103 protein-coding genes (2 of these 103 running past the window's edge) are annotated in these 115,343 nt (G+C 50.9%); 57 read left to right on the forward strand and 46 right to left on the reverse strand.

The genetic code is table 11. The annotated features are described in order from the left end of the window. The 4 genes from KKH3_RS07485 to KKH3_RS07500 all read right to left on the reverse strand — a co-directional run. A protein-coding gene (locus tag KKH3_RS07485) for an acetyltransferase domain-containing protein (protein ID WP_039357632.1) crosses the window boundary here: on the reverse strand, nucleotides 1–449 show its 5' end (the start). The gene continues 700 nt to the left of window position 1, outside the view; the window shows 449 of its 1,149 coding nt (coding positions 1–449); its start codon is at nucleotides 447–449; its stop codon lies beyond the left edge, outside the window. A gap of 111 nt (nucleotides 450–560) precedes the next feature. Next, complete coding sequence (rplY, locus tag KKH3_RS07490) at nucleotides 561–845, reverse strand: 50S ribosomal protein L25 (RefSeq protein WP_039357635.1); 285 nt, start codon at nucleotides 843–845, stop codon at nucleotides 561–563. A 135-nt stretch (nucleotides 846–980) separates the two neighbouring features. Beyond that, nucleotides 981–2,759 (reverse strand): DNA repair helicase RadD, encoded by a 1,779-nt coding sequence (gene radD, locus KKH3_RS07495; protein WP_039357638.1) that lies wholly within the window; start codon nucleotides 2,757–2,759, stop codon nucleotides 981–983. A 2-nt stretch (nucleotides 2,760–2,761) separates the two neighbouring features. Further along, the gene (locus KKH3_RS07500; protein ID WP_039357641.1) at nucleotides 2,762–3,001 is read right to left on the reverse strand and encodes a YecH family metal-binding protein; all 240 of its coding nucleotides are present in this window, start codon (nucleotides 2,999–3,001) and stop codon (nucleotides 2,762–2,764) included. 222 nt (nucleotides 3,002–3,223) lie between these two features. Between KKH3_RS07500 and rsuA the strand changes: the two genes are divergently transcribed. The 3 genes from rsuA (at nucleotide 3,224) to KKH3_RS07515 (ending at nucleotide 5,877) form a co-directional block, all read left to right on the forward strand. Next, nucleotides 3,224–3,919 (forward strand): 16S rRNA pseudouridine(516) synthase RsuA, encoded by a 696-nt coding sequence (gene rsuA / locus KKH3_RS07505; RefSeq protein WP_039357642.1) that lies wholly within the window; start codon nucleotides 3,224–3,226, stop codon nucleotides 3,917–3,919. Between the two features lie 40 nt (nucleotides 3,920–3,959). After that, the gene (locus KKH3_RS07510) at nucleotides 3,960–5,150 is read left to right on the forward strand and encodes a Bcr/CflA family multidrug efflux MFS transporter (RefSeq protein ID WP_039357645.1); all 1,191 of its coding nucleotides are present in this window, start codon (nucleotides 3,960–3,962) and stop codon (nucleotides 5,148–5,150) included. A 382-nt stretch (nucleotides 5,151–5,532) separates the two neighbouring features. Beyond that, nucleotides 5,533–5,877, forward strand: a complete 345-nt coding sequence (locus KKH3_RS07515) for a YejG family protein (protein WP_039357648.1) — start codon at nucleotides 5,533–5,535, stop codon at nucleotides 5,875–5,877. Between the two features lie 40 nt (nucleotides 5,878–5,917). Here the strand turns inward: KKH3_RS07515 and yejF are convergent, their stop codons facing one another. The 8 genes from yejF to yeiP all read right to left on the reverse strand — a co-directional run bounded on the left by yejF (nucleotide 5,918) and on the right by yeiP (nucleotide 15,246). Then, a complete protein-coding gene (gene yejF, locus KKH3_RS07520; protein ID WP_039357651.1) occupies nucleotides 5,918–7,534 on the reverse strand; it encodes a microcin C ABC transporter ATP-binding protein YejF in 1,617 nt (538 codons plus the stop codon). A 1-nt stretch (nucleotide 7,535) separates the two neighbouring features. Continuing rightward, the gene (locus KKH3_RS07525) at nucleotides 7,536–8,561 is read right to left on the reverse strand and encodes an ABC transporter permease (protein WP_039357654.1); all 1,026 of its coding nucleotides are present in this window, start codon (nucleotides 8,559–8,561) and stop codon (nucleotides 7,536–7,538) included. Continuing rightward, nucleotides 8,558–9,655 (reverse strand): microcin C ABC transporter permease YejB, encoded by a 1,098-nt coding sequence (locus KKH3_RS07530; protein WP_010294799.1) that lies wholly within the window; start codon nucleotides 9,653–9,655, stop codon nucleotides 8,558–8,560. The genes KKH3_RS07525 and KKH3_RS07530 overlap by 4 nt, the downstream gene beginning before the upstream one ends. Nucleotides 9,656–9,664: 9 nt before the next feature. Continuing rightward, entirely contained in the window at nucleotides 9,665–11,473 is a 1,809-nt protein-coding gene (locus KKH3_RS07535; protein ID WP_039357657.1) for an extracellular solute-binding protein, read from the reverse strand. Nucleotides 11,474–11,944: 471 nt separating this feature from the next. Continuing rightward, nucleotides 11,945–12,526, reverse strand: a complete 582-nt coding sequence (gene mepS, locus KKH3_RS07540; RefSeq protein WP_039357661.1) for a bifunctional murein DD-endopeptidase/murein LD-carboxypeptidase — start codon at nucleotides 12,524–12,526, stop codon at nucleotides 11,945–11,947. A gap of 322 nt (nucleotides 12,527–12,848) precedes the next feature. After that, nucleotides 12,849–13,550: a phosphatase PAP2 family protein gene (locus tag KKH3_RS07545; protein ID WP_039357664.1), complete on the reverse strand. Its 702-nt coding sequence runs from the start codon at nucleotides 13,548–13,550 to the stop codon at nucleotides 12,849–12,851. 37 nt (nucleotides 13,551–13,587) lie between these two features. Further along, entirely contained in the window at nucleotides 13,588–14,589 is a 1,002-nt protein-coding gene (locus KKH3_RS07550) for a CobW family GTP-binding protein (RefSeq protein ID WP_039357667.1), read from the reverse strand. An 84-nt stretch (nucleotides 14,590–14,673) separates the two neighbouring features. Continuing rightward, complete coding sequence (yeiP, locus tag KKH3_RS07555) at nucleotides 14,674–15,246, reverse strand: elongation factor P-like protein YeiP (protein WP_039357670.1); 573 nt, start codon at nucleotides 15,244–15,246, stop codon at nucleotides 14,674–14,676. Between the two features lie 163 nt (nucleotides 15,247–15,409). On the opposite strand from yeiP, the gene KKH3_RS07560 reads away from it, so the two are divergent. Next, on the forward strand, nucleotides 15,410–15,664 hold the full coding sequence (locus tag KKH3_RS07560; RefSeq protein WP_039357673.1) for a YkgJ family cysteine cluster protein: 255 nt from the start codon (nucleotides 15,410–15,412) through the stop codon (nucleotides 15,662–15,664). 10 nt (nucleotides 15,665–15,674) lie between these two features. Here the strand turns inward: KKH3_RS07560 and setB are convergent, their stop codons facing one another. Then, the gene (gene setB / locus KKH3_RS07565) at nucleotides 15,675–16,853 is read right to left on the reverse strand and encodes a sugar efflux transporter SetB (RefSeq protein WP_039362257.1); all 1,179 of its coding nucleotides are present in this window, start codon (nucleotides 16,851–16,853) and stop codon (nucleotides 15,675–15,677) included. A gap of 335 nt (nucleotides 16,854–17,188) precedes the next feature. Here setB and fruB point away from each other — a divergent pair, with 335 nt between their 5' ends. The 3 genes from fruB to fruA are packed head-to-tail and all read left to right on the forward strand — an operon-like array spanning nucleotide 17,189 to nucleotide 20,969. Continuing rightward, complete coding sequence (gene fruB / locus KKH3_RS07570) at nucleotides 17,189–18,322, forward strand: fused PTS fructose transporter subunit IIA/HPr protein (protein ID WP_039357676.1); 1,134 nt, start codon at nucleotides 17,189–17,191, stop codon at nucleotides 18,320–18,322. After that, nucleotides 18,319–19,257 (forward strand): 1-phosphofructokinase, encoded by a 939-nt coding sequence (gene fruK, locus KKH3_RS07575; RefSeq protein ID WP_039357678.1) that lies wholly within the window; start codon nucleotides 18,319–18,321, stop codon nucleotides 19,255–19,257. Before fruB ends, fruK begins: the two co-directional genes overlap by 4 nt. Before the next feature lie 17 nt (nucleotides 19,258–19,274). Then, a complete protein-coding gene (gene fruA / locus KKH3_RS07580; protein WP_039357681.1) occupies nucleotides 19,275–20,969 on the forward strand; it encodes a PTS fructose transporter subunit IIBC in 1,695 nt (564 codons plus the stop codon). A 131-nt stretch (nucleotides 20,970–21,100) separates the two neighbouring features. Here the strand turns inward: fruA and nfo are convergent, their stop codons facing one another. Further along, nucleotides 21,101–21,946, reverse strand: a complete 846-nt coding sequence (nfo, locus tag KKH3_RS07585; RefSeq protein ID WP_039357684.1) for a deoxyribonuclease IV — start codon at nucleotides 21,944–21,946, stop codon at nucleotides 21,101–21,103. Between the two features lie 68 nt (nucleotides 21,947–22,014). Beyond that, nucleotides 22,015–23,088: a YeiH family protein gene (locus tag KKH3_RS07590; RefSeq protein WP_052201316.1), complete on the reverse strand. Its 1,074-nt coding sequence runs from the start codon at nucleotides 23,086–23,088 to the stop codon at nucleotides 22,015–22,017. Between the two features lie 120 nt (nucleotides 23,089–23,208). Between KKH3_RS07590 and yieE the strand changes: the two genes are divergently transcribed. From yieE to KKH3_RS07610, 4 genes are all read left to right on the forward strand, one after another. Next, on the forward strand, nucleotides 23,209–24,081 hold the full coding sequence (gene yieE, locus KKH3_RS07595) for a DNA-binding transcriptional regulator YeiE (RefSeq protein WP_010294758.1): 873 nt from the start codon (nucleotides 23,209–23,211) through the stop codon (nucleotides 24,079–24,081). Between the two features lie 135 nt (nucleotides 24,082–24,216). Continuing rightward, nucleotides 24,217–25,692, forward strand: coding sequence for an amino acid permease (locus tag KKH3_RS07600; protein WP_039357687.1), 1,476 nt, complete (start codon nucleotides 24,217–24,219; stop codon nucleotides 25,690–25,692). A 341-nt stretch (nucleotides 25,693–26,033) separates the two neighbouring features. Beyond that, on the forward strand, nucleotides 26,034–28,145 hold the full coding sequence (locus tag KKH3_RS07605; RefSeq protein WP_039357689.1) for a TonB-dependent receptor: 2,112 nt from the start codon (nucleotides 26,034–26,036) through the stop codon (nucleotides 28,143–28,145). A 471-nt stretch (nucleotides 28,146–28,616) separates the two neighbouring features. Next, nucleotides 28,617–29,606 carry a 2-hydroxyacid dehydrogenase gene (locus KKH3_RS07610; RefSeq protein ID WP_080756523.1) on the forward strand — a complete coding sequence of 330 codons (990 nt, stop codon included), beginning with the start codon at nucleotides 28,617–28,619 and terminating at the stop codon, nucleotides 29,604–29,606. Nucleotides 29,607–30,008: 402 nt separating this feature from the next. On the opposite strand, the gene KKH3_RS07615 is transcribed toward KKH3_RS07610, so the two are convergent. Continuing rightward, nucleotides 30,009–30,929, reverse strand: coding sequence for an ABC transporter permease (locus tag KKH3_RS07615; protein WP_234991515.1), 921 nt, complete (start codon nucleotides 30,927–30,929; stop codon nucleotides 30,009–30,011). 71 nt (nucleotides 30,930–31,000) lie between these two features. Further along, the gene (locus tag KKH3_RS07620; protein ID WP_039357694.1) at nucleotides 31,001–32,512 is read right to left on the reverse strand and encodes a sugar ABC transporter ATP-binding protein; all 1,512 of its coding nucleotides are present in this window, start codon (nucleotides 32,510–32,512) and stop codon (nucleotides 31,001–31,003) included. 265 nt (nucleotides 32,513–32,777) lie between these two features. Between KKH3_RS07620 and KKH3_RS07625 the strand changes: the two genes are divergently transcribed. Beyond that, nucleotides 32,778–33,866, forward strand: a complete 1,089-nt coding sequence (locus tag KKH3_RS07625; RefSeq protein WP_039357697.1) for an oxidoreductase — start codon at nucleotides 32,778–32,780, stop codon at nucleotides 33,864–33,866. Between the two features lie 64 nt (nucleotides 33,867–33,930). Here KKH3_RS07625 and KKH3_RS07630 read toward each other — a convergent pair whose 3' ends face one another. The 5 genes from KKH3_RS07630 to ptrR form a co-directional block, all read right to left on the reverse strand. Next, nucleotides 33,931–34,143 (reverse strand): KTSC domain-containing protein, encoded by a 213-nt coding sequence (locus KKH3_RS07630; RefSeq protein WP_039357700.1) that lies wholly within the window; start codon nucleotides 34,141–34,143, stop codon nucleotides 33,931–33,933. 504 nt (nucleotides 34,144–34,647) lie between these two features. Then, on the reverse strand, nucleotides 34,648–35,292 hold the full coding sequence (locus tag KKH3_RS07635; protein WP_039357702.1) for a glutathione S-transferase: 645 nt from the start codon (nucleotides 35,290–35,292) through the stop codon (nucleotides 34,648–34,650). Between the two features lie 304 nt (nucleotides 35,293–35,596). Beyond that, nucleotides 35,597–36,439 (reverse strand): S-formylglutathione hydrolase, encoded by an 843-nt coding sequence (fghA, locus tag KKH3_RS07640; RefSeq protein WP_039357705.1) that lies wholly within the window; start codon nucleotides 36,437–36,439, stop codon nucleotides 35,597–35,599. Nucleotides 36,440–36,481: 42 nt separating this feature from the next. Then, complete coding sequence (locus tag KKH3_RS07645) at nucleotides 36,482–37,603, reverse strand: S-(hydroxymethyl)glutathione dehydrogenase/class III alcohol dehydrogenase (protein ID WP_039357708.1); 1,122 nt, start codon at nucleotides 37,601–37,603, stop codon at nucleotides 36,482–36,484. Between the two features lie 113 nt (nucleotides 37,604–37,716). Then, nucleotides 37,717–38,607, reverse strand: coding sequence for a putrescine utilization regulator PtrR (ptrR, locus tag KKH3_RS07650; RefSeq protein ID WP_039357710.1), 891 nt, complete (start codon nucleotides 38,605–38,607; stop codon nucleotides 37,717–37,719). A gap of 700 nt (nucleotides 38,608–39,307) precedes the next feature. Here ptrR and KKH3_RS07655 point away from each other — a divergent pair. From KKH3_RS07655 to yeiB, 3 genes are all read left to right on the forward strand, one after another. Beyond that, entirely contained in the window at nucleotides 39,308–40,990 is a 1,683-nt protein-coding gene (locus KKH3_RS07655; RefSeq protein ID WP_039357713.1) for a methyl-accepting chemotaxis protein, read from the forward strand. Between the two features lie 326 nt (nucleotides 40,991–41,316). After that, the gene (folE, locus tag KKH3_RS07660; RefSeq protein ID WP_039357715.1) at nucleotides 41,317–41,979 is read left to right on the forward strand and encodes a GTP cyclohydrolase I FolE; all 663 of its coding nucleotides are present in this window, start codon (nucleotides 41,317–41,319) and stop codon (nucleotides 41,977–41,979) included. A gap of 139 nt (nucleotides 41,980–42,118) precedes the next feature. Then, on the forward strand, nucleotides 42,119–43,294 hold the full coding sequence (gene yeiB / locus KKH3_RS07665) for a DUF418 domain-containing protein YeiB (protein WP_039357718.1): 1,176 nt from the start codon (nucleotides 42,119–42,121) through the stop codon (nucleotides 43,292–43,294). A gap of 9 nt (nucleotides 43,295–43,303) precedes the next feature. Here yeiB and sanA read toward each other — a convergent pair whose 3' ends face one another. The 3 genes from sanA to KKH3_RS07680 all read right to left on the reverse strand — a co-directional run bounded on the left by sanA (nucleotide 43,304) and on the right by KKH3_RS07680 (nucleotide 46,587). Then, entirely contained in the window at nucleotides 43,304–44,077 is a 774-nt protein-coding gene (sanA, locus tag KKH3_RS07670; protein WP_039357721.1) for an outer membrane permeability protein SanA, read from the reverse strand. 305 nt (nucleotides 44,078–44,382) lie between these two features. After that, nucleotides 44,383–45,711 carry a 30S ribosomal protein S12 methylthiotransferase RimO gene (rimO, locus tag KKH3_RS07675; RefSeq protein WP_039357724.1) on the reverse strand — a complete coding sequence of 443 codons (1,329 nt, stop codon included), beginning with the start codon at nucleotides 45,709–45,711 and terminating at the stop codon, nucleotides 44,383–44,385. A gap of 159 nt (nucleotides 45,712–45,870) precedes the next feature. Then, nucleotides 45,871–46,587 carry a DUF2461 domain-containing protein gene (locus tag KKH3_RS07680; protein ID WP_039357727.1) on the reverse strand — a complete coding sequence of 239 codons (717 nt, stop codon included), beginning with the start codon at nucleotides 46,585–46,587 and terminating at the stop codon, nucleotides 45,871–45,873. Between the two features lie 637 nt (nucleotides 46,588–47,224). On the opposite strand from KKH3_RS07680, the gene KKH3_RS07685 reads away from it, so the two are divergent. From KKH3_RS07685 to KKH3_RS07755, 15 genes are all read left to right on the forward strand, one after another. After that, complete coding sequence (locus KKH3_RS07685) at nucleotides 47,225–47,611, forward strand: VOC family protein (RefSeq protein WP_039300824.1); 387 nt, start codon at nucleotides 47,225–47,227, stop codon at nucleotides 47,609–47,611. Nucleotides 47,612–47,767: 156 nt separating this feature from the next. After that, entirely contained in the window at nucleotides 47,768–48,547 is a 780-nt protein-coding gene (locus KKH3_RS07690) for an SDR family oxidoreductase (protein ID WP_039357729.1), read from the forward strand. Nucleotides 48,548–48,593: 46 nt separating this feature from the next. After that, complete coding sequence (locus KKH3_RS07695) at nucleotides 48,594–49,052, forward strand: PhzA/PhzB family protein (protein WP_039357731.1); 459 nt, start codon at nucleotides 48,594–48,596, stop codon at nucleotides 49,050–49,052. 79 nt (nucleotides 49,053–49,131) lie between these two features. Next, nucleotides 49,132–49,752 (forward strand): isochorismatase family protein, encoded by a 621-nt coding sequence (locus KKH3_RS07700; protein ID WP_039357734.1) that lies wholly within the window; start codon nucleotides 49,132–49,134, stop codon nucleotides 49,750–49,752. After that, nucleotides 49,749–51,626 (forward strand): anthranilate synthase family protein, encoded by a 1,878-nt coding sequence (locus tag KKH3_RS07705; protein WP_039357737.1) that lies wholly within the window; start codon nucleotides 49,749–49,751, stop codon nucleotides 51,624–51,626. Before KKH3_RS07700 ends, KKH3_RS07705 begins: the two co-directional genes overlap by 4 nt. After that, nucleotides 51,623–51,973, forward strand: a complete 351-nt coding sequence (locus KKH3_RS07710; RefSeq protein WP_039357739.1) for a hypothetical protein — start codon at nucleotides 51,623–51,625, stop codon at nucleotides 51,971–51,973. The genes KKH3_RS07705 and KKH3_RS07710 overlap by 4 nt, the downstream gene beginning before the upstream one ends. Then, on the forward strand, nucleotides 51,952–52,797 hold the full coding sequence (locus tag KKH3_RS07715; RefSeq protein ID WP_039357742.1) for a PhzF family phenazine biosynthesis protein: 846 nt from the start codon (nucleotides 51,952–51,954) through the stop codon (nucleotides 52,795–52,797). The genes KKH3_RS07710 and KKH3_RS07715 overlap by 22 nt, the downstream gene beginning before the upstream one ends. A gap of 9 nt (nucleotides 52,798–52,806) precedes the next feature. Beyond that, the gene (locus KKH3_RS07720; RefSeq protein ID WP_052201317.1) at nucleotides 52,807–53,445 is read left to right on the forward strand and encodes a pyridoxal 5'-phosphate synthase; all 639 of its coding nucleotides are present in this window, start codon (nucleotides 52,807–52,809) and stop codon (nucleotides 53,443–53,445) included. Nucleotides 53,446–53,457: 12 nt separating this feature from the next. Next, nucleotides 53,458–54,519: a phenazine antibiotic biosynthesis protein gene (locus tag KKH3_RS07725; RefSeq protein ID WP_039357748.1), complete on the forward strand. Its 1,062-nt coding sequence runs from the start codon at nucleotides 53,458–53,460 to the stop codon at nucleotides 54,517–54,519. Continuing rightward, complete coding sequence (locus tag KKH3_RS07730; protein ID WP_080756524.1) at nucleotides 54,519–55,928, forward strand: aldehyde dehydrogenase family protein; 1,410 nt, start codon at nucleotides 54,519–54,521, stop codon at nucleotides 55,926–55,928. Before KKH3_RS07725 ends, KKH3_RS07730 begins: the two co-directional genes overlap by 1 nt. Further along, the gene (locus KKH3_RS07735) at nucleotides 55,925–56,851 is read left to right on the forward strand and encodes a hypothetical protein (RefSeq protein WP_039357751.1); all 927 of its coding nucleotides are present in this window, start codon (nucleotides 55,925–55,927) and stop codon (nucleotides 56,849–56,851) included. Before KKH3_RS07730 ends, KKH3_RS07735 begins: the two co-directional genes overlap by 4 nt. Nucleotides 56,852–56,872: 21 nt before the next feature. After that, entirely contained in the window at nucleotides 56,873–58,657 is a 1,785-nt protein-coding gene (locus KKH3_RS07740; protein WP_052201318.1) for a non-ribosomal peptide synthetase, read from the forward strand. 65 nt (nucleotides 58,658–58,722) lie between these two features. Beyond that, nucleotides 58,723–59,178: a PNPOx family protein gene (locus KKH3_RS07745; RefSeq protein ID WP_039357754.1), complete on the forward strand. Its 456-nt coding sequence runs from the start codon at nucleotides 58,723–58,725 to the stop codon at nucleotides 59,176–59,178. Then, nucleotides 59,175–60,593: an FAD-dependent oxidoreductase gene (locus KKH3_RS07750; RefSeq protein ID WP_072034514.1), complete on the forward strand. Its 1,419-nt coding sequence runs from the start codon at nucleotides 59,175–59,177 to the stop codon at nucleotides 60,591–60,593. The genes KKH3_RS07745 and KKH3_RS07750 overlap by 4 nt, the downstream gene beginning before the upstream one ends. A 163-nt stretch (nucleotides 60,594–60,756) precedes the next feature. Then, a complete protein-coding gene (locus tag KKH3_RS07755; RefSeq protein WP_039357757.1) occupies nucleotides 60,757–61,923 on the forward strand; it encodes a PQQ-dependent sugar dehydrogenase in 1,167 nt (388 codons plus the stop codon). A 31-nt stretch (nucleotides 61,924–61,954) separates the two neighbouring features. Here the strand turns inward: KKH3_RS07755 and KKH3_RS07760 are convergent, their stop codons facing one another. Beyond that, nucleotides 61,955–62,572, reverse strand: a complete 618-nt coding sequence (locus KKH3_RS07760; RefSeq protein WP_039357760.1) for a glutathione S-transferase family protein — start codon at nucleotides 62,570–62,572, stop codon at nucleotides 61,955–61,957. 142 nt (nucleotides 62,573–62,714) lie between these two features. Here KKH3_RS07760 and KKH3_RS07765 point away from each other — a divergent pair, with 142 nt between their 5' ends. The 4 genes from KKH3_RS07765 to KKH3_RS07780 all read left to right on the forward strand — a co-directional run bounded on the left by KKH3_RS07765 (nucleotide 62,715) and on the right by KKH3_RS07780 (nucleotide 66,801). After that, entirely contained in the window at nucleotides 62,715–63,560 is an 846-nt protein-coding gene (locus KKH3_RS07765; RefSeq protein WP_039357762.1) for a MetQ/NlpA family ABC transporter substrate-binding protein, read from the forward strand. Nucleotides 63,561–63,641: 81 nt separating this feature from the next. After that, a complete protein-coding gene (locus KKH3_RS07770; RefSeq protein WP_039357765.1) occupies nucleotides 63,642–64,658 on the forward strand; it encodes a methionine ABC transporter ATP-binding protein in 1,017 nt (338 codons plus the stop codon). After that, the gene (locus tag KKH3_RS07775) at nucleotides 64,651–65,310 is read left to right on the forward strand and encodes a methionine ABC transporter permease (protein WP_039357768.1); all 660 of its coding nucleotides are present in this window, start codon (nucleotides 64,651–64,653) and stop codon (nucleotides 65,308–65,310) included. The genes KKH3_RS07770 and KKH3_RS07775 overlap by 8 nt, the downstream gene beginning before the upstream one ends. 285 nt (nucleotides 65,311–65,595) lie before the next feature. Continuing rightward, nucleotides 65,596–66,801 carry a serine hydrolase gene (locus KKH3_RS07780; RefSeq protein ID WP_039357771.1) on the forward strand — a complete coding sequence of 402 codons (1,206 nt, stop codon included), beginning with the start codon at nucleotides 65,596–65,598 and terminating at the stop codon, nucleotides 66,799–66,801. Here KKH3_RS07780 and deoR read toward each other — a convergent pair. The 3 genes from deoR to KKH3_RS07795 all read right to left on the reverse strand — a co-directional run bounded on the left by deoR (nucleotide 66,798) and on the right by KKH3_RS07795 (nucleotide 70,285). Continuing rightward, complete coding sequence (gene deoR, locus KKH3_RS07785) at nucleotides 66,798–67,571, reverse strand: DNA-binding transcriptional repressor DeoR (protein ID WP_039357774.1); 774 nt, start codon at nucleotides 67,569–67,571, stop codon at nucleotides 66,798–66,800. The two genes, KKH3_RS07780 and deoR, sit on opposite strands and share 4 nt — an antisense overlap. Nucleotides 67,572–67,602: 31 nt before the next feature. Next, nucleotides 67,603–68,271: a deoxyribose-phosphate aldolase gene (gene deoC, locus KKH3_RS07790; RefSeq protein WP_039357778.1), complete on the reverse strand. Its 669-nt coding sequence runs from the start codon at nucleotides 68,269–68,271 to the stop codon at nucleotides 67,603–67,605. 325 nt (nucleotides 68,272–68,596) lie between these two features. Then, a complete protein-coding gene (locus KKH3_RS07795) occupies nucleotides 68,597–70,285 on the reverse strand; it encodes an aspartate:alanine antiporter (protein ID WP_039362273.1) in 1,689 nt (562 codons plus the stop codon). A gap of 374 nt (nucleotides 70,286–70,659) precedes the next feature. On the opposite strand from KKH3_RS07795, the gene KKH3_RS07800 reads away from it, so the two are divergent. Continuing rightward, complete coding sequence (locus KKH3_RS07800; RefSeq protein WP_039357781.1) at nucleotides 70,660–71,031, forward strand: inner membrane protein YbjM; 372 nt, start codon at nucleotides 70,660–70,662, stop codon at nucleotides 71,029–71,031. Between the two features lie 69 nt (nucleotides 71,032–71,100). Here the strand turns inward: KKH3_RS07800 and KKH3_RS07805 are convergent, their stop codons facing one another. Beyond that, on the reverse strand, nucleotides 71,101–71,367 hold the full coding sequence (locus KKH3_RS07805; protein ID WP_039357784.1) for a GrxA family glutaredoxin: 267 nt from the start codon (nucleotides 71,365–71,367) through the stop codon (nucleotides 71,101–71,103). Nucleotides 71,368–71,592: 225 nt separating this feature from the next. On the opposite strand from KKH3_RS07805, the gene nfsA reads away from it, so the two are divergent. The 9 genes from nfsA to rlmC all read left to right on the forward strand — a co-directional run bounded on the left by nfsA (nucleotide 71,593) and on the right by rlmC (nucleotide 80,523). Beyond that, complete coding sequence (nfsA, locus tag KKH3_RS07810; protein WP_039357787.1) at nucleotides 71,593–72,312, forward strand: oxygen-insensitive NADPH nitroreductase; 720 nt, start codon at nucleotides 71,593–71,595, stop codon at nucleotides 72,310–72,312. Nucleotides 72,313–72,328: 16 nt separating this feature from the next. After that, a complete protein-coding gene (gene rimK / locus KKH3_RS07815) occupies nucleotides 72,329–73,240 on the forward strand; it encodes a 30S ribosomal protein S6--L-glutamate ligase (protein ID WP_039357791.1) in 912 nt (303 codons plus the stop codon). 282 nt (nucleotides 73,241–73,522) lie between these two features. Next, nucleotides 73,523–74,002: a type III secretion system chaperone family protein gene (locus KKH3_RS07820; RefSeq protein ID WP_010306638.1), complete on the forward strand. Its 480-nt coding sequence runs from the start codon at nucleotides 73,523–73,525 to the stop codon at nucleotides 74,000–74,002. Nucleotides 74,003–74,361: 359 nt separating this feature from the next. Next, nucleotides 74,362–75,471: a spermidine/putrescine ABC transporter substrate-binding protein PotF gene (gene potF, locus KKH3_RS07825; RefSeq protein WP_039357794.1), complete on the forward strand. Its 1,110-nt coding sequence runs from the start codon at nucleotides 74,362–74,364 to the stop codon at nucleotides 75,469–75,471. A 203-nt stretch (nucleotides 75,472–75,674) separates the two neighbouring features. Beyond that, a complete protein-coding gene (potG, locus tag KKH3_RS07830; protein ID WP_010306630.1) occupies nucleotides 75,675–76,808 on the forward strand; it encodes a putrescine ABC transporter ATP-binding subunit PotG in 1,134 nt (377 codons plus the stop codon). Between the two features lie 14 nt (nucleotides 76,809–76,822). After that, nucleotides 76,823–77,788, forward strand: a complete 966-nt coding sequence (potH, locus tag KKH3_RS07835; RefSeq protein WP_039357797.1) for a putrescine ABC transporter permease PotH — start codon at nucleotides 76,823–76,825, stop codon at nucleotides 77,786–77,788. Beyond that, nucleotides 77,785–78,630, forward strand: coding sequence for a putrescine ABC transporter permease PotI (potI, locus tag KKH3_RS07840; RefSeq protein WP_039357800.1), 846 nt, complete (start codon nucleotides 77,785–77,787; stop codon nucleotides 78,628–78,630). Before potH ends, potI begins: the two co-directional genes overlap by 4 nt. 182 nt (nucleotides 78,631–78,812) lie before the next feature. Next, nucleotides 78,813–79,265, forward strand: coding sequence for a YbjO family protein (locus KKH3_RS07845; protein ID WP_039357803.1), 453 nt, complete (start codon nucleotides 78,813–78,815; stop codon nucleotides 79,263–79,265). A 124-nt stretch (nucleotides 79,266–79,389) separates the two neighbouring features. After that, nucleotides 79,390–80,523: a 23S rRNA (uracil(747)-C(5))-methyltransferase RlmC gene (rlmC, locus tag KKH3_RS07850; protein WP_039357804.1), complete on the forward strand. Its 1,134-nt coding sequence runs from the start codon at nucleotides 79,390–79,392 to the stop codon at nucleotides 80,521–80,523. Between the two features lie 284 nt (nucleotides 80,524–80,807). Here rlmC and artJ (KKH3_RS07855) read toward each other — a convergent pair whose 3' ends face one another. The 5 genes from artJ (KKH3_RS07855) to artP form a co-directional block, all read right to left on the reverse strand. Next, the gene (gene artJ, locus KKH3_RS07855; protein ID WP_039357805.1) at nucleotides 80,808–81,539 is read right to left on the reverse strand and encodes an arginine ABC transporter substrate-binding protein; all 732 of its coding nucleotides are present in this window, start codon (nucleotides 81,537–81,539) and stop codon (nucleotides 80,808–80,810) included. Between the two features lie 245 nt (nucleotides 81,540–81,784). After that, entirely contained in the window at nucleotides 81,785–82,453 is a 669-nt protein-coding gene (artM, locus tag KKH3_RS07860; protein WP_039357808.1) for an arginine ABC transporter permease ArtM, read from the reverse strand. Next, complete coding sequence (gene artQ / locus KKH3_RS07865; RefSeq protein WP_039357810.1) at nucleotides 82,453–83,169, reverse strand: arginine ABC transporter permease ArtQ; 717 nt, start codon at nucleotides 83,167–83,169, stop codon at nucleotides 82,453–82,455. Before artQ ends, artM begins: the two co-directional genes overlap by 1 nt. A gap of 11 nt (nucleotides 83,170–83,180) precedes the next feature. After that, nucleotides 83,181–83,912 (reverse strand): arginine ABC transporter substrate-binding protein, encoded by a 732-nt coding sequence (artJ, locus tag KKH3_RS07870; protein ID WP_039357813.1) that lies wholly within the window; start codon nucleotides 83,910–83,912, stop codon nucleotides 83,181–83,183. Between the two features lie 20 nt (nucleotides 83,913–83,932). Then, a complete protein-coding gene (artP, locus tag KKH3_RS07875) occupies nucleotides 83,933–84,661 on the reverse strand; it encodes an arginine ABC transporter ATP-binding protein ArtP (RefSeq protein WP_280513637.1) in 729 nt (242 codons plus the stop codon). Between the two features lie 196 nt (nucleotides 84,662–84,857). Between artP and KKH3_RS07880 the strand changes: the two genes are divergently transcribed. Together KKH3_RS07880 and KKH3_RS07885 are read left to right on the forward strand one after the other, a co-directional pair. Then, on the forward strand, nucleotides 84,858–85,181 hold the full coding sequence (locus KKH3_RS07880) for a heavy metal-binding domain-containing protein (RefSeq protein ID WP_005967367.1): 324 nt from the start codon (nucleotides 84,858–84,860) through the stop codon (nucleotides 85,179–85,181). A 45-nt stretch (nucleotides 85,182–85,226) separates the two neighbouring features. Beyond that, nucleotides 85,227–86,054: an N-acetylmuramoyl-L-alanine amidase gene (locus KKH3_RS07885; protein ID WP_039357819.1), complete on the forward strand. Its 828-nt coding sequence runs from the start codon at nucleotides 85,227–85,229 to the stop codon at nucleotides 86,052–86,054. Here KKH3_RS07885 and KKH3_RS07890 read toward each other — a convergent pair. The 4 genes from KKH3_RS07890 to KKH3_RS07905 all read right to left on the reverse strand — a co-directional run bounded on the left by KKH3_RS07890 (nucleotide 86,051) and on the right by KKH3_RS07905 (nucleotide 91,580). Further along, entirely contained in the window at nucleotides 86,051–87,487 is a 1,437-nt protein-coding gene (locus KKH3_RS07890) for a DUF2867 domain-containing protein (protein ID WP_039357820.1), read from the reverse strand. The genes KKH3_RS07885 and KKH3_RS07890 overlap by 4 nt on opposite strands. Nucleotides 87,488–87,673: 186 nt before the next feature. Then, the gene (hcr, locus tag KKH3_RS07895; RefSeq protein WP_039357824.1) at nucleotides 87,674–88,699 is read right to left on the reverse strand and encodes an NADH oxidoreductase; all 1,026 of its coding nucleotides are present in this window, start codon (nucleotides 88,697–88,699) and stop codon (nucleotides 87,674–87,676) included. 139 nt (nucleotides 88,700–88,838) lie between these two features. Beyond that, the gene (gene hcp, locus KKH3_RS07900) at nucleotides 88,839–90,491 is read right to left on the reverse strand and encodes a hydroxylamine reductase (RefSeq protein WP_039357827.1); all 1,653 of its coding nucleotides are present in this window, start codon (nucleotides 90,489–90,491) and stop codon (nucleotides 88,839–88,841) included. 189 nt (nucleotides 90,492–90,680) lie between these two features. Then, complete coding sequence (locus tag KKH3_RS07905) at nucleotides 90,681–91,580, reverse strand: LysO family transporter (RefSeq protein WP_039357829.1); 900 nt, start codon at nucleotides 91,578–91,580, stop codon at nucleotides 90,681–90,683. Nucleotides 91,581–91,891: 311 nt separating this feature from the next. On the opposite strand from KKH3_RS07905, the gene KKH3_RS07910 reads away from it, so the two are divergent. Further along, the gene (locus tag KKH3_RS07910; RefSeq protein WP_039357832.1) at nucleotides 91,892–93,556 is read left to right on the forward strand and encodes an ATP-dependent endonuclease; all 1,665 of its coding nucleotides are present in this window, start codon (nucleotides 91,892–91,894) and stop codon (nucleotides 93,554–93,556) included. 110 nt (nucleotides 93,557–93,666) lie between these two features. Here KKH3_RS07910 and cspD read toward each other — a convergent pair whose 3' ends face one another. Then, on the reverse strand, nucleotides 93,667–93,888 hold the full coding sequence (gene cspD / locus KKH3_RS07915; RefSeq protein WP_039357835.1) for a cold shock-like protein CspD: 222 nt from the start codon (nucleotides 93,886–93,888) through the stop codon (nucleotides 93,667–93,669). A 422-nt stretch (nucleotides 93,889–94,310) separates the two neighbouring features. Between cspD and clpS the strand changes: the two genes are divergently transcribed. After that, nucleotides 94,311–94,631 carry an ATP-dependent Clp protease adapter ClpS gene (gene clpS, locus KKH3_RS07920; protein ID WP_010306375.1) on the forward strand — a complete coding sequence of 107 codons (321 nt, stop codon included), beginning with the start codon at nucleotides 94,311–94,313 and terminating at the stop codon, nucleotides 94,629–94,631. 29 nt (nucleotides 94,632–94,660) lie between these two features. Continuing rightward, complete coding sequence (gene clpA / locus KKH3_RS07925) at nucleotides 94,661–96,934, forward strand: ATP-dependent Clp protease ATP-binding subunit ClpA (RefSeq protein WP_039357838.1); 2,274 nt, start codon at nucleotides 94,661–94,663, stop codon at nucleotides 96,932–96,934. Between the two features lie 159 nt (nucleotides 96,935–97,093). Here clpA and infA read toward each other — a convergent pair whose 3' ends face one another. The 5 genes from infA to trxB all read right to left on the reverse strand — a co-directional run bounded on the left by infA (nucleotide 97,094) and on the right by trxB (nucleotide 102,869). Beyond that, a complete protein-coding gene (gene infA / locus KKH3_RS07930; RefSeq protein WP_002211347.1) occupies nucleotides 97,094–97,312 on the reverse strand; it encodes a translation initiation factor IF-1 in 219 nt (72 codons plus the stop codon). Between the two features lie 113 nt (nucleotides 97,313–97,425). Further along, on the reverse strand, nucleotides 97,426–98,130 hold the full coding sequence (gene aat, locus KKH3_RS07935; RefSeq protein ID WP_039357841.1) for a leucyl/phenylalanyl-tRNA--protein transferase: 705 nt from the start codon (nucleotides 98,128–98,130) through the stop codon (nucleotides 97,426–97,428). Nucleotides 98,131–98,162: 32 nt separating this feature from the next. Further along, nucleotides 98,163–99,902, reverse strand: coding sequence for a heme ABC transporter ATP-binding protein/permease CydC (gene cydC / locus KKH3_RS07940; RefSeq protein WP_039357844.1), 1,740 nt, complete (start codon nucleotides 99,900–99,902; stop codon nucleotides 98,163–98,165). Further along, complete coding sequence (cydD, locus tag KKH3_RS07945; RefSeq protein ID WP_039357847.1) at nucleotides 99,902–101,668, reverse strand: heme ABC transporter permease/ATP-binding protein CydD; 1,767 nt, start codon at nucleotides 101,666–101,668, stop codon at nucleotides 99,902–99,904. Before cydD ends, cydC begins: the two co-directional genes overlap by 1 nt. A gap of 238 nt (nucleotides 101,669–101,906) precedes the next feature. Next, a complete protein-coding gene (trxB, locus tag KKH3_RS07950) occupies nucleotides 101,907–102,869 on the reverse strand; it encodes a thioredoxin-disulfide reductase (RefSeq protein ID WP_039357851.1) in 963 nt (320 codons plus the stop codon). A gap of 617 nt (nucleotides 102,870–103,486) precedes the next feature. Between trxB and lrp the strand changes: the two genes are divergently transcribed. The 6 genes from lrp to KKH3_RS07980 all read left to right on the forward strand — a co-directional run bounded on the left by lrp (nucleotide 103,487) and on the right by KKH3_RS07980 (nucleotide 112,666). Then, on the forward strand, nucleotides 103,487–103,981 hold the full coding sequence (lrp, locus tag KKH3_RS07955; protein WP_010277211.1) for a leucine-responsive transcriptional regulator Lrp: 495 nt from the start codon (nucleotides 103,487–103,489) through the stop codon (nucleotides 103,979–103,981). A gap of 114 nt (nucleotides 103,982–104,095) precedes the next feature. After that, the gene (locus KKH3_RS07960; RefSeq protein WP_039357854.1) at nucleotides 104,096–107,602 is read left to right on the forward strand and encodes a DNA translocase FtsK 4TM domain-containing protein; all 3,507 of its coding nucleotides are present in this window, start codon (nucleotides 104,096–104,098) and stop codon (nucleotides 107,600–107,602) included. Nucleotides 107,603–107,834: 232 nt separating this feature from the next. After that, nucleotides 107,835–108,446, forward strand: a complete 612-nt coding sequence (lolA, locus tag KKH3_RS07965) for an outer membrane lipoprotein periplasmic chaperone LolA (protein WP_039357857.1) — start codon at nucleotides 107,835–107,837, stop codon at nucleotides 108,444–108,446. A gap of 7 nt (nucleotides 108,447–108,453) precedes the next feature. Beyond that, nucleotides 108,454–109,797, forward strand: coding sequence for a replication-associated recombination protein A (locus tag KKH3_RS07970; RefSeq protein WP_039362276.1), 1,344 nt, complete (start codon nucleotides 108,454–108,456; stop codon nucleotides 109,795–109,797). Nucleotides 109,798–109,900: 103 nt separating this feature from the next. Next, a complete protein-coding gene (gene serS / locus KKH3_RS07975) occupies nucleotides 109,901–111,196 on the forward strand; it encodes a serine--tRNA ligase (protein ID WP_039357860.1) in 1,296 nt (431 codons plus the stop codon). 315 nt (nucleotides 111,197–111,511) lie between these two features. Then, nucleotides 111,512–112,666 (forward strand): MFS transporter, encoded by a 1,155-nt coding sequence (locus tag KKH3_RS07980; protein WP_039357877.1) that lies wholly within the window; start codon nucleotides 111,512–111,514, stop codon nucleotides 112,664–112,666. Here KKH3_RS07980 and KKH3_RS07985 read toward each other — a convergent pair. Then, nucleotides 112,652–113,593: a LysR family transcriptional regulator gene (locus KKH3_RS07985; RefSeq protein ID WP_039357881.1), complete on the reverse strand. Its 942-nt coding sequence runs from the start codon at nucleotides 113,591–113,593 to the stop codon at nucleotides 112,652–112,654. The genes KKH3_RS07980 and KKH3_RS07985 overlap by 15 nt on opposite strands. Nucleotides 113,594–113,867: 274 nt before the next feature. On the opposite strand from KKH3_RS07985, the gene KKH3_RS07990 reads away from it, so the two are divergent. Then, complete coding sequence (locus KKH3_RS07990) at nucleotides 113,868–115,199, forward strand: cytosine permease (protein WP_039357884.1); 1,332 nt, start codon at nucleotides 113,868–113,870, stop codon at nucleotides 115,197–115,199. A gap of 26 nt (nucleotides 115,200–115,225) precedes the next feature. Continuing rightward, nucleotides 115,226–115,343, forward strand: the beginning of a protein-coding gene (locus tag KKH3_RS07995; protein WP_039357886.1) for an S-methyl thiohydantoin desulfurase family protein. It continues 992 nt past the right edge of the window; the window shows 118 of its 1,110 coding nt (coding positions 1–118); its start codon is at nucleotides 115,226–115,228; its stop codon lies beyond the right edge, outside the window.

The following is a 115,343-nucleotide window of genomic DNA, read 5'->3' on the forward strand; positions in this document are numbered from 1 at the left end:
ACGATGCCCACTATCAAAACCAGCCCGACTGGGAGCCAGATGAGCGCGCTGAGAGCGAGCATGCTCATACCGATTGCCCAGATTACCTGTAAATAGATGACCTGTGGCGGGAATTGGAACGTCCATGCAAAGTTGATCAACGTGAGCTCAAGAAGGATAAGAATTAAGCCGCGCTGGAATAGAAAGAGGGCAGTTTGTCGGCGATCTTGCACTTTCTGGTGGTAAAGCGCCGCAGAGAGGCCAGTTAAAATGACAAACACGGGGGCACACAGGTGCGCCAGCGTACGGTTGATGAACAGCATAGGATCGGTGCTGGTTACATCAATCGGATCGGCGAGTTGCAGGTGCAGATAAAAGGTTTCCCGCACATGGTCTAGTAGCATAAGCACCATAACCAGGCCGCGCAGAGCGTCAATAGCGATCAGTCGCTGTGAGATATCACGAGACATATTCACATTCCTTTGTGAATTAACTAATTGTTATAAAAAGTGTTATAAAAAAAACGCCGCATAAGCGGCGTTTTTCTTTTCCGGCGTCCCGGAAAACGACTTCAGCGTAAACTAAACGCGAACGAAGTCGATGTGAGTCAGTTTTGGCTTGTAAACGTGACGTTGTACAGCCTGAACTTTAACTTGAACTTCTTTGCCATCGATGGACAGAATCAGTGTTTCACCGTAGAAGCCTTCTTTCACTTCTTGGTTTTTCACTGAATCGTGATCCAGTTCGATAGATACTGGTGCTTCTGAACCACCGTAAACGATGGCTGGGAATTTACCAGTTGAACGCAGGCGGCGGCTCGCACCCTTACCCTGACCTTGACGTGCTTCTGCTTTGATAGTAATCATTTTCTTCTCTACTTATATAAAGTAATCCTGCTACAGGCGACCCAGCAGCAGGTTGGGGTATTCAGCTTTTGTGAATAAAAGCGGGCTGAATTCTAGCGGAATATGGCGACATGGGCAAATGAATCCCCAAATTACTTAGCCGCGGAGCTCGTTGGCGCGGCGAAAGCGTCCCTGATAATCAAAGAGCTTTTCGCGTATTTGCCAGAATTTCCCGTTTTTACGTGCAACGACAAAATCGGGGGCGCGTAATAAGGCTTGTTGTGCGACGACGTCAGCGGCATTTTGCCAGTTAAATGGGGTTCCCGGCGCGCGTTGGTGAACACGTAAGAACTGTTGCAGGAAAACATGGCGCTGAGCGGTAGTTTGCAGGCGAAAACGTTCGCTAACTTCGGCACCTTCCTCATCGTGATAGGTAATCTTCAACCATTCACCTTTTGCATCCTGTCCTTGCTCGAAACTGATGCCGCTACAGCGTAGAACCAGCGCATCTTTCAGTTTCAGCGCTGCTTTCAGCATATCGTCAGGATCGACCAATACCTCGTCACATTGGTGGCAGCGCCGCGCGGCAATATCATTTTCCGCGCCGCAGTGCGGACACACTTTAAACCTAAATCGGAAATCACACTGTTTGCGTTGGCCGTTTTCCGCCATTTCCCAACCTTGGCAGCGGCGACCATAGTGTTCGATGACATCGCCGTCCGAGGTAGTTTTTCCCCAGAACAGATTAGCAAAGCCACATTCAGGACAGAAAACCTGTACCGGCTGGCTGCCAGCATGGGGCTTGCTGTTGCCGACTTCTGGCGTGTACAGGTCGTGTGGGTTACCAGCGTAATCCAGTATCAGACAGTCTATTTTTCCCGGATACAATCGTAAACCGCGCCCGACGATTTGCTGATACAGGCTGACGGATTCTGTGGGACGAAGGATGGCGATAAGATCGACATGCGGCGCATCAAAACCGGTCGTCAGCACCGCCACATTGACCAGATAGCGCAGTGACTGCTGTTTAAAGGCGTTAATCAACGCATCGCGCTCGGCCGCTGGCGTATCGGCGCTGACCAGCGCAGCCTGACCAACCGGCAGCAAAGCCGTAATTTCTTTGGCATGTTCGACGGTGGAAGCAAAAATCATCACGCCGCGCCGTGTTTGCGCATAATCGATAATTTGGTTGATGATGTGCGGCGTAATACGCTGTTGACGCTTGAGTTCGAGGTTTAGGTCAGCCTCACTGAATAGCCCGTTGCTGCGGGCGACGAGCTTACTGAAATCATATTGCACGACTGGCATATCTAATCTGTCAGGCGGCACCAGGAAGCCATGCTTGATCATATAACGCAACGGCAGCTCATAAATACAGTCGCGGAACAAACAGCGCTCGTCGCCACGGATCATACCGTGATAGTGATACTGATATATCCAGCCTTTGCCGAGCCGATAGGGCGTGGCGGTTAAGCCGAGTAACCGCAACTGCGGGTTAGTCTTTTGCAGGTGCTGGATGATTTGTTGATATTGGCTGTTATCGTCGTCGCTAATACGGTGACATTCATCAATGATCAGCAGGGAAAAGGCATTATCGAACTGATCGAGATTACGCGCGACCGACTGCACGCTGCCAAAGACCACCTTCCCCTGACTCTCTCGCTGCTGTAGCCCCGCCGCGAAGATATCTGCTTCCAAATCCAGGGCACAGTATTTGGCATGGTTTTGCGCGACCAGTTCTTTGACGTGTGCGAGCACCAGTACACGACCACGAGCAAGCCGTGCCAGTTCGGCGATAACCAGGCTTTTCCCCGCACCGGTAGGCAAAACGATGACGGCCGGTTGAGTGTGGCGGCGAAAATAGTCGAGTGTGGCGGAAACCGCCTCACGCTGGTAAGGCCGTAGTGTGAACGAGACAGGCTGTGTGAACGACATAACTAGTGCTGGCAGATTTTACTGGCGTTGGTGGTAAAGCCCGCATCGTGCGGAATGAATTTCCCACGTTCAGCCAGAAATTGTACCAGCATTGAGGCCGTCATATTTTCGGCAGAGCAGGTATGAAAGCGCGCAGCGCTGCCGAAGCGGGTTTCTATCGTGGTAATCAGCTGTTCAGTGGTAAACGACTCACCGGACGCGAGCATCATTTGCAAAACTTCATGGCCGTGAATAGATGACATAGCGTTGTCCTCAAAGATAAAAACGGCTTCTATTATGCCTGTTGAAAATATCTGGTGCGAGGGATAAGCAAAGTCGGAGCAGCCCGCAGACAGGCTAAAAAGAGCAACTTATGGACAGTGAATTGCAGGACGAGCGAACAAAGCCCCGTTATACTACGATCTCACAATTTAGGGTCTCACGGTTTGAGACTGGCAGTTATTTGAGACAGGTAGTGAGTTTTAATGCGATTGGACAAATTTTTATCCCAGCATCTGGGAATCAGCCGCTCGCTGGTGGCGCGCGAACTCCATGCACAGCGTGTTACCGTGGATGGTGACGTGGTAAAAAGCGGTGCGTTCAAGCTTTCCCCTGAGCATCACGTCGAATTTGATGGTAACCCGCTGGAACAACAGAACGGGCCGCGCTATTTCATGCTGAATAAGCCCCAAGGCTATGTGTGTTCAACGGACGATCCCGATCATCCTACCATTCTGTATTTCATGGATGTCCCGGTGGCGCACAAACTGCACGCGGCGGGGCGGCTGGATATCGACACCACTGGGCTGGTGCTGCTAACTGACGACGGGCAATGGTCACATCGTATTACCTCGCCTAAGCATCAGTGCGAGAAAACGTATCTGGTGACGCTGGAGTTGCCGTTGGCTGAGAATACCGCCGCGCAATTTACAGCCGGCGTGCAACTGCATAACGAGAAGAATCTCACTAAACCCGCTACGCTTGAGAAGATAACGGATCATGTCGTTCGACTGACGATCAGCGAAGGTCGCTATCATCAGGTGAAAAGGATGTTTGCTGCGGTGGGGAATCGCGTAGTGGGGCTACACCGCGAGCGTATTGGTGGCATCTGTCTGGATAGCGAACTGGAACCGGGGGAATTCCGGGAATTACGCGATGACGAAGTCGCCAGCGTAAAATAATGCTGTTCAGCAATGCCTCTTTTCTAATCTGGAGTTATTAGTGCAATTACGCCGCTCTTCTCACCTCGGGTTGATTTTTATTCTCGGCCTGATTTCGATGCTAATGCCGTTAGCTATCGATATGTATTTACCTGCGTTGCCGACCATTGCTAACGAGTTTGGTGTGGGGGACGGGCATGTCCAAATGACGCTCAGCACCTATGTGCTGGGCTTTGCGATTGGTCAAATGTTCTACGGGCCGATGGCGGACAGCCTGGGGCGTAAACCTGTGATTCTTGGCGGCACGCTGGTTTTTGCATTCGCAGGCGTGGCCTGTGCGCTGGCACAAACGGTAGAGCAGCTGATCTACATGCGCTTCCTGCATGGGGTTTCCGCTGCGGCGGCTGCCGTGGTGATTAATGCACTGATGCGCGATATGTTCTCGCGGGATGATTTTTCTCGCATGATGTCGTTTGTCGTGCTGGTCATGACTGTCGCGCCACTCATTGCGCCGATTGCGGGTGGCTGGTTGTTGCTGTGGTTTAGCTGGCATTCCATTTTCTGGACGATCTCTGGTGCGGCTTTTTTGGCGTCAGCGCTGATTTTCTTTTTTATCAAAGAGACTTTACCACCCGCGAAGCGGCAGAAATTTCATCTGCGCACCACTATCGGGAATTTTGCCATCCTGTTCCGCCATAAGCGGGTGTTCAGCTACATGGTGGCAAGCGGGCTTTCGTTCTGCGGCATGTTTTCCTTCCTAAGTGCCGGGCCGTTTGTGTATATCAATCTGCATGGCGTTTCTCCCCAGAATTTTGGCTACTATTTTGCCTTGAACGTCGTCTTTCTATTTGTGGTGACGCTGTTTAACAGCCGTAATGTGCGACGGCTGGGGGCGATGGCGATGTTCCGCACGGGGCTAGTCATTCAGTTCGTGATGGGAATATGGCTGGTGATTGTCTGCCTGTTCGACCTTGGGTTTTTACCGCTGGTATTTGGTGTGGCGCTGTTTGTTGGCTGCATTGCGATGGTGGCGTCGAATGCGATGGCGGTTATTCTTGATGACTTCCCGCATATGGCAGGGACGGCATCGTCGTTGGCTGGCACACTACGCTTTGGTCTGGGCGCGATAGTGGGGGTTATCCTCTCTCTGGCCTCATTCAACAGCGCTTGGCCGATGGTACTATCGATGGCAATCTGTTCGATTGGTGCTTTTATGCTGTATCTGTACGCCACCCGTACTCCCGCGTCTTGATCCTCCCTTCTTCTCAGATGCAGGAAAGATGTTCCTGTATCTGAGTCTGCTCCCTCTTATTCCTTATTGTCCTTCTTAAGACAATACCAGCCATCGTTTTTTGTTTTGCTAATGTAAAATATTTGACCCAAAAGTGAACGGGTGGGCTGAAAAGGGTTGAGATATTAAATGGAAAAGGTTACATATAGCCGGAAAAGAAGAAAAATTCGTGATCAATCTGGCATTAATAGTCCTTGCAATAAAACCTGTTAGCCACTATCACGATATGAAAAAAGTGTGTTTGTTGTTTTTTTGTTCACTAAAAGTGGCAAAAAATGGTGCGAACACGCTACTATGATAAATATGTTACTATTTTGTGAATTATTACCTGAGGAAAACAGTAGTGGACAGTTTCCAACTTTCGGTAGTTCATCGTTTGCCGCAAAGTTATCGCTGGTTATCGGGTTTTACAGGTATCAATGTTGAACCGATTCCGCTGAGCGGCAGAGAAGAAGACAACAACCTGATTGGTCTCAAACTGTTGAGCCACGATGGCGACATCGCATGGAACATTATGCGTCAGCTGAATCAATCCCTGTCTGAAATACAGGTTGAATGCGCCGTTCTGGAATGGGAAGGCGAACCGTGTCTGTTTTTACATCGTAATGATGAAAGTACGGCAATGTGCCGTCTGAAAAATGTCGGTGTCGCTATCGCTGAGTCCGTATCGGCACACTATCCCTTTTAAACCGCAGCGTCAGCAGACTGGCGTTGCGGCATTCCCTCATTTATGCTGACGGCGTTTCCGTCGTGTAAGATGAGAACTGTAGCAGTTCTCGCGTGTAATGTTCGGCAGGGTGCGCGAATACCTGTTTGCATTCTCCCTGTTCGACCACTTCGCCTTGTCGCAACACAATAACCTGATGGCATAGAGAACGGATAACCTGTAAGTCATGGCTGATAAACAGGTAAGCGATTTTGTGCTTTTCCTGTAATGATTTCAGCAACGCCAGAATTTGCGCCTGAACCGTTCTGTCCAGCGACGACGTGGGTTCATCGAGGATCAGCAGCTCGGGTTGCAGGATCAGCGCACGAGCGATAGCGATACGCTGACGTTGGCCGCCGGAAAACTCGGAGGGATAACGGTAGCGGGTCGTGGGATCCAGCCCGACTTCCTGCATCGCCTCAATCACACGCTGGTCGATTGCCGCTTTGCTTAACTTATGATGGACGGTCAATCCCTCCGCAATAATTTGTTCCACATTCAGCCGTGGGTTCAGTGCAGAGTTTGGATCTTGAAAGACAACCTGAATCCGGCTGCGGAAAGGCAGCATTTGCTTACGAGTTAGCCCCTGCATAGGCTGGCCGTCAAACCAGATATCACCGCGTGATTGAATCAGGCGCAGTAACGCTAACCCGGTCGTGCTTTTTCCTGAACCGGATTCCCCCACCAGACCCAGACTTTCGCCGCGTCGCAGGGTGAAGTTGATATTGTTCACGACCTGTTTTTCGTCAACGGTACGACGCAAAAGGCCACGTTTGATGGGAAACGAAACGTGCAGTTTTTCCACTCGTAACAGAGGTTCGCCATCATCCGTTACTGGAAGCGGCTCGCCCGACGGCTCTGCATCCAGCAACTGGCGCGTGTAGGGATGCTGCGGTGTGCTGAAAAGCTGCTGACAGCGATTGTGTTCCACAGCCTGACCCGCTTTCATGACCGACACGTTATCTGCCAACTGGCGGACAATATTCAGGTTGTGGGTGATGAACAGTAAACTCATCCCCAGTTCCTGTTTCAGCTCGTTCAGCAGTTTTAATATTTGCGCCTGAACGGTTACGTCGAGTGCCGTTGTGGGTTCGTCGGCAATCAGTAAATCCGGCTGTGTCAGCAGCGCCATCGCAATCATGACACGCTGGCGTTCCCCGCCAGAAAGCTGGTGCGGGAAATCATTTAATCGGCTCTTAGCCTGTCGAATCCCCACGCGATCCAGACAGGTGATGACTTCGCTGCGAGCTGCTTCGGTGCGCATGCCTCGGTGGAGTGAGAGCACCTCAATCAGCTGTTTCTCAATGCGTTGCAGAGGGTTAAGCGACACCATCGGTTCCTGAAAGATCATCGCAATCCGGTTGCCACGTATCTGACGCAGTGTTTTTTCATCAGCATGCAGTAGCGATTGCCCGGCAAAGCGGATATCCCCTTGCGGATAAACCACGGGTGGAGAGGGGAGCAAACGCAACACTGATAGTGCAGTGACGCTTTTCCCCGAGCCTGATTCACCGACCAGCGCCAGCGTCTCACCTGCGTTCACCGCCAGTGAAAGCTGGTCGACAACGCGCTGCTCCCGATCGCCTTTGCGGAAGGCAATGCTGAGATTATCTATCTGCAATAAAGGTGAACTGGACATATTAATGCGCCTTGCTGGGGTCAAAGGCGTCGCGAACTGCTTCGCCGATAAAAATGAGTAAGGAAAGCACGATGGAAAGCACCATAAATACGGTAATGCCCAGCCACGGCGCCTGAAGGTTATTTTTTCCTTCCAGCAATAAAGTGCCTAATGATGGCGAGCCCATCGGCAGACCAAAGCCGAGAAAATCCAGCGATGTCAGCGTGGTAATCGAGCCGCAGAGAATAAAGGGCAGGTAGGTCAGCGTAGCGACCATCGCGTTTGGCAGCATGCAGCGGAACATAATGGCGCGGTCGCTGACGCCCATCGCCTGCGCCGCACGAATATAGTCAAAATTTCGGGTACGCAGAAATTCCGCCCGTACCACGCCAACCAGACTCATCCAGCCGAACAGTACGGTAATGCCCAATAGCCACCAAAAATCCGGCTGAATCACGCTGGACAGCAAGATAATCAAAAACAGCGTCGGCATACCGGACCAGACCTCGATAAAGCGTTGCCCCCATAGGTCGAAACGCCCGCCGTAATAGCCCTGTGTTGCTCCCACGGTGATACCAATCACGCTGGATAGGATGGTGAGCGCCAGACCGAACAACAGTGAGATACGGAAGCCATACATTACCTGGGCGACGACGTCTTTCCCTTGGCTGTCCGTGCCCAGCCAGTTTTGCCAGTTTGGTGCAGACGGGAAGGAGGCTGTCGTGGCGTAATTTATGGTGTCGTAACTGTAGTGAATCAGCGGCCAGATCGCCCAGCCGTGGCTGCTGATGCGTTCTGCGATATAAGGATCGCGGAAGTCAGCAGGGGTATCCAACTGTCCGCCGAACGTCCGCTCGCTGTGGTCAACAAGCACTGGCGTATAAAACTGGCCGTCATACTTCACCAGCAGCGGTTTGTCATTGGCGAACAGTTCGGAAAACAGGCTGACGATAAACAGCACCATGAAAATCCACAGCGACCAGTAACCGCGACGATTACTTTTAAAACGCGCCCAGCGCGCCTGATTAATCGGGCTTAAGCGGCTCATTGGCGTCCCTCAAAATCGATACGCGGATCCACCAACGTATAGGTTATGTCACTGACGATATTCAGCAATAAGCCGATCAGCGTGAAGATATACAGCGTACCGAACATAACAGGATAGTCACGTTGCAGCGTCGCGTCATAGCCCAACAGACCCAGCCCGTTGAGCGAGAACATCACCTCAATCAGCAGCGAACCGGTGAAAAACATACTGATAAACGTGGCGGGGAAGCCAGCGATCACCAGCAACATGGCATTACGGAACACGTGGCGGTAGAGAATACTCTTTTCATCCAGCCCTTTAGCGCGCGCGGTAACCACGTACTGCTTGCGAATCTCATCCATAAAGGAGTTTTTGGTGAGCATAGTTAAGGTGGCGAAACCGCCAATGACGGAAGCCAGAACCGGTAGCGCAATATGCCACAAGTAGTCGGTAATCTTGCTGTACCACGGTAGGGTGTCAAAATTGCTGGAAACCAGCCCTCGCAGGGGGAACCAATCCAGATAACTGCCGCCTGCGAACAGTACAATCAAAATGATCGCAAACAAAAACGCGGGAATGGCATAACCGATAATGATTAGCGTGCTGCTCCAGGTATCGAACGGTGTGCCATTTTTTACGGCCTTCTTAATGCCAAGCGGAATGGAAATCAGGTAGACGATCAGCGTACTCCACAGCCCCAGCGTGATCGAAACGGGCATACTTTCTTTAATGAGCTGCATCACCGAAGAACCCCGGAACAGGCTGTCGCCGAAGTCAAAACGTACGTAATCCCACAGCAGGGTAAAATAGCGCTCATGGATGGGTTTATCGAAGCCATAGCGTTTGGTGATTTCTTCGATGACTTCTGGGTCAAGCCCGCGTGAACCCCGATAAGCGTTCTCGATGTTGGGTGCGCCGCTGGTGCCTGTTCGTGCCATTCCGGCATCCATTCCACTGCTAGCGGTATAACCGCTGCCGTGTCCCATTTCAATTGCCGCGATGGCTTGATCTACCGGGCCGCCGGGGGCAATTTGCACAATGAAGAAATTTATTGTGATGATCGCCCACAGAGTTGGAATAACCAGCAAGAGGCGGCGTAACAGATACGTTCCCATTTTTATTCCTTAACGTCGCTCTGCGGGCAGCGTAGCCGCCTGTTTGGTATCGAACCACCAGCCATCAAAACCAAGCGAATAGGCTGGGCGTATAGCAGGCATAGCAAATTTGTTCCAATAGGCGAAACGGTCATGATTGGAATACCACATTGGGATCATGAGCTGATTCCAGGTCAATACCCTGTCCAGCGCACGACCTAATGACAGCAGAGGGGCTTTCTGCCCTTGATGCTTAACGATTTCCTCGATGAGAGAGTCAATCGCAGGGTCGCTGACCCCCGGTCTGTTATAGGTTGAATCGATATACTGTGAGCTCCAGCGAATTTGCAGGTCATCACTAGGGTAAAGGAATGCGCTGTAAACCGTGGCCGTCATATCGAAATCCCGCTTACGGATACGATTGTTAAACTGCGTGCTGTCGATGTTACGTACGTTCATGGTGATGCCCAGCTTTTTCAGGCTCTGCTGAAAGGGCAGGACATACTGCGAGTTGCCAGCGCTTGGCAATAGCAGTTCAAATGTAAACGGCTGTCCGGTTTTGCTATTGACCAGCTTTTGATCTTTCAATTCCCATCCAGCTTCTTCCAGCAGTTTGAGTGCCTTCAGCCAGTTTTGTCGATCATAGCCGCTGCCATCGGAGGAGGGCGGTTGATAGCTGGGGCCAAAGACCTCGGCTGGCACCTTGTCCTTCAGCGGCGTCAACCATGCCAGTTCTTCTGCACTGGGTTCGCCTTTAGCGGCATACTCCGTATTCTGGAAATAGCTATCGGTACGTTGATAGGCGTTGTAATAGAGCGCCTTGTTCATCCAGTTGAAGTCAAATGCCAGCGCTAACGCCTGACGAACTCGGCGATCCTGAAACAGCGGTCGCTGAATATTGAATGCCAGCCAGCGCGTATCCTGAGCGGATTGATTGACCTGATCCTGTTTGATGATATAGCCGCGCGCAAAGTTGCCGCCCTGATATTGCGTCGCCCAATGCTTTGGTGAGCCTTCTTCACGCAGGTCGAAAGCGCCAGCTTTAAACGCTTCCAGCGCGACGCTGTCGTCGAGATAGTAGTCGTAGCGGATTCTATCGAAATTATACTGGCCTTTATTTACCGGCAAGTCGGCACCCCAATAGTCTTTCACACGTGAATAGGTGACATATTGTCCGGTGCGATAGGCGGTGATGCGGTAAGGGCCACTGGCCGGTGGTGGATACGATAGCGGATCGCTGAGTTTATGATTCTTCCAGAATTTCTCCGACATGATGGGCAATGTCATCAGACTGAACATACGGTTTTTGTCGGATACGGGAAAATCGAAGCGTACGGTCAGTGGTGCAACAGCTTTGGCGGTGACATCTTTAAAATAGATGCGAAACTGCGGCACGCCCTGCGTCATAAACATATTGTAGGTAAATGCGACGTCAGCTGCGGTAATTGGTGAACCATCATGAAAGCGGGCTTTGGGATTCATCTCGATTTCAATCCAGCGGAAATCCGCCGAATGGCGTGTTGTCAGTGCGACCAGCGGATAATAACTGCCAGGTTCGTCATCAGAGGAGACAAAGAGCGAATCGTAGAGGCGTTCAGTACGTGCCGCGGCCACGCCACGTAGCGCGTAACGGTTGAAATTGTCAAAGGTACCTAATGCACTGAGGGTGATACTGCCGCCTTTGGGAGCATCAGGGTTGACGTAATCAAAATGACTGAAGTTCTCGGCATATTTAGGTTCCCCCAAAAGTGCAAAGCTAGTGCTGTTTTCAATCGTCTCGGCATGTGCCCCAAAATGGGCCGTGCAAAGCAATACGGCAGCGATAACGCGCTTTAACATCTGACGGTAATCTCCTGCGAGTGGACGTTATCTGGTTGGTCGTCATCTGATGCAGACAGATATGCCATACCGTAGCGTCAACAATGCCGATTTTTTCGGCATAAAGTTCTTGAAATAATTAACATTCCCATCGGGAAGTTGCATGTTTTCTTTTTATCATGAAATCAGGTGATAAACCTACCTTAATAACGGCCTGTTAATGTTTCAGGTTGTTGAGTCAGTCATATTTTGCGCAGTATGCCGCAGAAGGGGAGGAACATAGCAGTATTTGGGTGACGTCCGGGCATAAAAAATTCCCGGGAGAAATTCTTAACGTTGCGTCAGCAACGGTCCGCAGGTGAGGGACAAGGATGTCCATCATAAAAAAACGCCGCTTATAGTGATAAGCGGCGTTGATGTCGTGTGGTTTCGTTGGCTAACAGCAAGGTTTTTTACTAGCAAAACAAGATCACAGCAAGGGAGCGATAGTGTTTAGCTGGTTTTTCCTTTGCTCAGGACTCGGCGCCCTTCTTGATAACGTTTATTCCAGTAGTCTTCGGTCATCTTGGAAATGATGACGCCACTGCTGGTAGACGCGTGAACGAACTGATCGTTACCGAGATAAATGCCAACATGGCGGCCGGTTGAACCTGCACGGAACAGAACAAGATCGCCTACACGCAGTTTGCTGCGCTGAATTTGCTGGCCCATCTCTTGCTGTTCATAGGTTGAACGCGGTAGATCCATACCAAACTGTTCGCGGAACGTGCGCTGAACGAAAGCTGAGCAGTCAATGCCACGGCGACTGTCACCGCCTAAACGGTAACGAACACCTTTCCAACTGGCATATTGGTTAAGTAACTTGGACTTGATATCCACGTTACGAACCAGAGCTTCAAATTCATCCTGAGAGGCTTGCAGTAAAAGACCATCTTTGTCATTAACTGCATGCATATCAGTTTGAGCTTTATTGTTGTATGCACTATTACTTCCACAGGCGGAGAGCATCATTGCGACCGCGACGGCAGGCACTGCCCGCCAGATATATCTCAGAATCGGTTGAGACTTGACCATTATTGTTATGTTCCCTTGCTGTCCTTAACGATAAATATCGCTATGTAGTATCCCCATTTCAGTGGGGTATAAATGCCAAACGAAAACGAGACTCAGACTAAATCAGAGTTGCTTCTTAGCCAAACACTCATCGGCGAAAATGTGCCGGAATGCACATTATTTTTCTTGCCGCTGTTAGTTCAATGTGCGCTAAAAAGCAAACTTGAACGAGACTACCGCAACAGCAGCAGGATTGCGAGAAGTTTTAACTATTTTATTTATAAGATTTAATGATGTGTTCAGCTAAAAAATAGCGATGTAAAAAATCTAAAATCATGTGAATTTATACTGTCGATTTTTTAGGTAATAGCCGGTTTAACAGGGCAATAGCGGCATCGCTTGCTGGCGTTAATAGCCACCAGCTTAGTCCGACCAGAACAACCGAGAGCGAACCGACTGCAATATCGGTAAACCAATGTGCACCAATCATGATGCGAGGCAATGAGAAAATCACCACGATGGCCAGACTGATAGCGAAAGCGGTGCGGGTAAAATAGCGCAGCATAAAAGCAGCAAAGATCATCAGCATCATGCCGTGGTCGCCAGGGAAACTGTCCGATGAAGCATCTTTGGTCGGAATACCGGTTAAGTCTGAAACGCGGTTGACGTCACTAAAGTAGAGCGTCGGGCTGGCGTGTTGCACCGGTAATAAATGTCCTGCCTGATTCAGCACGACGGCAGTTAACAGCATGATAAAACCGAGAATCAACAAACGGCGACGCTCGGTGGATGTAGCTTTCAGATAAAACGACAGATACAGCAACCCCATCGCAACGAGCGCACAGCCGTCAAAAGCGCGGTTATTCGTAATGGCAACCAGATGTAAAAACGTCGGGCTATCAACCAAGAGACGGTTGAAATAGAAAAAGATATGGCTGTCGAGCGTGAGCCAAAAACCATGATTTTCTGGTAGATACCAAGATAAAAACAGACCGATGCCCAATACATTGAGCACTAAAATAGAAGAAAAACGAGCAAATGACATAAGGCACAACATCCAAACAAAGACGAAAAACTCCAGTTTAGTCCACGTTAGCTAAACGAGCCTTTAACAACGAGGCTTGTAACGTATTCCATTCTGCGGGTGTTTCATTAATGATTTCGATACGGCTATCAATGGGAGCCGCCGATCGGGTTTCTATATGAAGATCGTGTCCCTGACGGTTGACGACTAGCGTCCCTTCTTTTATGCGCATCACCCCTTTAACCCGGCTTACGGGAGAAAGGCGCACCCAGTCCAGCAGGGCGGCGGTATCAAAAGCGGTTTCAGGTGCGAATATCCAGCCGCAAGCGTGGTAACCCTGCCCTTGATTGAGAGAGCGGCGCCAAGACTGCCCACCCGGTAATTGTAGCGCGGCCAGGCCATTTGTTGGCTTATGCGAGTGGTGGTGGGCGCCATCGGGCAATTCGCGCAGACGCTCTTGCGCTGAATGGTGTCGCGGTTGGTCGAGCAACTGGTGGTCAACGTTTCCCTGACTAGCCTCGATAATTTGTCGACCATCGCCGCTTGTCTGTTGCCACCCCTGTAATGCCGCGAGATCGTCGGCGGTATAGGTATCGCGCTTGTTGGCGATAATAATATCAGCGGCGGCAAGCTGATCGCGGAAGTTCTCATTTTCCGTGTAACGGGTTTCGCTTAGCTGACGCGCATCTAGCAGACACATCGTCGCCTGTAATGTCAGCCAGGGCTGATAGCTATCACTCGTTAGCAAGGCGAGAATTTGTTTCGGGTGGCCGAGCCCTGTAGGCTCGATAAGCAACCGATGGGGCTTCTTCTGTTGCAGCAGCATATTCAGGCCGACCTGCATCGGCAAGCCGTTCACGCAGCACATGCAGCCGCCGGGAATTTCTTTCAGAACGGCACCGCTATCTGCCAGTAAAGCACCGTCAATGCCCACTTCGCCGAATTCATTGACCAGCACCGCCCAGACTTCGTCTTCAGGCTTTTGCGACAGAAGATGACGAATCGTGGTGGTTTTTCCACTACCCAGAAATCCCGTAATCAAATTGACTTTCGTTAGCATGTCAGGCTCCTATGGGGGAGGAGGGGCGTGTGCCGGATTGGTCATCCGGCGACAAGTATTGTGCGCGAAGCACTATGTAGAATGTTAGTCTGCGCGACCCATGTAGCGACGTTCTGGAATATGAATACGGATTTTTTCACCTGCGCTCAGATATTCTGGAACGGGAATAACCAGACCGGTACTCATCGTCGCAGGTTTGTTGCGTGAGCTGGCGGACGCACCTTTAATGCCCGGTGCCGTCTCAACAATTTCCAGATCGACCGTTTGTGGCAGTTCCAGCGCGATGATTTGGCCGTCCCAGCTCAATACCTGAATGCCTGGCATGCCGCCTTCAGGGATAAACAGCAGCTCGTCTTCTATTTGATCCTTCTTGAAGAGGTACGGGGTGTAGTCTTCATCATCCATAAAGACGTATTCGTCGCCGTCAATATAAGAGAAGGTGACCGTACGACGCGTCAGCGTAATGGTATCGATAATGTCGTCGCCTTTAAAACGCTCTTCCACTTTCAAACCCGTACGGACATCAGAAAAGCGCATTTTGTACAGTGTGCTGGCACCGCGGGCGCTGGGGCTCTGGACGTCGATGTCCTTTACCAGCAATAACTTGTCGTTATAGTTAACGACCATTCCGCGTTTGATCTCGTTCGCTCTTGCCATAAAAATTTACCTGCTATAAGGAGTGTGATTTTTGTGGCGACACGTTACTCGCGCCGGAGAATTCAGGCAAGTGATAAGATAAAAGGGCTGATATTGGTTTTTGGTGACGGGGCTGCTATCGTGGCGCTCTCTATCTTTTGTCAGCCCACCGGAGAGCCTGCTGATGGACTGTCGCCCCCATTGCGGTGCCTGCTGCATCGCAGCATCGATTTCAACGCCTATGCCGGGTCTGCCGCACGGCAAGCCTGCAAACACGCCCTGTATTCATCTTGATGATGCGATGCGCTGCGGGTTGTTTCATTCCCCACAGCGGCCTGCGGTTTGCGCGGGGCTGAAGCCGCGCGCGGATATGTGTTTCAGCCATCGTGATGAGGCGATGATTTATCTGCTCAAACTGGAAGCCGACACCGCCCCTTAACGCGCGGCGATCAGGCGTCTTTGATGCGCCACATACAATAGATGGAACCGGCGATCATCAGCAACGCGAAGAAGAAGACGGCGTGATAGTTCCAGATTTCAGCAACAATCCCAGCCAGTGAACCGGAGATGATCCAGCCAACGCGTGTGGTATTGGTAAACAGTGTTGTCGCGGCACCCGCCTGTCCGGGCATCAAATCCTGAAAATAAAGCATGCCGATTCCGGCCAGAATGCCAATAAAGATCGCGTTCAATGCCTGTAACGCCAGCAGCGCTATTTCGCCATCAAGAACCAGTAAGCCGCCGAAGAACAGCAAACCAGAGGCAACGGCAAGCCGCATCAGGAAACGTTTACCGAAGCGTTTGGCAACGTAACCGGCAATCAGCATCACCGGAATTTCCAACCCTGCGGCCACACCCATCATGATACCTGCCAGCTTTTCCGGCAGATGCAGTTCATGCACCAGATACAACGGCATATTAATGAGGTAAATGCCGTTGCAGGTCCACATTAAGGTACACGCCACGAACAGCAAGAGCGTATCCCGGCGGTTGCGGCGCGGTGACTCCAGCGTGGAAGTGGTCTTTTCCACGGTTTTCGGCATGGAAGGCAGAAAGAGTTTGACCAGAATGCCGCATAGGATAAAGACGATGGCGGCGGTGAGATACATCGCCGTGAAGCCGAATCCCAGTGCCAGCGCAAAGGCGATAGGTGGGCCGACAACCCAGGCGAGAGAAATTTGCGCGCGGAGGATGGAGCTGAACATCGCCGCTTCACGACCGGTTTTATCCGCGTGCTCCCGCGCCAGCGCAAAGAGCTGTGGGTTGGCGGTTGAGCCAAAGCTGCTCAGCAACACGCCGATAAAGAGCAGAATAAAGTAGTTACGGTTCCATGCAAACAGCATGCAGGCCAATGCGCCCAGCAGGCAGCAGACGAAGATCAGTGATTTGCGATCGCCCTGACGGTCTGAGCGCGTGGCCAGCATTTGGCTGACGACAATACCGATAACCGCGCTGCCGGTATAAAACATCCCGACCAGGAAAGGACGAGCCTGTACTTCGCTGGAAAGAAAGAGGCTGAGCGTAGGCAGTTGCAGAGCACCGGCCGTTCCGGTCAGAAAGGCGATAACTAAAAATGCTGACGATGTCAGGTCAGGCGGACGTCGCGTTGTGTTTGCAGGAGTGAACATAAATTGATAGCGCTTGGAGAATAGGCAGAGGCTGTCGAGCGCGACATAGTACTCGGGTTTATAATGAAACAGAAATCTTGTTTCATTATTTTTCGTCAGCATGGTTTCAGCTATTGGATGGTTTTTGTTGGCAGGCAGCGCGTCATCCACGTTAAAATGTGCGTGATGTCAAAATTCTGTTACGTCAGCAGCGTAGAAAGCTTGCATAAATGATGGAATAGAATGAGACTTTTGAAACGTTTCAGCGGAATTTTTTTTGAAACGTCCTAACAATCGACACATTTTTTTTCTCATAAAAGCTGAAACGATTCAACTTTCAGCAAGAGAGGAGAGCCATGTTCCAGTTGTCACAGCAAGATATTCATTTGGGCGCAGCGGCCAGCAATAAGCAGGAAGCTATCCAGCTTGTTGCTTCAGCACTGACCGAGGCCGGGTGCGTTAACGCAGGGTATGTCGACGGCATGCTACAGCGCGAACAGCAAACATCCACCTATTTGGGAAGCGGCATTGCTATCCCTCACGGCACAACCGATACCCGCGATCTGGTATTGAAGACCGGGGTTCAAGTATTTCAGTTTCCTCAGGGTATCGCTTGGGGTGAAGATCAAACCGCCTACGTGGTGCTGGGTATTGCAGCCCGCTCTGATGAACATCTGGCGTTGCTGCGCCAATTGACCCACGTCCTGAGCGACGATCGCGTCGCGGCACGTCTGGCAAGCACCACATCAGCAGAAGAGCTGCGTAGCCTGCTGATGGGCGAGCAACAACTGGCGGAGTTCCGCTTTGATACCTCGCTGATTGCACTGGATGTGGCGACCGACAATTTGTTGACGCTTCAGGCGCTGAACGCGGGTCGTCTTCAGCAGGTCGGCGCAGCCGACGCCAGCTTCGTCAGCACCGCAGTCAGCAACAAGCCGCTGAATCTGGGACAGGGTGTGTGGTTCAGCGATAGTGCTGTTGGTAACCTCAGCAGCGCGGCGGCAGTGGCACGTCCAGTTACGCCTTTCAGCGTTGACGGTGAAAATGTGGCCTTGCTGGTGACGGTGGCCGCCGCCGACGATCAGGCTTTTGCGCCGATCGATTACCTGAGCAACCTGCTGATTGCGCAAAAAGCAGAACGTCTGCTGACGGCTGATGCCCCGACGCTGCTTGCACTCTTGACCAGCGACGTACCGGAAGAAAGCGAAGTGCTGACGGCAGAATTTACCATTCGCAACGAACACGGCCTGCACGCGCGTCCGGGAACGATGCTGGTGAACGTGATCAAGCAGTTCAGCAGTGACATTACCGTCACCAATCTGGATGGCACGGGTAAACCGGCAAATGGCCGCAGCTTGATGAAAGTGGTCGCACTGGGCGTGAAAAAAGGTCACAAACTGCGTTTCACCGCCAGCGGTAGCGATGCGGAACAAGCACTGGCCGCGATTGGCGACGCGATTACGTCCGGTTTGGGCGAGGGGGCAGCATGAGCAGGAGAGTAGCCACAATCACCCTGAATCCAGCTTATGACCTGGTTGGCTATTGCCCGGAAGTTGAAAAAGGCGAAGTTAATCTGGTTCAAACAGCGGGTCTGCACGCCGCAGGCAAAGGGATCAACGTTGCCAAGGTGCTGAAAGATCTCGGGATTGATGTCACGGTAGGTGGCTTTCTGGGGAGAGACAACCAGGATGGTTTTCAGCAATTGTTCAGCGAGCTGGGCATTGCCAACCGTTTCCAGGTTGTGCCAGGACGTACGCGTATTAATGTCAAATTAACCGAAAAAGATGGCGATGTAACCGACTTCAACTTTTCCGGTTTTGAAGTGACACAGCAGGACTGGCAGCGTTTCGTGAATGATTCGCTGAGCTGGCTGGGGCAGTTCGACATGGTCGCGGTGAGCGGCAGCCTGCCTGCTGGCGTCGATCCTGATGCGTTTACTGACTGGATGTCTCGTCTGCGTACGCAGTGTCCTTGCATTATTTTCGACAGCAGCCGTGAAGCGCTGGTGGCGGGACTGAAAGCCTCTCCTTGGTTGGTGAAACCGAACCGCCGGGAACTGGAGATATGGGCTGGGCGTAAATTACCTACGCTGGCTGATGTGGTGGATGCCGCCCACGCGCTGCGTGAGCAGGGTATCGCGCATGTTGTGATCTCACTGGGTGCAGAAGGTGCCTTGTGGGTGAATGCATCGGGCGCGTGGCGGGCTTTGCCACCTGCTTGTGATGTGGTAAGTACGGTAGGGGCGGGCGACTCCATGGTTGGGGGGTTGATTTATGGCCTATTAATGCGTGAGTCCAGTGAGCACACTCTGCGTTTGGCGACAGCGGTTTCAGCGCTGGCCGTCAGCCAAAGTAATGTTGGTATTACCGATCGTCCTCAGTTGGCCGCAATGATGGCGCGTGTCGACCTCAAACCCTTTAACTGATACAGCAGGAGATAAAAATGAAAACGCTGCTGATTTTGGATAAATCACTGGGCCTGGCGAGAAGCCAACTGGTGAAGAACCTACTCGGCGCTGCCGCTGCGAAAGCAGGGGTGACGTTTACAGAACAAGCTCACGACGCTGAACTGGCGATCGTTCTGGGTGCGTCCGCCGCGGCGGATAGCGCACTGAATGGCAAGCAGGTTTATGTCGGTGATATCGAACAGGCTGTTTCGCAGCCGGAAGCCTTTTTAGCGAAAGCGCAGGCTGAAGCCACGGTCTATCAGGTCGCAGCGTCAGCTCCCGTTCAGCAGCAGACCGCCGCTGCCAAGCGTATTGTTGCAATAACGGCGTGCCCGACGGGTGTCGCGCACACGTTTATGGCAGCAGAAGCGATTGAAAGCGAAGCCAAAAAACGCGGCTGGTGGGTTAAAGTGGAAACGCGCGGCTCTGTTGGCGCGGGCAACGCGATTACCCCAGAGGAAGTTGAGCAGGCCGATCTGGTGATCGTTGCTGCGGATATTGAAGTCGATCTGGCGAAGTTTGCTGGCAAGAAGATGTATCGCACCTCGACCGGGCTGGCACTGAAGAAGACCGCGCAGGAGTTAGATAAAGCGCAGTCTGAAGCGAAAGTGTATCAGCCGTCCGGGCAAGCCAGCGCGTCAAGCGTGAGCGAGTCTGCACAGAAAGGTGGAGCAGGCCCGTATCGCCACCTGTTGACCGGCGTCTCTTACATGCTGCCGATGGTGGTGGCGGGCGGTCTGTGTATCGCGCTGTCGTTTGTCTTTGGTATTGAAGCCTTTAAACAGGAAGGTACGCTGGCCGCGGCGCTGATGAAGATCGGCGGTGGTTCTGCTTTTGCTCTGATGGTACCCGTGCTGGCGGGCTATATCGCGTTCTCCATTGCGGATCGTCCGGGCTTAACGCCGGGTCTGGTTGGCGGGATGTTGGCGGTGAGCACGGGCGCAGGCTTCCTCGGGGGCATTATTGCCGGTTTCCTGGCGGGTTATATTGCCAGAGCGATCAACAATAAACTGATTCTGCCGCAAAGTTTGACGGCGCTAAAACCGATCCTGATTATTCCGCTGTTCGCTACGTTGATCACTGGTCTTATCATGATTTACGTCGTCGGTACGCCGGTGGCGAAAATCCTGATTGGCCTGACTAGCTGGCTGCAATCCATGGGTACGGCGAATGCGGTGATCCTGGGTGCGATTCTGGGTGCGATGATGTGTACGGATATGGGCGGCCCGGTTAACAAGGTGGCTTACGTCTTCGGTACGACCTTGCTCAGTAGCCAGATTTACGCGCCGATGGCTGCCGTCATGGCCGCCGGTATGGTGCCACCGTTGGCAATGGGGCTGGCGACCGTGCTGGCAAGCAAGAAATTCAACCCCACCGAGCGTGAAGGCGGCAAAGCGGCATTTGTTCTGGGCCTGTGCTTTATTTCCGAAGGTGCGATTCCTTACGCAGCGCGTGATCCAATGCGCGTTCTGCCTTGCTGCATCATCGGTGGCGCGCTGACTGGCGCACTGTCTATGGCGGTGGGCGCTAAGCTGATGGCACCACACGGCGGTCTGTTCGTGCTGTTAATTCCTGGCGCGATTACCCCGGTTATCGGCTACCTGTTAGCGATCATTGCGGGTACTGTCGTCGCTGGCGTGCTGTACGCACTGCTGAAACGCTCTGATGAACAACTGGCGAAAGTCGCGTAAGTCTGACTTTTACGATGCAGGAAACGGCGTCGTGAATAAAAAGTAATGCCATAACACAAGGATGTGGATGATATAGCGCCAGTTGGGTAAACCAACTGGCGCTTTTTACTATTATGGAGTCAAGCAGCTAACTAGCGCTGGGCTTCGGATTTGAGCCAGGCGATTTCATCAGCCCAGATATCGGGGTTGATCGTTTCCAAAATCATCGGGATACCGTCAAAACGGGTATCTTTCATAATATAGCGGAAAGCGGTTTTGCCGATATTGCCTTCCCCCAGACTATGGTGCCGGTCAACACGGCTGGCGAACGCGCTTTTGGCATCATTCAAATGCATTCCGCGCAGATAGCGAAACCCAACAATGCGATCGAATTCAGTGAAAGTGGCTTCGCAATCGGCTTCTGTCCGCAGGTCATAGCCACCGGCAAACGCGTGGCAGGTATCGATACAGACGCCGACGCGGCTTTTATCTTCTACGCCGTCGATGATGGCTGCCAGATGCTCAAAGCGGAATCCCAAATTACTGCCTTGCCCGGCGGTATTCTCAATTACGGCGGTGACGCCATCCGTTTCCGCCAGCGCGATGTTAATCGACTCAGCGATACGTGCCAGACAGTCTGCTTCCTTTATCTGTTTCAGGTGGCTACCGGGATGAAAATTCAGCAGGCTCAGCCCAAGCTGCTGGCAGCGAGACATTTCATCAATAAACGCGATACGTGACTTATCCAGCGCCTCGGCGTCCGGGTGACCCAGATTAATCAGATAGCTATCGTGGGGCAGAATCTGTGCTGGCGTGTAGGCGTACTGCTCACAGGCGGCTTTAAAACGGTCGATGACCTCTGTGCTGAGCGGTGCGGCCTGCCATTGGCGCTGATTCTTGGTAAACAAGGCGAAAGCTGTCGCCTTTATCTCATGTGCGCGAATCACGGCCTGATCGACTCCGCCAGATGCGCTAACGTGCGCCCCGATGTATTTCATATTGGTCTCCTCTGATAACGAGGACATTATGCAGGTTAATGAGGCGTTAACTGGTAAATAATTTATCGTTAGCCGAATAAATGCGCGAAGAACAGATTGATGCCTGCACCGCCAACGATTAGCCAGAGAAACAGAACAAGTGCCAGCAGCAGCGGCTTTGCGCCTGCCTGATGGATTGCACTGAAGCGGGTTGTGAGCCCTAGTGCCACCATCGCCATGGTCAACAGCACATTATCAAGTTGTACTAGCTGTGTGACGAGTGCAGGAGGCAGTAGCTGGAAAGAATTGAAGGCGGCTACGGCAATAAACCCCAAAGCAAACCACGGGAACATCAGTGGAATAGCCGCTTCCGCGTCATTTTTTTGCGCCGTTTTTTTCAGGTAAAACCCAAGAATGAGAAGGAAAGGCGCCAGCATCATCACGCGCAGCATTTTGCTGATGACGGCGATGTTTTCCGTTGCCCCATCGACGGCATGTCCGGCGGCAACAACCTGAGCGACTTCGTGTATCGTTGAGCCAAAGTACAGGCCGACGATCTGTGGTGTGACCTCAATCCAATGATGATCGAGATTGAGCTGATAAAGCCACGGGTACAAAAACATCGCTGTCGTACCAAAAATCACTACGGTGGAAACCGCGACGGCAATCGCATTACTGGACGCTTTGACAACGGGAGCTGTCGCCATGATCGCCGCCGCGCCGCAAATGCTGCTGCCAGCACCGATGAGAATCACGGTTTCATTGTCGAGTTTCAGCCAGCGCTTGCCCATCCAGCAGGCGAGTAGAAAGGTCAATGTAACCACGGTAAGATCGACGGCGACACCGGTAAAGCCAACGGCAGCAACCTGCTGAAAGCTGAGGCGAAAACCATAAAGTATGATACCCCAGCGGAGTAAATGCTGTTTGGCCCACTGCACGCCCGGGTCACACAGAGGGTGAAGACGCGGATAAACGCTATTTCCCAGCACGATCCCAATGAGGATCGCCAATGTCAGTGAGCCAGGTCCCCAATGGGCGATTTTCGGAATATTTGCCAGCCAGAGGAGCGAAAAAGTTATTAAACTGACTAACAGCAGACCGGGCAATCGCGCTTTTGCTCCATCGGGTGGGGCTATCACAGGTAATGTCGCAGGAAGAGCCATGAGTTTGGTGCCTATTCTGACCGTACCGAAAATTGAGAAGCCAGCTTATAATCCACGAGATTAAAAGAGAAATTGATTATATATTTATAACCTATAAGTATTTTAGATAAAGAGCGCACTATGCATATCACGTTACGTCAACTGGAAGTCTTTGCCGAAGTCCTGAAAAGTGGTTCAACGACACAGGCCTCCGTTGTGCTTGCCCTGTCTCAATCGGCTGTCAGCGCTGCTCTGGCGGATTTAGAAGGGCAGTTGGGTGTTCAACTTTTCGATCGCGTTGGCAAGCGTCTGGTAGTTAATGAACATGGCCGCCTGCTGTATCCCAAGGCATTGGCACTGCTTGAACAGTCGATGGAAATTGAGCAACTTTTCCGGCGTGATAATGGCGCGCTGCGTGTGTATGCCAGCAGCACTATCGGCAACTATTTATTGCCTGCGATGATTGCTCGCTATCGTCATGACTACCCCGATATTCCGCTGGAACTGCATGTTGGTAATACGAAAGATGTGATTACTCGCGTGTCTGAGTTCAGTGTCGATTTGGGCTTGATCGAAGGGCCTTGCCATCACCCTGATTTGATTACTCAACCCTGGCTGGAAGATGAGTTAGTGGTGTTTTGTTCTCCCGAACATCCGCTCAGCCGGGGCTCTGTATCATTAACGGCGCTGGCGGATGCGCACTGGATCCTGCGTGAACGCGGCTCAGGCACGCGCGAAGTGCTGGATCATCTGCTGCTGACGCATCTTTCGCATTTCCATCTGGTGATGGAACTAGGTAATTCAGAGGCGATTAAACATGCGGTTCGCCACGGGATTGGCATCAGCTGCCTGTCACGGCATGTCATTGCCGAGCAGTTGGCGTCAGGGTCGCTGGTGGAGTTGAAGGTGCCGCTGCCTAAACTCACGCGGACGCTGTATCTGGTTCATCACCGGCAGAAACATCTTTCAAATGTGCTACAGCGTTTCCTGAGTTATTGCTGCGAAACACCATAGCGCAAATATTTTCTGCTGCTAATAATCGGACGCGAGTTATTAACCTCTCTTATAACTCGACGATCTTAACTATTCAGCACAACGCGATTTGCTACAATCCCGCCTCGATTTTTAGCACGAGCATGCAGGATAACAATGGCTCAGCACGATATTCAACAAACAACACAGGGCGCACCGACCCTGCGCCGTGAACTGAAAGCACGGCATTTAACGATGATCGCCATTGGCGGATCGATTGGCACCGGGTTATTTGTCGCTTCGGGTGCGACGGTTTCACAAGCAGGCCCAGGTGGCGCACTTCTGTCTTATGCCCTGATTGGGCTGATGGTTTACTTCCTGATGACCAGTCTGGGTGAGCTGGCGGCGTTCATGCCGGTTTCCGGTTCATTTTCCAGCTACGGTTCTCGCTATGTAGAAGAGGGGTTCGGTTTTGCGCTGGGCTGGAACTACTGGTACAACTGGGCGGTGACTATCGCGGTCGATCTGGTGGCGGCGCAACTGGTAATGGGATATTGGTTCCCCGACGTCTCCGGTTGGGTCTGGAGCGCACTGTTCCTGGCGTTGATGTTCCTGCTTAACTACATTTCCGTGAAAGGATTTGGCGAAGCGGAATACTGGTTCTCGCTGATTAAAGTGGTCACGGTCGTCATTTTCATTGCCGTTGGCGTGATGATGATTACGGGCATCATGAGCGGGGCGGAAAATGCTGGATTCCACAATTGGGAAATCGGCGATGCGCCGTTTGCTGGCGGCTTCTCTGCCATGATCGGTGTGGCGATGATCGTCGGCTTCTCTTTTCAGGGAACGGAACTGATCGGCGTGGCGGCTGGGGAATCTCAGGAGCCAAGCAAAAACATTCCGCGCGCCATTCGTCAGGTTTTCTGGCGCATTCTGCTGTTCTACATCTTCGCGATTATGATTATCAGCTTAATCATTCCGTATACCGATCCGAATTTGCTGCGTAATGATGTAAAAGACATTACGGTGAGCCCGTTCACGCTGGTGTTTGAAAACGCTGGCCTGCTGTCAGCGGCAGCAGTGATGAATGCGGTCATTCTGACGGCGGTGCTGTCGGCGGGTAACTCCGGGATGTACGCCTCTACGCGTATGCTGTTTACGCTGGCATCGGAAGGGAAAGCGCCGCGTATTTTCGCTAAACTGTCAAAAGGCGGCGTGCCGCGTAATGCGCTGTACGCAACCACCGTGGTGGCGGCGCTGTGTTTCCTGTCTTCTTTATATGGCAACCAAACGGTTTACCTGTGGCTGCTGAATACGTCCGGTATGACAGGCTTTATTGCCTGGCTGGGGATCGCAATCAGCCATTACCGGTTCCGTCGTGGCTATGTTATGCAAGGCCATGATCTCAACCGTCTACCTTATCAATCGAGTTTTTTCCCGCTGGGACCCATCTTTGCGTTTGTGCTCTGCCTGATTATTACACTGGGTCAGAACTATCAGGCGTTTCTGGAAGATAAAATCGACTGGTATGGCGTGACGGCGACCTACATCGGTATTCCGCTGTTTCTGCTGATCTGGTTCGGCTATAAGCTGTTTCGTGGCACGCGCTTTATTAAGTATCAGGATATGACGTACCCCGATCATAAAGACTAAACCGTAAGAACGCGGTTAACAGGCGACTCCCTGACGGGCGTCGCCTTTTTTATTGGTTTTTTCTGTTCTGCTGTTACGCCCATATCTTTCCTCGCGAGTGTATGTTGATTTAAATCAAATTTATTCACCTTGATTCGTTAAGGTAATTCTTCATTAACGATATTTAATGATTGGTGGTGATGATTAACTTATTGTTTATTAGTTATTTTATATCAATCATTCTTTATTTTTATTGCGCATGTAAATGATTTTAATTTTCATTTACAATTATTGCTCAATCATTACAATGTGTTCGACAAAAAAACTCAATGTAAATGTTTCATTTTTGAGGACACAGATACATGGCAATAAATATAAGAAAATCGGTGGCATTGGCGCTTGCTACAACGGTATCTACACCAGTTATCGCCGCACAAGATGATACGCTGGTTGTAACGGCTTCTGGCTATGAACAAAAAATCACCGAAGCGGCAGCAAGTATTTCGGTTGTCAGTCAGGATGAGCTGACTAAGCGTAAATATAACGATCTTGGTGAAGCGCTCAGCGACGTGGAAGGCGTGGATGTACGGAGTTCAACGGGTAAAACGGGCGGTCTGGACATCAGTATTCGCGGCATGCCGAGCGACTATACGCTGATTCTGGTGGATGGTATTCGCCAGAACGGTTCATCAGATGTTACGCCGAATGGGTTTGGTACGATGAATACCAGCTTCATTCCCCCGCTGGCGGCGATAGAACGCATTGAAGTTATCCGTGGGCCGATGTCAACGCTGTATGGTTCCGATGCGATGGGCGGCGTGGTGAATATTATCACTAAGAAAGCGTCGAAAGAGTGGGTCGGAAATATCACGCTGGATCATACCTTCCAGGAAGACAGAGACTATGGTGACGCTTCCAAGTTCTCGATTTATTCCAGCGGTGCGCTGATTGAAGACAAGCTAGGGCTTGCCCTGCGCGGCAACATTTTACGCCGCGATGCATCAGCGGTGAGTTCATCCTCGACAGGACAAGAACTGAGTATGCGTGGCCCGAACCCGGTTAAGTCTGACAATTACCTTTTGGGTGGCAAGTTATCCTGGCTGCTGGATAGCCGTAATACCCTGTGGCTGGATGGGGAAATCGGCAACCAGAAATATGATAACAAGCAAGGTCAGCTAGGGACGCTCGGCGCATCTGGCGGTTACGAGGATACGCTGCGTTATGAGCGTCGCAAAGTGACGTTGGGAAGTGACAATCAGCTCGATTTTGGCACCTGGAATTCCAGCTTGTCCTTCAATCAAACGGAAACGAAAGGCCGACTTATTCCCGGTGCTGCTATTGCTGATGCGACGGTAAGAGCTAATCATGCGGGTGATAAGCGGTTGTTGAAAAACACCAATCTGATTCTGGACACTAAGGTGGTTTCTCCAATTGGCGACAGCCATCTACTCAGCGTCGGCGGTCAGTATTGGAATTCGGTCATGAAGGACGGCGTGGTTCAGGTCAATAGCGGAGAGAAATTTGAGCAGAACTCCTGGTCATTGTTCGCTGAGGACGAATGGCGGTTGCTTGACTCTCTGGCGCTGACGACAGGCGCACGTTACGAACATCATGAAGCTTTCGGTGGCCATGTGAGCCCGCGTGCTTATTTGGTGTGGAATGCTCTGGATGAATTAACGATTAAAGGGGGCATAAGTACGGGTTATAAAACGCCAAAACTTTCCCAACTGCACAACGGTATTAGTGGTGTTTCCCGTCAGGGGCAGAGTAACACGATTGGTAACCCTAGCCTGAAACCGGAAAAAAGCGTCAATACAGAGTTGGGCGCATACTACGAGCATTTCAGCGGTTTTTCAGCCAATGCGACGCTATTCCATAACCATTTTAGTAATAAAATCGATAGCTATGATATAGATAGCAATACCATCGGTTTCCGCAATATCGGTAAAGCGGACACGCAAGGTCTGGAGCTGGGTTCGACGATCCCGTTATGGTCGGATAACTGGACGCTGAATGTGAATTACACCTTTACTGACAGCGAGCAAAAAGGCGGAGAAAATCCCGGTGCTCGCTTGACCAATACGCCTAAGCACATGGCCAATGCGCGTTTAAACTGGAATGTGAACGAGCAGTTGAGCACCTGGCTTAAAGCGGAGTATCGCGGTAAAACGGCACGTTTCACCGAAAATTACGATCAGCTAAGCGCGGCAAACAAGGTTGTTCATGACAATCTCGGCTCGGATTTCAAATCATTCACCGTCGTGAATCTCGGTGGCTCGTATAAGATTTCCAAGGATGTCACATTGAACGGATCGGTTAATAACCTGTTGGACAAAGATTTCACCAAAACCTATGTCTTCCCGGTCGGAACGGGTACGACAACCGCGGGTGATTACTTTACATCAAGTCAGGTAACCACAGGCTCCGTCCTGCCTGGTCGCAATTACTGGGTATCGGTAAACGTCAATTTCTGATGACATCGTTCCCCTGAATGGGCAAGCCTGTTCCGGGGGATAATGACTTTCACTCCGCTTTCTTCCCCCTCAAAAGCCATTGCACCACTTCTGCGGTTTTTCTCGCGCATTTATTCCTGTTGATTAACGGCCGGGCTTTGCTATCACCCTTATTATTTCCTTCCTTTTCCCGCATCCTGAGAACAATGAGTGAATATCATTAGCACTTATTTTTTTGTGATATTTCTGAATATCGACGCGAACAATGTCAATGAATGAAATTCATTATATTAGGTATTGTTAATTGCTTTAATGCTGACTACGCTTCACGTTACGGAGTGATGGATTTCCGATGAGGCAGGAAGTGTAACGTTATTCATACGTTCGTTGTCTTGTGTCGTACAGAGAATTTAATTCATTATTTTTGTATGAGAATACCTGTCGTGATTGCCGACTGTAGAGCCCTTGATATCTGCAATCGGAAATCAGTGTATGAATAGCAACCAGGGCATGATGATGTTAAAAATTACCTTTTTGGATAAAGGCTCACTGCCTGAAACCATTTTCCTGAAGAAGACGAGTTTTAGGCGTCCACAATGCCGCCATGAATGGATTGAATATAACTATACCTCGCCCGATCACGTTATCGCCCGAGCAAAAGACACCCACGTTATCATCACGAATAAAGCCCTATTAACGCGAGACACCTTGGCCGCGTTGCCTGAGTTGAAGCTGATTGCCGTAACGGCAACAGGTACTGACAATATCGATCTTGTTGCCGCCAAAGAACTGGGTATCACGGTCAAAAATGTGCCGGGCTACTCGACGCAAGCCGTATCTGAGCATGTGATTGCTATGATTTTCGCGCTAAAGCACAGCCTGATGGCGTGGTATCGCGATCAACTGGGGGACCGCTGGGTCAGTCAGTCGCAATTTGCCTATTTTGATCATCCGGTCAAGGATATCGCTGGCGCTACGCTGGGTATCATCGGGGCGGGTACGATTGGGCGGGAAGTCGCGCGTCTGGCACAGGCGCTGGGGATGAAGGTGATTTTTGCCGAGCACCGGGGCGTCTCACAGTGTCGTGCCGGATATCTGCCGTTTGAGGAGGTTCTGCGGCAGGCTAATGTGATTTCACTTAACTGCCCACTCAATGCGAGCACGAAGCATCTGATTAATGCGGAGACGCTCGCTTTGTGCAAGCCCACCGCGTTTATTATTAACACCGCCAGAGGTGGGTTGATTGATGAGGATGCGCTGGCAGCGGCATTGCAGCAGCGTGTCATTGCGGGGGCAGCATTAGACTGCCTGACGCAAGAACCGCCAGCAAAAGACAACCCATTAATGGTTGCGGCGAAAACCCTGCCTAATCTTCTGATTACTCCGCATATCTCGTGGACTTCTGCCTCATCATTGCAATTGTTGATGGAAAAGACGATTGAAAATATTGATGAGTATGCTCAGCAGAATGGATACAAATAAGGTGTAATTTGATTTCGCCGGGTAGGAAGGAATATTGCCCGGCAGAGGAATTATGATATTCATCAATTTTAATTGATTATCAAAATTGAACGTTTCAACGGGGTGAATATTTCATAGTCGATTATCTATGTCGTTCTCGCTATATCCACAGGGAATAAAAACAGCGCGCGTCAGACCTAAAGTGAAAGCGTTATTAGTTGTGATTATTCCGAATCACCTCGTGGTTGTGTGAGAGAATATTTATTTCTTAATAATAACGGAAGTAAATAATAGAGTGAGTGTATTGATATTTTTCGGCGGTAAGACTCGATTAATGAGAAAACGGATGGATGGATGGTATTGTCATCCGCCCCAGATCGTCTGAACGGGGCGGAGACGAGACGTTACTGAAAGCTATCGCTATTAGCGTTTCTGGATATACGTCATTGCCAATGCGAGTGCCAGAACCAGACCTTTGATTATATCCATCGCGTAATAAGGCACGGAGAGCATCACCAATCCATTCTGCAAGACGCCAAGAATAACGGCACCGAGTAGCGTACCCAGCGCGTTGGGCTTGCCGGATCCCGCCAGCGAGAAACCGATGTAGGCGGCGGCAACGGCATCCATCAAATAGCCGCCTCCAGCATTGACCTGCGAAGAACCGATGCGCGATGCCAGCAAGATACCGCCTAGTGCCGCGAGCAGTGAAGAAAAGATATAAGCCTGCACCCGATAACGTGCGGTGCGAATGCCCGCCAGCCGCGCGGCTTCTGGATTACCGCCAATCGCATACATCCGGCGACCGTGTTTGGTGAGGGACAGATACAGCTGTACCAGTACCGTTACCGCCAGCATGATGACAACAATGACCGGCACCTGACCTAATGTGGCAAAGAATTCAGGAATGACGCCTTCTGCCATTTCACCGCTGGGCAGCACCATGTTCTGCGTGATGGAACCGCCATAGCTGTAAGTCATCGCCACGCCCTGAATGACGAACAGACTGGCGAGCGTCGCCAGCATATCGGGAATCTTGAGCACGACGATGAGGAAGGCGTTGAATAGCCCGACCAGCGTACACAGCAGCAGCGTCAGGACAATTGCCCCGGTAGTGCCGAATCCATGCCAGACGAAAAGCGAGATAACCAGCGCATTAGCCAGCGAGGCTGTCGATCCTACGGAAAGGTCGAATCCGCCCACGGACAACGAAATAGAAACACCAATGGCAATCACCGTAACGATGGCGATAGAACGCAGAATATTGATGATGTTGTACGGGTCGAGAAAGTTGTCCGACGCTAACCCGAAGAGCGCAATCAGGGCCACAACCGTGATCAGCATGCCCCATTTATAGAGAAACTCGAAAACGTGGTGACGGAAGGGGATCGCCCCGTTAGATGACAGTGGGTGACTCACGCGGGAGTTCCTCCAGTTGAATATAAAAGTAGGGTTTCTTCATCAATCTCAGCGGCATTCAGCTCTGCGACAATACGTCCATCCCATAGCACGCAGATGCGATCGCAGAGTCCGACCAGTTCGGAGAACTCGCCTGACGCATAAATAATACCTTTGCCTTGACGGGCGAGGTCGTCAATCAGCGTGAACAAATCCTGTTTGGCCTTGATATCGACGCCTTTGGTGGGTTCATCAAAAATCAGCACTTGTGCTTCACTGCGCAGCCACTTGCCGATAGCCACTTTCTGTTGATTCCCGCCCGATAGACGTGCCAGTTTTTGCGCCGGGCCGGTGGTACGAACGGCTAGTTGCTTAACGATCTGTTTTGCCCAGCTCACGGCCTTGCCGCGGCTAAATAGGCTCCAGCGTGAAAAGCTGTCGGTGGCGGTGATACTGAGATTCATGGTGACAGATTCAGCAATAAAAATGCCTTCTTTGCGACGCTCTTCAGGAACCAGCGCCAGACCCTGTTCGACGGACTGGTGCGGGGAATGCGGTCGCCAGGGTTTACCACGATATTCACCCTGTGCGATCTGGCAGGGTTCCGCGCCGAACAGCGCTTTACACAGCTCGGTTTTCCCCGCGCCAGCCAGCCCGGCAATCCCTAAAATTTCCCCTTTGCGCAGCGTGAGAGAAATATTGTGCAGCAGCGTTTCATCGTGCAAACCCGTGACCTGAAGTAGCGTTTCTGCGGACGGTGTCGTTCGGCGCGGTGGGAAGATATCGTCGAGTCGATGCCCCAGCATTCTCTCGACAATTTCTTCGCCGCTGAGCCCCTGCATCGGACCGCTGCTGACAAACTCGCCGTCACGCAGGACCGTCAACGTATCGCAGATTTCGCTCAGCTCATGAATACGGTGGGAAATAAACACGATTCCGATGCCATCAGCCTGTAAGCGGCGTACCACCTGAAAGAGACGTGCGCTTTCGGCCTGATCTAACGGGGCGGTGGGTTCATCTAAAATTAGGAAGCGACATTCGTGAGATAAGGCACGGGCGAGCAGAATTTGCTGTTTCTCCGCGAGCGAGCAGGTATCCAGCCGTTGACGGACATTGAGGTGGACGCCAAGCTGGTCAAGCAGCGCCTGCGCCTGACGGTAGATCTGCGGCCAACTCAACAGATGACCGTCCTGCGCCAGCGTATCTAGCATAATGTTTTCCGCCACGGACAACGTGGGAACCAGCGCGACATCGACTTCCTGCTGCACCAGATGAATACCGTATCGCTTGGCATCACGTGGTGAATGGACGTCGACCTGCTTACCATTGATCAGAATGTCGCCCTGATAATGATCGTAAGCGCCTGATAAGATCGTCATGAGCGTGGATTTACCCGCGCCGTTTGCGCCAGTCAGCGCATGAATCGACCCACCTTCCAGTGTGAAATTAACCTGCTTGAGGGCGTGGAAACCAGAAAAGGAGATGGAAATGTTGTGCATTTCCAGTCGGCTTTGGGAGGTTGGGATCATGGTCGGTAACGCTCTTGGCGGTCAGGGTCATGAAATAACGGAAAAGAAAGGTAGCACATATCCCAGAGAATTTAATATAGCTTCAAGTGTTTGAGAGTCATTAGCTATGAACGAAAAGGCATAAATTAAATAAAAAAGTTCTTAAGCTGGCGCAGACAAGTGAATAAGATGGGATTATCAACAGGGTAGCGCAGCAGATTCGTCTATCAGACAAACATAGTATAAGAGCCGTGTTCAAGAGAGGGCGCGGCGAGGAATATTCAACATGCACACAACCACAGTCCGCGTACAGGTTGGCCCCGCCAACTATTTTTCTTTCCCCGGCGCTATCGATAAGCTGCTGGAGTTTTATCCGCCGGACGTACTGAAAAACGCGCTGTGGATCTACGGGGAGCGGGCGATTGCTGCGGCTCGGCCGTATTTACCCGCCGAATTCGATGCGCCTTCAGCTCGCCGCGTTCAGTTTGGTGCACATTGTAGCGAAGGGGAAGTCGCAAAACTGGTGGCGCAAGCGGGCGATGAATGTCGGGTTGTTATTGGCGTCGGCGGCGGAGCGGTGTTGGATACCGCGAAGGTCGCCGCGCGTCATATTGGCGTGCCGCTGGTGGCGATTCCAACTATCGCAGCGACCTGTGCGGCCTGGACGCCGCTGTCTGTATGGTATAACGATGCCGGGCAGGCGCTGCGCTTCGAGATTTTCACTGATGCTAACCATCTGGTGTTGGTGGAACCGCGGATTATGCTGGCTGCACCTGTGGAATACTTGTTGGCTGGCGTCGGCGATACGCTGGCGAAGTGGTATGAAGCCGTCGTTCTCAGTCCTCAGCCTGAAACGCTGCCTCTGTCTGTTCGGCTGGGCTTACAGGCCGCGCTGGATATCCGCAATGTATTACTGCAACAAAGTGCCGCAGCGCTGGATGCCGTCGAGCGTGGTGAATTGACACAGGATTTTCTTGATGTGGTGGATGCGATCATTGCCGGTGGCGGCATGGTTGGCGGGTTGGGGGAGCGTTATACCCGCGTGGCGGCAGCGCATGCGGTTCATAACGGTTTAACGGTGTTGCCGCAAACCGAACGCTTCCTACACGGCACTAAAGTGGCCTATGGCATTCTGGTACAAAGCGCGTTACTGGGGGATAGCGACACGTTGCTTCAATTGCAGGAGGCGTTTAAAGCATTTGGTTTGCCGACCTCGCTGGCCGCACTGGATGTGGATATTCACGATCGCGCTGCGCTTCAAGCCGTTATTGCTCGCACCTTGCAGACGGGGGAATCCATTCATTATCTGCCGTTGACGCTCAATGAAGACGTCTTGCTGGCAGCGTTTAACACCGTTGAGTTTGCTGGGAAGTAAGCGGGTAGAAAGAAAAGGGCGAAGAGTATTCTCCGCCCCAAATACAATCCTCTATCTTTAAAAACTACTGCGTTTTCTCGTAGGGGAATGAATTTTTGATGTAGTTGGCGTAGTAGCGATACTTCGTTTTGCTTGCCATCAGCTCTTCATAAATCATGCGTGCTACGCCACTATAGAGGTAGATGCTTCCGTTCAGTAGTTCGACTTCCAACTGGTTTTTTTCTGCATCGTACCCAACTGAAAATAACTCCGTTGATGAAACTCGTTTTCTCTGCAAAATTAATCACTCCCAACGTATCAATACCGCATCCTGACGATATACCACTTTTCGAGCTTTCTAGCCATATCGTGTTATATACCCGGCATACTTCAAGTTGCATGTGCGTTGGCTGCATTCAAATCTGCTCCTGGCAGATTTGTCACCCGAATCACTTACCTGAGTAAGCTCATCGGGATGAAATGAGAAACATCCTGTCTCTCACCAAAGGCCAGCCATTGGCTGGTCAAATTCGTTCCCGACGAATTTGTCCTTCTCTTGCCGCGTTACGATGCTGATTACTGAGCATCGCCCTAGAGGGCTAACGCTTCGCGTTGTTCAAAACGTTAACGTTTTGTCCTGAAGCTTGAATTATTTAGTGTATAGCTCGAAATATATCGGGGTTAAACAGCAGCATATCTTTATTAGATCATCAATAATCAGTAAACGCTCACAGAATTCTTGCTCTGTCGCCCACCGACCCGCTTTGTTTATTGTCGATGAGGCGATATTCCAAGCGCACTATTAATCCTGGGCAATAGCTCGTTGAAAAGCTGGTTGGCTTTCTATCCGCTCAATGTATTGCTGGATGTGCGGGTAGCGATTGAAATCCAGACGCGTTTTCGCCAACACCAGCGGGACGGCCATTTGGATATCGGCACCGCTGAGCGACTCTCCCGCAAACCAATTTTGTTTCGTTAAATGCTGTTCGATGAATTGAAGTTGCGTTGTCAGCCGCGGCACAATAAAAGCCTGCTCGATACTTTGCACAATTTTGCGGGCGATAGGGCGGATGAAAAACGGCATTGGCGCGGACTCTGTCTTCGCCAGGACTAAACGCATCACCAGCAGCGGCATAAGGGAGCCTTCGGCAAAATGCAGCCAGAAGCGATAATCCAGTAATGCTTGTCCGCTCTGTGGACGGAGCCTGCCGTTGCCATAAGTTTCAATCAGGTATTCCACAATGGCACCGGATTCGGCAATCGTCAGTTCGCCATCGGTAATCACTGGTGATTTCCCTAACGGGTGGATTTGTTTGAGTGATGCCGGAGCGCTAAACGTTTTTGGGTCACGCGCGTAGCGAATGATTTCATAGTCAACCCCCAGCTCTTCCAGCAGCCAGGTCACGCGGGTTGAACGGGATTTTTCGAGGTGATGAACGTGTATCATCAAGATTTCCTTTTTGTTTGTCTTGGTTCCGTTATTCAGCACGGCGCGGATGTGTGATTGTTTTACTGAGATTTGCTGCAATAGGGAAGTGAAAATAGCACTCGGGAGATGTCCCCGAGTGCGTTATCAGTTAGATGAGCATAGCCCATTATTCGTATCGCGATTGTGCACATACCCGTCATACTTCAAGTTGCATGTGCGTTGGCTGCGTTCAGTCACCCGAATCACTTACCTGAGTAAGCTCATCGGGATTTCTTCTCTTGCCGCCTTCCTGAAACTCGAATTATTTGGGGTATACAACTACTTATGCGTACAAATAGTGGGCGTGGAAGCGTAGGTGATCTTCGATGAAGCTGGCGATGAAGAAATAGCTGTGATCATAGCCAGACTGTGTCCGCAGCGTCAGTGGCCAGTCGTACTGGCTCGCCAGCGCTTCCAGTTTCGCCGGTTGCAACTGATCGGGGAGGAACTGATCGCAATCGCCCTGATCGACCAGTATGGGCAGCTTCTTCTGGCTATTTGCCAGCAAATGGCAACTGTCATACTGCAACCACTGTGTTTCATCCTCACCGAGGTAGGCCGTAAGCGCCTTGCGCCCCCAGGGAACCTGACTTGGATTAACGATCGGTGCGAATGCCGACGCCGACAGGAATTGATCCGGGTTGCGTAGCGCCAGCATCAGCGCACCGTGCCCGCCCATCGAATGCCCACTAATGGACTGACGGCTATTCACGTTAAAATGTTGCTGGATCAGCGCGGGTAATTCGCTGCTGATATAGTCATACATGCGGTAGTGTGCCGCCCAGGGAGCCTGCGTAGCATTCACATAGAATCCCGCGCCCTGACCCAGATCGTACCCTGCGTCGTCCGCTACGCCATCGCCGCGTGGGCTGGTGTCCGGCATGACCAGTACCAGACCCAGCTCAGAGGCAACGCGCTGTGCACCGGCTTTCGTCGTAAAATTTTCGTCATTGCAGGTTAACCCAGACAGCCAGTAAAGCACGGGTGGCGGCGTGTCATCCTGTGTTGGTGGCAGATAAATGCTGAATGTCATGGTGGTATTCAGCGTTTCTGACACATGGCGGTAGCGCTGTTGCCAGCCACCAAACATACGGTGTTCTTCCAGCAGTTCCAGTGATGAATTCATCGCTGTACAGCCTCCTTTATTCTGTTCCTGACGGCGGTACAATTAACCGAAATGAATCACTGAGCGAATCGATTTGCCTTCATGCATTAAATCGAATGCCGTGTTGATCTCGTCCAGCCCCATGGTGTGGGTGATGAAGTCATTCAGCGGAAACTCGCCTTTCAGGTAACGATCGACAATGCCGGGCAGCTCGCTACGGCCTTTCACGCCGCCGAAAGCAGAACCGCGCCATACGCGACCGGTCACCAGTTGGAACGGACGGGTTGCGATTTCTTCGCCCGCGCCTGCCACACCGATGATGATGGATTCACCCCAGCCTTTATGACAGCACTCTAGCGCAGAACGCATGACATTGACGTTACCGATACATTCGAAGGAGAAGTCCACGCCGCCATCGGTCAATTCAACGATGACGTCCTGAATCGGCTTATCGTAATCTTTCGGGTTGATCAGATCGGTAGCACCCAATTTACGTGCCAGATCGAATTTGCTGGTGTTGAGATCGACACCGATGATGCGTCTGGCTCCTGCCATTTGCGCCCCGATAATCGCCGACAAACCAATGCCGCCGAGACCGAAAACTGCAACCGTATCGCCCGCTTTCACTTTTGCGGTATTCAGCACGGCACCCATACCCGTGGTGACGCCACAGCCCAGCAGGCAGACTTCTTCCAGCGGCGCTTCTTTATTCACTTTCGCCAGCGAAATTTCAGGCACCACGGTGTGTTCTGCGAAGGTGGATGTGCCCATGTAATGGAAAATCGGCTGGCCGTTTTTGGAGAAGCGAGTGGTGCCGTCTGGCATCAAGCCTTTGCCCTGCGTGGAGCGGATAGCCTGACACAGGTTGGTTTTGCCGGAGCGACAGAATTTACATTCGCCACATTCTGGGGTGTAAAGCGGAATAACGTGATCGCCGACGGCAACGCTGGTTACACCTTCCCCGATCGCTTCAACGATTCCGCCGCCTTCATGACCCAGAATCGCTGGGAATACGCCTTCAGGATCTTTGCCGGACAGCGTGTAGGCATCCGTGTGGCATACGCCAGTTGCGACGATGCGAACTAACACTTCACCTTTCTGTGGTGGCATCAAATCCACTTCTTCAACCGACAGTGGCTGGTTGGGACCCCAGGCGATGGCGGCGCGGGTTTTAATCATTTGCATGGTGGAGACTCCTAATGGCATTCCGTTATGGGTTGTAAATTGAATGACAGGACGTGGCATTGATCACGGTGTCGTCCTCTCTTGAAAATGGCCGTTCATGGACATTAACGCGTTCATTCCGACTGAGCGGGTAGTTCAATAATGCTGGACTGCTCAATAATGAGCTTTTTAAGCGCCTCGACATTAGGGCCGAAGGCGTCACGTCGCCAGACGAGCCAGGTGGACGCGGCGGCGATATCGGGCGGTAATTCATGTACCTGAACGCGTGTGCCTGCGGGCAGCGATTCAAGGACGGCATAGGGGAGCATGGCGAGTCCGGCACCGCTGGCTACACAGGCAAGCATGGCATGGTATGAGTGGATTTCCATGATAGTGCCGGGCACTACGCCATCCTGGCGAAACCAGTTCTCAAGGCGCTTTCTGTAAGAACAACTGGGGCGGAAGGCAAACAGCGTATCGTGGCTGGCATCCCGTGCATGGGTAATCGGCGCGTGTGTCGTGTCAGATATCAGCACGAGTCGTTCCGTAAAACATGCGCACCCATTCAGCTCATCGTAGACAACGGGGCCATCGACTAACGCGGCTGCCAGCGTTCCCGCCCGCACGCGCTCAATGATTTCCCCGGATGTACCGGTATTCAGAGACAGTGAGACAGTGGGGTAGCGCTGATGATAAGCCGCTAATAGCATAGGCAAGCGGGTTGCCGCAGTGCTTTCCATCGAACCGAGCGCGAAATTACCTGCGGGTTCACCCGTACGCGTCATGCTGATCGCTTCTTCGCTAAGTGCCAGAATGCGCTGCGCATAACATAAGAAATTGTGCCCAATAGGGGATAGGCGCAGGCGCTGTTTCTCACGGATGAACAGATCGGTACCCAATTCCTGTTCCAACTGGCGCAACCGCGTGGTCAGATTTGAGGGTACTCGATGCAGTTGCTCTGCGGCGCGCGCAACGGAGCCCGTTTCGGCGACGAGACAGAACATGCGGAGCTGGGTCAAATCCATATCTTTCTCTTTTCGTAATGAACTGGTGTTTGATTATTCATTTTTTGTGAAGTGTAGCGGCAAGCTGTGCATTTCGCAACTGGCTTACGCACACTGACGCGAAGGTAACGTGAACCCCGCGCGATGAGAGGTACTCTGAATGATGAAAATGACGGGGGTAATTATCATCAGGATTAATATTCGAACTCAGAAAGAGAAGAAAGCCATAAAATGATCGCGGCAGAAATTAATAGCACCACAATCAACTATGGCTGCGGATAGGGTCATATTTTCTAATGAATAGGGCAGAATGAAAAATAAGAATAATCACAGAAAAATAAATCTGTATTTTCCACAGCTGCAATAGCGACGGTATGAAAATAAATAGATAATTAAAATAAACAGTTAAATGTTCATGTAAATTGTTGTATCAGAGCAATAGCCAGAAACTATCGCAATTCTTCATTTTTATCGCAATTGTTGATGTAAGAGCGTAAAGTGCCCACCCGGAGTGCCGATAATATTAATGAATGCTAGGAACACCTTATCGTCACTGTAAGGAAGTGTATCTTTTTGTCATTAAAGGAAAATAACTCTAACTAATGAGAGCCTCTGCTCTTCATTAAATGACGTAACACCCGGCGTATTTCCAATTAAAAATGTGCTGCTATCTTGCAGAAAGCGCAGAGGAAAATCGCCAGATAATTTATAGGAGTCTTCTGTGAATTTTTTAAAAAATATTACCATCAGGGCAATGCTTTTAACCATATTAGGTCTGTTTCTGGTTGTATGGGGGGGAGCGTCTTTCTTTACCACCACCTCATTAAGCAGCATGACCAAACTATTGGAGTCCGGCGAAACTCAGCGTAAAAACGTAGAGATGCTGGTAAAAGGCAACGACCAATATTTTCGTACGGTTACTCGCTTGTTGCGTTCTATGGATTTCCAACAAACAGGCGAAACAGCGGAAGCAGAAAAAGTATTTACGGCAGCAATGACCGCGTTTAAAAACACGTCAGATCAACTGGCTGCGTTTAAAGCCGCTGGGCATGCTGGTGTCGATAAAGAAACGGCAGACAATATGATTGCCGCGTGGACCCAGTTACTGGATAACGGGTTGACGCCGATGCTGAACGCTGCGCGTGAGAATCGTCAAGAAGAGTTTCGTCAACTTTTCCGTAAAACCTACCCACCGCTGAGCGTGGCGTTTGGCGGCAATATGGAAAAATATCAGACTGCGATTATGTCGTCATCTGACGCGTCAATGAGCGAGGTTTACAGCCTGGCTGACTGGAGTAATCGTATTTTGCTGGGGGCTATGGTTCTTGGATTGCTCATCCTGCTGCTGACGGATCGCTATTTGGTTCACTATCTGGTCAAGCCGTTGAATATGATCAAAGGCTATTTTCAGGTGCTGGCAGCCGGTCAGCTTGGTCACCCACTTGAAGAGTTTGGCCGCAACTGTGCCGGACAACTGATTCCTTATCTGAAAGAGATGCAGGGCAGTCTGGTTAATACGGTGTCCATTATTCGCGACAGCTCGGCATCGATTCATCAGGGCTCGAGTGAAATCAAAAGCGGCAACAACGATCTGTCCGCCCGTACTGAACAGCAGGCTGCTGCACTGGAGCAGACCGCTGCCAGTATGGAAGAGCTGAGCGCGACGGTGAAACAGAATGCCGATAACGTTCATCAGGCTACCAAGCTGGCGCAGGACGCTTCTATTGCGGCGAAGAAAGGCGGCGACGTCACGGCAGATGTGATGGCGACGATGGCAAGTATTACGACCAGTTCGAAGAAAATTGCCGACATCACCAGTGTCATTAACGGCATTGCTTTCCAGACCAATATTCTGGCGCTGAACGCCGCGGTAGAAGCCGCCAGAGCCGGTGAACAAGGCCGTGGTTTTGCAGTCGTTGCGGGCGAAGTTCGTAATCTGGCGCAGCGCAGTGCTCAGGCGGCGAAAGAAATTGAAAGCCTGATTGCCGAATCGGTTGAACGCGTTAACATGGGGTCAAATCAAGTCACACAAACCGGTGAAGCGATGGATTCCATCATTTCCGCCATTACCCGAGTGAACGATTTGATGGGCGAAATTGCATCGGCATCGGATGAACAGAGCCGCGGTATTACCCAGATCGGTCAGGCTGTTACCGAGATGGATGGCGTTACCCAGCAGAACTCCGCATTGGTACAGGAATCTGCCGCTGCCGCAGCATCGTTGGAAGATCAGGCTCGTCAGTTAACGGAAGCGGTATCGGTGTTCCAACTGTCGGATTCACAGGCACTTCGTCATCCTCAACAGCGCCTGGCGGAGAAAGCGCCAGCCGCGCAAAAACCGATGTTATTAGCGGCCGCTGGCGGCAAGAAGGTCAATGCTAACGACAACTGGGAAACCTTCTGATAGCCTCACCGCACGGAGCGTCAGGGCGCTGACGACCGCAAAAATCAGCGGGTTTATCGTCAAAAGCACTGGGATAGTCTCCCGGTGCTTTTTTGTTTATCGCTGAACATTGACGACTGAATCGGCGTTTTTCTGTGCCTGGGTTTCGACCTTGTTACGGCACACAGGCACATTCGTTACGCTTGATAACTTGAATCTATTTCCACAATCATGACATACAATCGCTGGATAATCGTTACTCTCTCAACTAGAGTGTTGACGGCGCTAAGGTCTGACCAAGACTGTGATAGTGCGATAGGCATAGTTACACCTGCAGGAGAATAATAATGTCATCACTAAGTAAAGAAGCCGTTATGGTGCACGAAGCGCTGCTGTCACGCGGTCTGGAAACGCCGCTGCGCGGCGCGTTGTTGGATCGGGATACGCGTAAGCAACGTATTGCCGAGCATATGACGGAAATTATGAATTTGCTGAGCCTCGATCTGGGCGATGACAGCCTGGCTGAAACACCGACGCGTATCGCCAAAATGTACGTTGATGAAATATTCTCCGGTTTGGACTACGCCAACTTCCCTAAAATCACCATCATCGAAAACAAAATGAAGGTCGATGAAATGGTTACCGTACGGGATATCACGCTGACCAGCACCTGCGAACACCATTTCGTGACGATCGATGGAAAAGCAACGGTGGCGTATATTCCGAAAGATGGCGTCATCGGCTTGTCGAAGCTCAACCGAATCGTCCAGTTTTTCTCTCAGCGTCCTCAGGTGCAGGAGCGCTTAACGCAGCAGATTCTGGTCGCGCTGCAAACGCTGTTGGGTACGAGCAACGTTGCGGTTTCGATTGATGCGGTGCACTACTGCGTGAAGGCTCGCGGCATTCGTGATGCAACCAGCGCCACGACCACCACATCGCTCGGAGGGCTGTTTAAATCCAGCCAAAATACGCGTCAGGAATTCTTGCGCGCGGTGCGCCACCACAATTAAGCCCTCTCTTTATTGGCGATGATGAAGAAAATACACTTTGTCATCGTCAATTCGGCCACTGTCAAATCAGCAAGCATCTTCGCTTTTTCTCCGTCTATGCATACAATCGCTACTTCGATGATTTGAAAATGTAATTTGTATGCCCTCTCAAACTATACCGTCACCTCCATTACCCTCTTCGCGGATCGTTGCGCTGGATTTCGCGCGCGGCGTCGCTATCCTGGGCATTTTACTGCTGAATATTACGGCATTTGGCTTACCGCACGCAGCTTACCTGAATCCTGCCTGGCAGGGGCAAACCACATTATCTGATGCCTTAACCTGGGCGGCGATGGATCTGCTTGCGCAGGCGAAATTTCTGACGCTGTTTTCTCTTCTTTTTGGCGCGGGGTTACAATTGCTGCTGTCGCGGGGGAAACGTTGGGTACATGCACGTCTGTTCTGGTTGATGATCATCGGGCTGATTCATGCCATTTTCCTGTGGGATGGCGACATTTTACTCGACTATGCGCTGATTGGTCTGGTGTGTTACGGCATGATTCGCCACGCGGAAAGCAGCCGATTGCTCATGCGCACGGGAGTTGTTCTGTATCTGGTGGGCATCGGCGTGCTGTTTGTGCTGAGCCAGATTTTGAGCCTGCAACCGGGACGTTTCTGGCTGCCGGGCATGGCGGATATCGCCTATGAGGCCTACTGGCGGGCGTTAGGTGGGCCGGAAGCGTGGGGGAACCGTGTCGATCTGCTAACGGAAAGCCTGTTGTCGCTGGGCGTGCAGTACGGCTGGCTGTTGGCCGGGTCGATGCTGCTAGGTGCAGGATTGATGCGCAGCGGCTGGCTGAAAGGTGAGTTTAGTACGGCACATTACCGTAAGGTTGCGCTGTGGCTGATTCCACTGGGTGTGGCAATTAACAGCATTGGTGTGGTGGGACAGTGGCTGGTGGGGTGGGAGTATCGCTGGAGCGGGCTGTTATTGCAGATCCCGCGTGAACTGAGTTCACCTTTGCAGGCTATAGGATATCTGGCGCTGTGCTACGGTTTTTGGGCCACGCTGTGTCAATGGCGCATCACGTATTGGATGACCAATGTCGGGCGCATGGCGTTAACCAACTATTTGCTGCAAACGTTGATTTGTGTGGTGTTGTTTAATCAGCTTGGCCTGTTTATGGCGTTCAGCCGCCTGCAACTATTGGCGCTGGTGCCCGCTATCTGGGGAGTCAATCTGGTCTTTTCTCACTACTGGCTGTGCTATTTCCGGCAGGGGCCGCTCGAATGGTTATGGCGTACGCTCACCAATGCGATAGGGAAAACGGCGTAGAGAAAGATGCTACGGTGTAACGTGCGAATTGTGTGAGTCGGATTCGGGCTCAGCTTTTGTCAGTGGCTTAGCCTGCTGCACTGGCGCGGGAAGCACCTGTTCCGGCAGGACGGCAGGATAATCTGGAGCGTCGTCTGGAATGGTATGCTCGGCGGGAATCGGCACCTGTGGCCCTAAAAAGCGCGGCTCGCGTTTGAGAATATACAGATCGAACAGTGCACCCAAACGTGCACCAAACTCACGAACCCGTACCGTCATCATATTTTTCGGGGAAGGTACGGCGTAGCACTGCGCCTGAATGCCAAGATGCAGCGCGATGAATAGTGCACGTTCGCAGTGAAAACGCTGGGTGATGATGGTGAAATCGTTGGTATCAAACACTTTGCGCGTTCTGACGATGGAATCCAGCGTGCGGAACCCTGCATAGTCCAGCACGATATCCGAAGGCGGAACGCCTGCGGCGATCAAGTCACGGCGCATCGTCATCGGTTCATTGTAACTTTGCAGTGCGTTATCACCGCTTAAAAGCAGATAGCTGACTTTACCGCTGTTGTAAGCGTTAATCGTCCCCTGCATACGGAACAGGTAATACTGATTGATCACGCCGGTACGGTAATACTTCGCCGTTCCCAAGACGACACCGACCTGACGTTTCGGCAAGGTTTGAAGCTCATCGTAAATAAATGGCGCGGTTTTCCAACTGATCCAACGATCGAGGGCAAAAGCAGAGAGCAGCAGCACGCCAATGAGGGCTAACAAACCGAATGTCAGGCGTTTCCACATGCTTATGCCTCAGGTAAGGCGAGTAGACTAATCATGCCTCAAGGCTACTTTACCTGACAGGGCGACGCAAGACGCAGGCGAGGAACGGGCGGTTTATTGATTGAATTTTCAGCGTTCGGGGCGAGAGGGTGTAAAAATAAAACGCCAGCGTTTCGGGCAGAAAAGCTGGCGTGATGGATAATACTGGTTACTTAGCCCGTTGTTAGGGGAAACACAGGGGGAGGTTCCCGCAGGGAGGCCTCACCCCTGTGGTCGCCCCGTGTATCTCGATCCTTAAACGATCGGTATTAGGCGTAATGGGCGTATTAAATTCGGCTACCCCACAGATCGTACTCGTCTGCGTGTTCGACCTTCACCTTGACGATGTCACCGACTTTCACGCCGGTCTCGCCATTCAGGTAAACCGCGCCATCAATTTCAGGGGCGTCAGCCATGCTACGGCCAATCGCGCCTTCTTCGTCGATTTCATCGATTAGCACCAGCACTTCACGGCCAATTTTATCCTGCAAGCGCTGAGTGGAAATTGTCTGCTGAAGCTGCATGAAGCGGTGGAAACGCGCTTCTTTAACCTCTTCCGGTACTTGATCTGGCAATGCATTTGCCGCTGCGCCTTCGACCGGGCTGAATTTAAAGCAGCCCACGCGATCCAGTTTGGCTTCTTTCAGGAAATCGAGCAGCATCTGGAAGTCTTCTTCCGTTTCGCCAGGGAAACCGACAATAAAGGTAGAGCGCAGCGTTAGGTCTGGGCAAATTTCGCGCCAGCGCTTAATGCGCTCCAGCGTTCTTTCTACCGCGCCAGGGCGCTTCATCAGCTTGAGAATTTTCGGGCTGGCGTGCTGGAGTGGAATGTCCAGATAAGGCAGGATTTTGCCTTCCGCCATTAACGGAATCACATCGTCTACGTGTGGATAAGGGTAGACATAATGCAAGCGCACCCACACGCCCAACGACGCCAGTTGCTCACACAGGCTGACCATGCTGGTTTTGACCGGTTGACCGTTCCAGAACCCCATACGCTGCTTCACATCTGTACCGTACGCTGAGGTATCCTGAGAAATCACCAGCAGCTCTTTTACTCCGGCATCAACCAGACGTTTCGCTTCATCCAGCACCGAACCAATTGGACGGCTATCTAAATCGCCACGCATAGAAGGGATGATGCAGAACGTACAACGATGGTCACAGCCTTCTGAGATTTTCAGATAGGCGTAATGACGCGGTGTGAGTTTCACACCTTGCTCGGGCACCAGACTGGTAAACGGGTTGTGTGTCGGTTTAGGGACATATTGATGGACGTGGGATAGCACCTGCTCGTAGCTGTGCGGGCCGGTAATTTCCAGAACTTTGGGATGCACTTCGCGTATTTGGTTTTCTTTCGCACCCAAACAGCCCGTTACGATGACTTTACCGTTTTCATTCAGCGCTTCGCCAATGGCTTCCAGCGACTCTTGTACGGCGCTGTCAATAAAACCACAGGTATTGACGATCACCAGTTCAGCGTCGTCATAACGTGGGACGACCTGATAACCTTCAGTACGCAGTTCGGTCAGAATCCTCTCGGAGTCGACGAGGTTTTTCGGGCAACCGAGGGAAACAAAGCCGATACGTGGTTGCGGGGTAGAAACATTGCTCATAATGATAAAGAAATTGTCAGATTGGGGTTCGTTAGGGCAGCGATTGTACCGATGCCAGCATCAAATTCCTACAAGAAGATGAGGGGTACTATTGCCATGCATCGGTGCCCAATCTACGCCAACGCATTTGTGCATTGGTTGCTCTTGCCGATTAGCGTATCAAATGATGAAGGGGGAGGTTGCCGCTCTTTTTTCCTCTTCAACGTTGACAAGAAAAGCATATAACGGGGAGAGTGAGATAAAAGCCTCCTTCAATGTAACGGCAAGTTGTTTATTGAATAGGTCTGATATATTAGGGTTTTCTACCATCACAGAGAAAGACTTCCTGTTATACCAGGTGGCGATTTCCTCTGGCAAATCGGGCTTTAATGGGCGCTTATAACTTTCACCAGACAGTTCGAATTGGGATAATAGGGAGCTGGTTGCCTGTAAGAAAGTGTGTTCTTTTTTCAGGATATGTTCTCTTACCCGATCCATTGTGTCACGGCTTGCGGCGTAATAACCCAAACCGTAATAAAAAGAATGAGGTCTGATTTCGAAAAAGTAAACCGGTGAGTCGATCCACTCCTTTTGCGGACGTTTGAATACGAGCCACATTCTATCGCGATAGCGTGATTTATCTTTAGAAAATCGAGTGTCTCGATATATGCGGGAAATCGTCTTTCCTATATCGGGCCTTATTTCAATTACAGGGTCGATTTCCTGTATCGTCGGTGATAATGAGATGACTAAGTTTTGGAAAGGTTCTAACAAGGTCTTATTATAGGAAGGCTTATTTTTATCATACCAGTCTTTGCTGTTTTCTTCTTTTACCTTACTGAGAAACGTAAGGCTTTCTTTTGTAAAGCCAGTAAATATCGGAGATGATGGTTTCATTCTTTCCCCTACATTATCCTTTGATGGCAATATCCGAATATTAATAGGCTGTTGCCTAAGTTTTAGCAAGGGGAAAATCGCCGTGATTAAAAAGAGAGCGATAAGTATGACTTAAATCAAATTTCTATTTGGCTTATGAATTTTAGCTAGGAATGATAAAAAAGCTAATGCATACTCATTACAGGAATAATGAATTGTTTTTTACTGGTATCAATAGCATTAATTCTAATTCACTGCTAATGATTTGCTTGTTAATTAAATTAATACTTATAGATCTTGTTTTACTGTTTTTTAATGGCGTTATTTTTTGATGTTTAAGCGGATTTTGCTGCATTTCAAATTTCTGTTTATAACTATAAAGATTGTCTAATTAACTAATAAATAAAAGATTATTTGTATGCAAATCCGTTCTGTCTCAGAAAAGCTGTCTCTGTTGGTCTAACATTCATAAGCATGCCTACGTTTTGGCATTATCATTCGATGGTGCTTGTACACAAAGACTCTGTTCCATTAAAAATCAGTGCGTTAATATCACAAATATGGTTTTAGTATTAACAGCATGGAGTTTAAACGTTTTCTCCGTGTTACCTGTGTGAGTATTTTAAATGTTCTTTTTATATGAATAAGGAATAGCGATATGTTTAAACCAAATAGTGTCATTCTCTATGTCAATGATGTTGATGCCAGCACAACGTTTTATGCGTCTATTTTTGGGGAGGGGCCTATTGAAGCTTTTCCTGGATTTTCCGTTTTTTCCTTGAAAGATGGATTTATCCTGGGGTTACAAACAAAGCATGATATTGAGCCTAAACCTGAACCTGCCTTTGGTGGGTTTGAACTGTGCCTGAGTGATATCTCAATTGAGGAAGTCGATGCTATTTATAATGACTTCGCATCCCGTAATGTACCGATGGCATTGACGCCGACAAGACTGGAGTTTGGTTATACATTTGTTGCACTCGACCCGGATGGACATCGAATTCGACTTTGTGCGACAGACACTAGCGGTATTGAAAAACTGTAATTTACTGACTGGCTTTATTCTTTTTATATTACGTTATTGGGAATAGAGTCAGTCTATTTATCTTAGATAAATTATAAAGATCACTTATTGGTGCGGTATGCCCCTGCCTGTCACTCCATAAAATGAATATCCATCCCAAAAACTGAGGAGAATAATGTGGGAAAAGTATGGTTTATTACGGGAGCTTCTCGTGGTTTTGGCCGTATATGGACGGAAACAGCATTGCGACGTGGCGATTGCGTCATTGCTGCTGCGCGAGAGCCAGAAAAATTAGCAGATTTATGTGAGTTATTCGATGACAGACTGTTACCGGTTACGTTGGATGTGTGCGACCGGGCTGCTGCCGTACGGGCGGTAGAAAAGGGTGTACACAAATTTGGCAGGGTTGATGTCGTTATCAATAATGCCGGATATGCGCTTTTCTGCCCGTTGGAAGACGTTCCAGAATCTGATGCCAGGAAGATTATTGAAACGAACTTTCTTGGTTCTCTATGGGTAATACAAGCGGTATTGCCATTATTGAGAGAGCAGAAGAAAGGCCACATTATTCAAATATCCAGCATTGCTGGTTTAATGACCTTCCCGGGTATGGCGATGTATAACGCGACTAAATGGGCAGTGGAAGGGTTGCTTGAAACATTGGCTGGTGAAGTCGACGAATTTGGTATTCATGTCACGTTAGTTGAACCTGGCCCACATTTAACTGACTGGATTGGTTGCTCGGCTACCCGACCGCCTCATAGTGATATTTATCCGACTCTGGAGGAGATGCAGCAGCGTTGGCCCCGATTAATGCCTGCTGCGCCGGAAAGTGTAGCGCAGCCAATGATGGAATTAGTTGACGCGGCTAAACCGCCGTTACGAATTTTATTAGGGGAGGGGTTAAAAGAGTTGATTTTAAAAAATGGGCAGCATCGTTTGGCTGAGTTTATATAATGTATTGATTATAAATACCCTACTTCATAAGGAATAAGGATATATCATGAAGCATAGTGATACGCGTGAAAATAATCGAAAGACTGTTAAGCAGTATATGGAAACGTTAGGGCAGGCTAGGCTATCAAGACATGAGCTCTTTGATGATGAAGGATACGGTGGATTATGGACCACAGATACAGGAGAACCAGTGGTCACTAAAACTAAAAAACGGTTAGCTGAACATGCGGTGTGGTCATTAGCCTGTTTTCCAGATTGGCAATGGTATAACGTCCAGATATTTGATACTCAGGATCCAGATATTTTCTGGGTAGAATGTGATGGAAAAGGCGAAATTAATTTTAAAGGATATCCCAAAGGATATTATGAAAATCACTTTATCCATTACTTTCAGTTTAAAAATGGAAAGATAATTGTCCAGAAAGAGTTTATGAATCCTTGTGAGCAATTTCGTGCGCTTGGAATACCTGTTCCAAAAATAATACGTGAAGGCATTCCCACTTAATTTAAATTTTATGACTTCTATGTCAATCGCATGATGATGCGATGGTCTTTTACGCCTCAAATATTGAAGAGGATATGACATGGCTATACCTCAGATAGAAGAGTACGATCTTGGTTCTCCAGCGCTGTCGGTTAAAAATAATGTTTCATGGAATATTGAGCCTTCACGATCTTTACTTTTAGTTCATGACATGCAGGACTTTTTCCTCGCTCCGCTACCAACAATGCTACGTAATACGCTAATAAAAAATTGTGAGAGTTTAATTAGTTGGGCAAGAAGTCACGCTATTCCTATTGTCTATACCGGACAGAAAGGAGATATGACGCCGAAAGAACGTGGTCTGCTTTATGATTTCTGGGGATCTGGCATGAGTGCAGAACCTGTTCATACTAAGATCGCGTCGGCATTGTCCCCACAGCCTGAAGATTACGTATTGAAAAAATGGCGATATAGTGCTTTTTTCTCCTCGCCGCTGGATGAAATTTTTAATCGTAACCAAAAAGACCAAATAATTATATGTGGTGTCTATGCGCAAATAGGCATTTTGACTACGGCACTCGATGCATATTCTCGAGATATTGAGGTTTTCCTCGTTCAGGATGGTATTGCTGATTTTTCGTGTGCGGCGCATCAGAATATGTTGACTTATGCCGCTTCATGTTGTGCTGCTATTCTGCCTGTAAAAGAGGTGCTGAAATGAATACGGAAGCCAGCATCACTGAATTGCTTAAGCACGGCACAGGCAGAGGAAATCATTCATTTGCATTGTTATTCCGGCCAGAGAAAAAAATCTATCCCGAAATAGAAATAATCGAGGGTGATGAGCACGAACTGGCGTATTTACACGATTTAGACGATCTCTTGGTGAAGAAAGAGAAGGAGGAAACGCAAGATATATTACTCGTTGCACCCTATCGCCAAATTACAGAGCGAGGCTATTCAGCGATTGATGATCATAAACCTCTGATTGCGATTGCCATTACGGATTACAACACCGTACCGCTACACAAGGCGTTAACGTGTTTGCCCAGCGTTACCGTGAATGTCAAAAATGCGCATTTCACTCCGTCTGATGAAGAGTACGCCCGCACGGTCGCTGAGGTTATCCAGAACGAGATTGGAACCGGGCAGGGCGCAAATTTCGTGATTCGTCGCGCTTATAACGCGACGCTAACCGACTACAGCTCGGAGATGGGGTTAACCATCTTTAAAAATCTACTGCTGCAAGAGAATGGCGCGTATTGGACGTTCTTTATTCAGTGCCGTGATATGACATTAATCGGAGCCTCTCCTGAACGGCATATCACGTTGGATGAACAGCGGGTTTCCATGACCCCCATCAGCGGCACTTACCGTTATCCGCCGACTGGCCCGACTCGTGAAGGGCTGATTGACTTTTTATCGAATGAGAAAGAAGAAGATGAATTGTCAATGGTTCTTGATGAAGAACTGAAAATGATGACCAGGATTTGCGACTCGGACGTCAAAACTTTTGGCCCGTTTTTAACGCCAATGTCGCGTTTGGTGCATACGGGCTATCGACTTGAAGGACATTCTTCGCTCTCTGTCCCCACAATTCTTCAGCGGTCTTTATTTGCACCGACGGTGACTGGCAGTCCCCTCGAAAATGCGACGCGGGTGATTGAGAAGTATGAATCATCGGGCAGAGGCTACTACAGCGGCTTTGCCGCATTGTTGGGACAAACGTCTGGAAAGCCCACGATTGACTCGGCAATTTTGATCCGGACGACCGAAATTAATCGGACCGGAGCGATGACCATGGGGCTGGGGGCGACGCTAGTAAGAACTTCAGACCCCGCTTCTGAGGCGGCGGAGACGCGAGCTAAAGCGGCGGCATTTCAGTGTGCTATGGGGCTAACTAACGGTTCCAAATCTATTTTTCAGGATGAACAGGTGAAGATTGCGTTGCAAAAGCATAACCAGCGCCTTGCCGCATTCTGGCTTGATAACCACTTAGTCGCACGTTCAAAAACGGCGGGTACGGGGCATGCCCTACTGGTTGATAACGAAGACGCTTTTACCTCCATGATGGAATATCAGCTTCGTGCTATGGGGTTGAGTGTTCGCCTTGTGCATTATTCCTCCCCTTTTCGCATTGCGCCGAACGAACTTCTGATCATTGGCCCCGGTCCCGGCGACCCGAGGGATCTGAGCGATGCGCGAGTGATGAGAAGTCGAAAACTAATGCTGAATGCGATGAGACAGGGCCATCCGTTCATTGCCGTCTGTTTTGGTCATCAGATTCTGTGTGCTTCCCTGGGATACCCCATTGCTGCGCTGGACTACCCTAACCAGGGGATTCAAAAAGAGATTTCTTTTTTTGGCCGGATAGAGAAAGTCGGGTTCTACAACACCTTCACCGCCATTGATGACAATAACGTTCCGTTAGGTCTTCAGGGGGAAATTCGCGTCTCTCGTGATGAAAGCACAGGACATATTTTTGGCCTCCGCGGGCCACGTTTTTCCTCTATGCAGTTCCACCCAGAGTCGGTTTTGACCCTTGATGGGCCAAGAATTCTTTATGAATCAATACAACAGATGGTGATGCCATGATGATGGAATGGGTGTGGTGGGAACTCACGGAAGACGATCCCGATATTAAGGAGCTGCGGGAGCAACTTACACCACGGGATGTTGTTGCCTGGAATTCGGTGGAAGCACTTCAGGAGAAATACTGGGTGATGAATCATTCACCTGCGCGTTGGGGGGCGATCATGTTGTGGCGTGAAAAGAAACCCGCCCTGGCAGATTTACCGCCAAATCGTTCGGCTGAAATGATCGGACGAGCGCCTGATAAGCGTATGAGTTTTACCGTTGCCGCCAGTTGTCTGAATGAATCCCAGTTGGCTCCGCTTGCTTCCCTATTTGAGGAGGGATTATGCACCACTATGCCATCGTAAACGCGTTCAGCGATAGGCTGCTGGCAGGGAATCCGGTCGCTGTCTTTTTTGACTGCGATGAGTTGGAAACCAACGTCATGCAGCGTATTGCGGCTGAGATGAGACTGTCAGAATCAACATTTGTATCCCAGCCGAAACATGGCGGTGATGTCCATGTCCGCATTTTTACCCCCGTCAATGAACTGGGTTTTGCAGGACATCCGCTGTTGGGAACGGCGCTCGCCTTGTCCCTGCGTCTAGGGAAAAGCACGCTGAATATTGAAACCGCGAAGGGCATTTTTCCTTTTACTTTGGAATACCCCGAACGGCTAGGTGACGCGGTCGTCGCACACATTGACATGGTTCAGCCTGAACCGGTGATTCAGATGTATACCCAGGCTGACGCGCTACTGCACGCATTGGGCGTTCCGTGCAGTACGTTGCCAGTTGAAATGTATGACGTCGGTCCGCGGCATGTCTTTGTCGGCGTTGACACGCTGGAAATGCTTTCTGCACTGGTGCCCGATCAGCGTGCGCTCGCTCAGCATGAAAACATCGCCGCGCTTTGCTTTTGCCGTACCGGCAATACGTGGCGTATGCGTATGTTTTCTCCTGCTTATGGCGTGGTGGAAGATGCTGCGACGGGCTCTGCCGCCGGGCCTTTGGCTCTGCATCTTGCCAGACATGGCGTCACGCATTTCGGCACAACACTGGAAATTTTACAGGGCGTGGAGATGGGACACCCATCAAAGATGTACGGCCTTGCACAGGCTGATGGGGAGAAATATCGGCTATACGCTGGTGGACATGCGATACAAGTCGCGCAGGGAACCTATTTCATTTAAAGGGGAATCATGATGGGCAGTAGTGATTTTGAAAGCATGAGCGGAAAGGCTAATACCGACTTTCTGCACTTTCATGCCGCATTACACGACCCTATAGCACGCGCACGGGCGTGGGTGAAAGAGGCCATGGACGAAAAGGTCAGAGAGCCGAGGGCAATGGTATTAACCACCGCGAATGAACAAGGTGAGATGAGCTCAAGAGTGATGGCCATTCTTGATTTCGCGGAGCAGGGCATTTTATTCGCGACACACAGCTGTAGTCGAAAAATTCAGGACATTCAAGGTAGTTCCCGCGCGTGCGGCCATTTTTACTGGAAAGAACTTGGCAGACAATTGTCCGTCAGCGGTCACGTGATCGCTATGCCGCATGAGGTTGCTGTTGAAGTGTGGGATCAACGTCCTGTTCCATTGCACGCGATGTCAACGGTGTCGCACCAAAGCCAACCCTTGCTGGATAGCCATAAACTCCGGGCTGCGGCAGAGGAACTTGAGAATAAAGGGCCGCTTCTCTGTCCAGAACGCTTTTCTGTTTATCAGCTTATCCCTCAATCCATTGAGTTTTGGGCGTCAAGTTCAGATCGGCTGCACAGACGCCTGCGTGTTGAACGTGGGCAAGACGAATGGCGTAGTACCTGGTTGCAGCCGTAGCAGAGGGAAACCATGAAAAATTTACCGAATTTTAATGCTCATCTGAAGCACATGATGCAATGGCATTTTTCTACGCACACAGGCACGCCTTTCTGGTTGGAAAGACGGGATACATTGGATTTTGATCCGTTGACAGACATCAACACTTTCGACGATCTGGCTCGTTTTCCTGATGTCGCTGATTTGCTCCGTGATGTGCCTGTCGAGCAGCTTATCCCCCGCGGTTTGTATGATGAGAAAATAGCGGGCGTATTTGAAAGTGGGGGCACTACCGGTAAGGCTAAACGGCTTGTGGTATTCCAGTCCTGGCTTGATGAATTGGTGGCGTGGCGGCTGGATCAACCACATCTCGATGGCCAACAATCTATGGGCAATACGCTGGCGCTTATCCCAACAGGGCCTCATGTCGTCGGAGCGATCAATCGCTGTCGGGCGGCAGCCAAGGGCGGACTATTTTTTACCGTCGATCTCGATCCCCGCTGGGTTAAGAAATGTATCCAGAAAAATGATGTCGGGAGTAAGCAAGCCTATGCGGAACATATTATCGAACAGGCGGAAGATATTCTTTTTACGCAGTCTATTCAATATCTTATTGCCACACCGCCTATTCTTGAATGTATGGCAAGACGTCCCGCATTAATTAGCCGAATGAATCAAACGTTGAAAGAAATCACCTGGGGTGGGACGCAAATGGATCCTGATACCCAGCTGTTTTTACAAACGGAAGTCTTTCCTTCTGTTCCTATTAGAGCCAGCTACGGCAGTACGATGATTTTAGGTGAGGCCAAATCACGAAACGTGCCTGATATCGCCATGCCAGCGATTTTCGATAGCTTTGCTCCCTATGTTCTTTTTGATGTTCAGGACGCGCAGACACGTACCCCTGTTGCATTTGGTTCGCGTGGTCAGGTGGTTATGCATCATCTCAGCCGTTATGCCTTTTTCCCCAATATTCTTGAACGCGACACTGCGATTCGCATGCCACGAGAAGATGACTTCCCCGGCGTCGCAGTCAGTCAGGTTGCGCCGCTGTCGACGGTTGCCGGGAACGTGGTGATAGAGGGGGTATATTAATGAACGATGTCTCTCCTTCTTCACATGTGGTGACGCCTGATAAGGCCATAACCGATTATGGTATTGATGCTTCCGCATTAGGGCGCCGCTATGTTACACAACGGCGTATCTGGGTTAACGATCTGCTGGATGCTCCTGTTGCAGACATGGGCGTCGCCCCCCCTATCTATATCCACAATACGATCGATGCCATGAAGTCTGCACCGGTTTTGCCGCTGGCAGAGATTCATGCCGCGATGACTGAAGCGGCGGAACGCTTCCAGTTCGGCATACTCGAGGGCTTATCCCCCGATGAATATTGCCAACGGGTGCACCGCACCACAGGGCTACCGTCCAACGTAATTCAGGAGGCGCTAGCGTCAATTGCCAACGCATTGCGAATAATGCCCGAAACTCTCGACGTTGGGATGCCGAAAGGGGCGAGGTGGTCCTGGCGCGATCCTGATGCATTGGCAGGATGCAGTCTTTTCAGCCGTAAAGGCGACACATTTGCGGTGCTTGCAGCAGGTAATGGACCCGGTATTCACGCACTGTGGCCGCAAGCTGTGGCGCTGGGCTACCGTGTTCTGGTCAGGCCGTCATCACGGGAACCGTTCACTGCACAGCGTGTTGTTTCCGCACTAGCCATGTCCGGTCTGGAAAATTATGTCGCGTTCATTCCAACCGATTATCGCGGCGCTGATGCGTTGGTTGCCTCAACGGATTTTACATTGGCCTATGGCGGTTCTGAGATGGTTGAAAAATACCGACACCATCCGACAGTGCGAATACAGGGGCCTGGGCGTTCCAAGATCGTCGTTGGTGCGGATGCCGATCGTGATGAAGCGGTTGCCCTGGTAGCAAAATCTATGACCGATCTCGGTGGTGCTGCCTGTGTATCCACGAGCGCTGTACTGGTTGAAGGCGACGTCACGGATTTTTGTCAGCGACTACGGTTGGCGCTGAAGCATATCCCCGCGCATCGCTTGCCTCTCGGATCGGCCAACACTGTCGAGCAATTATCACGCGTATTGAGCGATAGCGTTAATCATCCGTTCGACGCGCCGCGAACGCCGTTTGGTTATCTTCTTCAGCCAGCCGTTATTGAGCTTAGCGAATCTGACGATCCACGGCTTCGGCAAGAATTTCCCTTTCCCTGCGTCTTCGTTGCGCCTTACCACGCGACGAAGAGCCTATCCATATTGGCGGGGTCGCTGGCCGTTAGCGTTTTCTCCCGCCAACGGAAACTACTCAGGCCGGTACTGGATGAACCCAGTATCAGTAATGTTTATATCGGCGCTATTCCTACAACCTGGATGTCATCACTGGTTCCGCATGATGACTATCTCTGCACATTTCTGATGTGCTGCCGCGGCGTGCGCGTGAGTTCATTCTGGGATGACGTAACCACTACAGGGGAAATACAGTGACAACACCTTATGCATTAATCTTTGGACCCGCAGACGTTTCACACATGATGGCGGATATGCAGCAACTCTATGCGCATCATCCGCAGGTTCGCACCCGGTTTGAACATATTGCCAGCGTGGCGGACGTGAGCGTGGCGGTAATTCTTCGTCAGGCACCGATTCCTGACGGTTTTTCATGCATGCAGGTCGTGTCACTCGGTTTGCTGGCCGGCATGTTGGGTATTACTGATAGCGTCGTTGCACAGCGCGGTGAACCCTGCTGTGCAGGCGGTATTAGCTTGGGTGAAGTTGCAGCGCTTTGTGCTTCCGGCGCATTGACGATCGCTGATGCGGTTGCGCTCATTCACTTACGGGTAGATCGACCAGAAACGGAGGATGAGACGGTAGGGTTCGTCCTGGCCATGCAAGAAGGCGATCGCGATTTTTACCATCAGCCGCCTGAAATGCGGATTTCGGTGGACTATGGCTTAATTCAACAAGGGGTCGGCTCGCTGCTAATGGTGTCAGGGCTTCGGCGGATGCTGGAAGGGAAAGGGCAGGAAGGGCCGGGGATGCTGGAGGTACTTCCACCTTCGCTCTGTCAATCTGCCTACCACACGCCATATCGGCAGCGCATTGCCCAGCAGGTACACGCTTATCTCGAGACGAAAAATGTGTTTTCCCCGCGTTACCCGATAGTGACGTGTCTGGATGGACTTGATGTTGTGAACGATCCCGACGGCGTAAAGGTCATGAGTGTGCGTAGCGAAACGGAGCGGTTGTCTGTGCCTGCCATGATTCAACAGATACAGCGATTAGGCGCCGTTGAGACAGTGTGTATTGGTCCTTTCCTTCGCAGCCTGAATATGGATTTTGGTATGCCTGCTTCTTTTCGGGATGAGAAATGGGTGGCTGAAATTTATCCGGCGCCGTTGGCTATTTGATCGCAAAAATCAGGAGGAACCATGTCAGGTGATAATACGAATATGACGGCAGGGAATGTTTGTCGGCGAAATAGAGAAACCGCGAATGCGGTAGAGCAGATTCTTCATGCTTTTGCGCATCACGCAGATAAAATAGCGCTAATTAACGCACAATTCGCCGTCAACTATACGGAGTTTGAACGGCTTGTTGTCTCGGTTCAACAGTCGTTGATGACGTCTGGCGTTAAAAGAGGGGATGTTATTGGGCTACTGTTATGCCGCGATCAATGGTTAGTCCCGAGTATGGTGGCGGCTCTGGCGATGGGCGTAACCTTTGTTCCACTAGACCCTGCCTATCCCTTATCCCGATTGCAGCAGTACGTTGAGGTCGCCAGACCGACGTTGCTGCTCAGCCACCCAGATAATGGCGCATTAGCACGTGAACTTCACGATAGCGTTATCTATCCCGAACGAGGCGCGGAGGGGAGTTGGGTATGTCTGGATATGCAACAGCACGATATTGCTTATATTTTGTTTACCAGTGGTTCAACGGGACAACCCAAAGGTGTCAGTATCGGGCATGAGGCGTTGGGTAATTTTCTCTCGGCGATCGGCAAGCGTTTGCACATGCAGGCCTCGGAAGTGTTTCTGGCGCACACGACGGTGGCCTTTGATATTTCGATTCTTGAACTGCTTTATCCTTTAACGCTTGGTGGGACGGTTCTGCTGGCGAGCAATAGCGACGTGAACGAGATTGATCGTCTGCTTCCACTGATAGCCAGAAGCCATTTTGTGCAGGCTACGCCGAGCTTGTGGAAGATTCTGCTGGCGACCGGATGGCGCCCTAACACCTCTGTGACGATTTTGTCTGGTGGCGAGGCACTACCATTGCCAGTGGCAAGGAAGTTGAATCAGACATGTCGGCGCTTATGGAATCTTTATGGACCGACGGAAGCGACGATCTGGACATCCTGTGAATGCGTCGAGAAAGACGCGGCCTTTATTTCTATCGGTGAACCTTTAGAAAACACACAGCTACATGTTTTGGATGAGGATCTTCAACCTGCCACAGAAGGCCAGTTATATCTATCCGGAGTTGGTTTGGCGCTGGGCTATTACGGCAATACAGAGGGAACGGCGAGTGCTTTCTTCCCCCATCCTGACAGCGGTATAAGAATCTATCGCTCAGGCGATCGAGTGCGAATGCACCCGCAGGGAAAATTGGAATGGCTGGGCAGAGGGGACGGAGAGATCAAAATCAGGGGAAATCGTATTGGTGTAAAAGAAATCGAACATGCCTTAGAAAATCTTCCTGGTATTGCGGGCGCTGTCGTCGCTGCTAAACCTTTCGCCGGGCACGGCGACGACATGCTGACGGCCTATGTGATCAGCCAGAACTCATTGTCAAAAGCGGAACTGGAGCAAGCGCTTCACAAGGTACTTCCTGCCTATATGGTACCTGATTTATTTGTGGTACTCGCCACTTTCCCTTTGCACCCCAATGGAAAATTCGACAGAAAATCGCTCCCTGAACCAACGTGGGATAACACCTTGCACCATGAAACGCATGATGGGCTCTCTGTCCATCGCAACGCACGCTTTAACGCGGTGGTAGCGATTATTTGTGACGTATTTTCGACCACCCTGGGCCAGGCCGATTTTCATGAAACAGCAAATTTTTTCGATCTGGGCGGAAACTCTGCGCTAGCGGTGATTTCCGCAGGGATGATTGGCGCCAGGCTGGAGAAAAAAGTGCCTGTTTCGCTGATTGCTGCTTTAGAAAGTCCTAAAGCGATCGCGGAAAAAATACTGTATGCCGAGCAGTAAGGTCACGTCCGGGGCAGGACAAAGCTAGCGGCACTCTGCATCATGCTTGTGCGAAGGGAGCAAAAATGAATAACGAAGAACAACTCCATGAAATATGTCATTTCATGAGTCAGGAACGCCTGTTAACGTTGAGCGCTGCGGCAGAAGGGCAAGTGTGGTCTGCCAGTTGTTTTTATCATTTCCAACAAGATGAAATGACAATGTACGTCATGAGTGATATTACCACACGCCATGCCAGTCTTATGCTTAAGGCACCCGAAGTTTCAGGGACGATTACGGGGTCTGACATTTCACTTATGCAACTGAAAGGGTTGCAATATCAGGCTGTTGCATCGCTGTTGTCGACGGAGCAGGAGGGGATCGCGCGTGCGCGTTATTATCAGCGATACCCGCTTAGCCGTGTCATGGCCAGGCCAATGTGGTCGTTAAAGTTAATAGAAATCAAATTCATGCAAAATCGTTTGGGCATGAAACGATGTATGTGCTGGCACTGTTCTACCCGGCCGGAGCGTGAATCATGAAGAAGAAAAATCTGGCTATTATTGGCGGTGGCGCAGCGGGAATGGTTGCCGCATGGCTATTACGAAATACGCACAACGTCACGCTCTTTGAAGCCAATAATTATATCGGAGGCCATGTTCACACGCAGCGAGTTGATATCGGAAACGGGATGAGTGTGCCGATTGATATGGGGGTTGAATATTTCAACGAGCGTATTTCGCCTAATGTGTTCAATATATTACAGAGATTAGGTCTGGGAAGTTATGTTGCGCCTTCCTCTTTCCATGCATACTTTCCCAGTGAGGAACAGTATTGGAGCAATGTCACATTGGAGGGCCCGTTACGTCAGGCCATTCAGGAGGAATGCAGTCGTTTCCAGCTTGGCATGTCTGAGGTGATGAGTTCTGGCGACCCTCGGTATAAAGCGATGACCATTGCGGAGTATTTAACTGAAAAAGGGTATTCTGAGACGTTTATTCATCAGGCTCTGTATCCCATGATGAGTATTTCTACGGGATGTAATGTTGATCTACGCGTATACCCACTGATGTTTTTTGCAATCTCATTTAATGCCAATCTGGTTTCGTTTTTTTCTCCAGGATACTGGCGCAAAGTTCGTGGTGGGATGCAACGCTATTTGCAGGTGCTCGCCGAGACGCTGGGAGATCACATAAAGCTTAATACGGCGGTGAAGTCGGTGAAGCCGTATAGAGGGAAGGTTCAGGTCTGCTATGGCGATCGGGATGCCTCGTTCGATGCGGTGATTTTTGCCACATCGGCGGAAGTCACCTTATCTTTACTGGTTGATCCAAAGCACAAACAACAGGAAATATTATCCCAGTTTGAATACCACAATATCACCAGCGTCGCGCACCATGATGCTGACTACCTTAATTCCGACACCCCATTACATTATTTCAACTTTCGTCAGTTTACGGGTACCCAGGCGGATCATACTCATTTATTTGGCAGTGTGACTCGAGTGAACAATGCGTTAATGGCGTACCAGAATATTACGAAACCTTTATTGGTGACGCTCGATCCTACGCATCCTATTCGCGCTGAAAAAATCGTGAAAACGTGTCATTGGCGTGCAGCTAAACAGCGACCTGCGGATTTCATGCATAAAATGCGATTACGCGAGTTACAGGGTAAAGACAACCTGTGGTTTTGTGGGGTCGATACCAGTTTAGCTGGGCATGAGGGGGCTGTCGTGTCTGGTATGGTTATCGCTGACAGGTTAGGGGCACCTTATCCTTATAAAGACGACACACTGGCGTTTATTCAATTTCGGATAACAAAAGATATTATGGGCGTAAAAACACGTCATGAAGCTTTTAGCGATGCGCTATCAGGATTGATGTTTGTTTTCGCTAAAAAGCTCGCTCTTCATAAAACGCTGTCTTATAAATTCGTGAAGGATTTCATTATGTAAAAACAGTGGCTTCCTGAGTGATCTGGTTGGCGTCGGCGCAGGCGGTCATTTATATCGTAGCGCCGTTACTTTCTTCAATAAATGTAAACCTTGCCCCGTTTTTTTGCACAAACATTGCCTACCGCCTAAATTTACAGGACTTTTGTTGGATGGAGACAACGCTATGTCCTACAGCCCGATGCTTCGCGATTCTGTTTCACACGCCGTATTACGACGATTTTCTGCTGCGCCGCATTGGCTGCTGCTTAGTGCAACGTTGCTGTTTTCGAGCCAGACTTTGGCGGCGGAACCGAAGGTGACGGAATTGCAGGATAAGTTGGATCATCCGTGGTCGTTAGCGTTTTTACCGGAAGAACAGGGGATCCTGATTACCGAACGCGCCGGGAATTTACGCTTGTGGAAAGCCGGTAGCGCGCTGTCTGCGCCGATAACCGGCGTACCAAAGGTTTTTGCGAAATCGCAGGGCGGATTATTGGAAGTCGCGCTATCGCCGGATTTTGCGCAAAATCGGCGCATCTACCTGAGCTTTGCCGAAGAGGGTAGCGACGGTAAAGCGGGAACCGCTGTTGGCTATGGCAAACTCTCCGAGGATAATAAACGCTTAGAGAATTTCACGGTCTTCTTCCGTCAGGAACCGAAGCTGTCGACGGGTAACCATTTCGGCGGCAAGCTGGCCTTTGATCGACAAGGGCATCTGTTTATTGCGTTGGGTGAAAATAACGAGCGTCCGACAGCACAGGACCTGGATAAATTACAGGGTAAAGTTGTTCGTCTGACCACGGAGGGTAAAGTGCCGTCCGATAACCCGTTTGTGAATACGCCTAACGCGCGACCGGAAATATGGTCTTACGGACATCGTAACCCACAGGGATTGGCGATTAATCCGTGGTCTGGCGCGCTGTGGGAGAATGAACACGGCCCGAAAGGCGGCGATGAAATCAACATTCCCAAAGCGGGCGAAAATTACGGCTGGCCGATTGCGACACACGGCATTAACTATTCCGGGCTGAAGATTCCAGAAGCGAAAGGAAAAGAGATCGCAGGGATGGTGAACCCCGATTTTTACTGGGAAAAATCGCCGGGGATCAGCGGAATGGCCTTCTACAATAGCGATCGTTTCCCACAGTGGAAAAACTCAGTCTTTATCGGTGCGCTGGCAGAGAAGAACCTGATTCGTCTGACGCTTGATGGCGATAAAGTCGCGTCCCAAGAACGCTTGCTGAGCGATCGCGGTGAACGCATCCGCGACGTAAGACTGGGGCCGGACGGCTACCTCTATCTGCTGACGGATCACGACAATGGCAAATTGCTGAAAGTCGGGTTGGAGTAATCAATCAGGCACCTTACGGTGCCTGTTTCACTTAAGACAGCGGGATCATGACGTGCTTCTGATACGCCGGACGTTCGGTGAGTTGCTGATACCAGCGTTCCAGATGAGGATGTGACTGCTGCTCAATGGGCATATTCAGCCAGCCGTAAGCAATACAGCCTAGCGGAATATCGCCAATGCCAAACTGTTCGCCGGATAGCCACGGTTGATTAGCCAGAACGGTATCGACAATATCGAACAGACGTTCGCATTCGGCGATGCCTTTCTGTACTAACGCCATATCGCGTTTTTCCGGCGCAACGCGCACCATATTAATGAACACCGGTCCGAAAAAGACGGCGAAGGAGGTGGCCCAGTCCATCCACTTCTCAGCACTTGCGCGTTTTCCCGCATCGGCAATATACAGCGAATCCTGACCATACTGTGCCGCCAGATAACGCACGATAGTATTGGATTCCCACAGCACCAGATCGTCGTCCCGCAAACAGGGGATGAGGCCATTCGGGTTCATCGCCAGATAATCGGCCTCATGGTTAAGACCGAATTGTCCGCCTGCTGCAATATGCTGATAAGGCAGCGCCAGCTCTTCCGCGCACCACAGGACTTTCTTTACGTTGGTCGAGTTATCACGACCCCAAATCGTTATCATACTTGCCCCTTTCTTCGTGAAGCCTGTCCCGGTTATCCGCGACAGTCGATGAGAAATAATGATATGCCTTTTTAGTCTTTATGATTTAACTTGTCATTCTTAATAATGACAGCAAGTTACATTCAGACAGGAAAGTTACACAATGACATTGACGCATTCTGTTCGCGCCGCGTTGGGCATTACACTGCTTGCCGCCGGTATGCAACTGGCCATCGCTAGCAGCGATCCACAGACGATCACGTTTGGCGTAGCACCCGGGCCGTATGGCGACATGGTGAATCTGGCCATCAAACCTGAGCTGGTGAAAAAAGGCTACAAGGTCGTCGTGCGTGAATTCAGCGATTATGTTCAGCCTAATCTAGCGCTGGCGAACGGCAGTATTGATGCCAACCTCTTCCAGCATACGCTGTATCTGGAGAAATTCGCCGCCGATAAAGGGTTAAAGATTTCCCCGTTGATTATCGTACCGACAGCCAGCATGGGCTTCTACTCGAAGAAAATCAAATCGCTGGATGAGCTGAAAAAAGGAGACGTAGTGACGCTCTCTAACGATGCCACCAATCTGGCTCGCGGTCTGCGTTTCCTGCAATCGATAGGGCTAATTACGATTAAAGCGGATATCGATCCGACCAAAGCGTCAGAGAAAGATATTCTTGAAAACCCGCGTGGGTTGGTCTTCAAACCGATGGAAGCCGCCCAGTTGCCACGTACGTTGGATAGCGTGACAGCATCGCTGGTGAACGGCAATTTCGCGCTGGCATCCGGGATGAAACTGTCATCAGCCATTAAGCTGGAAACGCTGGATGAGAACTTGAAGAACGTTATTGCCGTGCGCACCGACGATCTCGATAAACCTTTTGTTAAAGATACCAAGGCGATTGTGGAATCACCCGCGTATGCTGCGGTGATCAACGATCCGGCGTTGATGTACAGTCAGTTCCAGAAACCGGAGTGGATGCAGGCGAAAACGCCAGCGCCCGCACAGTAGGTTTCAGGTTACACAACATCGCTTTTGGCCGGTCTATGACCGGCTTTCTTCTTTTCCGCTCAGGCCAGGAGTTTGCGGATAATGATTGAGTTAGAAGGGGTTAGCGTTGACTTCTCGCAAGGGGATCAGCCAGAAAATCGCGCGGTAGACAACGTGTCGTTGCACATCCCGCGTGGTGAAATTTATGGGATTGTCGGCACCAGCGGCGCGGGGAAAAGCACGCTGCTGCGGACTATCAATCTCTTGCAGCGCCCGACATCAGGCCGTGTGCGCGTCAATGGCGTGCTCATCAGTGAATTGGCCGGGCAGCCGCTGCGGGAACAGCGGCAAAAAATCGGCATGATCTTTCAGCACTTCAACCTGATGCAGACGCGTACGGTGGCGGAAAACGTGGCATTCAGTCTGAAAGCTGCTGGGAAATCCCGTGCAGATATCGCGGCGCGGGTGCCGGAAATCCTGAACGTGGTAGGGCTGACGGATAAAGCCTTGTCGTATCCGGCGCAGCTCAGCGGCGGTCAAAAACAGCGCGTGGGTATCGCCAGAGCCATTGCCAACGATCCCGAAGTGTTACTGTGCGATGAGCCAACGTCAGCGCTCGATCTGGAAACCTCAGCCGCTATTCTGGCGTTGCTAAAAGAGATTAACGAGAAACTGGGCATTACCATCGTGCTGATTTCTCATGAGATGAGCGTGATTAAGGCCGTCTGCGATCGGGTGGCGGTGATGACGGGCGGTCGGGTTGTGGAAGAGGGCGATGTTTTTGATATTTTCGCGACGCCGCAGCACGCATTTACCCGCCAACTGGTGGCTCATACGCTCGATCTGGCGTTGCCACCTCGCTTGCTGGAGGATTTACAGGGCACCTTATTGAAAATTCTGTTCGTTGGCGAATCGGCGGAGCAACCCGTGCTGTCGGACGTTGCGACGCGCTTTGGCGTGTCGGTCAATATCCTGCACGGTAAGATCGAATACATCGGCAATCGTGCGCTAGGCATCCTCGTCGCGCTATTGACCCATCCATCTGACCCCGTAAAAGTGACGGAAGCGGTGGAACATATTCAGGTAAGAACGGCGAACGTGGAGGTGCTGCATGGCTGATTTATGGATCGATCTGGTCGCGGCGTTTGGCGAAACGTTCCAGATGGTGGGGATTTCCACACTGTTTGCCGTGATCGGCGGTTTACCGCTGGGGCTGCTGATTTACGTTACCGACAGAAACCTGTTCTGGCAAAACCGCGCCGTCTACCTGTTTGGCACCGTGCTGGTGAATATTATCCGCTCTATTCCCTTCGTGATTCTACTGGTCTTGCTGCTACCGCTGACGCAGCTTCTCTTAGGGAATACGATTGGGCCTGTGGCGGCGGCGGTGCCAATGTCGGTCGCAGCAATCGCATTTTATGCGCGTCTGGTGGATAGCGCGCTGCGTGAAATTGATCCCGGTATCGTGGAAGCGGCCGAAGCGTTTGGCGCCAGCCCGATGCGTATTATCGGCACGGTGCTGCTGCCAGAGGCGAAAGCGGGACTATTACGTGGCCTGACGATTACGCTGGTGAGCCTCATTGGTTATTCGGCGATGGCGGGCATTGTCGGCGGCGGCGGGGTGGGTGATTTGGCGATCCGCTTCGGTTATTACCGCTATGAAACCGAGGTGATGGTGATTACCGTTATTGCGCTGGTTATTCTGGTGCAGGTGGTACAGACGCTGGGCGACTGGCTGTCAAAACGTGCAGATAAGCGCGAACGCCGCTAATAGAATGTCCAACCGCTGGCACGAGGGCGTCTGCGTGACTATGTCCTCGTGCTATCCACTACTTTTCTGGTCGTCCTGCCTTCTGCATTTTCAGACATTCCTTACTTTTCCCTAAGTCCTTTTTTTATCTGCCTTTTTTGAGAAACTTTCATTTCTTTGACTATCTTTACAGAATGAACGGTTTTCATCCCATAGATGACGAGTTACCTTTATGTGTTACTAAAGTTTTCAAAACATATTGAAAATTAAGAATTTTTAACGACTGATGGATATCGCGGCGAACTCATGAAAACAACTCCTTTCCTGACCAGACTCACGTCTTTCTCTGTAGGTACGGTATTGCTTGTCGGTGTAGTGCCATTCACCTATGCGGAACAGTTGCCAGCGGTGCCGCAGATTGATGCCAAAGCCTATATCCTGATCGATCACCACAGCGGTAAAGTGCTGGCAGAAAGCAATGCCGATGAACGTCTTGACCCTGCCAGCCTGACAAAAATTATGGCGAGCTATGTGATTGGGCAGGCGATCAAATCCGGTAAAATTCGTCCGACGGATGAAGTGACTGTAGGAAACGATGCCTGGGCAACCGGCAATCCGGCACTGCGCGGTTCGTCGCTGATGTTCCTTAAGCCGGGCGACCGCATCCCTGTTTCTGAGTTAAATAAAGGCATTGTCATTCAGTCAGGCAATGATGCCAGCATCGCGCTGGCGGATTATGTCGCGGGCAGTCAGGATGCGTTCGTTAGCCTGATGAACAATTATGCGAAGGCACTTAACCTGACGAATACGCATTTTCTTACCGTGCACGGTCTTGATGCACCGGGGCAATATAGCACCGCGCGTGATATGGCTCTGTTAGGGCAGGCGCTGATTCGCGATGTGCCAGAAGAATACGCGTTGCACAAGGAAAAAGAGTTCACCTTCAATAACATTCGCCAGCCTAACCGTAACCGTCTGCTGTGGAGCACTAACCTGAACGTGGATGGCGTGAAAACCGGCCACACTAGCGGGGCGGGGCACAATCTGGTGGCCTCGGCTACCGAAGGCAATATGCGCCTGATTTCTGTGGTGCTGGGGGCACAAACGGATGCCATTCGCTTCCGTGAAAGTGAAAAACTGCTCACCTGGGGCTTCCGCTTTTTCGAAACGGTAACGCCTATCAAAACGGATGCGCCTTTTACCACGCAGCGAGTCTGGTTTGGTACCGAGAAAGAAGCACGGCTTGGCGTCGCGCAGGATGCTGCACTGACCATCCCGAAAGGACAAATGAAAAACCTGAAAGCCAGCTTCACGCTCAGTCAGCCGCAGCTTTCCGCACCGTTAACCAAGAATCAGGTTGTCGGCACTATCGACTTCCAACTGGATGGCAAGAGCATCGGACAGCGCGAACTGGTCGCGATGGAGGATATTCCAGAGGCAGGTTTCTTTAGCCGCCTCTGGGATACGGTGATGATGAAGGTGCAGCAGTGGTTCGGTGGGTTATTCGGTTAATTCCCCGCGTGGATGAACTGAATACCATTGTTGGAAAAATAGCGTAAGTAGGATTCGCTCGGTGCGCTGTCGGAAATGACTGTATCAAACAGCGTCATCGGGCCGATACAGGCGCGTTTAATCTGACCGAACTTGCTGCTATCCGCCACAATAATGATTCGTTGTGCGGTTGCCATCGCGCGTTGCTTCATACCCAGTTCGGCAAAGTTAAAGCAGGTGGCGCCCGCAGTCAGCTCAATACCCGCCGCAGAGATAAAGGCTTTATTCGGGCAGATGTTGTCCAGCTCGCTACGCTGGTTGAGCGGGGTAAAAATCGCGTTATCTGGATGGTATTCCCCGCCGCACAAAATGACTCTGCACGCCTTTTTTTCCTGTAGCGCTAAAAACGTGTTCAGGGAATAGCAAATAGCAGTAAAAGGTAATTCATCAGGAATGGCATCAATGATGAAGGGAATTGTGGTGCCACAGTCGAAAAAAACAGTATCGTTTGCTTCCACCAGATAGGCTGCGGCGGTACCGATAGCCTGCTTTTCTCTTACGTGTTTGCTCTGCTGATCGGAGACAAAATAATTCGTGACACCGTTATTCTTCAGGTCGCTAACGACATAGCCGCCGAGCAGCATGACGCTGGTGGAATCTGCATTCAGATCGCGGCGCACGGTCATTTCGGACACGCCGAGTAGCTGTGCGGCGTCTTTAAGATGGAGTTTATCGGTTTTCTTTAATGCCTGAGCCAGTCTGCCGATTCGTTCGTCGCGCCGCGTTTCCATAAAATTCCCTGCTAATAAGCTATTTTTGTTGTTAGTAGTTTCCTGCTGTGGCCGTTTCACCTGAAACAATAGCGACGCCTGAGCTAGTGCCGATGCGCGTGGCGCCTGCTTCAATCATACGCTGTGCCGTTTGGCGATCGCGAACCGCGCCGGATGCCTTGACACCCATCTCGCTGCCGACTGTGCTACGCATCAATCGAACATGTTCTTCACGTGCGCCGCCCGTACTGAAACCGGTAGACGTTTTGACGAAAGCGACATCCAACTGACGACACATTTCACACACCACGACAATCTGTTCGTCATCAAGCAGACAAGTTTCCAATATTACCTTCAACGGTATAGCGGCGCAAACCTCACGTACGGCCTGAATATCTGCTTTGACGGCAGCAATATTCCCGCTTTTCAGCCAGCCAACGTTAATCACCATATCGATCTCCTGGGCACCAGCATCAATTGCCGCTTTCGCTTCAAAAGCCTTGCTGGATGTCAGGCCTGCACCAAGAGGGAAACCAATAACCGAGCATACCTGAACCTCAGTGCCTTTCAGTTTGTCGGCCACGAAAGGGACGTAACCTGAGTTAACGCAGACGGCATAAAAACGGTGAGCGATCGCTTCATCGCACAGGGTGGTGATTTGCTGTTCGGTGGCATTGGCTGCTAACAGTGTGTGGTCGATATAGCGTGCGTAGTCAGTCATGGTTAATCCTCGGTGATATCGATAAGAAATCAGATAGCGTGATTATGACACTCAATGATTTTCATGTCACAAAAATAACAATAAAATTAAATTTTGTTATTTTAATAACAAAAAAGAAATCAATGTAATACCTGTGATGGGGAGGATGAGAAAGTGGGGGGAAGCGTATAAAAGAAAACGCCCATCGTTCTTGAACCTGAAAGGCGGGAACGATGGGCTCCTCAATAAGGGGAATCAAAGAAAAGCAGTGGCACTTATTCAGACTTTAAGGCAAAGAAAAAGTTCTGGTTTTTAAAAAATAATATTGACGATTTTTTACATTTTGTCAGCCGGGCAGCTCAGGCCAAATAACCACGATAAGTGAACCCGCTAAGGTGAGTAGCACGTTAGCGATAGCATAGGTACCCGCATAACCGAGCGCAGGGATGTTACTGCGTGCCGTATCGCTGATAATTTCCATTGCAGGTGCGCAAGTTCGTGCACCCATCATGGCACCAAACAGCAGCGCACGGTTCATTTTCAGCACATACGCACCAAACAGAAAACAAATCACTACTGGCAGCAGACTAACAATCAGCCCTGAAGCCAGCATCTGGATACCGACTTCTCCCAGACTACTGTTGATGGTGCTACCTGCACTTAGGCCAACGCCAGCCATAAAGACCATCAGGCCGAATTCTTTGACCATGTTAAGCGCGCCTTGTGGAATGTAGCCGAAAGTCGGGTGGTTGGCACGCAGGAACCCCAGCATGATACCGGCGAACAGCAACCCAGCTGCGTTACCGATACCAAAGGTGAAGTTGCTGAATTGGATGGTAATCAGTCCGACCATTATGCCGATGACAAAAAAGGCGCAGAAGGCGAGCAGATCGGTGACCTGACTATGAATAGAAATGAACCCGATTCTATCGGCAATGCTTTTTACCCGTCTGGCATCCCCGCTGACCTGCAAGACATCGCCTTTATTCAGGACGACGTTATCATCAATCGGCATTTCAATCTGGCTACGAACAATGCGGTTGAGGAAACAGCCGTGATCGGTCAGCTTCAATTGGCTCAAACGTTTGCCCACAGCATTGTGATTCTTGACGACGACTTCTTCCGTCACGATGCGCATGTCCAGCAAATCGCGGTCGAAAACCTCCTTGCCATCGCGGAAATTGGAATTCAGACGGGAATGGGCATCGGGATAGCCGACCAGCGCAATCTCATCGCCGATTTGTAAGACGGCATCACCATCAGGGTTGGCCAAAATCCCGTTACGTCGGATGCGTTCGATGTAGCAACCGGTTTGTCGATAGATCCCCAGCTCGCGCAAATTCTTGCCGTCCGCCCAATCAACCAGCTCCGGCCCGACGCGATAGGCGCGAATCACTGGCAGATAGACTTTTCTCTGGCTGTCTGGGTCTAATCCGCGCTCACGTGCAATTTGCTGAGCGCTGGTGGGTAAATCCTGATGCTGGAGTTTGGGCAGGTAGCGTGCGCCAAAAATGAGGCTGACCAGACCGACCAGATACGTCAGCGCATAGCCCAAACTCAGGTGATCTTGCTCAATACTGAGCTGGTTACCCAAGCTGGCAGTATTGCGCAGCGTGTCGCCCGCACCGACCAATACCGGCGTTGAGGTCATGGATCCGGCTAGCATCCCTGCCGTCAGGCCAATTCCCCAACCAAAGAGTTTACCTAAGCCTAACGCCAGTAACATGGCGCTGCCGACCATCACTAGCGCTAGCATGAAATAATTCTTTCCGTCGCGGAAGAAGATAGAAAAGAAATTCGGCCCGGCTTCCACGCCCACGCAAAAAATAAATAACATAAAACCGAGGCTCAGCGCTTCGGTATTAATCGAAAAATGCTGTTGGCCGAGTAATAAAGAAACAACTAAAACTCCAATAGAATTACCGAGTTGTACTGGTCCTAAGCGCAATTTCCCCAGGCAGAGTCCTAATGAAAGAACCACGAATAAAAGTAGAATGTAATTCCCATTTAACAAATCAGCGACGTTTATATTCATGGAATGTAACTTGTTGTTTACCAGTAAGTTCTTGATGTTATTCATTATAGCGGCTAGATTTAGCCATGAAATGCATGAATTCCCGTGACGGTATCAATACGCGTCAGCTGAAAGGAATCAGCCTCGTTCAGTATAATTTATCCGATAAAAATTGTTCAGTGTAATTCTTGTTTAATTTAATGATTGTGGTGTCGCTGTTGAAGAAATACGGTGGTGAACGTCTTTTTTTTGCGGACAACCGTATGTCGAATAAATCGTAGCGAAGCCTCATGTTTTTCATGTCGGGGAATAGATACACCAATCATTTTTACCATGCCGCATATTTTCGGTATCGGGTTGATGCAGGTTGGGAGGCATATTGATAGGGGCGATTTATGGCAAGAAATAAAGGTTGGGTCGGTGCGACCTGCTGTTTTTTATTGTTCACCGTCGTGTTTCTGAGTCAAAAAATTGAGGTATCAGAGGTTGCGGTGGGGGATGGGTTGCGCGGTAGTCCGGGGATGCTGCTTTTTCTGCTGCCCGGTATGGTGGCCTGCTTCCTTTCTGCGCGTGGTCGCCTGCTTTACCCGCTGTTTGGCGCGCTGGCGGCGATGCCCGTGTGCTTGCTGGCGCTCCACTTGTGGAATACGCCTATGCGCTCTTTCTGGCAAGAGTTGGCCTACGTAATGAGTGCGGTCTTTTGGTGTGTGCTGGGTGCCATGGGCGTGTTGTGTTTGCGCAGTCTGTATCGACGCTATCTTCGTTGAGAAGTTTCTATTCCTGCCCCATAAAAAAGCGCGGACTGTCGCCGCGCTGTTGTGTTGTCAGTTTGATGATTATGACTGGAACAGGGCCAGGTGCTCTTTGGCATAGGCTTCAAAATCAGTACAGCCGCCGATGTGTTTTTCATCCAGGAAAATCTGCGGTACGGTTTCAACCGGCTTTCCTACCGTCTTGGACAAATCTTCTTTCGAGATGCCTTCTGCGTGGATGTCTACATAGCGGAAGCTGAAGTCATCACGTTGCTCGGTCAGTTTCTCTGCCAGTTCTTTCGCACGTACACAGTAAGGGCAAGCTGGGCGCCCGAAAATTACAGCGAACATGTAAACTCCTTTGTAAAATTAGAAAAATGTTCTCATTCTTGAAACGTATAGCGTGACGCCTATTAAACACAAGGTCACGGCTAAAAGTGTTACGGTTAATGAGGTTACTGCGAATTACGCTACTATGCCTGTATTCATTGATGAAAAATAGTAGTCATTACCTGTTACAACGATTTGCATCAGCTATCGATGATGAAATAACTTTACCGACTGAAGGATGCCAGTGTGACACCAACGATTGATTTGTTACAGCGCCACCGTTCTATTCGCGCATTTACGTCTCAAGCCATAACGGATGAGCAGCGCCACGCCATCATTACCTCCGCACAAAGTGCATCCAGCTCGAGCTTTTTACAATGCAGCTCAATTATCCGTATTACCGATCCTGCCGTGCGGGAAACGCTCGTTCACTATACTGGCGAACAAGGCTATGTGGCACAGGCGGCTGAATTTTGGGTCTTTTGTGCCGATTTCCACCGGCATGTGGAGATCTTCCCACAGGCAGAAACTGGGCTGGCGGAGCAATTGCTGATTGGCTGCGTCGATACCGCTATCATGGCGCAGAATGCGCTGGTTGCCGCCGAGTCGTTGGGATTGGGCGGCGTATTTATCGGTGGGATCCGCAATCGAATTGCTGACGTGACGCAGTTATTGCAATTGCCAACGCGGGTTCTGCCGTTGTTTGGTCTGTGTCTGGGGCACCCGGACGCGGAACCGATGCTGAAACCGCGCATGCCAACCGCTATGCTGTTGCATGAAAATGTTTATCAGCCGCTTGACCGTGATGTGCTGGCGCAATACGACCAGCAAATGGTGGAATATTATCTGGAACGTACAGGTAGCCGCCGTGAAAGCTGGAGCGAGCATTTGGAACGGACGCTGAAAAAAGAGTTACGTCCATTCATGCTGGACTACTTACATCAACAAGGATGGGCGATACGCTAGTATCCGTAGGATATTTATGAAGATAGCCATTCTGTCTCGTGATGGAGCGTTATATTCCTGCAAACGCCTGCGTGAAGCGGCTGAGGCGCGCAAGCACAGCGTTGAGGTTATTGACCCGCTTTCCTGCTACATGAATATCAATTCGGCGGCGCCGTCGGTGCATTACCGCGGGCGTCGGCTGGATAAGTTTGATGCGGTTATTCCGCGTATCGGTTCACAGATCACGTTTTATGGTACGGCGGTATTGCGCCAGTTTGAAATGCTGGGCAGCTACCCGCTGAATAATGCTATCGCTATCATTCGCGCCCGCGACAAACTGCATTCGCTGCAACTGCTTGCCCGCGAAGGGATTGACTTGCCGATCACTGGATTTGCTCATTCGCCAGATGATACCGGTGATCTGATTGCGATGGTGGGCGGTGCGCCGCTGGTCGTAAAACTGGTGGAAGGCACACAGGGAATCGGTGTGGTATTGGCCGAAACGCGGCAGGCGGCGGAAAGCGTGATTGATGCTTTTCGCGGGCTAAATGCGCATATCCTGGTGCAGGAATACGTGCATGAAGCGCAGGGTAAAGATATTCGCTGTTTTGTGATCGGCAATCGGGTTGTTGCCGCGATTGAACGACAGGCGAAGGCGGGAGAATTCCGCTCAAATCTGCATCGCGGCGGGTCGGCGAATAACGTGAAAATTACGGCGCAGGAGCGTGCGATTGCCATCAAAGCGACAAAAACGCTGGGGCTGAACATTGCGGGCGTCGATATTTTGCGTGCCGATAGGGGGCCGCTGGTCATGGAGGTGAATGCGTCGCCAGGGCTGGAAGGGATTGAAACGACGACCGGACTCGATATTGCCGACATGATGATTGAGTTTATTGAGCAAAATACCCAGAGACGCTTCGCAATATCGACAACAATAAGCAAAAGTTAGCTTTCTGAAACAGGGACCACGCCGTAAAATACGGTGTTGCTTATTGGCGTATAGACACCGGACAGCCCCGTTATCCAATGTGTCACCGTGAAGCGGAACGAGGAAAGCGGGCGGCGGCGCGCTTTTATCATGGCATCGTCGCGCAATATTCCGTAAGCTATGTGCCGTTTTTAACCGCGTTTCTGTTTTAAGGGCGGTTTCTGTTTTAACATCGTTCCTGTATGGGCGATGCTCTCTTTTCAACAACGCGTCTTTAACGGCGACAGGTATGAGGCAAATATGATGGATTCACTCATCGTCCCGGATTTGGCTATGCTACGGCGGTGGCTGGACCAACTGAATATTCTGTATTTCGAATGTGATTCCTGTCAGGCGCTCCATCTTCCTCATATGCAAAATTTTGATGGTGTGTTCGATGCGAAAGTTGATCTGGTAGATAACGTAATCCTGTTTTCCGCACTTGCCGAAGTGAAGCCCAGCGCGTTGATTCCTCTGGTCGGCGACCTGAGCCAAATCAATGCCAGTTCGTTGACCGTCAAGGCATTTATCGACGTTCAGGACGATAACCTGCCGAAGCTGATCGTCTGCCAGTCATTCAGTGTGGCCGCTGGCATGACGCTGGAACAATTCAGGCATTTCATGCAGCAGTCTGAAGAGCAGATCTCAATGGTGATCCTTGAGGCCAGTGCTAATAATCTGCTGTTTATCGGTGAGGAAGAAGAGGGCTCTGCTGCCAGAGTCACTACCTCACATCTGCATTGATACGGTTGCTGCCAACGGCAGCAATTGGTTTTACTTATTTTCCTTTCGGCGTCATTTATTCTGCTTATTTCGCCTTATTGCCAGATATTTCTCTTTGTTTGTCGCTAAACGCCTTCATCACATCGATAAAATGTGAATAAATAATCGTTAAAACCCATTTTTTACGTTCAAGTATGGTGCGCACGATGTTGTGGGGTTATGCTTTATTCCTGTAAGACACAGACAGCGAAATCAAGGCTATGTCCGTGTCTGAGCGAATAAAATCGGTGCATACTCATTCACCGTTTTGTAGCGCAGCAGGACATGTTTTGTATCGAAACGATACATATTAACTCCCACGAATATGGAGGAAGGAACGGATGTTCACCCAACGTAAAAAATGGCTATCGGGTGTTGTTACCGGCTTGCTGATGGCCGCGTCCGTCACCGCATCTGCGGAAGAGAAAACGCTGCATGTTTATAACTGGTCCGACTATATCGCACCGAACACGTTAGCCAATTTCCAGAAAGAAACCGGCATTAAGGTTGTCTACGATGTGTTTGACTCCAACGAAGTGTTGGAAGGCAAACTCATGGCGGGCAGCACGGGTTTTGATCTGGTGGTTCCTTCTGCCAGCTTCCTTGAGCGCCAACTCTCTGCGGGAGTTTTTCAGCCATTAGACAAGAGCAAACTACCGAATTACAAAAATCTGGATCCTGAGCTGATGAAGCTGATTGCGCAGCACGATCCGGATAATAAATATGCCTTACCTTACCTGTGGGCGACCACGGGCATTGGTTACAACGTTGAGAAAGTGAAAGCGGCACTGGGTGCTGATGCACCGGTTAACAGCTGGGATTTGGTGCTGAAGCCAGAGAATCTGGAAAAGCTGAAAAGCTGCGGCGTATCTTTCCTGGATGCCCCGGAAGAGATCTTCGCGACCGTGTTGAACTATCAGGGTAAAGATCCGAATAGTACCAAACCGGGTGATTACACCACGTCTGCGACCGATCTGTTGCTGAAACTGCGTCCGAGTATTCGTTACTTCCATTCGTCGCAATACATCAACGATCTGGCAAACGGCGATATCTGCGTCGCGGTAGGCTGGGCGGGTGACATTTTGCAGGCAGGAAACCGTGCGAAAGAAGCGAAAAACGGGGTGAATATCCAGTACAGCATTCCGAAAGAAGGCGCATTGGCATTCTTTGATGTCCTCGCGATTCCAAAAGATGCTAAGAATCTTGATGAAGCCTATGCGTTTCTGGATTACCTGATGAAGCCAGAAGTGATGGCGGAAATCAGTAACCACGTGTATTACGCGAGCGGTAATCTGGCTTCCTTGCCGTTGGTGAACGAAGAGATTCGTAACAACCCAGGCGTTTATCCGCCAGCGGATGTGCGTGCCAAACTGTTTACGCTTAAAGTGCAATCTCCTCAGATTGACCGTACGCGTACTCGTGCATGGACTAAGGTTAAAAGCGGCAAGTAGCCTCTTGGGTCTGAATCGTTACCCACACGCTTGACGGTTGCTGGCTACGGCAACCAGGTAATGGATGGGTATAAAATGTGGCAAACAGGCGGGTAATCCGCCTGTTTGCGCTCTATATAGTGTCACATCGCTGAATGTAAAAAGTGCCGAATGGCGTTATCAGTGGTGTGGCTTGTTCTGCTTTTGCCGGAGAGCAATGCGAAGTGAATGACGCGATCCCCCGCCCTCAATCAAAACCCCAAAAAGCGGCCACGCCGCTGCTGGAAGTGCGTAACCTGACGAAATCGTTCGATGGTCAGGCCGCCGTTGATGATGTCAGCCTGACGATTTATAAAGGCGAAATTTTTGCACTACTGGGCGCTTCTGGCTGTGGGAAATCCACGCTGCTGCGTATGCTGGCGGGTTTTGAGCTTCCCACGCAGGGGCAGATTGTTCTGGATGGCCAGGATTTGTCATTGGTGCCGCCTTACCAGCGTCCCATCAATATGATGTTCCAGTCTTATGCGCTGTTCCCACATATGACAGTGGAAAAGAATATCGCGTTTGGTCTGAAACAGGACAAACTGCCGCGCGCAGAAATTAAAGATCGTGTGGAAGAGATGCTGTCGCTGGTGCACATGCAGGAGTTCGCCAATCGTAAACCGCATCAGCTTTCCGGCGGACAGCGTCAGCGTGTTGCGCTAGCTCGTAGTCTGGCGAAGCGTCCCAAACTGCTGCTGCTGGACGAACCCATGGGGGCGCTGGACAAAAAATTACGCGACCGTATGCAGCTTGAAGTCGTCGATATTCTGGAACGCGTGGGCGTGACCTGCGTGATGGTGACGCACGATCAGGAAGAAGCCATGACCATGGCGGGTCGTATTGCCATTATGAATCGTGGGAAATTCGTACAGATTGGTGAACCGGAAGAGATTTATGAACACCCGAACACGCGTTTTAGTGCGGAGTTCATCGGCTCGGTTAATATGTTTGAAGGGATCTTGCAGGAGCGTCAGGACGATGCGCTGATCATTAAAAGCCCCGGACTGGTGCATCCGCTGAAGGTGGATTCGGATGTCTCGGTGGTCGATGGTGTCCCGGTCTACATCGCGTTGCGTCCTGAAAAAATCATGCTGTGCGAAGAGGTTCCGGCCGATGGCTGTAACTTTGCGGTAGGGGAAGTTGTTCATATCGCCTATCTGGGCGACTTGTCGATTTACCACGTCAGGCTCAACAGCGGGCAAACTATTAGCGCGCAGTTACAAAATGCCTACCGCTATCGCAAAGGCACGCCGACCTGGGGAGATGAGGTTCGGCTGTGTTGGGATGCGGATAGCTGTGTGGTTCTGACGGTGTAGCGAGGACGAATGTCATGACTCTATTTCCCGAACATAACACGGCGGAACCACCGGGCAAGGCCAGACTCTGGCTCCGTGTGCTGATGGCACGCTGGCGTCAAAAACATGGGCGCAAGCTGGTCATCGCGCTGCCGTATCTGTGGCTGCTGCTGCTGTTCATGCTGCCGTTCCTGATCGTGTTCAAAATCAGTCTTGCAGAGATGGCGCGGGCGATCCCGCCTTATACCGATCTGGTCTCGTGGCTGGACGGCAAGCTGGATATTTCCCTGAACCTTGGGAACTATCTGCATTTGTTGGACGATCCGCTGTATTTCGATGCCTATATGCAATCGCTTCAGGTTGCAGCCGTGTCGACACTGTGCTGTCTGTTCATCGGCTACCCGCTGGCCTGGGCGGTGGCGCACAGTAAACCGTCAACGCGTAATATCCTGTTGTTGCTGGTGATTCTTCCATCGTGGACATCATTCCTGATTCGCGTCTACGCCTGGATGGGGATTCTGAAAAATAACGGTATCCTGAATAATTTCCTGCTGTGGCTGGGCGTGATCGATGAACCGCTGGTCATTCTGCACACCAATTTGGCGGTGTATATCGGTGTCGTGTATTCCTATCTGCCGTTTATGGTGTTGCCGATCTATACCGCGCTGATGCGTCTGGACTATTCGTTAGTGGAAGCGTCGTTGGATTTAGGCGCACGACCGCTGAAAACCTTCTTCAGCGTGATCGTTCCCTTAACGAAAGGCGGAATTATTGCGGGCTCAATGCTGGTCTTCATCCCTGCGGTAGGGGAGTACGTGATTCCAGAACTGCTCGGCGGGCCAGACAGCATCATGATTGGCCGTATTCTGTGGCAGGAATTCTTTAATAACCGCGATTGGCCTGTGGCATCTGCCGTTGCCGTCGTCATGCTGCTACTGTTGATTATGCCGATTATCTGGTTCCACAAACATCAGAGTAAAACGGCGGAGGGTGAAGCGTGAATAATTTACCTGTCGTTCGCTCACCGTGGCGTATTGTGATTTTGGTGCTGTGCTTTACGTTCCTCTATGCGCCGATGCTGATGCTGGTGATCTACTCGTTCAACAGTTCCAAGCTGGTGACCGTATGGGCTGGCTGGTCAGCACGCTGGTACGTCGAACTGTTCCACAATACGGCGATGATCAGCGCGGTGCTCCTGAGCCTGACGATTGCCGCCGCCTCGGCAACGATGGCTGTGATTCTTGGGACGATCGCCGCCGTGGTCATGGTGCGTTTTGGCCGTTTCCGTGGATCCAATGGATTTGCTTTTATGCTGACAGCACCGCTGGTCATGCCAGATGTCATTACCGGTCTGTCGCTGCTGTTACTCTTTGTTGCACTAGGGCATGCCATTGGGTGGCCAGCAGAGCGAGGCATGTTCACCATCTGGCTGGCGCACGTCACGTTCTGTACCGCCTATGTCACCGTGGTGATCAGCGCTCGCCTGCGTGAGCTTGATCGTTCGATTGAAGAAGCCGCGATGGATCTGGGGGCGAATCCGCTCAAGGTGTTCTTCATTATCACCGTGCCGATGATTGCTCCCGCACTGCTTTCCGGCTGGCTGCTAGCGTTTACGCTGTCGCTGGACGATCTGGTTATCGCCAGCTTTGTCGCAGGGCCTGGCTCGACAACGTTGCCAATGCTGGTGTTCTCCAGCGTCAGAATGGGCGTTAATCCACAAATTAACGCATTGGCTTCCCTGATATTGTTAGTCGTTGGTATTATTGGGTTTATTGCTTGGTGGTTTATGGCGAGAGCAGAGAAGCAGCGTTATCGTGATATGCAAAAAGCGAGACGCGGCTGATTCGATTTCTCATCGTAGTTTGTTAGCCTAGCGAAGATTTCCAGCAACGCCGCCAGAGTATGGGGGCGTTGCTGTTTTATATAGGGTATATATTGGCATCGGATTCTATATTGGTGCTGTATTTTTGGCGGGTAAACGCCGCAGGAAGGGAGAGCGTTGAAATTCTGTACACGAAGAAGGAAATGACACAACGCAAAGTTTATGCCCCGGTGCCGGTGATGGTGGCGGGGATTGCGATTATTGCTACCCGATTCCTGGGAATTTTGCTACTGGTGTGGGAGTTAGGGCTCAGCGATTTGAGCGGCTGGATTGGCAGCAACGCGGAAGCCTGGGATTCAACGCTGGTGTTATTACTATCGCTGATGATTGTCGGTGTTGAAATTCGCTGTGGTTTTGCCGTTTTGGCCGGTGTGAACTGGGGGCGATGGGGTTATGTGGTCTGTCAGACCGTTGTCGTGTGTTACCTGCTGCTGGCATCGTTCAGTGAATTTATGCCGGCGATATTTCATATCTCAGGAGAGAACAACGCTGCCGTGCTGCATCAACTCCTGCTGCAAAAGATCCCGGATTTTCTGGTGATTGTTTTACTGTTTCTGCCACGGCGCAGTAAGCGCTTTTTTCTGCGGCAGAAATAGGCAATTTTCTTTTATGAGCTAATCTGGCAACTGGCGTCACCATGAATCAGCAAAAGGTCGCAGGGTGACGCCGCCAGAGTGATATAATCCCCGCATTCCGTATTATTTTAATAGTTAGATTTTTATGCATTGTGCCCGCTACAGTACGGGAACCTGTCGTTCCTGCCAATGGTTGGAAAAAGCCTACCCGCAGCAATTGTCTGATAAGCAACAGCATCTTGAAGATTTGCTGCAATCACATGCTGTGCAGCGCTGGTTGCCCGTGCAACCTTCTACGCAGTCTGCCTTTCGTAATAAAGCCAAAATGGTGGTGAGTGGTAGCGTGGAACGCCCGCTGCTGGGGATGCTGCATCGCGATGGAACGGCGGTGGATCTCTGCGACTGCCCGCTTTATCCGCCTAGCTTCGCGCCAGTTTTTGACGTGCTTAAAGTGTTCATCGCCCGTGCGGGGTTGACGCCTTATAACGTGGAGCGCCGCCGTGGGGAACTGAAATATTTGCTGCTGACGGAAAGTACGCAGCACGGTACGTTCATGCTGCGCTTTGTCTTGCGCTCGGAAACCAAGCTGGCGCAGCTGCGAACTGCATTGCCATGGATACAGCAGCAGTTGCCCCAGCTTGAGGTCATATCCGCCAACATTCAACCTGTGCATCAGGCGATTATGGAAGGGAAGACGGAGATTATCCTGAGTGACGCAGCCGCGCTGGCTGAACAATTCAATCAGGTGCCGCTGTATATCCGTCCGCAAAGCTTTTTCCAGACGAACCCGCAGGTGGCAGCCTCGCTGTATGCGACGGCACGCGAGTGGGTGGCAGAATTAACTATTACCAGCATGTGGGATCTGTTTTGCGGGGTAGGCGGGTTTGGCCTGCACTGTGTGTCATCTGAGATGCGTCTGACGGGTATTGAAATCAGTGCTGAGGCGATAGCCTGTGCGCGTCGTTCTGCTGAGCAGCTCGGTTTAACTCAGGTGGAGTTTCAGGCGTTGGATTCAACACAGTTTGCTACAGGTAAAGCGGAAATTCCCGATCTGGTGTTGGTCAATCCGCCGCGCCGCGGTATCGGCAGCGAACTGTGCGCCTACCTGAGTCGCATGGCACCAGACTATATTCTCTATTCCAGCTGTAACGCTGAAAGCATGGCGAAAGATATGACGGAATTGGCGAATTACCGTGCGCTGCGCGTACAACTGTTCGATATGTTCCCGCATACGGCGCACTACGAAGTGCTGACGTTACTGAAGCGCATTGATGACTAGGACAAAAGTCAGGACATCTGAATGCTTTGTGGGATTTGCTATAAAAGGCGTAAAAAGTGGAAGCGTAGAACCGTAGAACCGTAGAACCGTATTGATAAAACTATTTGCGGAACGAGAACGGTGATAATGGAATAGAAGAGTAAAGCGTTTGCGCCATGGATGGCGCAATCCGAGCGTACATGGACGTATTTACAGCGTCTTTACGATCTATCCATTATCACCGCTCTACACACTTTATCGACAGCGTAACGCGGTGTATCACACCGCGTTACGCTAAGTGGATCTTATTGCGGGAACCACTTGTCGTTAATGCTTTTATACGTGCCGTCAGCTTTGATGGCATCCAGCGCTTTATTCAACTTCTCCAGCAGTGCTTTGTCATCGGGACGAACGGCGATGCCCAGTCCGGTGCCGAAGTATTCTGCGTCAGTCACATGTTCGCCAACCGTTGCCAGTTCAGGGTTCGTCTTAATCCACTCGTTGACGACGGCGGTATCCCCGAATACGCCATCAATACGGCCATTCTTCAGGTCCAGTACCGCGTTCTGGTAGCTATCATAAGAAACGGTTTGCACTTCCGGGTGCTTATCGTGCATGTATTTCTGGTGCGTGGTGCCGTTTTCCATCCCGATACGTTTGCCTTTCATCGCAGCGAAGTCGCTGAATTTCCCTTTTTGCGCGATAACCACGGCTGAGTTGGCATAGTAAGGCTGTGTGAACGCGACCTGCTTGCTACGCTCTGGCGTGATGTCCATACCGGAAATCACTGCGTCATAGCGGCGGAATTTCAGTGCAGGGATCAGGCTGTCAAACGCCTGATTGGTGAACGTACAAGTCGCTTGCATTTGCTTACACAGCGCTTTCGCCAGATCCATATCGAAACCGACGATTTCGTTACTGGCATCCAGCGACTCAAATGGTGGGTAGGTGGCTGATGACGCAAAACGGATGGTGTCTGCGGCGGTGGCGCTGAAGGCAATTCCTGCCAGTAACGTGGCGAGCACTAATTTTTTCATTACCTACTCCTGTTTTTCTTATATTGATAAATATATGTGCGGAAGGATTCCGACAGCATGGCAGTTACCATGCCACTGATTGAATTTGTATGCAATTAAAATGATTATTGAGTCGATTTTCTGCATATTTTTACATCAGCAGGCAATGACCTGTAAGGGGGCGGTCAGGGATGGCACGCCATAAAAAAGCAGGCTATCAAAGCCTGCTTTCTAAGTGGATAAGGTGCGGATAAATGCGATAAGGATTAATTACGGCGCTCGAATGCCAGTGAGCGACGCTCAATCCAGCGCATCAATAGCGTTAGTAACCCGTTGACGCACAAGTAGATGATCCCTGCGGCACCAAACACCATTACGTCATACGTCCGGCCGTACATCAGTTGGCTGTAGCCCATGACTTCCATCAGCGTGATGGTGTAAGCCAGTGATGTACTCTTAAACACCAGCACCACTTCATTTGAATAAGAAGACAGCGCACGCTTAAACGCAAACGGCAGCAAAATGCGTAATGTTTGCTTCTGATCCATCCCCAACGCCGCACAGGATTGCCACTGTCCAGCAGGAATCGCTTTTACCGCACCATAGAACAGCTGCGTAGTATACGCTGCACTGTTGAGCGCCAGCGCCACCATCGCACACAGCCACGGCTGCGAAAGCAGGTTCCATAGCCAAGGGATTTGCTGGATAGAAGTAAACTGTCCGGGCCCGTAGTAAATCAGGAAGATTTGCACCAGCAGCGGTGTACCGGTAAACAGCGTAATGTAGCCTTTCGCCAACAGTGATATGACAGGCGTTTTGAGCGTCAGCACAACAGTCAGCAGTAGTGATAGCACCAGCGCTACGACGATGGAAACGGCCGTTAAAGTCAGGCTGGTATGCAGGCCTTTTACTAGCTCAGGTAAATAAGCGAGCATCAGGAAGGCCTCCGCTCAAAACGCGTAGTGCGCAGTTCAATGCGTTTCAGCACATACTGACTTAACAGCGTAATAATCAAATAGATCGCCGCCGCGACAACGTACCAGGTGAAGGGCTCCTGCGTCCGTGTCGCAATACTTTTGGTTTGCAGCATCAAATCGTTCACGCTGATCAGCGACACCAGCGCGGTATCTTTCAGCAATACCAGCCACTGATTGCCTAATCCAGGCAGGGCGTGACGCCACATTTGCGGCATGATCAGACGGAAAAAGATTGCGGATTTACTGAGCCCTAGCGCCTGACCCGATTCCCATTGCCCTTGCGGGACGGCTTTCAGCGCGCCGCGTAGCGTTTGGGATGCGTAAGCAGCATACAGCAGCGCCAGCGCAATCACGCCGCACAGGAATGGGCTGATTTCAAACATGCCGATATCCAGTTTGACCGGAATCTGCACGATGAAGAGATTCAGAGTAAAGCCGTCTGCCAATATCATTAACAACTGAGAAGAGCCGAAATAGATGAACAGCACGACCAGAATTTCTGGCAGGCCGCGCAACAGCGTCACGACGGCGGTTCCCGTCCAGCTAACGGCTTTCCAGCGGACAGTTTCCCAAACGGCGAACAGCATCGCCAGCGCGAGGCCGAGCACCAGTGCACAAACGGCAAGGCCGACGGTCATCCCGGCGGCGCTTGCAAGAGGTTGAAATTCAATCATTGAGCGTCAGATTACTGCTGGAACCATTTTTTGTAGATGGTCTCGTAAGTGCCATCCTGTTTAATTTTGTTGAGTGCATCGTCGAATTTCTTCAGCAGCTCATCGTTGTTCTGGCGCACGGCGATGCCCAGACCGATACCGAAGTAACCTTTATCTGTCACTTTCTGACCAAGGGTTGCCAGCGCATCGTTCTGCTTCAACCATTCGTTGACCACAGCGGTATCACCAAACACGGCATCCAGACGACCATTTTTCAGATCCAGCACCGCATTTTGATAGCTGTCGTAAGGGACGGTTTTGATATCGCTATGCTTTTCCATCAGATACTTCTGGTGGGTGGTACCATTTTGTACCCCAACGCGTTTGCCTGTCAGCGCGGCGATATCAGCAACTTTCCCTTTCTGGGCAATAAACTGAGCGGAGTTGTCATAGTAAGGCTGGGTGAATGACACCTGCTGTTGACGTTCAGGCGTAATATCCATTCCCGCGATGACGGCTTCGAAACGACGGAATTTCAGGCCGGGGATCAGGCTGTCAAATGCCTGATTGCTGAACGTACAGGTTGCCTGCATTTCTTTGCACAGAGCATTAGCCAGATCGATATCAAAACCTTGGATCTGGTTATTGGCATCGACAAATTCGAACGGAGGGTAGGAGGCTTCGGTCGCGAAACGGATGGTGTCCGCAGCATGAGCAGAGGCGGCACTAACGGCGAATAAGGCTGCAACAATCAACTTTTTCATTATCATTTTCCTGATAGTAATCAATGTGATAAATAACCAGCGAATTCAGGCGTCTGCGGCTGGGTAAAGTGCGTCGCATCCCCTTGTTCAACGATGCGGCCGTTTTCCATATAAACCACCCGGCTGGCCGTTTTACGGGCAAATTCGACTTCATGAGTAACGATGACCTGCGTAATGCCGGTTTGCGCTAATTCACGGATGATATTGACGACCTGAGCTGTAATCTCTGGATCCAGCGCGGCAGTGGGTTCATCAAATAGCAGAACCTGAGGTTCCATCATCAGCGCACGGGCAATCGCGACACGCTGTTGCTGTCCACCAGAAAGATGGAGAGGGAAGCGATCGGCAAAGTCATTGAGGCGCAGGCGCGTCAGCAGTTTGTCCGCTCGCGCTTTGGCTTCTTCTTTACTCAGCCCCAGCACGCGGCAGGGCGCTTCAATCAGGTTTTGCACCACGGTCAAATGCGGCCACAAATTATATTGCTGGAACACCATTCCGACGTTCTGACGCAACTCACGGATCGCGCTGTCGGATGGCGTGCGCTGAAAATCAAACTGATTACCGGCGATGGAAAGCTTGCCAGAACGTGGCATTTCCAACAGATTAAGAACGCGTATCAGCGAGCTCTTTCCTGCCCCGCTGGGACCAAGAAGCACCAGCGTTTCACCCGCAGGACAATCGAGGGTGATATCAAATAGCGCCTGGTATGTGCCGTAGAAACAGTTAATGCCGTTTAGTTGAATACTCATGCGTAAGAATTGAATAGACATTGATGCGGCGAATGTTAACGTCGGCAGAATAGTTATGCAATCACCGGGGGTTAAAATTTGCCAATAAGCGATTTGTTGGTTAAATAATAGCACAAAATAGCGACTTACGGCTGAGCACGTGCTTTCCCATCAGTAGCGCTGGCATTGACACTAAAACACAGTGAAAGGAGACGAGATGCAATTATCCACTACGCCGAATCTGGAAGGCTTCACCATTACTGAATATTGTGGTGTTGTGACTGGCGAAGCCATTCTTGGCGCAAACATCTTCCGGGATTTTTTTGCCAGCATCCGCGATGTCGTTGGCGGCCGGTCTGGTGCCTATGAGAAGGAGCTACGTAAGGCGCGGCAGATTGCGTTCAAAGAGTTACAGGAGCAAGCCGAAGATTTAGGAGCGAACGCCATTGTGGGCATCGATCTTGACTATGAAACCGTCGGGAAGGACGGCAGTATGCTGATGGTGACCGTCAGCGGTACGGCGGTAAAGGTTCGCCGCTAGCAGGTGAAGTATCTGGCGGAAAACAAGCACAATAGTGGAATAACGATGTTGAAATGGATCGTCTGCATAGCGCTGGGGCTGTTGGCGGGTTGCCAATCCGCTTCTTCGCTGAAAGAACAGAATAATTATGTACTGGAGACCGCAGTGCAGTCGCGGGCGCAGGAGCCCCGTATCCGCTTTCTGGTGATTCACTACACGGCGGAAGATTTTGCTACCTCTCTGAATATTCTGACGGATGAGCACGTTAGCGCCCATTATCTGATCCCAGCACACCCGCCTTTGCAGCGTGGCAAGCCGCTTGCCTGGCAACTGGTGCCTGAATCTCAGGCTGCCTGGCATGCGGGAGCCAGTAGCTGGCGCGGGTTTAGTCGGCTGAATAATTCTTCGATTGGTATTGAGATCGAAAACGCGGGTTATCAGCGCACCCTAACAGGCTATACGTGGGAGCCGTTTACCGCCTCGCAGATTCAGCTCGTGACCGCGATCGCCCGCGATATTGTCGATCGCTATCAGATTGCCCCGCAGAACGTGGTGGCGCACAGCGATATTGCCCCACAGCGCAAACAAGACCCTGGACCGCTGTTCCCTTGGCAGGCGCTAGCGCAAGCAGGCATTGGTGCCTGGCCAGATGCGCCGCGGGTTGCGTTCTATTTGAACGGAAGACTGCCGATGCAGCCGGTGGATGAAGCGGTTCTGCTGGAAAAACTGGGGCGCTATGGCTATTCGGTACAAGACGCGATGACGGCGCGTGAAAAGCGACAGGTGATTGCCGCTTTCCAGATGCATTTCCGCCCTGAAAATTATCAAGGCCAGCCAGATGCGCAGAGTGAGGCGATTGTTGATGCGCTGCTGGAGAAATACGGCAGCCGCTAAACCGTTTCCTTCTCTGCCAGTTTCGCAATACGTGCCGCCATGCCGCGGAAGATAAATAAGTGGGCGGGCATCATCAGAAACCAGTAGACCAGCCCGTTGAACCCGGAAGGGTGCCAGCGGGCGCGGACATCAACGGTTCGATGAGTGCCTTTGTCCGTGATGGTAAAGTTGAGTTTACCCAGCCCCGGCGCTTTCATGCCAAATAGCAGCACCAGCTGACGCTGTGGCTTGATCGAGATAACCTTCCAACCGTCAATCTTGTCACCCACTTCCAGTGTCGGACGCTCAGGGCGTCCGTAAATCACGCTGTTGCCGCAGAGATCGTCCAGCCGGGCACGGATATTCCACAGCGTATTCGCATAAAAATAGCCTTCTTTTCCGCCGACCTGCTGAATGACCTGCCAGAGTGCCTGACTGGAAGCAGATGTCTCTATCGTATGACCCGCCTGTTTAGGGTAAAAACCGTAATTTGGCTTCCAGCGTGCGCGCACCTCGGTGTCATCGCCCCAGTCGGCCTGCTGCACGCTCTCCATTTCGCTTTGCAGCGTGAAGCGCACGGCGTCATCAAAGCTAATTAGCGTTTGTGGGATCAATGTCTGGAGTTCGCGTCCATCGGCCTGTAAATCGTGTTTTAACCCCTGAATCAGTGCGCGGGCGATAGACGGGGGAACCGATGTCACCAGATGCAAGAACCAGACGGACACCAGATGTGTTGGCATGGGAACGGGGATCAGCACTCTGCGCTTGCCGCTGATCTGAATGAAACGCTCGAACATGGTCTGGTAGCTGATATATTCGGGGCCTGCGGCATCCATGATGCGGTTTTCTGTCGCGGGGTGCTGCGCGATATTGATCAGATACACCAGCAGGTTTTCCAGTGCAATGGGGGACGATTTAGATCGCACCCAGCGCGGCGGTGTCAGTATCGGCAGGTTATAGACCATATCGCGCATGATCTCGAACGCCGCCGAACCGGTACCGATAATAATACCCGCACGCAGCTCTGTAACGGGAATACCGCTGCTGCGTAAAACATCTCCCGTGATCTGGCGTGCCTGCATATGCGGTGAGGTATCGTCTTTCGCTTGAAGCGATCCCAGATAGATAATCTGTTTTACGCGGCTCGAGGCCAGTGCTAATAACAGATTCATGGCGGTCATCCGCTCTCTTGCCACGAAGTCCGCACCGTCGCCCATACTGTGCACCAGATAATAGAGCGTTTCCGCTCCCCACAGACCATCAGGCAGGCTTTCTGGCTTAGCGAGATCAACCTGTTGGCAGTCGACGCCGGGCCAATTCCGTGACGCGAGGGATTCAGTATTCCGACCAGCAGCGATGACTCGCTTGCCTTGTTTGCTTAATCGTTCGGTTAAATGGCGGCCAATGTAGCCAGTTGCGCCCAGAATCAGGATTGGGGCTGAGGGGGATGTCATGTGCCAGCGGCTCCACAGCAAAAGTTAACCATGGCTTACTATAATCGGGAAAAGACAAAGGGGGAAAGGGCAAAAAACGATGAAAAGTATAGGATTACGACTCGCCTGGAACCAAGCGCAATTTAACATGACCTACCTGCCCGATAGCCGAAGCTACCGAACAGAAGGGGGTAAAACGCGGGCGTATCAGGCCAGAACGGTGTCGCCTTGCAGCTGGCAACTACAGGCTAAAACATAGCCCTGTTCGATCTCGGCTGGTGTTAGCGTCATGGTACTGCTGGTGGTGTAATGACCGGATAGCACGCGGGTTTTACAGCTCCCGCAAACACCGGCGCGGCAGGCGGCGACAACCGGCACCTTATTGGCTTCCAGTGCGGTCAGCAGGCTGATGCCGACCGGAACGCGCAGGTTTTTCAGCGGACGGCTGATGGTCAGCGTGAGCTGATCGGCATCTTCATCCAGTACTTCATCTGCCGGGCGGAACTGTTCTTTGAAGATGCGGGTTGAGGCAACGCCACGCTGCTGACTCAGGGTTTCAATCTGGTTCATGTACGGTGCCGGGCCGCAGGTCATCACGGTGCGGCTGGCGATATCCGGCACCTGTTCGACCAACAGGTCGCCGCTGATACGTCCAGAGAGGAAGCCGGGCGCCGCGTCAAACTCTGCCATCAGCGTCAGATGCAGTTGCTGTGGATAACGCTGCACCAGATCCTGCCATTCTTTGGCGAAAATCACCTGTAGCGGATTGCGCACGTTGAAAATAACGTGGATATCGGTTTGCGGTTTGTTTGCCAGCAGCCAGCGGCACATCGACATAATCGGCGTGACGCCGCCGCCTGCCGCCGCCATCAGGTAACGATCGCTGACGGCGTTGGCACAGGTAAACTCGCCCTGTGCATCGGATAGCCACAGATAATCACCGACTTTCAGCGCTTGGGTCAGCCAGCGAGAGCCGACACCGTCGTCCAGCCTTCTTACCGTCAACGTGATAAAACGGCTGAGACCCGGTGACGAAGAAATTGTATAGGCTCGTAGCGTCTCCGCGCTGTTGGCAATGCTGACTAACGCATACTGACCTGGCTGATACGGATAAAAATCATGATTAACCAGTGAAATCGTCCAGACATCCGGTGTTTCCTGAGTAATCGAGTGTACCTGCATGCGGTTAGAACACAGCGGTGTCGGCCCAATCTGTAGTGCGGGCATGGTCATAATCAATCTCCATAACAAACGGGTACGGTGAAGCGTGTAAAAATGGCAGCCCATAAGACCGCGGGCTTAGCGTGAGGCATCAATGCCGACACCTCACGCTGCGTGGCGAGGAACGCGCTCCTCCGTCCGCATTAATTCATCAAGCGGCCAGAATGGTGTTCATGTCCTGTTCAACGGTGGTAATCGCTCGCATACCGAATTTGTCGTTCAGAATGGCAAGCAGGTTGTCCGTCAGGAAGCCCGGAGCCGTCGGCCCGGTGTAGATATTCTTCACGCCGAGGGACAGCAGGGTGAGCAGGATGACAATCGCTTTCTGTTCAAACCAGGACAGCACCAGACTCAGCGGCAGGTCGTTCACGCCGCAGCCCAATTTTTCCGCCAGTTTCACGGCCAGAATAATTGCCGCGTAGGCGTCATTACATTGGCCGACATCCAGCAGACGTGGCAGGCCTTCCAGCGTACCGAAGTCCAGTTTGTTGAAACGGTATTTACCGCAGGCCAGCGTCATGATCAGGCAGTCTTGCGGAACGTTCAGCGTAAAGTCCGTGAAGTAGCTACGTTCTTCACGGCTACCGTCACATCCACCAACCAGGAAGACGTGGCGCAGTTTTTTCTGTGCTACTAAATCGATGACGGTATCCGCGGCGCTCAGCAGCGTTTCACGACCAAAGCCGACGGTGATCATGTGCTCGATTTCGCTGTAGGGGAAACCCGCCAGCCCCTGTGCCTGTTTGATGACCGGGCTGAAATCGTCGCCTTCCAGGTGGTTCACGCCTGGCCAGCCAACGATGCTGCGCGTCCAGATGCGGTCACCATAGTTACCTACGTTTGGATCGATAATGCAGTTAGAGGTCATGACGATTGCGCCAGGGAATTTGGCAAACTCAGTCTGCTGGTTCTGCCAACCGCTGCCGTAGTTACCCGCCAGATGCGTGAATTTTTTCAGCTCTGGGTAACCGTGCGCAGGCAGCATCTCGCCGTGAGTATAAATATTCACGCCAGTGCCTTCGGTTTGCTCCAGCAGCATGCGCAGGTCTTTCAGGTCATGACCGGAAATCAGAATCGCTTTACCCGCAATCGGGCGGACGTTAACGGAGGTCGGCTGTGGATGACCGTAAGCATTGGTTTCGCCATGGTCGAGGATCGCCATGACGTTGAAGTTCATTTTGCCGATGCCCATGGCGTTGTTCAGCAGGGTATCAACATCGGATGGCTGAGTACCCAGCCATGCCATGAAGGCATGATATTCGGCATAAATCGCGTTGTCATACTGACCGAGAACGTGGGCATGTTCCATGTAGGCCGCCGCGCCTTTCAGTCCGTAGAGGTTGAGCATACGCAGGCCGTGAATGTCGTCGCCCACGCTGGCCTTATCGCTGTCCAGCGCAAAATCCGCCGCCTGTTGCAGTAAGGTCGGAATATCGTTACCAGCCAGTTGCAGGGCTGCCATTGGGTGATCCACGGTCGCGGTGGCATCGTGCAGGCGGCAGCGAACAGCCAGAGACTCACGCAGTGTAATGGCTTCCTGTGCGTAGCCAATTATGCGTTGGGAATCGAAGTTAACGTTGGTCAACGTCGAGAAGAAGGCGCGTGGCGCAAAGTTGTCGACATCATGATCGATGATATCCAGCTCGCGCGCTTTCAGCGCCCAGGCAGAAAGCCCTTGCAGCACAGCAACCAGCAGGTCTTGCAGATCGGAGGTTTCTGCGGTTTTGCCGCACATGCCCTGCGCGTAAGAGCAGCCGTTTCCAACAGGGGTACGAATCGTTTGTTCACATTGCACACAAAACATAATGACTTCCTTTTTTAAGTTGCATTTAAAATGCTTGTTTAAAGCATAGTGTCAGCCGAGGTAGGTAAAAAGGCTTTTTTACTGCAACTTTAGGTAAATTTGATTTAGCGCAAATTTGGTGATGGGCAATGAAAATCACTCTCAATCACAGCCCATAAACGAGGGGGGAGAACGGTATTTAGCGTGCGCTTATGAAGAAAAGAGCGCCATCAGTATGGGTGCCGCTAGGCTTAATAAGAAACCATGTACGATAGCCGCAGGCACGACGTCGATACCCGCGCTGCGCTGTAAGACGGGTAGCGTGAAATCCATCGAGGTTGCACCGCAAAGGCCTAACGCACAGGAGCGATTACGTTGTGCCAACACGGGAACCAGCATAATTGCCAGTAGCTCGCGAGTCAGATCGTTGAAAAACGCGGTGCTGCCGATGACGGGCCCGAGGGCATCGGTCAGCAGAATGCCTGACAGGGAATACCATCCATAGCCGGATGCCATCGCCAGACCGGTTTTCAGCGGCAGCCCCAGAATCCATGCGGCAAGCAGGCCGCCACCGAGCGCGCTAATCCCGACGATAAGTGCAATAACCAGACCGCGACGATTTAAGACAATTTGGCGCAACGTCATCCCGCTGTTACGCAGTTGAACACCGACCAAAAAGAGCAGGAAGATCAGTGCATATTCGCTGCCTTTGCTGGCGTAGGTGAATCCCGGCCATTGCGTTAAGCCCAGCAGGAAACCACCGGATACCACGCCGCAGAGTTTTAACGATTCAAGGATCATTCGCAGTCGGGAAGGCGGAGCCTCATCTCTATACTTGCTACGCCACGCGCTGCGTTTTTCCCACAGCCACAGGGCAATGCCGTTTGCCGCGACAATACAGAATGCGAAGACGGCAGTGTAGCGGAAGATCAGTAACAAATTGCTGCTGAGATTTTCCAGAAAGGCCAGGCTGATGCCCATCAAAAACAGAATAACGTACACCATCCAACTCAGTAGTTGGTTAATCAGCTGTAATGCTTTTTTGCCGCGCATTGGTACCAGATAGCCAATGATGAGCGGTAATAAAATAATTAATAATCCTGAATACATCACAGAATTGATGTCCTTACGCGAGAAAAACGGCGCTAACCCGTATTTTAGGATTGGCGAGGGTTGCCGTAGTCAAACAATGAGGCTTTTCTTCTTCATTTCTACCCCGATAGATATCGGCACGGCGGAAACACAAACCGTTCGTTAACAACATCGTGGGATTCATCGGCTACACTTGGCGGGAAGAAAAACGATAATCTATTAAAATTAAACAAATTATCGGGGTGAGTAAAGCGCTGTCTGGCAGGATATTCTATACGGTGAGCGTTTTTGCAGCAGAAACTCGCAGGCAGTTGCTACAGGAGAGAAGGATGCATCTGGAAAGTATTGAGATCCTGGGATTTCGGGGAATCAATCGTCTGTCGCTGACGCTGGACGAGAACAATGTACTGATTGGTGAGAATGCCTGGGGGAAATCCAGCCTGCTGGATGCGCTCTCGCTGCTGTTGGCACCGACATTGCCGCTTTATCATTTTGATATGCAGGATTTTCACTTCACGCCGGGGGATGAAAATAGTCGGGAAAAGCATCTTCAGATTATTTTCACGTTTTGCGAGACGGCACCCGGCCATCATCTTTCCCCTCGCTACCGTTCGCTGAGCCCCGTTTGGATAGAGGGGGAAGCGTCGCTCTACCGCGTTTTTTATCGGCTGGAAGGTGAGGTGGACGAAAGTCAGTCAGTCTTCACCTGGCGCAGCTTTCTGGACGCTGACGGGCACCCGATACCGCTGGATGATATTGATGAGCTGGCCAGAGAGATTATCCGCCTGCATCCGGTGTTGCGGCTGCGCGACGCACGTTTTATGCGGCGCCTGCGCTCCGGGACGCTGGCTGCGACGTTAGATAACAGTAATGAAAAGCTGGCCCAGCAGTTTGAACAACTGATGCGCGAACTGGTGCAGAATCCGCAGAAGCTGACGGATAAAGAGTTGCGTCAGGGGTTAGTGGCGATGCGGCAACTGTTGGAGCACTATTTTTCCGAGCAAAGCGCCACGGGCAATGACCGACGCCATCATCGACATGCGCGAACACACAACGGTAAATCGTGGCGATCGCTGGACAACATTAACCGTCTGATTGCCGATCCAAATAGCCGTAGTCGCCGCATTATCCTGCTGGAATTGTTTTCTACGCTGTTACAGGCGAAAGGATCGGTTGTGTTGGATCCTCATGCGCGTCCGCTCTTGCTGATTGAAGACCCCGAAACCCGGTTGCACCCGATTATGCTATCTGTCGCCTGGGGGCTTCTGACGCAATTGCCGCTTCAAAAAGTCACGACAACGAACTCGGGAGAGCTGTTGTCGCTGGTGCCGATGGAACAGGTGTGCCGTCTGGTGCGGGAATCCTCACGGGTTGCGACGTACCGTATTGGCCGTCAGGGGATGAATGCGGAAGATAGTCGACGTATTGCGTTTCATATTCGTATGAATAGGCCTTCCTCACTCTTCGCCCGCTGCTGGCTGCTGGTGGAAGGGGAAACCGAAGTCTGGATGCTGAATGAACTGGCGCGCCAATGTGGGCACCATTTTGAGGCGGAAGGGGTAAAAGTGATCGAGTTTGCCCAGTCTGGGCTTCGGCCATTATTGAGGTTTGCACGTCGTATGGGGATTGAATGGCATGTGCTAGTCGATGGCGACGACGCGGGGAAAAAATATGCCGCGACGGCGAAAAGCATGTTAACCGCACAGGACGAGCGTGAGCGCGACCATTTGACCGTCTTGCCCGCATCGGACATGGAACACTACATGTATCGTGAGGGGTTCAGCCATGTTTATCACCGCATCGCGCAACTGCCGGAAAAAGTGCCGCTCTCGATGCATAAAATCATCATCAAGGCTATCCATCGTTCATCCAAGCCCGATCTGGCAATTGAAGTGGCGATGGAAGCCGCGGCGATGGGCAGCGAGGCAATTCCACCGCTTATTCGCAGCATGTTCTCCCGCGTACTGTGGTTGGCACGCGGGCGTGCTGATTAATTCATGATAAAAAAATGCCGTTCGGTGTATCGAACGGCATTTGTCGCATTATAGTCATTTTATGGTTTAGCGTAGCGTGTTCTGAGTAGAGGTGTAGGGTATAGCAGGGGTCAGGATGCGGCCTCGGCGATTTGCGGCACGATCAGGCAGGCGTGATTGCCTTTCGGCCCTTGATGAACATCAAACCTGACAATCTGTCCGGCTTTCAGAGTCCGGTAGCCATCCATTTGAATGGTTGAGTAGTGCGCGAAGATATCGTCACCGCCCCCTTCTGGACAGATAAAACCAAACCCTTTGGCATTATTGAACCATTTAACAGTACCTGTCTCCATGCATTGACATCCTTCGCAAGAGTATTCTTTTTAGTAAGGTGTGGTTATTTGGTTACTACAAATACGAATTGATTAAAACCTCATCAATTCATTCGTACACTTTAGTGAAATCGATCTCGGCGTCAAGCGATCCACCGCGCGGTGAGGAGGGCAGTTTGCCAAAGTTTGATGCAGATAACGCTATTCATGAATCCACGGACGCGTTGCGCTATCAAGATATCGGTTACAGACCTTGAATTTTGCTTTCCGGGAACCATTTACTCCCTCAGGTGGTAAAATAAAAAGCAGACGTGCTACTGTAAATGTAGAGATACCCGTCATCTTTCAAGTCGCAGGCGTTCATTTCCTGCTTCTCGGATCTATTAGGAATAAACAGACCAATGTCGTGAGTCGCGATATTCGTTACATGATGTGGATAGAGAATGGGAAACAACAGTACGTGGTCACAATCTGAGAACCTGACCACCGATAAACAGAAAGAAAAATTGCAGCCGCCTTCCATGTATAACGTGGTGTTAAATAACGATGATTACACCCCGATGGAATTTGTTATTGACGTTCTGCAAAAGTTCTTTTCTTATGATATTGAACGTGCAACGCAGCTTATGTTAACTGTGCATTATCAGGGTAAAGCGATTTGTGGCGTATTTAGCGCTGAAGTGGCTGAGACCAAGGTCGTACAAGTCAATCGTTATGCCAGAGAAAACGAGCACCCGCTGCTCTGTACGCTGGAAAAAGCCTGAAGTCAGGCGATTTATTGGGAGAGGTGCCTATGCTCAATCAAGAACTGGAACTCAGTCTCAACATGGCTTTCGCCAGAGCGCGTGAGCACCGACACGAGTTTATGACCGTGGAGCACCTGCTGTTGGCTCTGCTCAGTAACCCTGCCGCCCGTGAAGCATTGGAAGCCTGCACGGTAGATTTAGCCGCCCTGCGCCAGGAACTGGAAGCGTTCATTGAGCAAACCACACCAACATTACCGCAGAGTGACGACGAGCGCGAAACGCAACCCACGCTCAGCTTCCAGCGCGTACTCCAGCGCGCCGTCTTCCACGTGCAGTCCTCCGGCCGCAGCGAAGTGTCTGGCGCCAACGTTCTGGTTGCGATTTTTAGCGAGCAGGAATCTCAGGCCGCCTACCTGTTGCGCAAACATGACGTCAGCCGTTTGGATGTCGTGAATTTCATTTCTCACGGCACGCGTAAAGAAGAATCCGATCAGGCGCCAAACCCTGAAAGTCCCGTCAATGAAGAACAGGCAGGAGGGGAAGATCGTATGGAAAACTTCACCACCAATCTGAATCAACTGGCTCGCGTTGGCGGTATCGATCCGCTCATTGGCCGGGATAAGGAACTGGAGCGCACTATTCAGGTATTGTGTCGTCGCCGTAAAAATAACCCGCTGCTGGTTGGCGAATCCGGCGTTGGGAAAACCGCGATTGCTGAAGGGCTGGCCTGGCGTATTGTGCAGGGCGATGTACCGGAAGTCATGGCGGAGTGCACTCTGTACTCGCTGGACATCGGTGCGCTGCTGGCAGGCACCAAATACCGTGGTGATTTTGAAAAACGCTTCAAGGCGCTGTTGAAGCAGTTGGAGCAGGATAAAAACAGTATTCTGTTCATTGATGAAATCCACACGATTATCGGCGCTGGCGCGGCATCCGGTGGTCAGGTCGATGCCGCTAATCTGATTAAACCACTGCTTTCCAGCGGCAAGATTCGTGTTATCGGCTCTACCACCTATCAGGAATTCAGCAATATCTTTGAAAAGGATCGGGCGCTGGCGCGTCGTTTCCAGAAAATCGATATCACTGAACCGAGCGTGGAAGAAACCATACAAATCATTAATGGTTTGAAGCCGAAATATGAGGCTCACCATGATGTTCGCTATACGTCGAAAGCGGTGCGTGCCGCGGTGGAGCTGGCCGTTAAATATATCAACGATCGCCACCTGCCGGATAAAGCGATTGATGTGATCGATGAGGCCGGTGCGCGCAGCCGTCTGATGCCGGTCAGCAAGCGTAAGAAAACGGTCAATGTGAGTGACATCGAATCGGTTGTTGCTCGTATCGCTCGTATTCCAGAAAAAACCGTCTCAGCCAGCGATCGCGATGTGCTGAAAAATCTCAGCGACCGCCTGAAAATGCTGGTATTTGGGCAGGACAAAGCAATCGAAGCCCTGTCTGAGTCTATCAAGATGAGCCGAGCAGGGCTGGGTCAGGAGCGTAAACCCGTCGGTTCCTTCCTGTTCGCGGGTCCTACCGGTGTCGGTAAGACGGAAGTGACATTACAGCTGGCAAAAGCGCTGGATATTGAACTGCTGCGCTTTGATATGTCCGAATACATGGAACGCCATACGGTTAGCCGCTTGATTGGCGCGCCTCCCGGCTATGTGGGCTACGATCAAGGCGGTCTGTTAACAGATGCGGTGATTAAGCATCCTCATGCGGTACTGCTGCTGGATGAGATCGAAAAAGCGCATCCTGACGTCTTTAACCTGCTGTTGCAGGTGATGGATAACGGGACGTTGACGGACAACAATGGCCGTAAAGCGGATTTCCGCAATGTCATTGTCGTCATGACCACCAATGCGGGCGTGCGGGAAACCCAGCGTAAATCCATCGGCATCATCCATCAGGACAACAGTACTGATGCGATGGAAGAAATTAAGAAGGTGTTTACGCCGGAGTTCCGTAACCGTCTTGATGGCATTATCTGGTTCAACCATTTGTCGACCGATGTCATTCAGCAGGTTGTCGATAAGTTTATCGTAGAACTTCAGGCGCAGTTGGATGCGAAAGGCGTATCGCTGGAAGTGAGCGATGAAGCGCGCGACTGGCTGGCAGAGAAAGGCTACGACAAAGCAATGGGTGCCCGACCAATGGCACGCGTGATGCAGGAAAGCCTCAAGAAACCGCTGGCCAACGAGCTGCTGTTTGGTTCGCTGGTGGACGGTGGCTCCGTCACAGTGGAACTGGATAAAGAGACGCAACAGTTGACTTACGGCTTCCAGAGCGCACAGAAGCGGAAAGCAGAAAGCGTTAATTAATCAATATCGCGTGTTATCTAAGAGGGATGCTGAGGCATCCCTTTTTTACATCCTTTCGCGAGAGTCTCTCCAAAAAACAAAAGCCCTTGCCATGAAGGGAAGGGCTGGGGAGGGAGTCACATCCTCATATATCGCTAATACCAGCGATGAGCTAACCGGTTAACGGCTGCGGAAGACAATGCGGCCTTTACTCAGGTCGTACGGGGTTAACTCTACAGTGACTTTGTCACCCGTCAGGATGCGGATATAGTTTTTACGCATTTTACCGGAGATATGAGCGGTAACCACGTGCCCGTTTTCCAATTCAACGCGGAACATGGTGTTGGGCAGCGTATCAAGCACGGTGCCTTGCATTTCAATATTGTCTTCTTTGGCCATCGAATCCTCTAGGTCTAACTACCTTTATTTTTTAACCGCAAGATAATGCCGAAAAACCGACATTATGTAAAGAAGCGTTCACGTTTGGAGCGTTATTTACACGCTTTCTTCTATCACCGCGTCGGTTCGGCGAGCTGTTGTGGTAGCCAACAACGGTCATCGACGGCAATATCCTGCCACTGAAAAAGCTGTTGCAGAAAGCGTTCGCGGGGAATTTCACTCACGCCCAGTGACGCCGTATGGGAATTTAACACCTGACAATCAATCAAATGACCGCCGTGGTGAATAAAATGCTGTTGAAACGCCAACAGCGCATATTTTGAGGCGTTATCCATGCGGCTGAACATGGATTCACCGCAAAATAATCGCCCTTGTTCAATACCATATAATCCACCAACCAGTGTGCCATTGTGCCACACTTCGACGGAATGTGCTTTCCCAACCTGATGAAGCTGGCGATAAGCTGAAATGATGTCTGGCGTAATCCAGGTACCATCATGGTGTTCATGCGCACAGGCGTGGATGACATCATCAAATGCCTGATTGAGCGTGGCATGAAAAGTATGGCGCTTCAGGAATTTTTTCATGCTGCGGCTGAGATGAAATTCGCCGGGAAACAGAACCGCACGCTGATTCGGAGACCACCATAAGATAGGTTCACCGGGGGAGTACCAGGGGAAAATGCCCTGTCGGTAAGCCGCATTTAGGCGGGCAACGGAGAGATCGCCGCCAACGGCCAGCAGGCCGTTAGGGTCATCCAGCGCCTGGTTCGGATCAGGGAACTGAAGCGATTGAAGCGAAAGCTGATATAGACGCATGTTTTAAACGTTGTGTTTCAACTGAGTTTGCCCTAAACGTGTTGGCGGAATTGCCAATAACGGCCTTGCTGTGCCATTAAAGCCTGATGGCTGCCCTGTTCGATCACTTTGCCATCGTCCAGGATACAGATGCGATCCATCGATTCTAAGCCGTATAGCCGATGAGTGATGACAATCAGCGTCTTATCTGCACAGTGTTGGCGGAGCAGTTGCAGAATACGCTTTTCGGTTTCTGCATCCAACCCTTCAGTCGGTTCATCCAATAGCACAAGCGGGGCGTCATGCAATAATGCCCGCGCTAGCGCGATACGGCGCTGTTCGCCACCGGACAGTTGTCGGCCGCCTTCTCCCAGCCAGGCATTCAGCCCCTCGTTTTCCAGCAGTTTTTCTAACCCAACTTGCTCTAATACCTCGGCCAGCTTTTCATCTCGTGCGGCCGGTGCCGCTAGCAGTAAGTTATCACGTAGCGTTGCGCTGAAAATATGCACGCGTTGTGGAACCACGCTCATCATGGCGCGGAGATCGCCTTCTCGCCACTCGGCAAGGGGATGACCATTCAGGGTAATGTTCCCGTATTCACAATTCCATGCCCGGGTCAGCAACTGCAATAGCGTTGATTTCCCGCATCCGGTTCGCCCCAGCAGCGCCAGATGCTCGCCCGGCTGAATGGAAAGGGTAATATTCTGCAACACAGGCTGGGGTTGACCAGGATACGTGAAACCGACATGTGAGAGTTCGAGTGACGCCTCACGCGAAGTGTCTGGTCCATGCTCTGGGAACGTGACGTCAACGGGCTGGCGAATGATTTGATCGACCCGAGCAGCAGAGGCAATCACTTGTCCCATGTGCTGGAAGGCCACCGTGACGGGGGCCAGCGCTTCGAAGGCGGCAAGCGAGGCGAACACAAACAGCGCAATCAACGCACCGGGCTGTGGATTACCGCCAACGCCATCGGCTGCCAGCCACAGAATCAGGGTAACGGTCAGCCCGCTGCATAAAATCATCACCGCCTGCGATAGACCAGTAAGGTTGGCCTGCTGACGTTGGCGACGCAGCCAGTTAATTTCCACCAGAGCCAACTGTTGACGCACGCGACTGAGTGCGCCGAAAACGGTGAGTTCCGCCTGACCTTGCAGCCAGGTCGTTAGCTGAAGACGGTATTGTGCACGCAGCGCGGTCAAATCCTGCCCGATGCCGTTCCCCGCCTGATAAAAGATAATCGGCAGGCACAGGAGCAGTACCAGCATAATGGCACCCAGCGTCAGAGCCAGTGAGGCATCAATGAAGCTCAGGCCGTAACAGACGATAAGAATGGCGGCGAATGCGCTGACGATGGGGGAAATCACGCGAAGATAGAGGTGGTCGAGCGTATCTACATCCGCCACGAGCCGGTTTAGCAGTTCAGCTTGACGAAATTGTGCCAATCCACCTGGAGAGAGTGGCAGAATGCGAGAAAAAGTGAAAACACGCAATCGCAGCAGAACACGGAAGGTGGCATCGTGGCTGACCACTCTTTCCCCATAGCGCCCGGCTGTACGGGCGATAGCTGCGCCGCGTACGCCAGCAGCAGGTAGCATATAGTTAAAGGTGAGCAGCCCGACGATCCCCGCCAGCGCGGCACCCGCCAGAAACCAGCCGGATAGGGCGAGTAGACCAATACTGGCCAGCAACGTAGCAATGGCCAATACCACGCCCAAACTCAAATACCAGAAGTGCTGACGATAAAGTGCCAGAAACGGTTTCAATACCTGCATTGTTTTCATCTGAGCCATTACAGCGCCCCCTGTCGTTGTGCCAGTAGCGTCGCGAAGGGACCCGCTTCGGCTCGGAGCGTTTGATAATCCCCTTGTTGAATTAATCGACCGCTGTCCATGACCCAGATCGCGTCATACTCGGCGATCTCGGTAAGCTGATGCGTTACTAGCAGTGTGGTCTGCGAACGCGCAGCGTCGTTCAGCGCCGTCATGACAAGATCCTCGCTATGGGCATCCAGACTGGCCGACGGCTCATCCAACAGCAGTAAGTTGCAAGGATGAATAAGCGCACGGGCAACGGCGACGCGCTGTGCCTGTCCGACGGAGAGGCGTGCCGCACCGTCACCGATTGTTGTTTCCAAACCCTGAGGAAGCTGCGGTAAAAATTCCTGTACATACGCGCGCTCAATCGCCTGCTGCAATTCCACAATACTGGCCTGTGGATTACCCAGCAGAATATTGCTGCGTAGCGTCTGTTCCGGCAAATGAGGGTTTTGCCCGACCCAGCTCAACTGCTGACGCCATGATTCAGGCGTCAGCGTGTTCAACGCCTGACCGTTGACGGTGAGTGAACCACGATAGGGCAGGAATCCCAGCAGGACATTAAGCAGTGAGCTTTTTCCTGCTCCGCTGAGACCGACCAGTGCGATACGTTCACCTGCGCGAATATCGAACGTCAACGGTTGGGTCAGCGGAGTGCCATTTGGTGCGAGGACAACCAGGTTTTCCGCTCGGATAGCAATGGCGCTATCGCTGCTGAATTCGTGTGTGCCAAAGCCGACCGTTTCGCCTTCCTTTGACAAAAACGTCACCAGGGATTCTGCTGCGCCGATAGCCTGAGCCTTGGCATGATAGAAAGTGCCCAAATCGCGTAAAGGCTGAAAGAATTCTGGAGCCAGAATCAATACGAGAAAGCCAGCGAAGAGCGTCACACCCATGCCGTAATGGCCAAAATCCAGTTCCCCGAGATAAGAGAAACCGAAATAGACGGCGACAACGGCGATTGAAATGGAAGCGAAAAATTCTAGTACGCCTGAGGAGAGAAACGCCATGCGCAGCACTTCCATCGTGCGACTACGAAAATCCTCGGAAGCATGGCGGATTTGTTCAGTTTCGGCCTTGCCACGATGGAACAGACGCAGTGTCTCCATCCCGCGCAGGCGATCGAGGAAGTGTCCGCTCAGGCGTGCTAATGCCAGAAAGTTACGTCGGTTGGCATCTGCCGCACCCATGCCAACCAGTGCCATAAAAAGCGGGATGAGAGGAGCCGTTAGAAACAGAATCAGACCCGCGGCCCAGTTGAGCGGAAAAATCGTGATTAAGATAAGCAGCGGGATCAGCGCGGCAAGATACATTTGCGGCAGATAGCGGGCGTAATAGTCCTGCATATCATCAACCTGCTCAAGAATCATCGTTGCCCAACTGCCGGCGGGTTTGCCCTGTACCCAGGCAGGGCCCAACTGTTGCAATCGATCCAGTACCAGCTTACGAATTTGCTGTCGAACGGCTTGCCCGCAAAGAAAACCAACACGCTCGCGTAATAGACTGTTGAGTGCGCGCAGAATAAATGTGGCAATCAGCAGGAGGAAAGGGGAGAGCAAGGATTCGCGAGTGGCATGCTCGATGATCAAAGCATGAAGCAGCGTAGCTAACAGCCAGGCTTGTGCCACGATCAACGCGCCGCTCAGGAATCCAAGCAGGAGTGAAATCCGTAGCCAACGTTGCGCCAGCTTACTCTGCTGTTTCAGCCAGGCGGTCAGTTCTTGCTGTCTGGTTTTTTTCATCGGGCACCAGTTCGTTATATTGCAGAAATGGACTTAACAGAAAATAACTCTCATGTAACTGTTAGTTAACAAAATTATCTTCTATCACGCAGAATGACGCCATGTTACCGCGACAGTGACGTGCTGCAAACGAAAAGGAGAGGGGAAATAGATGAGGCGATCAATTTTTGTGTTGCGGAAGGCAAACCTGATGTGAGGAAAACGGAACGGCTGTTGCCGCTCCGTTATAGGTACTGTCTTACTTGTTGACGGTCAGTCCGTCCAGATAGCGTTCAGCATCCAGTGCCGCCATACAACCAGTACCTGCGGAGGTAATGGCCTGACGGTAAATATGGTCCATGACATCGCCTGCGGCAAAGACGCCAGGAATGCTGGTCTGTGTCGCGTTGCCGTGAATGCCGGATTGCACCTTGATATAGCCGTTTTCCAGTTCCAACTGACCACCGAACACGGCGGTGTTTGGGCTGTGACCGATAGCGATAAACACGCCAGCCAGTTCCAGTTCTTCCGCTGCATCGGTTTGCGTATCGCGAATACGAACGCCAGTCACACCCATGTCATCGCCTAACACTTCATCCAGCGTACGGTTGGTATGCAGGATGATGTTGCCATTTTTAACTTTGTCCATCAGACGGTCGATCAGAATTTTCTCTGAACGGAACGTCTCGCGACGGTGGATCAAATGTACTTCCGCAGCGATGTTAGACAAATACAGCGCTTCTTCAACCGCGGTATTCCCGCCGCCAACCACGGCGACTTTCTGGTTACGGTAAAAGAACCCGTCACAGGTTGCGCAGGCAGAAACCCCTTTGCCTTTAAACGCCTCTTCAGACGGCAGGCCAAGATAACGAGCGGATGCCCCTGTGGCGATGATCAGCGCATCACAGGTGTATTCGGCGCTATCACCGAATAAACGGAATGGACGGTTCTGCAAATCAACACGTTCAATATGATCGAAGATCACTTCGGTATTGAATTTGGTCGCGTGTGCGTGCATACGCTCCATTAACAGCGGGCCAGTTAAATCATCGGCATCACCCGGCCAGTTTTCAACTTCGGTCGTGGTCGTCAACTGACCGCCTTTTTCCATACCCGTGATTAATACTGGCTGTAAGTTCGCCCGTGCAGCATAAACCGCGGCAGTATAGCCAGCCGGGCCTGAACCCAGAATCAATAACTTGTGATGTTTAACAGTACCCATGCTTTCCTCATTTCATGACGGCGGATAGTGTTCATATGAACGGTTTCTACGACAAACGCGTTTCCTTAACTACGAACAATTTACCTACAAACAATTTATTACTACGAACAGTATCTACCACGGACAATGCGAACGATTGTAAGGAAATTACAAGAGTAAAAAAAGTATGCAGAAAAGTTGCTGGCTATTTGTTTAATCGTTAATGACGATGGGGATGACAAATCGCTGAAAAATCAGCCACATTCATAAGTAAAATGATTGAAGTGACCGCAGCGAATGGCTCTGGCTTATCCAATCTGGCAGTTTCTTCTGATTTTCGTTGTTTTGCTTTGACAATCGGCTGTGCATTTGCGAAAACATCTGGGTAAGAGGAAATTTTTTGTATGTGAACAGTTAAAAGCTCGGCTTTTTATTCGTTTTTGCGCAGGTAGTAGGCCTTTGGCCACGGATATGACGTGATGGTCTTTTCTCGGGTGAGCAATACGTGGGGCGAGAACGAGAAGTTAATGACTGTTGATATACAAAATAGGCAGCGTGTCTTCTTTAAGGGTAACTCTGATACATGAGGTCTATCGGGGTAAAGCGGGTGCAGGGAAAAGTGAAGAGAGACAATAATAATGGTAGACACTAAAAAACGGCCAGGAAAAGATCTCGATCGTATTGATCGTAACATCCTGAACGAATTGCAAAAAGATGGGCGTATTTCCAATGTCGAGCTTTCCAAACGTGTTGGGCTGTCGCCAACACCCTGTCTGGAACGTGTACGTCGTCTGGAAAGACAGGGCTTCATTAACGGCTACACAGCGCTACTAAACCCGCATTATCTGGATGCGTCACTGCTGGTTTTTGTTGAAATAACGCTAAACCGCGGCGCGCCTGATGTGTTTGAACAGTTCAACGCTGCGGTGCAAAAGCTGGAAGAAATTCAGGAGTGTCATCTGGTTTCCGGTGATTTTGACTATCTGTTGAAAACGCGTGTGCCAGACATGTCCGCTTACCGTAAGCTCCTGGGTGAAACGCTGCTGCGTTTACCGGGCGTAAACGACACCCGTACCTACGTGGTGATGGAAGAAGTGAAGCAAAGCAATCGTCTGGTTATTAAGACGCGATAAACGTGTGGGTGCAAAACCCGATAAATTCAGCTACACTCCTGTGAATTTATACAGTCCCAGCGCCGGGTTTTCTCGGCGCTTTGTCATAAACCTTACAGGCCCCTGGAGAGACTCTTGAGCCAGGAATATACAGAAGATAAAGACGTTACCCTGAAAAAGCTCAGTGGAACACGTCGTTTGCTTGAAGCGATTTTAATCGTTGTGGCACTTTTTGCGGTTTATCTTAGTGTCGCACTACTCAGTTTCAGCCCCTCCGATCCCAGCTGGTCACAGACTGCATGGCATGAACCTATTCACAACCTTGGTGGTGTAGCGGGGGCATGGCTGGCGGATACGCTGTTCTTTATTTTTGGTGTGCTAGCCTACGCCATTCCGCCGATTATGTTATCCCTGTGCTGGGCTGCTTTCCGCCAGCGTGATAACAGCCAGACGATTGACTACTTTACCTTTTCACTCCGCCTGATTGGGACATTGGCGCTGATCCTGACCTCTTGCGGTCTGGCTGCGTTGAATATTGACGATCTCTACTATTTTGCTTCCGGTGGTGTTCTGGGAAGCTTGTTGAGCAGCTCAATGATCCCACGTTTCAACAGCATGGGGGCGACGCTGATTCTCCTGTGCGTGTGGGGAGCAGGGCTAACGCTGTTTACCGGCTGGTCATGGTTAACGATTGCTGAAAAAATTGGTGCGGGTGTATTGGGCTGTCTGACATTTATGTCAAACCGTTCACGCCGCGATGAGGACTACCGCGAAGAACACGATCGCGAAGAAGATGAACGTGATGTGCTTAACCTGCGCCACGATGAAACCTCAGGTGAGGCAATAACACAACAGCGTGATGACGATGATGTCCTGTTTTCTGCCCCTTCCGTTGCTGATGCGGTAAACGACACGGCGGCAGAGAATAAGGTAGAAGCGTCATCACCATTGACGGAGAACGCACCGACAGCGACACAACCGGCGAGCTCCGCTGAAACGCCAGTGATAGGGGCAACATTGTCTGATGCAGCAGTGCCTGATTCAGCATTACCAGGATCGGCATTCCCTGGATCATCGTCTGGCATTGTGCCACCTGTTACCCCATCTGCGATTGATTCGACGCCGTCGCTAAACCCGCCGCTGTATTCGTTTGAAGTCCCCGAAACGCCAGCGACAATCCCAGATATCGCAACTTCAGATGAACGCCATAGCAGTCTGTATGCACCTTACGGAAATACTTACGGAGAGAGTGCCGTACCGCCGATTGTCACATCTCCCGTGGTTCAACCGTTTGCTGAGCCACCACAGCCTGCACGTGATATGGATTCCAATGCGAATAACACCTTTATGCCTGCGTTCAGTGCCGATGGGGATGATAATCCGCAAATTAAACGCGGCGTAGGACCAGAACTGCCGCGCCCTAATCCGGTGCGTATTCCCACTCGTCGCGAGCTGGCGTCATACGGAATCAAACTGCCGTCGCAGCGGCTGGCGGAAGAGCAAGCAAGGTTGCAGGCGCAGAACGGTAGCGCAGAAACTGAATTGGCGAATGACGTGTATCAGGAAGAGACTCCGGATGACATCGCCCAGCAGGAAGCGGCATTGCAGCAAGCGTATCTGGATCAGCAACGTCAGCGTTATGGCGATGAGTACCCGTTACAGGAAGACGATGAAGACACGCTCCTGCAAGCGCAGCTAGCCAGAGATTTCGCGGCACAGCAGCAGTCACGTTATGACGCCAGCGCGTTCCAGCACGATAAAGAAACGCCTGCTCCGACTGCACCGCCTGTGGTCCATGAGCCCGTTCAGCCAAATCCTGTAGTACCTCAAGTAATACCGCAAGCCGTGTCACATGACGCTTTTTCATTTTCACCGTTTAGTGCGGAGAATGAACGCGAGGCTGAATCGCATACGTTCAGCGAATCCACCTACCCGCAGCCGTCCTATAGCGTTGAGCCAGAACTTCCACCGATGCATGCTGGTGAAGATGAGGATGACGACGATGAGCGTAACCCGTTGACGGTGAGTCAGCCTGCGCAGCCGATGTCAGCGCCTATTGAGGCTGCGAAACAGGAGAATACGCCAGCGCACCATCCGGCAATGGATGGTTTGATTCACCCGTTCCTGGTGCGTAATGAACAACCGCTACAAAAGCCGACTACGCCGCTACCAACGTTGGATTTGTTGACCCCACCACGAGCAAGCGAAGCGCCTGTTGATAATTTCGCCTTGGAACAGACGGCGCGACTGATTGAAGCGCGTCTGGCGGATTTCCGGGTAAAAGCAGATGTGGTCGATCACTCTCCTGGACCAGTCATCACGCGGTTTGAATTGGATCTGGCTCCAGGCGTTAAAGCGGCTCGTATCTCGAATCTGTCACGCGATTTGGCGCGTTCACTGTCGGTTGTCGCGGTGCGTATTGTTGAGGTGATCCCCGGCCGGCCGTATGTCGGGTTGGAACTGCCGAATGCGCATCGTCAAACGGTTTATCTGCGCGAAGTGTTGGACTGCGACCAGTTCCGGGATAATCCATCGCCGTTGTCGATTGTGCTGGGTAAAGATATTGCAGGCGAGCCTGTCGTTGCCGATCTGGCAAAAATGCCACACCTGCTGGTTGCCGGTACAACGGGGTCGGGTAAATCGGTCGGCGTCAACGCCATGATCATCAGTATGTTGTATAAAGCTACGCCGGAAGACGTACGCTTTATTATGATTGACCCGAAAATGCTGGAGCTCTCGGTTTACGAAGGCATTCCGCATTTGTTGACGGAAGTCGTGACCGATATGAAAGATGCAGCCAACGCGCTACGCTGGTGTGTCGGTGAAATGGAGCGCCGTTACAAGCTGATGTCAGCCCTTGGTGTACGTAATCTGGCGGGATACAACGAACGGGTGATGACGGCAAATGCGATGGGACGCCCGATCCCCGATCCGTTCTGGAAACCGGGTGACAGTATGGATATGACACCGCCAGTACTGGAAAAATTGCCGTATATCGTGGTGATGGTCGATGAATTTGCTGACCTGATGATGGCGGTGGGTAAGAAAGTTGAAGAGCTGATTGCCCGGCTGGCGCAAAAAGCGCGTGCTGCCGGTATTCACCTGGTACTGGCGACGCAGCGTCCTTCCGTTGATGTAATCACCGGATTGATCAAAGCGAATATTCCGACGCGTATCGCGTTTACTGTGTCCAGCAAAATTGACTCACGGACTATCCTCGATCAAGGTGGCGCGGAATCGCTATTGGGGATGGGGGATATGCTGTATATGGCACCTAACTCCTCGATACCTGTCCGTGTTCATGGTGCTTTTGTGCGCGATGAGGAAGTTCACGCTGTCGTTCAGGATTGGAAAGCGCGCGGTCGCCCTCAATATATCGATAATATTATCAGTGGTGGCGACGATGCTGAAGGCGGAGGTCTCGGTCTTGATGGCGATGAAGAACTCGATCCGCTATTCGATCAGGCAGTAGAGTTTGTGGTCGATAAACGGCGTGCGTCCATTTCCGGTGTACAGCGCCAGTTCCGAATTGGCTATAACCGCGCCGCGCGAATCGTTGAGCAAATGGAGGCGCAGGGTATCGTCAGCTCTCCAGGGCACAACGGTAACCGTGAGGTATTGGCACCGCCATCAATGGAATAAGCGCATTGTATTGATTGACCTCACCCACTATAAGGGCTGCGTGAGCAGCCCTTATGCAAAGAAGCGTAAAACCGATAATAAGCAGATAATTCACCTATCATCGTCCGAGTGGGTTCAGATAACATAGATCTACGAATAACACCGATTCTGTAAAGAACATTGGCGCTAGGCAAAGCGTCTGACTTCGATAGATAACGGTTTGTTATATTAAGAAATTCAAAGGATTATGCGTATGAAAAAGTGGTTAGCTATCAGTTGCCTGATTGCAGGTGTTACCTCAACCGCTGTCTATGCAGACGCGGCAAAAGATTTGCAGGGGCGCCTCAATAAAGTAAACAGTTTCCACGCCAATTTTAGCCAGAAAGTTACCAGCGCTGACGGTGCAGCCGTGCAGGAAGGGGAAGGCGAATTGTGGTTGAAACGTCCTAACCTATTTAACTGGAAAACCACCTCACCTGACGAAAGTACGTTGATTTCTGACGGCAAAACACTGTGGTTCTACAATCCGTTTGTTGAACAAGTCACGGCAACCTGGCTGAAAGATGCAACAGGAAATACGCCATTTATTCTGATTACACGTAACGACACTAGCGACTGGAATAAATACGATGTGCGTCAGAAAGGCGATGATTTTGAACTTACGCCGAAGTCAGCAAGCGGCAATCTAAAGCAATTCGCGATTAATGTGACGACAAGCGGCACAATCAAGCAGTTTACCGCGACGGAACAAGATGGGCAGCGGAGCACTTATGTGCTGAAGAACCAGCAAAATGGCGCTGTTGATGCCGCGCAATTCACGTTCACGCCGCCGAAAGGTGTCACGCTGGATGACCAGCGTCAGTGAGGCCAGAGTGAGCAATCTGTCCCTTGATTTTTCCCATAATGAATTCCAACCGCTGGCCGCACGTATGCGGCCTGCGACGTTGGCACAGTATATCGGTCAACAGCACCTGTTAGGTGCCGGTAAGCCTCTGCCACGGGCCATTGAGGCTGGGCAGTTACACTCAATGATTCTCTGGGGGCCGCCAGGAACGGGAAAAACCACGCTGGCAGAACTGATCGGGCATTACGGGCAAGCGGATGTTGAACGTATTTCCGCTGTGACATCCGGTATCAAGGAAATTCGTGAAGCGATTGAGCGCGCCCGACAAAATCGCAATGCGGGGCGTCGCACTATTTTGTTTGTCGATGAGGTCCATCGTTTCAACAAAAGTCAGCAGGATGCATTTCTGCCACATATTGAAGATGGAACGATCACCTTTATTGGTGCGACAACGGAAAATCCTTCTTTCGAACTCAATTCCGCATTGTTATCGCGCGCCCGCGTCTATTTGCTAAAAGCGCTGACGGCAGAAGATATCGAGCAGGTCTTGCAGCAGGCAATGAGCGACAGCGAGAGAGGGTACGGCGGACAGAATATTGTCCTGCCAGCCGAAACTGCGCGAATGCTGGCCGAATTGGTCAACGGTGATGCCAGGCGTGCACTGAATAGTCTCGAAATGATGGCGGACATGGCGGAAATTGACGCGCAGGGCATGCGTGTCCTGACGCCAGCACTCCTCAACGAAATTGCTGGCGAGCGTAGTGCTCGCTTTGATAACAAAGGCGATCGCTATTACGACCTGATTTCAGCGTTACATAAATCGGTAAGAGGCTCTGCGCCTGATGCGGCGCTTTATTGGTACGCGAGAATCATCACCGCTGGCGGCGATCCGCTGTATGTTGCCCGACGGCTGTTGGCGATTGCGTCGGAAGACGTCGGTAATGCGGATCCGCGTGCGATGCAAGTGGCGATCTCCGCCTGGGATTGCTTTACCCGCGTTGGTCCGGCAGAAGGGGAGCGCGCCATCGCTCAGGCGATTGTTTATCTGGCCTGTGCTCCTAAAAGTAACGCGGTATATAGCGCGTTTAAAGCCGCGATGCAGGATGCACGTGAAAAGCCAGATTATGATGTTCCCGAGCATTTGCGCAATGCGCCTACCCGGTTGATGAAAGAAATGGGGCTCGGAGCAGAATATCGGTACGCACACAATGAACCCAATGCCTATGCGGCTGGTGAGAGCTATTTTCCGCCGGAAATGGCCGATACGCACTATTACGCGCCGACCTCACGTGGCCTTGAGGGTAAAATTGGTGAAAAGCTCGCCTGGCTTGCCACTCAGGATCAAAATAGCCCGACAAAACGCTACCGTTGAACTAAGCGTTGCGGTAAGGTTATTGCGGTATTTTCTGAAACCGGCCGCGTAGCGCGCCGTGTACGCCACCATTTCATTTGATAATCATAAGCACAGGATTAGCATGCTCGATCCCAATTTACTGCGTAATGAGCTAGACGCAGTCGCCGAAAAGTTACTGGCTCGCAGAGGCTTTAAGCTGGATGTTGAGACCCTGCGTAAGCAGGAAGAACGTCGTAAAGTATTGCAGGTAGAAACCGAAAACCTGCAGGCAGAGCGTAACTCCCGATCGAAAGAGATTGGTGCAGCGAAAGCACGCGGTGAAGATATCGAGCCTTTGCGTCGTGAAGTTAACACATTAGGCGAAAAACTGGATGCCGCGAAAGCAGAGCTGGATCAGTTGCAGAATGACATTCGCGATCTGGCGTTAACCATTCCAAACCTGCCGGATGACTCTGTGCCGCTTGGAAAAGACGATACGCAGAATCAGGAAGTTACTCGCTGGGGTGAGCCGCGTAAGTATGATTTCCCGGTACGCGATCATGTTGAACTCGGAGAGATGGCTGCCGGACTGGATTTTGCTGCTGCCGTGAAATTAACCGGTGCGCGTTTTGTCGTGATGAAAGGACAGATTGCCCGTCTGCATCGTGCGCTTGCCCAATTCATGTTGGATTTGCACACACAACAGCATGGTTATCAGGAAGCGTATGTCCCTTATCTGGTAAACCACGCCACGCTATACGGTACGGGCCAGTTGCCTAAATTTGGTGAAGATCTGTTCCATACCACCCCGCTGAGCGAAGAAGCAGAAAGCAGCAGCTATGCGCTGATTCCGACGGCTGAAGTCCCCTTGACCAATTTGGTGCGCGACGAGATTCTGGATGAAGAATCCTTACCGTTGAAAATGACTGCACACACGCCGTGCTTCCGTTCAGAAGCGGGCTCGTATGGTCGTGATACGCGCGGATTGATTCGTATGCACCAGTTTGACAAGGTTGAACTGGTACAAATCGTCCGTCCTGAAGATTCCATGCAGGCGCTGGAAGAATTAACGACCCACGCCGAAACCGTGCTGCAACTGCTGAAATTACCGTATCGTAAGGTCTTGCTGTGCACGGGGGATATGGGCTTTGGTTCCACCAAAACTTACGATCTGGAAGTCTGGTTGCCGGCGCAGGACACGTACCGTGAAATCTCTTCCTGCTCAAACATGTGGGATTTCCAGGCGCGCCGTATGCAGGCACGCTGCCGCAGTAAGTCCGATAAGAAGACTCGACTGGTTCACACGTTGAACGGTTCTGGTCTGGCAGTGGGTCGTACACTGGTGGCCGTTCTGGAAAACTACCAGCAGGCTGATGGCCGTATCGAGGTTCCTGAAGTGCTGCGTCCGTATATGGGCGGGCTGGAATTTATTGGCTAATCGCTGATGACCTGAAAAAGCGCCTAAGGGCGCTTTTTTTACGCCATAGGTTCGGTAATATTTTTTCATCGTAAAAATAGTATCTCTCCCTTAAATAATCCGCGTTACTTAAATTTTAAGTTAAAACTGATTTTAAATCAGTGGGGTAGCGGATTTCTGTTTTTTAGCGTAGCGGGCTTCCTGTTGGTGTTGATTAATTCTTTCAATCCATCATTTGAGAAAGGACTTTTAGCACTTTTTGCCCGGATTGACTTTTATATACGCAGTGGCATGATGCGCTCACTCTTCTCCGGTTGTTTGGTTATCCACTTCGCTATGTCTGCTTATTCCCGCCCAGTGCTGTTATTGCTCTGCGGACTTTTGCTGCTGACGGTTTGTATCTCGGTATTAAATACCCTGGTACCACTTTGGCTGAGTTATCAATCACTTCCCGTCTGGCAGGTTGGCCTTGTTGGTTCATCCTACTTTGGCGGCAATCTGGTCGGAACGCTTTTAGCGGGTAAACTAATCAAACTTTATGGGTTTAACCGTAGCTATTATTTCGCGGCTTTATTATTTGGGATCGCGATTGTTGGCCTCGGTATTTCTGCTGATATTAGTAGTTGGCTGTTATGGCGTTTTCTTGCCGGTATCGGCTGTGCATTAATCTGGGTCGTGGTTGAAAGCGCTTTGTTATGCAGCGGAACGCCGACGCAGAGAGGGCAACTGCTGGCTGCTTATATGATTGCTTATTACCTCGGTAGCGTGGTTGGACAGCTCCTGCTTGGCGTATTGCCTGACGCAGTACTGAACGTGCTGCCGTGGATGGTCGCGCTAGTTATTTTTGCAGTATTACCGCTGCTGTTTACTCGTCTCCCTACGCCGCCAGAGCAACAAGAAAAGCATGTCAATATGTGGAAAATGCTGACGTATCGTAGTGCCCGATTAGGAGTGCACGGCTGTATCATTTCCGGTGCAATTTTAGGATCGTTGTATGGCCTGATGCCGCTTTATCTCTCTCATCAGGGAATGAATGATGCGCAGGTTGGATACTGGATGGCGCTGTTGATTAGCTCCGGCATTATTGGTCAATGGCCTGTTGGACGTATGGCCGATCGTTATGGTCGGTTGCTGGTTCTGCGGGTATTGGTTTTTGTGGTGATTGTTGGCTGTATTGCGATGTTAAGTATTAGCCACTATGCCATGGCACCGTCGCTGTTCCTGCTGGGGTGCGCTGGTTTTACGCTGTACCCTGTTGCCATGTCGTGGGCATGTGAAAAAGTGCGTCCTGACGAATTGGTCGCGATGAATCAGGCCTTGCTCCTCAGCTATACGCTTGGCAGTCTTTGCGGACCAAGCGTTGCTGCGGTATTGATGCAGAGTTACTCCGATCGATTGCTGTTTGTATTGATCGCGGTTGTCGCCATGATCTACCTGATGCTGTTGCTCAGAAAAGCCGATCATCATCCAACGCCATTAGCTGCTGCCTGAGCTAACGACATCGAGGCTGGCTAACGAACTTTGTCCCGCTTCTACCATGTTATTCCACAGCGCTTCGGCTACTGGGCTAAGGCGCTGTTTTGCGTTTCGCACCAGATAAAATATGCTGGTTAGCTTTAAACGATCTGGAGCAACTGCTGAAAGCCTCCCTTTTTCCACCCAAGATGCTGCATAGTGGTCGGGGAGAAAGCCAATATGCGTTCCTGCTAGCAGAAGTAACAGGCTGCCTTCAAGGTGCCAGGCGGTCTGGTGGTAACCTTGCTTTGATACCGAGCCTAGTTGTTTAGATATCTCGTTAACGGCGTGTCCGCCAATTAACAGCCTGCGAGGATTGAGTTCACCATTCATCCATTCACGTTCGATCATGTCAGCATTTTCTGCTAGAGAATAAAAGTAGCTGTGTTCAACAAAGACAGGCTGATAAAAAATGTCTGCGGGAATGTCATCGGGCAGGGCGCTTAGAACAACATCGAGATGACCGTTTTTTAACCGTTCCATGAGCGGAAGGTATTCCATAATTTCGATTTCGACATTAACTTCCGGGCTTTGATCATAAAGATGAGATATTGCTTCAGATACAACGTTATTGGGGTGTGTGGCGATATTATCCAAACAGCCTAATTTTACCTTACCTATCAGTTGATGTTTGATACGGGCTAGTCTGTTAGCAAAATCATCGAGCGTTGAAATGACAGATTTTGCTTCCTGATAGACAACTTCACCTTCAGTTGTTAAGGCAAAACCTCCTCTGCCACGTTCACACAAAACCAGGCCAAGAGTATCTTCAAGCCGAGACAGATAGTGACTTAGGACGGGTTGGCTTAAGCCTGTCGCGGTTTGTGCATTGGTAATGCCTTGTTTTTCAACGATTTTACAAAAAAGCTTTAACCAGCGGATCTCCAGCTTATCTAAGCGCATAGCATTTCCTTCGCATACATTACATATCTGAATGTTAACATCAAAATATATCTGTATTAATCGATATGAAACCCATTTATCTTGTTCTTACGCCACATTAATTGATGTGGTCGCCACAAAAACGTGGTTTATGCGTCACATCAGGGTCTCTCATAAAAGCATAATGGTGTCGTTAGCTTGCTGACGACACCATTGTTCTATACGTTGCCAAACAACCTCTATAAAATATCACAACGATACAATAATTATTTGCTGCTTATTTAATGGAGGAATTATGTCTCAAGGGAATGCTGTGCCTGAAAAAGAACAACAGGAGCGGCAAATCTATGATTACGAATACGAACCTGTCCCTGCCGAAGCCAGAAAAAGCTGGTATGTCATTGCCCTGATATGGCTAGCTATAGGGATCGATATTTCTGGCTTGTTTCTAGGGTCTTTTCTAAGTAGTGGATTATCATTTTCTCAGGCTGTCAGCGCCACGCTTATTGGATCAGCATTGCTGGGTGTTCTTGCTGCCTTGTGTGCGAATGTCGGTTATGGATGTGGATTATCGACCACACTACTCAGTATCTCCGTTTTTGGGCGATTAGGTGGCAAAGTTATTGGCGTATTTTCCGCTGTTTCACTGGTTGGGTGGTTTGCCTTTCAACTCGATTTCTTTGGTGTGATGCTGCAAAAAGCACTGTCACATTATCAGCTTGAACCTGGACGCTTTTTTATCCTGCTTTTTGGTATGGCACTGATGGCATCAACGGCCATTTGGGGCGTTAGGGCGTTAGGGAAACTAAGCGCATTAAGTGTTCCGCTAATGCTTATACTCATTGTTTCAGGAATATATCTTGCGGCTAGTGGTCATTCTTCTCCTACCGACGTTGTCATTAAAAACCCGATAAGCTTAGGGAGCGCTATTTCTTACGTGGTTTCTATCTGGATAGTGGCGGCAAGTATCATGTCGCCTGATATCGCACGTTATTCCAGAACACGTAAAGATGCCATATTGGGCTCAGGTTTGGGGTTCTTACTGGGAAACAGCGCAACGATTCTTGTCGCACTCATATTGACCCATATGGTTGGTAGTGACGATTTAGTCGAAATATTTTTTACTATAGGACTCGGTGTTTCAGCGATTGTGATTTTAATTTTCGCGCAATGGACGACGAATAGTTCTAATTTAATTTCAGCCTCATTAGGCCTCTCTGTCGTTGTCAGAGCAATATCTCGGCCAATATTAGTTGTGTTAATGGCATTTGCTGGTCTGCTTCTGGCTTATAACGGCATGATTAATAACTTTACTCAGTTTTTGTCGTTACTGGGTGTCCTGATTTCCCCTATTGCAGGGGTTTACCTTGCTGAATATTACTTTTTTGACTCTTCGCGTCTAAAGCAGGACGCATCACAACCACCATTACTGAATATTTGTGCATCTATCGCATGGTTATGCGGCAGTTCTGTCAGTTTATTAACCGCTACAGATTTTTTTGATTTGTTTACGATCACATCTGTTTCTACGCTGGATGGCATAATAATCAGCCTTGTGATGTATATCGTTATGCGGAAAATGTTCCCGCAGTTGGTGGAGTCTTCCCACCCACACTCTAAACCCTAGGTTACTCAGTGGGGATTGGATAAGTAATGGTTCGCTATATTGATTTTGAAATGATTGATGACATAGCGCTGGGAGCCTCAATTCTTGGTACTGGCGGCGGTGGCGATCCTTATTTGGGATCGCTAATTGCAAAAAATGCTTTGC

Source organism: Pectobacterium actinidiae (assembly GCF_000803315.1).
In the GTDB taxonomy this organism is placed as follows: Bacteria; Pseudomonadota; Gammaproteobacteria; order Enterobacterales; family Enterobacteriaceae; genus Pectobacterium; species Pectobacterium actinidiae.

Coding starts and splice junctions, on each gene's coding strand:
- rplY (WP_039357635.1), bottom strand. CDS start 845: ATGATTACTATCAAAGCAGAAGCACGTCAAGGTCAGGGTAAGGGTGCG.
- radD (WP_039357638.1), bottom strand. CDS start 2,759: ATGTCGTTCACACAGCCTGTCTCGTTCACACTACGGCCTTACCAGCGT.
- KKH3_RS07500 (WP_039357641.1), bottom strand. CDS start 3,001: ATGTCATCTATTCACGGCCATGAAGTTTTGCAAATGATGCTCGCGTCC.
- rsuA (WP_039357642.1), top strand. CDS start 3,224: ATGCGATTGGACAAATTTTTATCCCAGCATCTGGGAATCAGCCGCTCG.
- yejF (WP_039357651.1), bottom strand. CDS start 7,534: ATGTCCAGTTCACCTTTATTGCAGATAGATAATCTCAGCATTGCCTTC.
- KKH3_RS07525 (WP_039357654.1), bottom strand. CDS start 8,561: ATGAGCCGCTTAAGCCCGATTAATCAGGCGCGCTGGGCGCGTTTTAAA.
- KKH3_RS07530 (WP_010294799.1), bottom strand. CDS start 9,655: ATGGGAACGTATCTGTTACGCCGCCTCTTGCTGGTTATTCCAACTCTG.
- KKH3_RS07535 (WP_039357657.1), bottom strand. CDS start 11,473: ATGTTAAAGCGCGTTATCGCTGCCGTATTGCTTTGCACGGCCCATTTT.
- mepS (WP_039357661.1), bottom strand. CDS start 12,526: ATGGTCAAGTCTCAACCGATTCTGAGATATATCTGGCGGGCAGTGCCT.
- KKH3_RS07545 (WP_039357664.1), bottom strand. CDS start 13,550: ATGTCATTTGCTCGTTTTTCTTCTATTTTAGTGCTCAATGTATTGGGC.
- KKH3_RS07550 (WP_039357667.1), bottom strand. CDS start 14,589: ATGCTAACGAAAGTCAATTTGATTACGGGATTTCTGGGTAGTGGAAAA.
- yeiP (WP_039357670.1), bottom strand. CDS start 15,246: ATGGCAAGAGCGAACGAGATCAAACGCGGAATGGTCGTTAACTATAAC.
- KKH3_RS07560 (WP_039357673.1), top strand. CDS start 15,410: ATGGACTGTCGCCCCCATTGCGGTGCCTGCTGCATCGCAGCATCGATT.
- setB (WP_039362257.1), bottom strand. CDS start 16,853: ATGTTCACTCCTGCAAACACAACGCGACGTCCGCCTGACCTGACATCG.
- fruB (WP_039357676.1), top strand. CDS start 17,189: ATGTTCCAGTTGTCACAGCAAGATATTCATTTGGGCGCAGCGGCCAGC.
- fruK (WP_039357678.1), top strand. CDS start 18,319: ATGAGCAGGAGAGTAGCCACAATCACCCTGAATCCAGCTTATGACCTG.
- fruA (WP_039357681.1), top strand. CDS start 19,275: ATGAAAACGCTGCTGATTTTGGATAAATCACTGGGCCTGGCGAGAAGC.
- nfo (WP_039357684.1), bottom strand. CDS start 21,946: ATGAAATACATCGGGGCGCACGTTAGCGCATCTGGCGGAGTCGATCAG.
- KKH3_RS07590 (WP_052201316.1), bottom strand. CDS start 23,088: ATGGCTCTTCCTGCGACATTACCTGTGATAGCCCCACCCGATGGAGCA.
- yieE (WP_010294758.1), top strand. CDS start 23,209: ATGCATATCACGTTACGTCAACTGGAAGTCTTTGCCGAAGTCCTGAAA.
- KKH3_RS07600 (WP_039357687.1), top strand. CDS start 24,217: ATGGCTCAGCACGATATTCAACAAACAACACAGGGCGCACCGACCCTG.
- KKH3_RS07605 (WP_039357689.1), top strand. CDS start 26,034: ATGGCAATAAATATAAGAAAATCGGTGGCATTGGCGCTTGCTACAACG.
- KKH3_RS07610 (WP_080756523.1), top strand. CDS start 28,617: ATGAATAGCAACCAGGGCATGATGATGTTAAAAATTACCTTTTTGGAT.
- KKH3_RS07615 (WP_234991515.1), bottom strand. CDS start 30,929: ATGCTGATCACGGTTGTGGCCCTGATTGCGCTCTTCGGGTTAGCGTCG.
- KKH3_RS07620 (WP_039357694.1), bottom strand. CDS start 32,512: ATGATCCCAACCTCCCAAAGCCGACTGGAAATGCACAACATTTCCATC.
- KKH3_RS07625 (WP_039357697.1), top strand. CDS start 32,778: ATGCACACAACCACAGTCCGCGTACAGGTTGGCCCCGCCAACTATTTT.
- KKH3_RS07635 (WP_039357702.1), bottom strand. CDS start 35,292: ATGATACACGTTCATCACCTCGAAAAATCCCGTTCAACCCGCGTGACC.
- fghA (WP_039357705.1), bottom strand. CDS start 36,439: ATGAATTCATCACTGGAACTGCTGGAAGAACACCGTATGTTTGGTGGC.
- KKH3_RS07645 (WP_039357708.1), bottom strand. CDS start 37,603: ATGCAAATGATTAAAACCCGCGCCGCCATCGCCTGGGGTCCCAACCAG.
- ptrR (WP_039357710.1), bottom strand. CDS start 38,607: ATGGATTTGACCCAGCTCCGCATGTTCTGTCTCGTCGCCGAAACGGGC.
- folE (WP_039357715.1), top strand. CDS start 41,317: ATGTCATCACTAAGTAAAGAAGCCGTTATGGTGCACGAAGCGCTGCTG.
- yeiB (WP_039357718.1), top strand. CDS start 42,119: ATGCCCTCTCAAACTATACCGTCACCTCCATTACCCTCTTCGCGGATC.
- sanA (WP_039357721.1), bottom strand. CDS start 44,077: ATGTGGAAACGCCTGACATTCGGTTTGTTAGCCCTCATTGGCGTGCTG.
- rimO (WP_039357724.1), bottom strand. CDS start 45,711: ATGAGCAATGTTTCTACCCCGCAACCACGTATCGGCTTTGTTTCCCTC.
- KKH3_RS07680 (WP_039357727.1), bottom strand. CDS start 46,587: ATGAAACCATCATCTCCGATATTTACTGGCTTTACAAAAGAAAGCCTT.
- KKH3_RS07685 (WP_039300824.1), top strand. CDS start 47,225: ATGTTTAAACCAAATAGTGTCATTCTCTATGTCAATGATGTTGATGCC.
- KKH3_RS07695 (WP_039357731.1), top strand. CDS start 48,594: ATGAAGCATAGTGATACGCGTGAAAATAATCGAAAGACTGTTAAGCAG.
- KKH3_RS07700 (WP_039357734.1), top strand. CDS start 49,132: ATGGCTATACCTCAGATAGAAGAGTACGATCTTGGTTCTCCAGCGCTG.
- KKH3_RS07705 (WP_039357737.1), top strand. CDS start 49,749: ATGAATACGGAAGCCAGCATCACTGAATTGCTTAAGCACGGCACAGGC.
- KKH3_RS07710 (WP_039357739.1), top strand. CDS start 51,623: ATGATGATGGAATGGGTGTGGTGGGAACTCACGGAAGACGATCCCGAT.
- KKH3_RS07715 (WP_039357742.1), top strand. CDS start 51,952: ATGCACCACTATGCCATCGTAAACGCGTTCAGCGATAGGCTGCTGGCA.
- KKH3_RS07720 (WP_052201317.1), top strand. CDS start 52,807: ATGATGGGCAGTAGTGATTTTGAAAGCATGAGCGGAAAGGCTAATACC.
- KKH3_RS07725 (WP_039357748.1), top strand. CDS start 53,458: ATGAAAAATTTACCGAATTTTAATGCTCATCTGAAGCACATGATGCAA.
- KKH3_RS07730 (WP_080756524.1), top strand. CDS start 54,519: ATGAACGATGTCTCTCCTTCTTCACATGTGGTGACGCCTGATAAGGCC.
- KKH3_RS07740 (WP_052201318.1), top strand. CDS start 56,873: ATGTCAGGTGATAATACGAATATGACGGCAGGGAATGTTTGTCGGCGA.
- KKH3_RS07745 (WP_039357754.1), top strand. CDS start 58,723: ATGAATAACGAAGAACAACTCCATGAAATATGTCATTTCATGAGTCAG.
- KKH3_RS07750 (WP_072034514.1), top strand. CDS start 59,175: ATGAAGAAGAAAAATCTGGCTATTATTGGCGGTGGCGCAGCGGGAATG.
- KKH3_RS07755 (WP_039357757.1), top strand. CDS start 60,757: ATGTCCTACAGCCCGATGCTTCGCGATTCTGTTTCACACGCCGTATTA.
- KKH3_RS07760 (WP_039357760.1), bottom strand. CDS start 62,572: ATGATAACGATTTGGGGTCGTGATAACTCGACCAACGTAAAGAAAGTC.
- KKH3_RS07765 (WP_039357762.1), top strand. CDS start 62,715: ATGACATTGACGCATTCTGTTCGCGCCGCGTTGGGCATTACACTGCTT.
- KKH3_RS07770 (WP_039357765.1), top strand. CDS start 63,642: ATGATTGAGTTAGAAGGGGTTAGCGTTGACTTCTCGCAAGGGGATCAG.
- KKH3_RS07775 (WP_039357768.1), top strand. CDS start 64,651: ATGGCTGATTTATGGATCGATCTGGTCGCGGCGTTTGGCGAAACGTTC.
- KKH3_RS07780 (WP_039357771.1), top strand. CDS start 65,596: ATGAAAACAACTCCTTTCCTGACCAGACTCACGTCTTTCTCTGTAGGT.
- deoR (WP_039357774.1), bottom strand. CDS start 67,571: ATGGAAACGCGGCGCGACGAACGAATCGGCAGACTGGCTCAGGCATTA.
- deoC (WP_039357778.1), bottom strand. CDS start 68,271: ATGACTGACTACGCACGCTATATCGACCACACACTGTTAGCAGCCAAT.
- KKH3_RS07795 (WP_039362273.1), bottom strand. CDS start 70,285: ATGAATATAAACGTCGCTGATTTGTTAAATGGGAATTACATTCTACTT.
- KKH3_RS07800 (WP_039357781.1), top strand. CDS start 70,660: ATGGCAAGAAATAAAGGTTGGGTCGGTGCGACCTGCTGTTTTTTATTG.
- KKH3_RS07805 (WP_039357784.1), bottom strand. CDS start 71,367: ATGTTCGCTGTAATTTTCGGGCGCCCAGCTTGCCCTTACTGTGTACGT.
- rimK (WP_039357791.1), top strand. CDS start 72,329: ATGAAGATAGCCATTCTGTCTCGTGATGGAGCGTTATATTCCTGCAAA.
- KKH3_RS07820 (WP_010306638.1), top strand. CDS start 73,523: ATGGATTCACTCATCGTCCCGGATTTGGCTATGCTACGGCGGTGGCTG.
- potF (WP_039357794.1), top strand. CDS start 74,362: ATGTTCACCCAACGTAAAAAATGGCTATCGGGTGTTGTTACCGGCTTG.
- potH (WP_039357797.1), top strand. CDS start 76,823: ATGACTCTATTTCCCGAACATAACACGGCGGAACCACCGGGCAAGGCC.
- KKH3_RS07845 (WP_039357803.1), top strand. CDS start 78,813: ATGACACAACGCAAAGTTTATGCCCCGGTGCCGGTGATGGTGGCGGGG.
- rlmC (WP_039357804.1), top strand. CDS start 79,390: ATGCATTGTGCCCGCTACAGTACGGGAACCTGTCGTTCCTGCCAATGG.
- artJ (WP_039357805.1), bottom strand. CDS start 81,539: ATGAAAAAATTAGTGCTCGCCACGTTACTGGCAGGAATTGCCTTCAGC.
- artM (WP_039357808.1), bottom strand. CDS start 82,453: ATGCTCGCTTATTTACCTGAGCTAGTAAAAGGCCTGCATACCAGCCTG.
- artQ (WP_039357810.1), bottom strand. CDS start 83,169: ATGATTGAATTTCAACCTCTTGCAAGCGCCGCCGGGATGACCGTCGGC.
- artJ (WP_039357813.1), bottom strand. CDS start 83,912: ATGAAAAAGTTGATTGTTGCAGCCTTATTCGCCGTTAGTGCCGCCTCT.
- artP (WP_280513637.1), bottom strand. CDS start 84,661: ATGAGTATTCAACTAAACGGCATTAACTGTTTCTACGGCACATACCAG.
- KKH3_RS07880 (WP_005967367.1), top strand. CDS start 84,858: ATGCAATTATCCACTACGCCGAATCTGGAAGGCTTCACCATTACTGAA.
- KKH3_RS07885 (WP_039357819.1), top strand. CDS start 85,227: ATGTTGAAATGGATCGTCTGCATAGCGCTGGGGCTGTTGGCGGGTTGC.
- KKH3_RS07890 (WP_039357820.1), bottom strand. CDS start 87,487: ATGACATCCCCCTCAGCCCCAATCCTGATTCTGGGCGCAACTGGCTAC.
- hcr (WP_039357824.1), bottom strand. CDS start 88,699: ATGACCATGCCCGCACTACAGATTGGGCCGACACCGCTGTGTTCTAAC.
- hcp (WP_039357827.1), bottom strand. CDS start 90,491: ATGTTTTGTGTGCAATGTGAACAAACGATTCGTACCCCTGTTGGAAAC.
- KKH3_RS07905 (WP_039357829.1), bottom strand. CDS start 91,580: ATGTATTCAGGATTATTAATTATTTTATTACCGCTCATCATTGGCTAT.
- KKH3_RS07910 (WP_039357832.1), top strand. CDS start 91,892: ATGCATCTGGAAAGTATTGAGATCCTGGGATTTCGGGGAATCAATCGT.
- cspD (WP_039357835.1), bottom strand. CDS start 93,888: ATGGAGACAGGTACTGTTAAATGGTTCAATAATGCCAAAGGGTTTGGT.
- clpS (WP_010306375.1), top strand. CDS start 94,311: ATGGGAAACAACAGTACGTGGTCACAATCTGAGAACCTGACCACCGAT.
- clpA (WP_039357838.1), top strand. CDS start 94,661: ATGCTCAATCAAGAACTGGAACTCAGTCTCAACATGGCTTTCGCCAGA.
- infA (WP_002211347.1), bottom strand. CDS start 97,312: ATGGCCAAAGAAGACAATATTGAAATGCAAGGCACCGTGCTTGATACG.
- aat (WP_039357841.1), bottom strand. CDS start 98,130: ATGCGTCTATATCAGCTTTCGCTTCAATCGCTTCAGTTCCCTGATCCG.
- cydC (WP_039357844.1), bottom strand. CDS start 99,902: ATGGCTCAGATGAAAACAATGCAGGTATTGAAACCGTTTCTGGCACTT.
- cydD (WP_039357847.1), bottom strand. CDS start 101,668: ATGAAAAAAACCAGACAGCAAGAACTGACCGCCTGGCTGAAACAGCAG.
- trxB (WP_039357851.1), bottom strand. CDS start 102,869: ATGGGTACTGTTAAACATCACAAGTTATTGATTCTGGGTTCAGGCCCG.
- lrp (WP_010277211.1), top strand. CDS start 103,487: ATGGTAGACACTAAAAAACGGCCAGGAAAAGATCTCGATCGTATTGAT.
- lolA (WP_039357857.1), top strand. CDS start 107,835: ATGAAAAAGTGGTTAGCTATCAGTTGCCTGATTGCAGGTGTTACCTCA.
- serS (WP_039357860.1), top strand. CDS start 109,901: ATGCTCGATCCCAATTTACTGCGTAATGAGCTAGACGCAGTCGCCGAA.
- KKH3_RS07980 (WP_039357877.1), top strand. CDS start 111,512: ATGTCTGCTTATTCCCGCCCAGTGCTGTTATTGCTCTGCGGACTTTTG.
- KKH3_RS07985 (WP_039357881.1), bottom strand. CDS start 113,593: ATGCGCTTAGATAAGCTGGAGATCCGCTGGTTAAAGCTTTTTTGTAAA.
- KKH3_RS07990 (WP_039357884.1), top strand. CDS start 113,868: ATGTCTCAAGGGAATGCTGTGCCTGAAAAAGAACAACAGGAGCGGCAA.